The sequence below is a fragment of the Pseudomonas multiresinivorans genome, from assembly GCF_012971725.1.
Lineage (GTDB): Bacteria > Pseudomonadota > Gammaproteobacteria > Pseudomonadales > Pseudomonadaceae > Pseudomonas > Pseudomonas multiresinivorans.
On sequence record NZ_CP048833.1, the window covers coordinates 6297670 to 6409172 of the forward strand.

Genomic DNA, 111503 nt, shown 5'->3' on the forward strand with positions numbered 1-111503 from the left:
GAAACGGTCCGAGGCGATCCCGGCGAGCACTTTGCCGAGGATCATCGCGGTGTAGGTGCCGACCATGTAGCCGGTCATGGACTTGAAGTTCATGCCCAGCTCGCTTTCCAGGTACGAGGGCATCCAGTTGTTGGTGCCGTAGTAGCCGAACAGCAGGAAGCACGAGGTGAGGCTCCAGAGCACGAACATACGGCGGGTGGACGGATCGACCAGCAACTGGCGCATGCCGCCACTGGCGACCGCTTGCTGGCGACCGCTGCTGGCCTGCTGCACCCGTTGCGCACGGGCCGCCAGCCAGGACGGCGACTCCGGCACCCAGGGCCGCAGCGCCAGGCAGATCAGCGCCGCGCCGATCGCGGTGAAGAACAGCGCGCGCCAGCCGTAGTCGGGGATGATCTGCCCGGCAAGAACGGTCGCCACCAGATAGCCCACGGTCCAGCCGGCCTGCATGGTCGCCAGGATGGTGGTGCGGTACTTCGCGGTGACGAACTCGGACATCAGGATGTTGCAGGCGACGAACAGCGAGCCCAGGCCCAGCGAGGAGACGAAGCGGATCAGCGCGAAGGCCCAGAAGTTGTGCGCCAGCCCGAGTAGCGCGGTGCCGACGGAGAACACCAGGATGGTCCAGGTCACCACCCGCACCCGGCCGAAGCGGTCGCACGCCCAGCCACCGTAGATGCCGCCGATGGCCATGCCGGCCAGGGTCACGCTGCCCAGCGAGCCGGCCTCGAAGTTGGAGAGGCCGAACTCAGCCTTCAGGCTGTTCAGGCTGTAGGCAAGGAACATCAGGTCGGCGCCGTCGGCGAGCAGACCCAGGAAGCAGAAGAGGAAGGCGATCACCAGGGTCCGCCGCGGTATCGCGGTGCCCTGGGCCAAGCTGTCGGGTGCGTTCATTGTTGTTGTTCTCGCAGGTTGGTTGAGGTCGTCGTCGCGCTAGGCCCGCCCGGCTAGTTCTCCACTGTCCGGGGTGAGGCGCACGCGGCCGTTGTCCAGTACCACCACGTCGCGCTCGACGACGCGGGTGCGGAAGGAGCCGTCATTCCAGATTTCGGTACGCAGGGTTTCGCCGGGGAAAACCGGTGCGGAGAAGCGCACCTGCAGATGGGCGAAACGCTCCGCGCGGTAGTCGGCGAAGCCGCGCAGCAGCGCGTGGAAGGCCACGCCCAGGGTGCACAGGCCATGCAGGATCGGCCGCGGGAAACCACCGCGAGCCGCCGCCGCGGGGCTGGCGTGGATCGGGTTGTCGTCGCCGTTCAGGCGGTAGTGCAGCGCCTGCTCGGGGCGGGTCGGCAGGTCGATGACCAGGTCCGGCGCCTGCTCGGGCAGACGGTGCGGTTGGCTCAGCGACTGGCTGTCGCCGCCGAAACCGCCGTCACCACGCAGGAAGGTGGTACCGCGGGCAATCGCCAGCACCTCACCGCTCTGCGCATCGCTGACGACCTTCTCGCTATAGAGCAGCGCGCCCTTGCCGGCGCCCTTGTCGACCAGCCCGGTAACGCGGGTGCGGCCGATCACTTCGCCTTCCACCGGCAGCGGCTTGAGCCATTCGATGCTCTGCTCGCCGTGGACCAGGCGCAGGGCATCGACGCCGGTGTCCGGGTTGCCCAGCCAGAAGCCGGGATGACCGAGCACCACCGCCATGCAGGGCAGCGCCTGGAGTTCGCGGTTGGCATCGACGAAGGTCAGCTGGTGCTCATCCATCGGGTCCGCGCCGAGGCCCACCGACAGCGCGTAGAAGGCACTGTCGTGACGGCTGAAGCGCTGGCGTACTTCCGGGATCGGGTAGTTCAGCAGGTGCTCAGGATTCAGCGCCATGGGCCACCTCCTCCACTTCCAGCACCGCGTCGGCGGCCCAGGCGCCCTGCCCTTCAGGCATGGCGAAGACCGGGTTGAGGTCCACCGAACGCAGGCGCGGGCCCGCTTCGGCGGCGAACTGCGAGAGCTGCGAGAGCACCCGTGACAGGGCCTTGATATCGGTCACCGGACGACCACGGGCGCCCAGCAGCAGCGGCGCGCCCTTGATGCTGCGGATCATCTGTTCGGCCTCGTCGACGCCGAACGGACAACGGCGGAACACCACGTCCTTGAGTACTTCGACGAAGATGCCGCCGAGGCCGAACACCGCCACCGGGCCGAACTGCGGGTCACGCTGGATGCCCATGAAGCACTCGACGCCGCCCTGCAGCTGACGCGCCACCAGCACGCCATCGAAGCGGGCGTTCGGCGCGTGTTCGGCGGCACGTTCGAGCAGCAATGAGTAGCCGTCGCGCACGGCCTGGGCGCTGTTCACGTTGAGCAGCACGCCGCCGATTTCCGACTTGTGCAGGATGTCCGCCGAGGCGATTTTCAGCACCACCGGGAAGCCGATCTGTTCGGCGAATGCAGCGGCTTCCGCAGCGCTTTTCAGCACACGTTCGGGCGCCGATTCGATGCCGGCGCGCGCCAGCAATTGCTTGGCTTCGGCCTCACCGGGCGTGCTGGCCGGCAGCTCAACGCCGCCTGGCACAGGAATCCTGCGCAGCGGCCGGGCGAATGCTTCGCCCAACTGGCCCATGGCCTGGATGGCGCGCACGGCACGGGTCGGGTCCTCGAACAGAGCGAAGCCGGCCTTCTGGTACGGCGCCAGCTCCTCGCCCTCGCCCATCACCGAGACCACGAACAGGCGGTCCGGGTGATCGACCTTGATCCGCGCGAACTGCTCGGCCAGGCGCGGGCCGATGGAGGCAGCGGTGCCGGCCTGGGTGAAGAAGGCGATCAGCGAGCGGTAACCGCCGTCCACCACCATGGACTCGGTGAAGTCGTGCACCAGGCTCAGGTCGTTGAGCGCCTGGGCCGTGCAGTCCACCGGGTTGAGCGGCGAGGCATAGTGCAGGCGCTGCTTCAGGCGCGCCTGGGCCGCTTCCGGCATCGGCGGCATGGGCAGGCCGACGTCCTCGGCAGCATCGCTGACGATGATCCCGGCGCCACCGCTGACGGTGATCATTCCCAGGCTGTTGTTCACCGGGTAGATGCGCTGGGTGGCGAGGTAAGCGATGTCCACCAGCTCTTCGGTGGTACGCGCGCGGACCACCGCGTAGTCGGCCAGCACCGCATCGAGCACCTTGTCGTCGCCAGCCAGGGAGGCGGTATGCGACATGGCCGCGCGACCGCCCAGCTCGCTGCGCCCGACCTTGTGCAGGATCACCGGCTTGCCGGCGCGATGGGCCGCTTCGAGCGCGGCGAGAAAGCTGTCGACGTTGCGGATGGATTCGGCGTAGGCCATCACCACGTCGACCTCCGGCGATTCCACCAGCCAGCCGATGGCGTCGCCCAGGGTGACGTCGGCCTCGTTGCCGGTGGCGACGCAGATCGGCGTACCCAGCCCGCGCTGCCGCGACAGGCCGAGCAGGTGCGCCCCATACGCCCCGGACTGGGTGGCGATGCCGACTCGCCCGGCCAGCGGGATGCCACGCTCCAGGCTGGTGGAGAAGAAGGCGTAGTAGCCCAGGTTGGCGTTGAACACGCCCAGGGCATTCGGACCCAGCAGGCGCATGTTCGCCACGCGGGCGGCTTCGACGATGGCGTCCTGCATGGCCACGCCCTCCTCGCCGACTTCGCTGAAGCCCGAGGAGAACACGATGGCGCTGCGCGCGCCCTTGCGACCCAGCGCCTGGACGGTCTCCAGCACCTGCGGCGCCGGCACCGCGATGATCGCCACGTCCGGCGCCTCAGGCAGCGCGTCGACGCTGGCATAGGCCGGCAGGCCCTGGATCTCCGTGCGATTGGGGTTCACCGGCAGGATGCGGCCGGTGAAGCCGTTGCGCAGCATGTAGGCGATGGGGCGGCCACCGATGCGGTGCGGGTCGCTGGAAGCGCCGACCACGGCGACCGAGCGCGGCTGGATCAGCGGGGTAAGGCTGGCGAAGGCTGTGTGTTGCAAGTGACTCACTGACATGACGTTCCACCTGAACAGATAACGGGTGCCGGACGAGGCCGTCCCGGCGCGAGGGCGAGCGCGTCCACGGCGGGCCGCATGCTTATCGCGGGCGGCCACCGGGAGGGCGTCTTGCCCGGATTTCAGAGCACGTTCTGGGTGCCGAGCAGCGCGGTGACCTGGCTGGACAAGGTCCCGCCGTTGCCATGCAGCAGCGCGACGTCGGCTTTCTTCAACTGGCGCTCACCGGCCTGTCGGCGCAACTGGGTAACCGCCTCGATGATCAGGAACATGCCGTACATGCCCGGATGCACACAGGACAGCCCGCCACCGTTGGTGTTCACCGCCAGCTCGCCACCAGGAGCGATGCGCCCGCCCTGGACGAAGCGGCCGCCCTCGCCCTTCGGGCAGAAGCCGAGGTCTTCGAGGAACAGGATCGTATTGATGGTGAAGGCGTCGTAGACCATCACCAGGTCGATGTCCGAGTGCTTCACGCCGGCCATCTGCATGGCGCGTGGACCGCTCTCGGAAGCGGCAGTGACGGTGAGGTCGGGCATGGCAACGATGGAACGGTGCCACTGCGCGCCGGCCGCGCCGAGGAAGTAGATCGGCGCCTTGGGCAGGTCCCGCGCGCGTTCGGCGCGCACCATCACGCAGGCGCCGCCGCCATCGGTGACCAGGCAGCAGTCGGCCTTGCTCAGCGGGTCGCTGACCATCCGTGCGGCGAGCACGTCATCGATGCTCAGCGGGCCACGGGCGAAGGCCTCGGGATTGAGGTTGGCCCACCCCCGCGCGGCCACGGCCACTTCGGCCAGGTGCTCGCGGGTGGTGCCGTATTGATGCATGTGCCGGCTGGCAGCCAGCGCATAGGCGGTGATCGGGTGGCGTGGCTGGTAGGGTGTTTCGTGCCACTGCGGCTCGCTCATCGATACCAGCTTGCCGCCAGCGGTACGCTGGTTGGAGCCATAGCAGATCAGCGCTGCGTCACACAGGCCGGCCTCCAGGGCCAGGGTCGCCTGCAGAAGGTGAAGCTCGAAGCTGGAGCCGCCGACATTGGTGCCATCGACGAACTTCGGCTTGATGCCCAGGTATTCGCAGACCGATAGGGTCGGGAAGGCGTGGGAGCTGGTGGCCGAGAACACCGCGTCGATGTCCGAGAGTTTCAGCCCGGCATCGGCGATGGCTTTCATCGACGCCTGACCGAGCAGTTCCATGGCGCTGTAGCCGTGGGCTTCGCCGATACCGGCACTGCCGATGCCGACGATGGCGGTCTTGCCGCGCAGTACCTGGCTCATGCCTGCACCTCCGCGAGAGGCTCGAAGACGACGACGGCGCCACTCTCCTGCTGGGCGATGCGCGCCTTGACGCGGGTGCCGATCGGCAGGCTGAGGTGCCCTTCGATACGCGACATCATGCGCACGCCTTCATCCAGGTCGATCAGGGCGACGTTGTAGTCACCGCTGCGGGCGCGATTGACGGTCAGGGCATAAAGGGTGCCCAGGCCACTGGCGGGAACCCATTCCAGGTCCGTTTCGCCGCTGCCCGGCACCTGGGTGCGCGGGTAGAACACGTGCCGGCCGGTGGAGGCGCTGCGCTGCAACATGAATTGCCCCTGGGCAAGGAAGGCAAGGTACTGCGCTTCGGGCCCTGGCATGTTGCGGTCGGGGAAATCCACCATTGAGGTTTCTCCTTTGTTCTTGTTCTGCCTTTGTTGCAAAGTGCGTTACCGCCCATGCCAAGCCAGCTTCACGGAAGCCGTTGCAGGCGTCGCAGGGTCAGAATACATTCACAATACTGAATGTCAATCAGAATGCAGAATATGACCACTGAAAAGACCGTCGAAGAAGCCAGCAGCAAACGCACCGGCAGCGCCAAGGATGTAGGCGCCGTGGTGAACGCCATCCAGATCCTCCGCCACCTGGCCAACGCCGAAGGCCCCGAGGGCGCAACCGCCATCGCCCGCGCCACGGGAGTCAGCCCGAGCACCACCTTCAACATCCTGCGCACCCTGACCAACGAGCAGCTGACCTCGTTCAACAACGACACCAAGACCTACCGCCTGGGGCTGGGCCTGTCGGAGCTGGCGGTGAGCTTCATCGGCCGCAGCTACGCCGACCTTATCCAACCGGAACTGGAACGCCTGAGCACCAGCCACAACATCCTGATCGCCCTGTGGCAGGTCACCGACGATGCGCACATCCGCGTGATCGCGGTGTCCGCGCCAACCGCAGCGCACGTCAACGTCGCCGTCGGCTCGCGCCTGCCGGAACTGGTAGGCGCCGCCGGGCGCTGCGTCGCCGGCCTGCGCAACCTTCCGGACGACGAACTGCGCCGCCGCCTGACCCGCGTACGCTGGGAAAGCCCGCCAAGCTTCGAGGAATACCACAGCGATGCAGCCGCCACCCTGGAGCGCGGCTGGGCCATCGACCAGGACCATCTCTATCGCGGCGTCAGCATGGTCGCCAGCGCAATCATCGACCACGACCGCCAGCCTCGCTTCATCATTTCCGGCATCGGCATCAGCGCCCAACATGAGCGCGAGAAGCTCGAGCAGATCGGCGCCAGCCTGCACGAGACGGCCCGTTTCATCAGCCGCTCGCTATTCCCCCAGGGGAATTCCAGCCAGTCGGAATGACGGAAAATTCATTCAGCATACGAAATGACATTCATATAAATGTCTTTTTTCAGCTGGATGCACGGCCCGAAGCCAACAGACGGTCAGCAAATTCCGCCTCCGGACAGGGCATTGCTGTCCGTGACCCTGCGCCGGGGTCGCTCGGCTCCCGATGCGACTGATGGCAGCGATATTCGCAGGCAGGCCCCCACAGCCGCGAATATCGCCGGTATCATGGCAAGTCCTGGTGGAGTCCTGGCGGTACCATCAAGCGGGGGACGTCGCTCCCCCCGCGTAGCGGAATCCTGGTGATTCAGGCAGCGCCCGCCGTCAGGGTCCCGAAATCACCATGCGGATGCTCGCCCGCCATGCCCTGGCAGACGAATGGCCGCAGGCAATCCCATTGAATGAGGCAACCATGGAACAGAAAGACATCGACTGGGGCGCGCTCGGATTCGATTACATCAAGACCGACTTCCGCTACATCTCCCACTGGCGCGATGGTCTGTGGGACGACGGCAAACTGACCGAAGACAACACCCTGCACATCAGCGAGGGCTCCTCGGCCCTGCACTACGGCCAGCAGTGCTTCGAAGGCCTGAAGGCCTACCGCTGCAAGGACGGCTCGATCAACCTGTTCCGCCCGGACCAGAACGCCGCACGCATGGCCCGCAGCTGCGCCCGCGTACTGATGCCGCAGGTGTCCGAACAGCAGTTCATCGACGCCTGCCGCCAGGTGGTCCGCGCCAACGAACGCTTCATTCCCCCGTACGGCTCCGGCGGCGCCCTGTACCTGCGCCCGTTCGTGATCGGCGTGGGCGACAACATCGGCGTGCGCCCTGCCCCGGAATTCATCTTCTCGGTGTTCTGCATCCCGGTCGGCGCCTACTTCAAGGGCGGCATGAAGCCCCATGACTTCGTGATCTCCACCTACGACCGCGCCGCGCCCAACGGCACTGGCGCCGCCAAGGTCGGTGGCAACTACGCCGCCAGCCTGATGCCGGGCGCCCAGGCCAAGAAAGACGGTTTCGCCGACTGCATCTACCTCGACCCGGCCACCCACAGCCGCATCGAGGAAGTGGGCTCGGCCAACTTCTTCGCCATCACCCACGACGACGAGTTCGTCACCCCGCGCTCCAGCTCGGTGCTGCCGGGCATCACCCGCCTGTCGCTGATGCAACTGGCCGAACAGCGCCTGGGCCTGAAAGTGGTCGAAGGCGATGTGCAGATCGACGACCTGGCGCGCTTCAAGGAAGCCGGCGCCTGCGGTACCGCTGCGGTGATCACCCCGATCGGCGGCATCCAGTACAAGGACAACCTGCACGTATTCTTCAGCCGCGAAGACGTCGGCCCGGTGACCCGTCGCCTCTACGAAGAGCTGACCGGCATCCAGAAGGGTGACGTGGAAGGCCCGGAAGGCTGGGTCGTCAAGGTCTGAGCCTGACCGCTCGCTGAAACGCAAACGCCGCGATACCGAAAGGGATCGCGGCGTTTTTATTTGGCCCGGCAGAGGAGTTTGTCATCGCGTAGGAGCGGACTCTGTCCGCGATGCTATCCGGCGCGATGCGAACCTATCGCGGACGAAGTCCGCTCCTACGCATAGTCCAGCCTCAGGCGTGACTGGGCAGCGCCGGCTGGCACAGCAGCCAGTCATGCAGCAAAGCCTGCAGCTCCTCGAACTTCACCGGCTTGGCCATGTAGTCGCTCATTCCGGCAGCCAGGCAGCGCTCGCGGTCGCCGCTATGGCTGTGGGCGGTAATCGCCAGCACGGGAAGATCGACGCAACGCGGCAAGGTACGGATCGCTCGACAGGTAGCGAAGCCGTCCATCACGGGCATCTGGCAGTCCAGCAGCACGGTATCCACAGCCTCCCTGCGCAGCAACTCGATGGCCTCGGCACCGTTGTCGGCAGTGCGCACCCGGTAGCCGAGCTTGAGCAGCATGCCGCGGATCACCAACTGGTTGATGGCGTTGTCTTCCACCACCAGCACGGTGCACTGGTCGGGGCTGCGCAGCACCTGGCCGCCCGCGCGGCGTGGCGGCGGGGCGATGCTCTGCGCCGGCTGGCCGACCTGAAGCTCAAGGGCGAAGCGACTGCCCTGCCCCGGCACGGACTCATGCACCAGTTCGCCACCCAGCAACGCCACCAGCTTGCGGCACAGCGCCAGGCCAATGCCCAGGCCGCCGTACTCGCGAGTCAGCGAGCCGTCGAGCTGGAAGAAGCGCTGGTACAACGCGCCATCCGGCGGGGTGGAGAAGCCGATACCGCTGTCCTGCACCTCGATACGCAGCGCCAGCCCCTCGCTGTTCGGCACACCACCAACGCGCAGATTCACACCGCCCTGATGGGTGAACTTGATGGCATTGTCGATCAGGTAGCCCAGCGCCTGGGCCAGCTTGCCGGCATCACCTTCGAGGGTATCCGGCAAGCTTTCGTCCAGCTGCAGGACGAAGCGCAACCCGCGCTCCTCGGCACGCGGCGCATATTGCGCGCGCAGGCCGTCGCACAGACCTCGCAGGCTGAAGGGCTCGCGGCGCGGGTACAGCTTGCCGGCCTGCAGCTCGATCAGCGCGAGGATGTCGTTGACCATGCGCATCATGTCCCGCGCCGAGCCGGTGGCGGTCTTGTGGTACTGGGTCAGCTCGATGTCCATGGGCACCGTCTGCATCAGCTCCAGCGAACCGATCACCCCGCTCATAGGCGTGCGCAGTTCGTGGGTGACGGTGGCGAGGAACTCGTCCTTCAGGCGGTTGCTGCTGGCCAGCTCCAGGTTCAGTTGCTCCAGCTTGCGGCTGGTTTCCTGGAGGATGCGCGTGCGCTCCTCCTTCATGGCGTTGATGCGATCCGCCAGCGCCAGCGACAGCAGGCCAACCTCCAGCGCCGAGCCGATCTGGCTGGCGTACATGGTGAGGAAGATGTTCGGCAGCAAGCCCAGCACCATCAGGGTATTGATGATGCCGCCGAGCAGGAAGGCGCTCCAGGCGAAGATGAAGTAGCGCGCCACGCGCATGCCGCGCAGCCAGGCGACGATGCCGGCGGTGAAGATCACCACGGTGAACGCCAGCGCCAGGTAGGTGGCCAAGCGCAGGGCCACGGCATAGCTGACCGTCAGCGCCAGCACCATCACCAGCGCGCCGACGCCCATCAGCACGCGCAGTATGCGGTCGATCCACAGGCTGTGCTCGCGGGTATGCAGGAAGCTGCGGGCGAACTGGCAGCCGAACAGTCCGGCCGAGCCGATCAGGAAGGGCGTGGAAGCGTTGGCCCACCAGGGATTGTTGGGCCAGAAATACTCGATCCCCGCACCATTGACGGAGATCTGGTAGAAGCCGAACGAGGCTATATAAAGGATGTAATAGAGGTAACTGGTGTCGCGAACGCTGAGGAAGATGAACAGGTTGTAGATCATCATCACCAGCAGCACGCCGTAGATGATGCCCAGCACATAGATGCGCCCCGGCTGCTCTTCGAGGTAGGCCTTGGGCGACCAGAGCGTCAGCGGCGCCTGGATCGAGCCCTGGCTTTCCAGCCTCAGGTAGACGCGCAGCGGCTTGCCGGGCTCCAGCTTCAAGTCGAACAGGTAATTGTTCTGGCGGATTGGCCGGCTGTCGAACGGCAGGGTGTCGCCGGTGCGCTGGGCGAGCTTGAAGCCGCCCTTGCCGTCAGGCAGATAGAGATCGAGCTTGTCCAGCGGCGGGTAAGCCAGCTCCAGCAGCCATTTGGCCGGGTCGCGCGAGGCCTGCGGCTGGTAGTCCAGGTCCAGGCGCAGCCAGAATACCGAGCGCGAGTAGCCGGCATTGAGCACGTCCTGCTCGTGGTGGCGGAAGCTGGCGGCCAGCGCCGGTGAGCTGATCTCGGCGATATCGGCGGTGCCGCGCACGTCCTCGAAGACATCCATCGCCCGCCCGAGCGGCAATTGCCCCACGTGCTCGTCGAAGCTGATGGCGCTCGCCACTGGCGAGAGGATGAGAAGGATCAGGAAGATCAGCCAGTGCCGCATGGTGCCCCGCAGTGCCACCGACAGCCGCGCCGGAGATCCCCATCTCCCGCTTTGGCGCGCCGTGGAGGCGTTGTGTTGGAATCGGCGAACTCTAGCACAGGCCTTGTGCCCCGTGGCATTCGACCATCCGGGCAGGGCGTGGCCGGGCGATGCGCAATGGACCGTTCGGTCAGCTCAGCAGCGCATTTTGGTGATAAGCTCCCGCGCCATGAAAACACCTGCCTCCCGTCCCGTAGTGCTCTGCCTGTCCGGCCACGACCCCAGTGGCGGCGCCGGTCTGCAGGCCGATATCGAAGCCCTGATCGCCCAAGGCTGCCACGCGGCGCCCACCGTCACCGCGCTGACCGTTCAGGATACCGTCAACGTTTCCGACTTCCGCGTGCTCGACCGCGAGTGGGTGCTGGCCCAGGCCAACGCGGTAATCGCCGACCTGCCGGTGGCGGCGGTCAAGCTGGGCATGCTCGGCTCGGTGCAGATGGTCGACACCGTCGTCGAGATCATGCAATCGCTGCCCGGCATCCCGCTGGTCTGCGACCCGGTGCTGCGCGCCGGTGGCGGCGGCTCGCTGGGCAAGGACGACGTCGGCTACGCCATGCGCGAGCGCCTGCTGCCGATTGCCGCAGTCGCCACGCCGAACCTGCCGGAAGCACGCATCCTCGCCGAGCTGCCCGAAGGCACCGCGGACGAATGCGCCGACAAGCTGTTGCCTTATATCCAGACCCTGCTGATCACCGGTGGCCACGGCGACGAGTCCGAAGTACACAATCGCCTGTACACCCGCGACGGCCAGCGCCACACCTTCACCTGCCAACGCCTGCCCGGCAGCTACCACGGCTCGGGCTGTACCCTGGCGAGCACCCTCGCCGGCCGCCTGGCCCTGGGCGAAGAACTGGTCAGCGCGGTGCGCAGCGCCCTGGACTACACCTGGCGCACCCTGCGCGACGCGGAAGCACCCGGCCACGGCCAGTACGTGCCGCGCCGCCTGCCGCTGGACTATTGCAACTGATTCACGGATCAACCGTACGAAGATCGAGGCACCGATGAAACTGCGCGGACTCTACGCCATCACCGACAGCCAGCTGCTCGACGGCGGCCGCCTGCTGCCCTACGTCGAAGCCGCCCTGAAGGGCGGCGCCAAGCTGCTGCAGTACCGCGACAAGTCCGACGACGCCTCGCGCCGCCTGCGTGAAGCCGAGGCGCTGCGCGATCTCTGCGCGCGCTACGGTGCCACGCTGCTGATCAATGACGACGCCGAGCTGGCCGCGCGCCTGGGTGTCAGCGTGCACCTGGGCCAGACCGACGGCTCGCTGGCCGCGGCCCGCGCTCTGCTCGGCCGCAATGCCGTCATCGGCGGCACCTGCCACGCCAGCCTCGAGCTGGCCGAGAAGGCCATTGCCGAAGGCGCCAGCTACGTCGCCTTCGGTCGCTTCTTCACTTCCCAGACCAAACCGGGCGCGTCCGCCGCCAGCCTCGAACTGCTGGAACAGGCCAAGGCGCGCTTCAACGTGCCGCTGGTGGCCATCGGCGGCGTGACCCTGGAAAACGCGCCGGAGCTGATCGCCCGCGGCGCCGACATGATCGCCGTGATCCACGCGCTGTTCGCCGCCGACTCCCCGGCCGAAGTCGAACAACGCGCGCGCGCCTTCAGCCAACTCTTCGAAACCCGCTGAGCGCCCACGCGCCCGGCCCTTCACAGCTTCGCGAGGTACACCATGTCCCGTTCCGAAACGCTTTTCGCCAATGCCCAGAAACACATCCCCGGTGGCGTGAACTCGCCGGTGCGCGCGTTCAAGAGCGTCGGCGGCACCCCGCTGTTCTTCAAGCATGCGGAAGGCGCCTACGTGGTGGACGAGGATGACAAGCGCTACGTCGACTACGTCGGCTCCTGGGGCCCGATGATCCTCGGCCACAGCCACCCGGACGTGCTCGACGCCGTGCGCAAGCAACTCGACCACGGCCTGTCCTACGGCGCACCGACCGCGCTGGAAGTGGAAATGGCCGACCTGGTCTGCTCGTTGGTCCCGTCCATGGACATGGTGCGCATGGTCAGCTCCGGCACCGAAGCCACCATGAGTGCCATCCGCCTGGCCCGCGGCTACACCGGCCGCGACAGCATCATTAAATTCGAAGGCTGCTACCACGGCCACTCCGACAGCCTGCTGGTGAAAGCCGGCTCCGGCGCCCTGACCTTCGGCGTACCGAACTCCCCGGGCGTGCCAGCGGCCTTCGCCAAGCACACCCTGACCCTGCCCTATAACGACATCGCCGCCGTGGAGAAGACCCTGGGCGAAGTCGGCAAGGACGTGGCGTGCATCATCGTCGAGCCGGTCGCCGGCAACATGAACTGCGTACCGCCGGCCCCAGGCTTCCTGGAAGGCCTGCGCAGCCTGTGCGACCAGCACGGCGTAGTACTGATCTTCGACGAAGTGATGACCGGCTTCCGCGTCGCCCTGGGCGGCGCCCAGGCGCACTACGGCATCACCCCGGACCTGTCGACCTTCGGCAAGATCATCGGTGGTGGCATGCCGGTGGGTGCCTTCGGCGGCAAGCGCGAGATCATGCAGCAGATTTCCCCGCTCGGCCCGGTCTACCAGGCCGGCACCCTGTCGGGTAACCCGCTGGCCATGGCCGCCGGCCTGACTACCCTGCGCCTGATCAGCCGCCCAGGCTTCCACGACGAGCTGACCACCTACACCACCCGCATGCTGCAAGGCCTGCAGGAGCGCGCCGACGCCGCTGGCATCCCCTTCGTGACCACCCAGGCGGGCGCCGCGATGTTCGGCCTGTACTTCACCGGCGCCGACGACATCGTCACCTTCGACGACGTGATGACCAGCGACGCGGAACGCTTCAAGCGCTTCTTCCACCTGATGCTGGACGCCGGCGTGTACCTGGCTCCGAGTGCCTTCGAGGCCGGTTTCACCTCCATCGCCCACGGCGAAACCGAGCTGAAGCTGACCCTGGACGCTGCAGAGCGCGCTTTCGCCGCCCTCAAGTAAGGCCTCCCGCGAAGGCGCCCAGACGGGCGCCTTCCGCTCTAACCCGAGGCTTTCGCAGCATTACGCCGGCGCTACGCCCACCCGGCCGCCGCTGGCGTTTCCAGTAAAAAAACAGAAAAGAAGGTAAAGACTTTGTAAGGAAGCGCCCGCTTATTTCATAATGTGAAGGCTGGCGCATTTCGCTGGCCGGGTTTTGCCCGCCCCGATCCTGGAGGCCGTTTCTCCCCATGTACCGTTCCGGTCGCACCCTGCTGGGTTGCCTGTTGCTCGCACTGCCCCTGTTCACTCAGGCGGGCGGCAACTCGCTGCTGATTCCAGCCACCGGACGCTGCACCCTCAACACCGTGCCCGAACAGCTGCAACAGGCCCTGGCCAGTTGCCAGCAGGCCGCCAATGCCGGCGACGCACAGGCACAGTTCGAGCTGGGGGAATTCTTCTATACCGGCGAACGCGCCCCGCGCGACTTCCAGGCCGCCCTGCACTGGTACGAGAAGGCTTCGCTGCAGGGCCACGCCGACGCACAGCTGCGCCTGGGCACCATGTTCTTCCGCGGTGAAGGCGTGAAGGCCAACAACGTGCAGGCCTATATCGTGCTGAAGATGGCTGCGGTCAACGGTGCCGAAGACGCCATGGACAGCGCCGACCTGGTCGCCGAGCAGATGAACAAGGACGAGCTGGACATCGCCACCAAGGTACTTGGGCAGATCTTCCGCAATTACCTGATCGAACTGCAGACCGCCGGCAACTCGCCGTTCTCGCCGCTGCCTTAGTCTGCCGGCCCACCCTCATACAGCCGCCACGCCCGATCGATGAAGTACAGGGCAGCCACCGCAAAGAACAGCCCCAGTGGAAATGCCAGGTAATTGTCGCGCTTGCGGTGCTCGGCGATTTCGTCAAACGAGCGCACGCTGACGTTGGGCGCCATCACCCCCCAGACAGGCACACTGCCATCGTCCTCGGACGCCGCCGCGTAGCGCACTGTAATCGGTGCCGCGGACTGAAGATACGCACGCACATGGGAGACCTCTCCCGAACTGGCCGAATAACTGAAGCGCAAGCTTTGCCCTTGCAGGCCGAATGACAACCCGTATTTAGAGGCTTCGAGCCAGGAGACGTAACCCGTCGCCGATTTCAACGAGGATCGATCAGGGACGCTTCGCGGCGGGAACAAGCCGAAGATCAGCCAGACACTCAGCGCCAATGCAGCCGCCGCGTAGGCTGCCGACTGCGGCCAGGTACTTGGCGGCCGCACCATCTGCGATCAGCTGTCCTTGCTCGGCATCGGCATGGGGAAAGGCATCACGTTGCCGGTGATCTTGGCGTCGCTGATCTTCGCGGTGCCCAGGCGCTCCACTTCGTCGATGCGGATGATCGAGTGCAGCGGCACGAAGCTGCGGATGACGCCGTCGAACTGCGCCTTGAGCTTCTCCTCGCTGGGGTCCACCACCATCTGGGTGCGCTCGCCGAAGACGAACTCCTCGATCTCCAGGAAGCCCCACAGATCGCTCTGGTAGATCTGTTTGGCGTACATCTCGTACACCTGGCCCTGGTTGAGGAAGACCACCTTGTAGATCGGGTTCTCGCGCTTGCTCATGAACGAAGGATGACAGCTTTGCAAAAAGGGCACGCAGGATAGCACAGCCGCGCGGCCTCCAGGCCTTCCCGCGGCCGGCCCGGTGGCAGACGCCTCGCCCCGGGCTTATAATGCGCGGTCATTTTTTAACCAGACCAAGAAAGACTCCATGGCCAAGAAGCTTTTCATCCAGACCCACGGCTGCCAGATGAACGAGTACGACAGCTCGCGCATGGCCGACCTGCTGGGTGAACACCAGGCCCTGGAAATCACCGAGAAAGCCGAAGAAGCCGACGTCATCCTGCTCAATACCTGCTCGATCCGCGAGAAGGCCCAGGAGAAGGTGTTCTCCGAGCTGGGCGCCTGGCGCACGCTGAAGCAGCAGAACCCCAACCTGGTGATCGGTGTCGGCGGCTGCGTGGCCAGCCAGGAAGGCGCAGCGATCCGCGAGCGCGCGCCCTACGTCGACGTGGTGTTCGGTCCGCAGACCCTGCACCGCCTGCCGGAAATGATCGATGCCGCCCGCACCACGCGCAAACCGCAGGTGGACGTTTCCTTCCCGGAAATCGAGAAGTTCGACCGCCTGCCCGAGCCGCAGGTGAACGGTCCGACGGCCTTCGTCTCGGTGATGGAAGGCTGCAGCAAGTACTGCACCTTCTGCGTAGTGCCCTACACCCGTGGCGAGGAGGTCAGCCGGCCGTTCGACGACGTGCTCGCCGAGGTGATCCACCTGGCCGAGAACGGCGTGAAGGAAGTCACCCTGCTGGGGCAGAACGTCAACGGCTACCGCGGCCAGACCCACGATGGCCGCCTCGCCGACTTCGCCGAGCTGATCCGCGTGGTCGCCGAGGTCGATGGCATCGAGCGCATCCGCTACACCACCTCGCACCCGCTGGAGTTCTCCGACTCGCTGATCGCCGCCCACGCCGAAGTGCCGCAACTGGTGAAGTTCGTCCACCTGCCGGTGCAGGCCGGCTCCGACCGCATCCTGGCGGCGATGAAGCGCAACCACACCGCGCTGGAGTTCAAGTCGCGCATCCGCAAGCTGAGGGCCGCAGTGCCGGATATCTGCATCAGTTCGGACTTCATCATCGGCTTCCCCGGCGAGACCGAAAAAGACTTCGAACAGACCCTGAAGCTGGTGGAAGACGTCGGCTTCGACTACTCATTCTCCTTCATCTACAGCTCGCGCCCGGGCACCCCGGCTGCCGATCTGGTGGACGACACTCCGGACGAAGTGAAGAAGCAGCGCCTGCTGATCCTCAACAGCCGCTTGAACCAGCAGGGCTTCGAGATCAGCCGACGGATGGTCGGCACCATCCAGCGCATCCTCGTCACCGACTACGCCAAGCGCGACCCCGGCCAGCTCCAGGGCCGCACCGAGAACAACCGCGTGGTCAACTTCCGCTGCGACAATCCGCGCCTGATCGGCCAGTTCGTCGAGGTGGAAATCTACGAGGCACTGCCCAATTCCCTGCGCGCGACCCTGGTGGAAGCACGTCACTGAACCTCGACCGTTGAATCCCCCGTTGGCGACTGAACTTTCGTACTCGCTCGCCGGGGGTTATTCTTCGACCATCTCCCTTTGCAGCACGGCGACCTAGACAGCCCTTGAACGCCCCCCTGGACATCCATCGTTTCATGCTCGAGCCCTTCGAGGCCCGCAGCTTCGCCAACCTGTGCGGCCAGTTCGACGAACACCTGCACCAGATCGAGAAGCGCCTCGGCATCGAGATCCGCAACCGCGGCAACCAGTTCGAACTGGTCGGTGAGCCCGAGCGCACCCAGGCGGCCGAAAACCTCCTGCAGCGCCTCTACCGCGAAGTGCAGAACGGCACCGAGATGACGCCCGACCTGGTTCACCTGTTCCTGCAGGAATCCGGCCTGGAAGAACTCGCCGTCGAGCCCGTCGTCCCGCTGGTGACGCTCAAGACCCGCCAGGCACACATCCGTCCGCGCGGTGCGAACCAGCAGCGCTACGTCAAGGCTATCCTCGACCACGACATCAACTTCGGCATCGGCCCGGCCGGCACCGGCAAGACCTACCTCGCCGTGGCCTGCGCCGTGGACGCCCTGGAGCGCGAGCAGATCCGCCGCATCCTGCTGGTGCGCCCGGCGGTGGAAGCCGGCGAGAAGCTCGGCTTCCTGCCCGGCGACCTGTCGCAGAAGATCGACCCCTACCTGCGCCCGCTGTATGACGCGCTGTACGAGATGCTCGGCTTCGAGACCGTGGCCAAGCTGATCGAACGCCAGGTCATCGAGGTCGCGCCGCTCGCCTACATGCGCGGCCGCACGCTGAGCAACAGCTTCATCATCCTCGACGAAAGCCAGAACACCACGATGGAACAGATGAAGATGTTCCTCACCCGGATCGGCTTCGGCTCCACCGCGGTGATCACCGGCGACGTCACCCAGGTCGACCTGCCCAAAGGCACCCGCTCGGGCCTCAAGCACGTGATGGAAGTGCTGCGCGATGTCCCCGGTATCAGCTTCACCCACTTCAAGTCCAAGGACGTCGTACGCCACCCGCTGGTGCAGCGCATCGTCGACGCCTACGACGCCTATGAGAACCGTCTGACCGGCGTAGAAGGCCAGGGCAACAAGAATGCTTGAACTGGACCTGCAGGTCGCCTCGGAATCAGCCGGCCTGCCAAGCGAAGCCGAGTTCAGAACCTGGTGCGAACTGGCCCTGCGCCAGCGCCAGAATGATTCTGAACTCACCATCCGCCTGGTGGACGAAGCCGAAGGGCGCGAACTGAACAAGACCTGGCGACACAAGGACTACGCCACCAACGTACTGTCCTTCCCCGCCGATGTTCCCGATGAGCTGCTGGACATCCCGCTGCTGGGCGACCTGGTGATCTGCGCCCCCGTGGTCACCCGCGAGGCCGCCGAACAGGGCAAATCCGTGCAGGCCCACTGGGCCCACCTCGTCATCCATGGCTGCCTCCATCTTCTCGGCTACGATCACATCGACGATGAGGAAGCCGAGGAAATGGAAGGCCTGGAACGGGAATTGCTGGCTGAACTGGGTCATCCGGACCCATATGCGGCCGATGAAGAATAAAAGCCACTGAGCAGGAATGATGAGCGAAGACCGATCGAGCAATGGGCACAAGTCGTGGTTGGACAAGATCACCCAGGCTTTTGCCCATGAGCCGAGAAACCGCCAGGAGCTGCTGGAGCTGCTGCGCGAAGCCCACGACAACAAGCTGCTCGACAGCGAAGCGTTGTCCATCGTCGAAGGCGCAATCCAGGTAGCGGACCTCCAGGTCCGCGACATCATGGTGCCGCGCTCGCAGATGATCAGCATCAAGGCCACCCAGACGCCGCGCGAGTTCCTGCCGGCGATCATCGAGGCGGCGCACTCGCGCTACCCCGTGGTGGGCGAGAGCCTGGACGACGTGATGGGCGTGCTGCTGGCCAAGGACCTGCTGCCGCTGATCCTTCACGACAACGCCCACGCCTTCAATATCAAGGACCTGCTGCGGCCGGCCACCTTCGTGCCTGAGTCCAAGCGACTCAACGTGCTGCTGCGCGAATTCCGTGCGAACCACAACCACATGGCCATCGTCATCGACGAGTACGGCGGCGTGGCGGGGCTGGTGACCATCGAGGACGTGCTGGAGCAGATCGTCGGCGATATCGAGGACGAGCACGACGTCGAGGAAGACAGCTACATCAAGCCACTGCCCAGCGGCGATTTCATCGTCAAGGCACTGACCCCGGTAGAAGCCTTCAACGATTTCTTCGGCGCAGAATTCTCTGACGAAGAATTCGACACCGTCGGCGGCGTCGTGATGAGCGCCTTCGGCCACCTGCCCAAGCGCAACGAAACCACCGAACTGGGCGGCTTCCGTTTCCGCGTGCTCAACGCGGACAGCCGCCGGCTGCACCTGCTGCGCCTGACCCCGCTGCAGGACTAAGAGCTAGACACCTGTAGAAGCGAGCTTGTGACCCACAGGGATGTGGGGAATGCCGTTATCCGTAGGGAACGGATTCGGCCTCGCGAACCCACTCCGCTGCGAGGGTCGTTCGCGAGCAAGCTCGCTCCTACAATCACCCCAGACCTTTCCTGCAACACCCTGCCGCACTCGGCTCATGGCTTTTGGCTTTCATCCCCATAGCCTACCGTTCATCTCTCCATTACTCTTGCGCATCGCTTAACCGCAACAAGGATTTCCGATGCGCTGGATCACCCGCCCCGGCCTGCCAGGCCACCTGCTCGCCCTGGCCGCCGGCGCGCTCACTCCGCTGTTCCTGGCACCGTTTGGCTACTGGCCGCTGGCGGTGCTGTCGCTGGCCCTGTTCTACCTCGGCCTGCGCGGCACCACCGCTGGCTCGGCACTGTGGCGCGGCTGGTGGTACGGCTTCGGCGCCTTCATCGCCGGGACGAGCTGGATCTACTTCAGCATCCACAACTTCGGTGGCGCCTCCGGGCCGTTGGCCGGCTTCCTGGTAGCGGGCTTCAGTGCCGGTGTTGCCTTCTTCTTCGCCCTCCCCGCCTGGGTCTGGGCGCGATTCTTCCGCCGCAACAACGCTCCGGTCAGCGACGCACTGGCCTTCGCCGCGCTGTGGATGGTGCTGGAGCTGTTCCGCAGCTGGTTCCTCACCGGCTTCCCCTGGCTCTACGCCGGCTACAGCCAGCTGGAAGGCCCGCTGGCCGGCCTCGCCCCGCTGGGCGGCGTGTGGCTGGTGTCCTTCGCCATCGCCCTGACCGGCGCGCTGATCATCAACATCCCGGCCCTGACCCAGCGCCCGGCGCGCCTGGTCGCCGGCCTGGTCCTGCTGATCGCCCCCTGGGCCGTCGGCCTGGCTTACAAGGGCCACGCCTGGACCACCCCGGCCGGCGCGCCGCTGAAGGTCGCTGCGCTGCAAGGCAATATCGCTCAGGAAATGAAGTGGGACCCCAAGGCCATCACCCACCAGCTCGAGCTTTACCGCGACCTGACCGCCGAGCAGAGCGGCGTCGACCTGATCGTCTGGCCGGAAACCGCCGTGCCCGTGCTCAAGGACCAGGCCACCGGCTACCTGGAGATGATCAACGGTGTCGCCACCGCCAAGAAGGCCGCGCTCATCACCGGCGTGCCGGTGCGCGAGAAGACTGCGGACGGCATCCGCTACTACAACGGCATCACCGTAGTCGGCGAAGGCAGCGGCAACTACCTCAAGCAGAAGCTGGTGCCCTTCGGCGAGTACGTTCCGCTGCAGGACCTGCTGCGCGGCCTGATCACCTTCTTCGACCTGCCCATGTCCGACTTCGCCCGCGGCCCGGCCGACCAGCCGCTGCTCAAGGCCAAGGGTTATGCCGTGGCGCCGTACATCTGCTACGAAGTGGTCTACCCGGAGTTCGCCGCCAGCCTCGCAGCGCAGAGCCAGCTGCTGCTGACCATCAGCAACGACGCCTGGTTCGGCACCTCCATCGGCCCGCTGCAGCACCTGCAGATGGCGCAGATGCGCGCACTGGAAGCCGGCCGCTGGATGGTGCGCGGCACAAACAACGGTGTGACCGCGCTGATCGACCCGTTCGGCAAGCTGGCGGTGCAGATCCCGCAATTCCAGCAAGGCGTGCTGCAGGGCGAAGTCGTGCCGATGCAGGGCCTGACGCCCTACCTGAAGTGGCGCGTCTGGCCGCTGGCAATCCTCAGCGCCGTGCTGCTGGTCTGGGCGCTGGTGCGCCGTCGCACGCACCCGGAAGAACGCCGACTGTTCGGCTGACGCCAACGAAAAGGGCCTCATTGCGAGGCCCTTTTTCATTCTGGGAGCCGGGTTCGCGAGCAAGCTCGCTCCTACAAGGACGGATCTGCACATGTAGGAGCGAGCTTGCTCGCGAACCGCATCATGCCGGTACTATCGATAGAACAAGCGATACCCCACCAGCCCGATCGCCTCGTTCAGCAATTGCCCGCTCTGCCAGATCGCTCGCCCCTCCGGCAGCCAGCCACCCATGGGCACTGCATCGTCGGTCCCGATGTATCCCGAAGGCGCCGGCAGCACTTCCAGCCCGGCCTTCTCGAAGCTCCAGATCGAACGCGGCATGTGAATGGCGCTGGTGACCAGGATTACCCGCCTGATGCCCGCCTCGCGCAGCATCTCGGCGCTGAACCGCGCATTTTCCCAGGTCGTGCGGCTGCGTCCCTCCTCCCAGCGCACCGGCACGCCGTAATCGTCCAGCAGGCTCTGCGCCATGATCCGCGCCTCGGAAGGCGGCGTGCCGTAATGCAGGCCGCCGGAGGTCAGCACCGGCAGGCCGCTGACCTTGGCCAGGCGAGCCGCGTAGCGAATACGCTCGCGGGCCATCAGGCCGGGCTGATCCTCGTCCCAGGCGCGATCCCCGCGTACCCGGCCCGCACCCAATACCACGATGACGTCCGCACGCTGCGCCAAACCTGCCCATTCCGCTGGCTTGAGTGCGTCCTGCTGCTCCAGCTGGCGTGCGCCCCATTCCACCGTCACCGGCAGGCTCATTACCAGTAATCCGAGGAAACCGGAAAAGAAACAGAACACCGAGAAGCGCGGGTAGCGCCGGCGCAGGACAAAGCCCAGGAACAGCAGCAAAAGCAGCAGTCCCGGCGGCATGAAAATTTGTTTGAGGATGAAGCGGATCGGCATTGGCGACTCCTTGTCGAGGCGCCAAGCCTAACGGATCGAGGGGGTATCAGCGCGCTTTCGCGTTGCGGAACAACTGCGAGCCGCAGGACGTGCAGGGCAACACACCCTGGTTGCGGCTCCAGGCGACGGGCGAGCCACATAGTGCGCACTGCAACTTCTGCGGATGCGGCACCAGCCGCGGACGGCTGGGTGGCGCGGGATGACGCGCCGGGCGCGGTGCGCGACTCGGAGTGCGCTCCAGTACGGCCAGCTCCTCGGCCGCGGCATGCCAGCCGCGGAGCCAGTTCACATCCTGATCGAGATAAGCCCTGATCAACTCCAACTCGGCACTGCTCAAGCCGCGCAACTCCAGCTCCATGGGGCATTCGTCACGTAATCGCTCCGCGGTGTCAGCCTCATCCAGGGCCAGTGCGAGCCGTTGCAACAACCGTTCATACAGACCGGAACCCGAAGCACTTGCGCGATGCAGCTCAGCCATCAGTCACCTCAAGACAGGCGGAAACCTCCCGCCTTCAGGCAAAGCTTAGCGGCCTCCCCCGTGCCACACCGAGCGTGCGACAAACGGCGCGGGCTACCGGCTCGGGTGGGGGTCATGTATGCTACGAGGCTTTCTGTAGCCACCTGACCCTTGCTTTCTCAGGGGCCGGTGAAGCGGAGGGCCACTCGACCTTCCCGGCTGCACAATTCTTTTCCGTACAGGTTCAAATCGCGCCATGCACGAGCAATATCAGCCCCTCGAGATCGAATCCCAGGCCCAGAACTTCTGGAACGAACACAACTCCTTCCGCGTCGACGAAGTCGCTGCCAAGGAGAAGTTCTATTGCCTGTCGATGTTCCCGTATCCGAGCGGCAAGCTACACATGGGGCACGTGCGCAACTACACCATCGGTGACGTGATCAGCCGCTACCACCGCATGCAGGGCAAGAACGTCCTGCAGCCGATGGGCTGGGACGCGTTCGGCATGCCGGCGGAAAACGCCGCGATGAAGAACAACGTCGCACCGGCGGCCTGGACCTACGACAACATCGCCTACATGAAGTCCCAGCTCAACAGCCTGGGCCTGGCGATCGACTGGTCCCGCGAAGTCACCACCTGCAAGCCGGACTACTACCGCTGGGAACAGTGGCTGTTCACCCGCCTGTTCGAGAAGGGCGTGATCTACCGCAAGAACGGTACCGTTAACTGGGACCCGGCGGACCAGACCGTGCTGGCCAACGAGCAGGTCATCGACGGCCGCGGCTGGCGTTCGGGCGCGCTGATCGAGAAGCGCGAAATCCCGATGTACTACTTCAAGATCACCGCGTACGCCGAAGAGCTGCTGTCCAGCCTCGACGACCTGCCGGGCTGGCCTGAACAGGTCAAGACCATGCAGCGCAACTGGATCGGCAAGTCCCGCGGCATGGAGATCGCCTTCCCCTATGACCAGGCTTCCATCGGCGAAGCCGGCCAGCTGAAGGTCTTCACCACCCGTCCGGACACCCTGATGGGCGCCACCTACGTCGCCGTGGCCGCCGAGCACCCGCTGGCCACCCTCGCCGCCGAGCGCGATCCGTCGCTGCAGGCGTTCATCGACGAGTGCAAGCGCGGCGGCGTCGCCGAAGCCGACATCGCCACCCAGGAGAAGAAAGGCGTCGCCACTTCCCTGTTCGTCGAGCACCCGCTGACCGGCGACAAGCTGCCGGTCTGGATCGCCAACTACGTCCTGATGACCTACGGCGAAGGCGCCGTGATGGCGGTTCCGGGCCACGACGAGCGCGACTTCGAGTTCTCCAACAAATACAGCCTGCCGATCGTCCAGGTCATTGCCAAGGTTGAAGGCGACAACGACTTCGAAACTGGCACCTGGAAAGAGTGGTACGGCCTGAAGGACGAGAGCGTCATCACCGTCAACTCCGGCAAGTACGACGGCCTCGGCTACCAGGCCGCGTTCGACGCCATCGGCGCCGACCTCGCCGCCAAGAGCCTCGGCCAGCAGCGTACCCAGTTCCGCCTGCGCGACTGGGGCATCAGCCGCCAGCGCTACTGGGGCTGCCCGATCCCGATCATCCACTGCGACGCCTGTGGCGACGTGCCGGTGCCGGCCGACCAACTGCCGGTGGTTCTGCCTGAAGACGTCGTGCCGGATGGCGCCGGCTCGCCGCTGGCCAAGCTGCCGTCGTTCTACGAGTGCAATTGCCCGAAATGCGGCCAGCCGGCCAAGCGCGAAACCGACACCATGGACACCTTCGTCGAGTCGTCCTGGTACTTCGCCCGCTACGCCTGCCCGCAGTTCGAAGACGGCATGCTGGACAAGAAGGCCGCCAACTACTGGCTGCCGGTCGACCAGTACATCGGCGGCATCGAGCACGCCATTCTCCACCTGCTCTACGCGCGCTTCTTCCACAAGCTGATGCGCGACGAAGGCCTGATCGACTCCGACGAGCCGTTCAAGAATCTGCTGACCCAGGGCATGGTCGTCGCCGAGACCTATTACCGCGTTGCTGCCAACGGTGGCAAGGAATGGTTCAACCCGGCGGACGTGGAAGTCGAGCGCGACGCCAAGGCCAAGGTCATCGGCGCGCGCCTGAAGACCGACGGCCTGCCGGTGGAAATCGGCGGCACCGAGAAGATGTCCAAGTCCAAGAACAACGGCGTGGACCCGCAGGCCATGATCGACGCCTACGGCGCCGACACCTGCCGCCTGTTCATGATGTTCGCCTCGCCGCCGGACATGAGCTGCGAATGGTCCGACTCCGGCATCGAGGGCGCCAACCGCTTCCTGCGCCGCGTCTGGCGCCTGGCCCAGGCCCACGTCAACGCAGGCCCGGCCGGCGCGGTGGACAAATCCGCCCTGGACGATGCGCAGAAGGCCATTCACCGCGCCATCCACCTGGCCATCCGCCAGGCCAGCCAGGACGTCGGCCAGCACCACAAGTTCAACACTGCCATCGCCGCCGTGATGACCCTGATGAACGTGCTGGAAAAGGCCCCGGCCGAATCCGCCGCCGACCGCGCCCTGCTGCAGGAAGGCCTGGAAACCGTCACCCTGCTGCTGGCCCCGATCACCCCGCACATCTGCCACGTGATCTGGCAGGAACTGGGCAAGGACGGCGCCGTGATCGACGCCAGCTGGCCGCAGGTCGACGAAGCCGCCCTGGTGCAGGACAGCCTGCAACTGGTGGTACAGGTCAACGGCAAGCTGCGTGGGCACATTGAAATGCCCGCCAGCGCCAGCCGCGAGGAGGTCGAGGCGGCCGCCCGCGCCAACGAGAACGTGCTGCGCTTCACCGACGGCCTGACCATTCGCAAGGTCATCGTGGTGCCCGGCAAGCTGGTCAATATCGTCGCCAACTAAAAGCAACGCTGGAAAAGACCCATTCGCCCGTGGCACCTTCGCCACGGGCATATCGGATCAACAGGAGTGAGGAAGCTTGATGAAACGTATCCTGACCAGCCTCGCGCTGATCGGCCTGGCCAGCGTGCTGAGCGCCTGCGGTTTCCAACTGCGCGGCCTGGGCGATACGAACTTTGCGCTCAAGGAAATCGACGTGAGCGCGCGCAACGCCTATGGCGACACCGTCACGCAGCTCAAGCAGGTGCTTGAAGGCAGCGGCGTGAAGGTCGTCTCCCGCGCGCCCTATCACCTGATCCTGGCCCGCGAGGACGTGACCCAGCGCAGCGTCAGTTACACCAGTTCCGCCCGTAGCGCGGAAAACGAACTGACCAACACCCTGAGCTACGAGATTCGTGGCACCGACAACCTGCTGCTGCTCGCCAACCAGGTCCAGGTCCGCAAGGTCTACGTGCAGGATGAGAACAACCTGATCGGCTCCGACCAGGAAGCCCAGCAGATTCGCGCCGAAATGCGCCGCGACCTGGTCCAGCAGATGGTCACCCGCCTGCAGCTGATCACCCCGGCGCAGCTCGACGACCTGCAGGCCAAGGCGGAAGCCAAGGCCAAGGCCGAAGCGGATGCGATGAAGGCCGCGGACGAGGCTGCCAAGTCTCAGCCGCAGCAGTCGCCGATCGAATTCCCGAAAGCGCAGTAAGCGACAAGGGGCCGGCCAACCGGCCCCTTTCTCATTATGAAGCTCAATCCCGGACAACTCGCCAAGCACCTGCAAGGCAACCTCGCGCCCGTCTACGTGGTCAGCGGCGACGAGCCCCTGCTCTGCCAGGAAGCCTGCGATGCCATCCGCGCCGCCTGTCGCCAGCGTGATTTCGGCGAACGCCAGGTGTTCAACGCCGAAGCCAACTTCGACTGGGGTCAACTGATCGAAGCCGGCGCCAGCCTCTCGCTGTTCGCTGAAAAGCGTCTGATCGAACTGCGCCTGCCCTCCGGCAAGCCCGGCGACAAGGGCGCGGCCATCCTCCAGGAATACCTGCAGCGCCCGCCGGAAGACACTGTCCTGCTGGTGAGCCTGCCCAAGCTCGACGGCAGCACGCAGAAGACCAAGTGGGCCAAGGCCCTGATCGACGGCGATGTTGCCCAGTTCATCCAGGTCTGGCCCATCGACGCGCACCAGTTGCCGCAGTGGATTCGCCAGCGCCTGTCCCAGGCCGGCCTCGCCGCCAGCCAGGAGGCGGTCGACCTGATCGCCGCGCGGGTGGAAGGCAACCTGCTGGCTGCCGCCCAGGAGATCGAGAAGCTCAAGCTGCTCGCCGAAGGCCAGCAGATCGACGTCGATACCGTCCAGGCCGCCGTGGCCGACAGTGCGCGCTTCGATGTCTTCGGCCTGATCGATGCCGCCCTGAACGGCGAAGCCGCCCATTGCCTGCGCATGCTCGAAGGCCTGCGCGGCGAAGGTGTGGAGCCGCCGGTAATCCTCTGGGCGCTGGCGCGGGAAGTTCGCGTGCTGGCCAGTCTCGCCCAGCAGTTCAGCCAGGGCGTGCCGCTGGACAAGGCCTTCAGCCAGTGTCGCCCGCCGATCTGGGACAAGCGCCGCCCGCTGATGAGCAAGGCCCTGCAACGACACACCGCGCAACGCTGGAACCAGATGCTGCAGGACGCCCAATTGATCGATGCCCAGATCAAGGGCCAGGCTCCCGGCAACGTCTGGAACAGCCTCGCCCGCCTCGCCCTGCTGGTCGCCGGCCAGCGCATCAGCCTGCCTTCGGCCTGATTGCGCCGTTTCATGCCCCGAACGCGGGAGAGTGGCTGCAAAGACATCGCTGACGGCGCCCGCCCCTAAGTCACGCGATCTCCGAGGCACTCTGTAGGAGCGAGCTTGCTCGCGAACCGCCCAGCGCCAGGAGTCTCAGGACCGCGCCGGCACCGCCCGGTGCGCCTGCCCATCCGCCCGGTCCAGCGCCACACCACGGGTATCGCGGCCGGTGCTGATCAGCACGCAGATGAGGATCGCCACCGTCCCAGCTACGATGGCCATCGCCGTGCCGTAGCTGTAACTCTTGGCAATTTCCGCCTGCAGCGGCGCGTTCACCGAAGCGATCAGGTTGCCCAACTGGTAGACGAACCCCGGCAACACCGCACGGGTTCCCACCGGCGCCAGTTCGTTGAGATAAGCCGGAATCACACCCCAGGCACCCTGGACCATGAACTGCATGAGGAAGGCCCCCACGCCCAGCGCCACCGCGCCATGGCTGAAGGCCCATAGCGGCAGCACCGGCAATGCCAGCAGCGAGCCGCAGATGATCGCCTTCTTCCGCCCGATACGCTCGGACAGGCTGCCGAAGAGGATGCCCCCCAGGATCGCCGCGATGTTGTAGGCCACCGCGATCAGGCTGACCGTGTGCGTATCGAACCCGTGCTGCACCTTCAGGAAGGTCGGGTACAGGTCCTGCGTGCCATGACTGAAGAAGTTGAAGCAGGCCATCAGCAGCACGGCATACAGGCACAATTTCCACTGACTCCGCAGCACCGGCCACAGCGGTGTCGACTCCTTGCGTTCGCGCGCCGCCTGCCAGATCGGCGATTCCGGGACCTTGAACCAGATGAACACCACCAGCACCACCGGCAGGCAACCGACGATGAACATCCCGCGCCAGCCCAGCACCTCGAAGAATAGGCCGTAGATGATCGAGGCGATCAGGTAACCCGCGGGATAACCGGCCTGGAACAGCCCGGACACCATCCCGCGCGAGCGCTCGGGAATGGTTTCCATCGCCAGCGACGAGGCCACGCCCCAGATTCCGCCCATGGCCACACCGTAGACCACCCGCAGGATCAGGAAGGTCGTCAGGTTCGGCGAGAACGCCGAGGCCAGCTCCAGCAGCGAGTAGATCAGGATGTTGATCATCAGCACCGGCCGACGCCCGTAACGCTCGGCCGCACGACCGAACAGGAGCGCGCCGATGGGCCGCACGGCCAGGGTCAACAGGATCGCGAGCGATACCTGGGGCAGATCGACGTGGAAGGTCTGGGCAATATCGGTGAGGACGAAGACCAGAAGGAAGAAGTCGAAGGCGTCCAGCATCCAGGCGAGTACCGAAGCGATCACCACATTACGCTGGGTCGGGGACCATTGCTGCATGACGTATCTCCAGCCGGCGGCGCCGCAGTCCCTGCACGCCAGAGCGATAGTTAGCCAGCTATTAAGCTAACCGAGCTCCAGTACGCACCACAGCCGTCCGACTGAAAAGGTCTGTTACAAATTTTGCGACAAAGCGCCACAGTCACCTCGCAACCCGCAGGACCCGACCCCAACGACTTCACTCCCACTCGCGGACCTGACGCACCTCCACACAACCCAATCGCCCCGGAGGAATCTTCGCGGCGATACGCTCCGCCTCCTCCATGCTCTGGGCCTCGATCAGGTAGAAACCGCCCAGTTGCTCCCGCGTCTCGGCGAATGGTCCATCCGTCACTGCCACCCTCTCGCCCTGCCCGCGCAGCGTGCGCCCCGTGGCGGTGGGCAGGAGCGCATTGGCGGCGATGTAGTTGCCGCTGCGGCGCAGTTGCTCGCTGTAGGTCATGCACTCGTCGACGATGCCGCGCAGTTCGGCCTCCGGCAGCCCTGCCGCCTTGTGTTCGTCGAAATAGATCATGCAGAGAAACTTCATCGCTCTGGTCCTCGTAGCTGTCCGTTGCGCCAGGAAGGTGCGCCGCAGCCAGCGTAGTCCCGAATCATCTTCCGCGGCCTTGGCCCAACCGCCGGCTGACCAAAGGCATTGGACAGGCGTGCCAGATAGGCGGAACATTTGCGCGCCGGCAACGGCGCCGGCCTCAACGAGGAAAGCCCCATGGCGAAGAAATCCAAACGGCCGAACAAGGCCAAGTCCCTGATCGCACAGCCCCTGTTCCGCAGCCGCCAGGAACAGCCGGCCAAAGGCAAAGGCAGCTACCGCCGCGAAGCCTCCCGTAACTGGGAGGCTTCTTCGCTTCTGGCGGCCTGAAACAGCAGAAAACCTGAACCACCCCTGCCCTTTCGCTTTCAACCGGACAGCCACGCACCTGGAGGTCCAACCATGAAAGCGCCCCTGATAGCCGCCATCCTCGCTCTTCCCTTCAGCCTCTCCGCCCATGCGTTCTGCTCCGACCAGGAAGCCGAAGCCAAGGGCAAGCAAGTCGCCGCCAAGGTCACGGAAGTCACCCGCAGCGATCCCCAGCGCGCGCAGAAGCTCAACGAAAAACTCGCGGAAATGAAGAAGTCCCGTTCCAGCGAACAGCGCCCGGACGACTGTGCCGCCTACGACGACATGCTCAAGGAGCTCGATCAGAGCGCCCCGAAGGTCGACAAGGAAACCGGCGCCAGCCCCAAGCAATAACCAGGATCGCGCCGGCACGAATGCCTTGACGGTTCACCAGCGGAGTCGGCCGTCCGGTGGCGGGAATTTTCCACCGCGGCCGCCGTCGAACCTTGCGTACCCGTCGTCTCTGCCCAGCGCAGACGCGTCACAAAGGCCATGTTAAGGTGGCCCCTCGCCTGCCAGTACCCGAGGAGAGCAATGCGCAAGCCTGTTTCACCCGTTGTCGGCCAACGCTGCCTGCTCGTCGCCGCCCTGTCCCTGGCCAGCTTCGGCCTGCTGACCTCCTGCACCGAGCCACCGCCCAAAGGCGCCGCCACCGAGCACGCGCAACCCACGCAGAGCTTCGCCCAATGGCGCGACGGCTTCCGCGCACAGGCGCTCGCCGCAGGTATCAGCGCATCGACCTTCGACAGTGCATTCGAAGGCATCGAGCCGGATGAATCGGTTGTCACTGCCGACCGCAGCCAACCCGAATTCAGCCGCCCCGTCTGGCAATACCTGGAAAGCACGGTGTCGCCCGCACGAGTACGCAACGGACAGGACCGTCTGCAACAGAACGCCGAGGTACTGCAGCGCATCGACGCAACCTACGGCGTAGACCGCGAAGCTGTCGTGGCGATCTGGGGCATGGAGAGCAACTTCGGCCAGCAGATGGGCAGCAAGAACGTCATCCGCTCCCTCGCCACCCTGGCCTACGAGGGCCGTCGCCCGGACTTCGGCCGCGACCAGTTGATCGCCGCGCTGCAGATCATCCAGCACGGTGACGTGCCCGCCAGCAACATGATCGGCTCCTGGGCCGGCGCCATGGGGCAAACGCAGTTCATTCCGACCACGTACAACCACTACGCCGTGGACTTCGATGGCGACGGCCGCCGCGACATCTGGGGCTCGTCCCCCGACGCCCTGGCCTCCACCGCCAACTACCTGAAGAGCTCCGGCTGGCGGCAAGGCCAGAGCTGGGGATTCGAAGTGCGCCTACCGCAGGGCTTCGACTATGCCCAGGCCGACATGGACATCCGCAAACCGATGAGCGAATGGCTGCGCCAGGGCGTCAAAGTTGCCGCTGGCAACCTGCCGAGCGACCCGCAAGCCAGCGTCTCGCTGCTGTTGCCCGCCGGCTATCGCGGCCCGGCCTTCCTGGTGACGGATAACTTCCGTGCCATCCTCAAGTACAACAATTCGACATCCTACGCGCTCGCCGTGGGCCTGCTGGCCGACAGCTTCAAGGGCGGCGGACAACTGGCGGGGAGCTGGCCGCTGGAGGACACGCCGCTGAGCCGCTCAGAGCGTATCGAACTGCAGCAACTGCTGATGCAGCGCGGCTACCAGCCGGGAACTGCCGACGGCATCATTGGCGCCAACACCCGCAAGGCGATCCGGGCCTTCCAGCAGTCGATCGGCTCGCCGGCGGACGGCTATCCGACCCCGGCGCTACTGGGACAACTCCGGCAGAAGAGCTGAACGAAAAAGGCGCCCAAGGGCGCCTTTTTCATTACGGAACTGGCCGCTCAACCAATCTTGGTGCCGTGCGCCTGCTGGTCGGCGTGGTACGAGGAACGTACCAGCGGGCCGGAAGCGACGTTCTTGAAGCCCATCTTCTCGCCTTCCTCGGCGAACCAGGCAAAGGTGTCCGGGTGGACGAAGCGCTGCACCGGCAGGTGGTTGCGCGAGGGCTGCAGGTACTGGCCGAGAGTGAGCATGTCGATGTCGTGCTCGCGCATGCGGTGCATGACTTCGATGACTTCCTCGTCGGTCTCGCCCAGGCCGAGCATCAGGCCGGACTTGGTCGGTACGTGCGGAACCATCTGCTTGAACTTCTGCAGCAGGTCCAGCGACCACTCGAAGTCGGAGCCCGGACGGGACGATTTGTACAGACGCGGGACGGTTTCCAGGTTGTGGTTGAACACGTCCGGCGGCTCGTTGGCGGTGATTTCCAGGGCGATGTCCATGCGGCCACGATAGTCCGGCACCAGAGTTTCCAGCTGCACGCCCGGAGACAGCTTGCGGATCTCGCGCAGGCAGTCGGCGAAGTGCTGGGCGCCGCCGTCACGCAGGTCGTCGCGGTCCACCGAAGTGATCACCACGTATTTGAGACGCAGGTCGGCGATGGCGATGGCGAGGTTGGTCGGCTCGTCGACATCCAGCGGCTTCGGACGGCCATGGCCAACGTCGCAGAACGGGCAGCGACGGGTGCAGATGTCGCCCATGATCATGAAGGTCGCGGTGCCGCCGGAGAAGCACTCGCCCAGGTTCGGGCAGGAGGCTTCCTCGCAGACGCTGTGCAGCTTGTGCTTGCGCAGCAGTTGCTTGATACGGTCGACCTCGGGGGAAACGGGGATGCGCACACGAATCCAGTCGGGCTTCTTCGGCAGTTCGTCGGTGGGGATGATCTTCACCGGAATGCGCGCGACCTTTTCCGCGCCGCGCAGCTTGACGCCGACTTCCACCTTGCCGGGTTTGGCGGCCGGGGCGGCCTGACCGGAGTTCTCCACAACAGTGCTCATCTAGGTTAGATCCCGCCCGTTAGGGTCTTCTGTGCCGCGTAGCCAAGGCGTTCGACGAGTTCGCCACGCAGGCGCTCGCGCACATCGGCCAATGCGATGGGGCCAGCCAGCTGACTGAGCTGGGTCATGGCCATGCCTGCGTAACCGCAGGGATTGATGCGTCGAAAGGGTTCCAGGTCCATGTCCACGTTCAGAGCCAGGCCATGGAAGGAGCGGCCATTGCGGATGCGCAGGCCGAGGGATGCGATCTTCGCGCCGTCCACATAGACGCCCGGAGCATCGGGTTTGGACACAGCGGCAACACCGTAGCTGTCCAGCAGGCCGATAAGGCTCTGTTCGATGCGTGAGACGAGGTCGCGCACGCCGATGCCGGAGCGGCGCACGTCAAGCATCAGGTAGGCGACCAACTGGCCGGGGCCGTGGTAGGTCACCTGGCCGCCGCGATCGACCTGGACCACCGGAATGTCGCCGGGAAACAGCACGTGCTCGGCCTTGCCGGCCTGGCCCTGGGTGAACACGCGCTCGTGCTCGAGCAGCCAGACTTCATCGGGCGTGACGGGTTCGCGCTCGGCGGTGAAGCGCTGCATGGCGTGCCAGGTCGGCTCGTAGGGAAGGATGCCCAGCTCACGAAAGCCCAGCGTTTCGCCCATCAGAGCACCATGTGGACGCGGCCGGTGGCGCGCAGGTCTTTATGGATGTTCTGCAGTTGGTCGACGCCGGTGGCAGTGATCAGCACCTGCACGGACAAGAAGCGGCCGTTGCGGCTGTCACGGGTGACCAGGGTGGTGATGTCGAGGTCCGGCGCGTGGCGCTGGATGACTTCGACGACCAGATCCGGGAAGCCTTCCCCGGCGTCGCCGATGACCTTGATCGGATAGCGTTCGCAGGGGAACTCGATCTTCGGTGCGGGCTGTTCTGGGGTGTCAGCGGTATCAGGGGTATCAGTCATGGCTGTCGCGGGCGGATGGCCCGCCTCCGCATGAGCGTCCGGGTGGGGCGCTCCGGGTGGATCGGACGGCAACTGCCGGACCACGGGGGGACCAGGCAGTTGCAGGCGGGCATTTTACCCGAGTTTGCGACTGCGCGGGCGGGTCAATCCCGGCCTTGTATACAAAAGTGCAAGGCCGGGACGGGCGGTCAGTTGAACAGACCGAAGAAGAACAGGCGGATGCTGTCCCAGATGCGGCGGAAGAAACCACCCTCTTCCACAGCGTTCAGGGCGACCAGATCAGAGGTGCGGACGACCTTGTCACCCAGCTTGACCTCGACCTTGCCGATCACCTGGCCCTGCTGGATCGGCGCCATCAGGTTCGGTTCGACGACCATGTTGGCCTGCAGCTGCTTGAGCTGGCCGCGCGGTACGGTCATGGTCAGGTCTTCGGACAGGCCGGCCTTCACTTCGTGGTCGGAGCCTTTCCAGACCATGGCCTTGGTCAGCTCGGCGCCCTTCTTGTAGAAGGTCTGCGATTCGAAGAAGCGGAAGCCGTAGGTCAGCAGCTTCTGGGTCTCGGCAGCACGGGCCTGCTCGCTGTTGGTGCCGAACACCACGGCGATCATGCGCTGGCCGTCACGTACGGCGGAGGCCACCAGGCAGTAGCCGGCTTCGTCGGTGTGGCCGGTCTTCAGGCCGTCGACGGTCTTGTCGCGCCACAGCAGCAGGTTGCGGTTGGGCTGCTTGATGTTGTTCCAGAAGAACTCTTTCTGCGCGTAGATGGCGTAGTGGGTCGGCTCGCCATAGATGATGGCGCGAGCCAGGATGGCCATGTCCTTGGCGGACGAGTAGTGGTCCGGGTTGGGCAGGCCGGTGGCGTCCATGAAGTGGGAATTGCTCATGCCCAGCTTCTGCGCGGTGGTGTTCATCATGTCGGCGAAGGCATCTTCGCTGCCGGCGATGTGCTCGGCCAGGGCGACCGAGGCGTCGTTGCCGGACTGAATGATGATGCCGTGCAGCAGGTCGCTCACCGAGACCTGGGAACCGACCTTGATGAACATGCGCGAACCGCCGGTGCGCCAGGCATGTTCGCTGACGGTGACCAGGTCGGATTCGGCAATGCGGCCGCCTTCGATTTCCTTGGTGGCGATGTAGGCGGTCATCAGCTTGGTCAGGCTGGCCGGCGGCAGGCGCTCGTCGCCGGCGTTCTCGACCAGGATGTTGCCGCTGGCGCCGTCCATCAGCACCCAGGCCTTGGCCGCGAGTTGCGGGGCGGCGGGAACGACTTCAGCTGCCCAGCTGGCCACGGGGGCGCTGAACAGCACGAGCAAGGACAGGCGTTTGGCGAAGTTGAAGATGTTCATCCGTCTCTCTGGGGTTCACTAATGGTCAAACAATCCCCCGCGGGGGATCTCGTGAGGCGGCCTCTATGTGCCGCTATCGCACGTACGGTGGAATCTCAGTCCAGGCGCACGAGCTTGGGTTGGCCAAGGTTGGCCACGCGGATGCTGTCCTGCATCCGGCTTGCTTCATCCTGCGTTCCGATCGGCCCCAGGCGCACCCGGTACAAGGTCTGCTGGTTGACCACGACCGAGCTGATAAAGGATTTCGCCCCCGTCAGGCCGCCGACTTTCTCCTTGAGCAGCTCCGCAGCGTCCGGGTTGGCGAAGGCACCCACCTGGAGATACAGGCCATCGGCTGGTAATGAAGCGTTTTTTTTTGAGTCGATCTGGACCGGCGCCACCGGTACTGCATGTTGCGCCGGCGGCGGGGTGTAGGTTTCGATGGGCTGGGCCATGGCGACCGCCTGTGGCTGCGCGGCGGCGGGCTGCGAGGCCATCTTCGGCAAGGCCATGATCATCGGCGGCTGCTTGCCCTGGGAAGCCCACCAGCGGTCGGGGTCGATGCCCTCGACCTTGACGTGCGCGGTGCCGGTCTCGGCGTAACCGAGCTTCTTGGCGGCGGCGAAGGACAGGTCGATCACCCGGTCGGAGTAGAACGGCCCGCGGTCGTTGACGCGGACGATGACGCTCTTGCCGTTGTCCAGGTTGGTGACGCGCACGTAGCTGGGCAGCGGCAGGGTCTTGTGCGCGGCGGTCATGCCGTACAGGTCGTACTGCTCGCCGTTGGCGGTGGCCTGGCCGTGGAACTTGGTGCCATACCAGGACGCCGTGCCGGTCACGCTGTAGGCACTGGCGTTATTGAGCGGGTAGTAGGTCTTGCCCAGCACGGTGTAGGGGTTGTTCTTGAACGGCCCGTTGTGCGGCATCGGCACGGCGTCCGGGATGCGCGAGACGTCGACGTCCCACCAGGGCGCGCCGTCGCGGTGAGGGCGATTGTAGTCATAGGGGCCGGAAATGCCGTTGTTCACCTGCGGCTGCGGTTGCGGCGCGCGGTTGCCGGTGCAACTGGCGAGGAACACGGTGCTCAGGCCAACGCAGGCGGCCAGCGACCAGAGGCCGGGACTTGCGATTCGCTTGCTCAATGGACACCTCGTGCCTTGGCGATCTCGCCGGCCAGCTGATGGACCGCCATGGCGTACATGGCGCTGCGGTTGTAACGGGTGATCACATAGAAGTTCGGCAGGCCGACCCAGTACTCGGTGCCCTGCGCGCCTTCCAGGCGCATGGCGGTGACCATCAGGTCATCGCGAATTACGTCATGGGTGCGCCAGCCCTGAGAGCGTAGCTGGCCGAGGTTCATCTGCGGGTCGAGGCCCTGGGTGAGCGCGTCCTCGGCAGTGGAGGTGCCGATTTCCGCCTGCGACACCACCGGCTCGCCGGTGTGCCAGCCGTGCTGCTTGAAATAGTTGGCGACGCTGCCGATGGCATCGGTGGGGTCGCTCCAGATATTGATGTGGCCGTCGCCGTCGAAGTCCACGGCATAGGCACGGAAGCTGCTCGGCATGAATTGCGGCAGGCCCATCGCGCCAGCGTAGGAGCCCGTGAGGCTGAGCGGGTCGACCTGCTGTTCGCGGGCCAGCAGCAGGAACTGCTTGAGCTCCTTGCGGAAGAAGTCGGCGCGCGGCGGGTAGTCGAAGCCCAGGGTGGACAGCGCGTCCATCACCTTGAAGTTGCCGGTGTTGCGACCGAAGAAGGTCTCGACGCCAATGATGGCGACGATGTACTGGGCCGGTACGCCGTATTCCTGCTCGGCGCGGGCCAGGGCTTCGGCATTCTGGTTCCAGAAGTCCACGCCGCGGTTGATGCGCGCGTCGGTGACGAAGATCGGACGGTATTCCTTCCAGGTCTTCACCCGTTCGGCCGGGCGGGAGATGGCGTCAAGGATGGACTGCTTGCGCTCCACATCGTGGAAGAGGCCCATGAGCTGTTCGCCGGCGAAGCCGTAGTCACGGGTCATCTCGCTGACGAACTCGGCGACCTGAGGGGAACCATCGTAGTCGCCCGCGGCCGCGACGCCGGACATGCCGATCGCCCCCGCGATTCCGACCCAATGTACCCCCCTGGCAGCCCAGGCGCGCAGTACTTGCATTCCTTTCTTCACTCTTGTCATCAAACCTGGGCGATCCACTTCCGATGGGTATGGATCGACATCAAAACGCCGAACCCTGACATCAGGGTCACCAGCGAAGTTCCGCCGTAACTAATGAAGGGCAGCGGTACCCCCACCACTGGCAACAATCCGCTGACCATACCAATGTTGACGAACACATACACGAAGAAGGTCATGGTGATACTGCCGGCGAGCAACTTGCCGAACAGCGTCTGCGCCTGCGCCGTGATCACCAGCCCCCGGTAGATCACCAGCAGGTACAGCACCAGCAGGAGGCACACCCCGACCAGGCCGAACTCTTCGCCGAGCACGGCAATGATAAAGTCCGTGTGGCTTTCGGGCAAAAAATCCAGATGGGATTGCGTGCCCAGCAGCCAGCCCTTGCCGAAGACGCCGCCCGAACCGATGGCCGCTTTTGACTGGATGATGTTCCAGCCGGTGCCCAGCGGGTCGCTTTCCGGGTCGAGGAAGGTGAGTACGCGCTGCTTCTGGTAGTCGTGCATGACGAAGTACCACATGCCCACCGCGACCGGTACCGCCGCCGAGACGGCGGTGATGATCCAGCGCCAGCGCAGGCCGCCGACAAACAGCACGAAGGAACCGGAGGCCAGCACCAGCATGGCGGTGCCCAGGTCCGGCTGCTTGAGGATCAGCACGAAGGGCACGACGATCAGTGCCAGGCCGATCACGCTATGCTTGAAGCCCGGCGGCAGGGCGCGCTTGGACAGGTACCAGGCGATGGTCATGGGCATCAGCAGCTTCATGAACTCCGCCGGCTGGAAGCGGATCACCCCGGGAATGTTGATCCAGCGGGTCGCGCCCATGGCGTTGTGACCCATCACATCCACCACCACCAGCAGGGCCACGCCGATCAGGTAGCCCAGCGGTACCCAGCGGGCGAGGAAGCGCGGTTCGATCTGCGCCAGCACGAACATCGCGCCCAGGCCCAGGCCGAAGGAAGACGCCTGCTTGATCAGCAGGTCCCAGCTCTTGCCGCTGGCGGAATACAGGACGAACAGACCGACCGAGCCGAGGGTCACCAGCAACAGCAGCAGCAGGCCGTCGATATGCAGGCGCTGCAGCAGGCTGGAGCGCCGCTTCATTACATCTTCGCTGGACAGCGTGCGGTCGAAATTACCGTTCATGGTCATGGTTTGGGCGCCTCCGCCGTGGCCTGAGGTGCGTATTCGGGTTTGAGCTTGCCGGTCTCGTCGAGCAGCCAGGCATCGGTCACGGCCTTGAGCACGGGGGCGGCGACGCCGGAGCCGGACTCGCCGTTCTCCACCATCACCGCCACGGCGATCTGCGGATTGTCCGCCGGGGCGAAGCCGACGAACAACGCGTGGTCACGATGGCGCTCCAGCAGCTTGGAGCGGTTGTACTTCTCCCCCTGCTTGATCGCCACGACCTGCGCGGTACCGGACTTGCCGGCAATACGGTAGACGGACGTGGCGCCGACCTTGTGGGCGGTGCCGCGGGCGCCGTGGACCACCTGCTGCATGCCGTAGTCCACCAGGTTCCAGTTGTTCGGGTCCTTGAGCTGGATGTCCGGCATCGGGTCTTCGTCCACCGGCGGCTTGCCGTCGATGGTCCTGGCCAGGTGCGGGCGGATCCACTTGCCCTTGTTCGCCAGCAGCGCGGTCATCTGCGCCAGCTGCAGCGGGGTGGACTGCATGTAGCCCTGGCCGATGCCCAGAATCAGGGTTTCACCTGGGAACCAGGCCTGCCGGCGCAGGGCACGCTTCCACTGGCGGGATGGCATCAGGCCGTCAGCCTCGCCATACATGTCCAGGGCCACGCGCTGGCCGAAACCGAACCTGCTCATGTAGTCGTGCAGCCGGTCGATCCCCAGCTTGTGGGCGAGATCGTAGAAGTAGGTGTCGTTGGACCGCATGATCGCGGTTTCCAGAGTGACCCAGCCGTCGCCGGTGCGGTTCCAGTTGCGGTACTTGTGGTCGTAGTTGGGCAATTGATAGAAGCCGGGGTCGAACACACGGCTGGTGGGCGTCACCACACCCGCGTCGAGCCCCGCAATGGCCACCGCCGGCTTCACCGTCGAACCCGGCGGGTACAGGCCGCGCAGCACGCGGTTGTACAGAGGGCGATCCTCGGAGTCCCGCAGCGCCGCGTAATCCTTGAAACTGATGCCGGTGACGAACAGGTTGGGGTCGTAGGCCGGCTGGCTGACCATCGCCAGCACCTCGCCGGTGGACGGCTGGATCGCCACGATGGCGCCACGCCGGCCGGCCAGTGCGGTTTCAGCGGCGGCCTGCAGCTTGCTGTCGATGCTCAGCACGATGTCGCGGCCGGAAATCGGCTCGGTGCGCTTGAGCACGCGCAGCACGCGGCCACGGGCGTTGGTCTCGACTTCCTCGTAGCCCACGGTGCCGTGCAGCGCGTCTTCGTAGAACTTCTCCACGCCGGTCTTGCCGATGTGGTGGGTGCCCGAATAGGCCACCGGGTCGAGTCTCTTCAGCTCCGCCTCGTTGATCCGGCCGACATAGCCGACCGAGTGGGCGAAGTGCTCACCCAGCGGATAATGGCGGACGAACTGCGCGGCGACGTCGACGCCGTTCAGGCGGTACTGGTTCACCGCGATGCGGGCGATCTGCTCCTCGGACAGCTCGAACATGATCGGCACCGGCTCGAACGGCCGCCGCCCCTGCTTCATGCGCTTCTCGAAGATGGCCTTGTCTTCCTCGGTCAATCCAAGGATTTCGACGAGGTTCTTCAACGTATCCTGCAGGTTCTCCGTACGTTCGCGGGTAATCGTCAGGCTGAAGCTGGGACGGTTGTCGGCGATGATCACGCCGTTGCGGTCGAAGATCAGCCCGCGATTGGGCGGAATCGGCTGCACGTGGACGCGGTTGTTCTCCGACAGCGTCGAGTGGTAGTCGTACTGCGTCACCTGCAGGTGATACATGCGCGCCACCAGCACCAGCGCGAGCAGGAAGATCGCTACCCCGCCGACGATGACGCGGGCGCGGACCAGGCGGGCGTCCTTCTCGTGGTCCTTGAGCTGTATCGGCTGCGGCATCGAAAACGGCTACGACTACTTGTGGTAGGGGTGCCCGGACAGCACTGTCCAGGCGCGGTAGATCTGCTCGCCGACCAGGATGCGCACCAGCGGGTGCGGCAGGGTCAGCGGTGACAGCGACCAGCGCTGCTCGCTGCGCGCGCAGACCTCCGGCGCCAGGCCTTCCGGCCCGCCGACCATGAGGTTGACGGTGCGCGCGTCCAGGCGCCAGCGGTCGAGTTCCTGCGCCAGCTGGGGGGTGCTCCAGGGCTTGCCTTCGACTTCCAGGGTGACGATGCGTTCCCCGGGCTGGACCTTGCTCAGCATGGCCTCGCCTTCCTGGCGGATCAGCCGTGCCACGTCGGCATTCTTGCCGCGCGTGTTCAACGGGATTTCCACCAGTTCCAGGGACAGCTCCGAGGGCAGGCGTTTGACGTACTCCGCCCAGCCCTCTTCCACCCAGCGCGGCATGCGCGAGCCAACCGCGATCAGACGCAGGCGCACGGCACGCTTACTCGGCGCTGTGGGACGCGCGGCTCTGCTCGGCGCCCTGCCACAGACGCTCCAGGTCGTAGAACTGGCGGGTGGCCGGCTGCATGACGTGGACCACGACGTTGGCGAGGTCGATCAGGACCCACTCGCCGCCTTCCTGGCCTTCGCTGCCGATCGGGCGCACGCCCTGTTCCTTGACCTTTTCCAGCACGTTGTCGGCCAGCGACTTGACCTGACGGCTGGAGGCGCCGGTGGCGATGACCATGACGTCGGTGATGCTGGTCTTCTCGCGCACGTCGATGACGGTGATGTCCTGCGCCTTGAGATCTTCCAGGGCGGCGATGGTCAGTTCGACCAGTTGTTCGGTTTGCATGTATGACTCTCTGACTTGTTCAGTGGGGCGCCTGGTACAGGCCGTGCGCCTCGATATAGTTCAATACCGCATCCGGAACCAGGTAGCGCACCGAGCGCCCCTGCGACAGGAGTTGGCGGATCTGCGTGGCGGAAACTGCAAGCGGCGTCTGCCAGACGAAGGTGATCTGCCCGGCGGGGCCGGTCATCGCCTTCGGGTCGGCAACACTGCGCGCCGCCAGCAGGTCGCGCAGGTCTTCCGGCGGCTCGCTGTCGGCATCCGGGCGCTGCAGCACGACGATATGACTGTGCTCCAGCAACTCTTCCCAGCGATGCCAGGTCGGCAGGCCACAAAAAGCGTCCCAGCCGACCAGCAGGAACAACTGGTCCTGCTCATCCAGCTCCCCACGCAGCGACTCCAGGGTGTCGATGGTGTAGGAGGGTTTGTCACGCTTCAGCTCGCGGTCATCGACCACCAGCGGGGTCACTCCGGCTACTGCCAGTTCGACCATCGCCAGCCGCTGCTCCGGTTTCACCTGGGGGGTGTCGCGGTGCGGCGGGCGGAAGTTGGGGATCAGGCGCAACTCGTCGAATTCGAACTGTTCGGCCATCTCCAGCGCACTGCGCAGGTGGCCGATGTGCACCGGATCGAAGGTGCCGCCGAACAGACCGACACGACGGGAACGCGCCTTGTTCATCAGGTACGCACGTGCCCGTCGCCGAACACCACGTACTTCTCGCTGGTCAGACCTTCCAGGCCGACCGGACCGCGGGCGTGCAGCTTGTCGGTGGAAATGCCGATCTCCGCGCCCAGGCCGTACTCGAAGCCATCGGCGAAGCGGGTCGAGGCGTTGACCATGACCGAGGCCGAGTCCACTTCGGTGAGGAAGCGACGGGCATCGGTGAAGTTCTCGGTGATGATCGCGTCGGTGTGCTGCGAGCCGTAGGTGTTGATGTGCTCGATGGCCGCGTCGAGGCTGTCGACGATGCGGATCGACAGGATCGGCGCGTTGTACTCGGTGCGCCAGTCTTCCTCGGTGGCTTCCAGCACATCCGCGCCCAGCAGCGCACGGGTGGCGGCGTCACCGCGCAGCTCCACGCCCTTGTCGCGGTAGATGGCGGCCAGCGGCGGCAGCACGCGGTCGGCGATGCCGGCGTGCACCAGCAGCGTTTCCATGGTGTTGCACGGCGCATAGCGCTGGGTCTTGGCGTTGTCGGCGACGCGAATCGCCTTGTCGATATCGGCGGCAACGTCGATGTAGACATGGCAGATGCCGTCCAGGTGCTTGATCACCGGGACCTTGGCGTCACGGCTGATGCGCTCGATCAGGCCCTTGCCGCCGCGCGGAACGATGACGTCCACGTATTCGGGCATGGTGATCAGCGCGCCGACGGCGGCGCGGTCAGTGGTTTCCACGACCTGCACGACGCTGGCCGGCAGGCCGGCCTTGGCCAGGCCCGTCTGGATGCACGCGGCAATCGCCTGGTTGGAATGGATCGCCTCGGAGCCGCCGCGCAGGATGGTGGCGTTGCCCGACTTCAGGCACAGGCTGGCGGCGTCGATGGTCACGTTCGGGCGGGATTCGTAGATGATCCCCACCACGCCCAGCGGCACGCGCATCTTGCCCAGCTGAATACCGGACGGCACGTAGCGCATGTCGCGGATCTCGCCGATCGGGTCCGGCAGCGTGGCGACCTGGCGCAGGCCCTCGATCATGTCGTCGATGCGCGCCGGAGTCAGGGCCAGGCGGTCCAGCATGGCTGGCTCCAGACCATTGGCACGGCCATTGGCCAGATCCTGTTCGTTGGCTTCGGTCAGCTGGGCGCGGGCGGCGTCCAGGGCATCGGCAGCGGCCAGCAGGGCTTGGTTCTTCTGCGCGGTCGTGGCGCGCGCGACGACGCGCGACGCTTCACGGGCGGCGCGGCCCAGGCGGCTCATATAGTCGAGAACGGACTCGGTCATGATCAAACGCGTCTGCGTGAGGGAAATGCGCAAGTATAGCGGGAGCGCCCCCTCAGCGGCCAGCCACAGCAGCCGGCCGGTCAGTGCTGTGCTTCGCGTAACGCCAATAGCGCCCGATGCCCCGCACCATCGGCCAAACGGTGACACTCGCCCGTCCGCCACCCCCTCCTGCCGCCCGAAGGTTGGGTAACCAAATTCGTATCCGCTGTTTACCTTGCAAGCATGGCTAATTGCCCCTGCAGTGCTCGCATGCCAGGGAGTCGCGCCAGGGAAGAACAACAAGAGGCGGCCCACCGCCGGAGAACTGCCATGCGCTATCGCACCGATTACAGCGCCCAGTCCCTGACCGCCACCCCGGCGGTGCTGGAACTGGACGGTTGGCAACTGCACTACCAGGCCTTTTCTTCGCTAGAGGATGACACCCGCCCGCCCGTCCTGCTGCTGGGCGGCGCATTCCAGAGCTTCCGCTCCTTCGCCAGCGAGGTCTCGGAGCTGCTCGCCGGGCACCCGGTGATCCTGCTCGACCTGCCCAGCCAGGGAGGCAACCTGCAACTGGCGCCCCAGCTGAGCCTGGAAGACCTGGCCGATCTCATCGCCGCTTTCGCCGAAACCCTGCACTTGCCGCCGCTGATGCCCATCGGGTTGTCCTACGGCTCGGCACTGGCTGCGCTGTTCGCCGCCCGCCACCCAAAGCGCTGCGGCCGCCTGCTGCTGGCCGGCATCACCGCCTTCGGCCGACCCGGCGCCCGCGCCCTGCTGGTCGAGGCCCTGGCGCGCCTGGAACTGGGCGAGCAGGAACCCTTCGCCCATGGCGTGCTGACCGGCCTGATCAATCCATTGCGCCTGGCCGATACCGGCGTGTCGCCAGTGTTCCGCAAGGCCCTGCTGCGCCAGCTGCAGCGCCTGACGCCAGCGGAAATCGAACGCTACCGGCAGAACAGCCAGCGCCTGCTGGCCTTCGGCGGCTTCGACCGTCACCCGCAATGCCCGACCCTGGTGCTGGCCGGCGAGTACGACCATTTCACCCAGCCGTGGGAACACGCCGAGTTCGCCCATGCCTGCGCCGATGCGGAGTTCGCGCTGATCCACGACGCCGACCACCTGGCCCAATTCGAACGCCGCGATGCCTGTGCGCGGCTCTACAACCCGTTCCTGCTCGGCGAGCCACTGCCACGCAGTGCCGCCGGCAGCACGCGCTTCCAGCGCCAGCAGCTGCTGCACCTGGAGCGCCGCTTCGAGGCGCGCCTGGCGCCGGCCGATCAACGCGCCGTACTGCGCAACAGCGAGGGCGGCGAATGGCGCTGCGAGCTGGCGGAGCTGGGCTATTTCGGTGGCCTGATCCGCGTCGAGCTGCCGGCGGATCGCCCTGCGCGCGGCTGGAAGCTCGCCGCTGCCGGCCTGCCGGAGCTGGACATCCTGCCGCTGCGCTACAGCGGAGACGGCCTGCCGTTCATCTTCGCCCACGGCGACCCGCAGGCCAGCGCTGCGCTGGCGGCGATGGTGGTGCCGATGCAGCAGGGGGCGTGCGCGGCCTGAAAAGAAACTCTCATGAGCCAAGCCCGGCCCATGCCCTCACCCTACCCCTCTCCCAGAGGGAGAGGGGACTGTTCAGCATGAAGTGAAGCAGCACTGGCAGCCGGCACGATCTGCTCCCTCTCCCCCCTGGGAGAGGGCTGGGGTGAGGGGGATACCCCGGCACAGACCTCAGGCATTGGCACTGTTCGCGAGCAAGCTCGCTCCTACAAAAGAGCCTCCGCAGTGCATCGGGGCCGCTGTAGGAGCGAGCTTGCTCGCGAACCGCCCATCCCCGAACCTAAATCCGCGCCTCGATCACCCGCACCAGACTCGGCATCCGCCCTTTCGGCAAGCCCAGCCCCACCCCATCCACCTGCGGATCGAGCACGCCCACCCGGCCAAACCCGCAACCGATGAACGCCTGCTCGATCTCAGCGGCACTGCGGTAATGCAGCGGGTAGCCGCCCCGCGTCAGCTTGCCGATCAACCCTACGCCCCAGCGAATCTGCCGGTAGCGCGGGTGCTCGCGCAGGTCGGGATAGAGTTCGGTGAGGTAGGTCGCCTCGGGGAAGCGCCGCAGGGCTGCAGCCAACCGACGCCAGAACCCCTCGATCACCGGGCGCTGGAAGTAATTCACCAGCCCTTCGGTGATCACCACCACGGGGCGATCCGGGTCCAGTTCGCAGAGCAGCGCAGCAAGGCTCTGCTCGCCGTCCTCGGCAAGGATATCCACAGCACGCACGCGGTGCTTGCCGTCCAGCCAACCTTGCTCCTGCAGCAACGCGGACTTGCGCGCGGCCATGGGCGGCAGGTCGGCTTCCAGGTAGGTCAGCTGGGGGTAACGCTCGCGAAAGCGCCTCCCGCGAGGCGAGAGCCCGCAGGCAATCTCTACGACCTGGGAAACGCCGCGCGACTCGATGGCCTGGGTCAGCCGGGCATCGATCAGCAGGTGACGTTGTAACAGGAAGTCTTCGATATTAAGCCCGAAGCCGATCCGCGCGCCCCAGTTGATCGGCGCCACGCAGCCGTGCACCCAGCGGCCGAACGCCGTGGCGAAGGCCGGATCGGCAAGCTGGTGGCGATACCAGACGTAACCGGTGTAGTGGGCGCTGGGGGTAATGTGGGCGCTGTCGGCCCGGATCCGTTCAGCCATGCTTAAGAATCTTGTTGTTATGATTCCCCAGCCTAAGACCGGCCCGAGAACCGCGACAATCCGATGCCCGCCGAACCCAACCTAAGTTTGCCCTGGCCCGGGGCCAATCCCCTGCCGGACGCCTTCTTCAATCGCGATGCCCTGACCGTCGCCCGCGAACTGCTGGGCAAGGTGATCCGCCACCGTGTCGGCGACCTGTGGCTCTCCGCGCGGATCATCGAGACCGAGGCCTATTACCTGGCCGAGAAAGGCAGCCACGCATCGCTGGGCTACACCGAGAAGCGCAAGGCGCTGTTCCTCGATGGCGGGCACATCTACATGTATTACGCGCGCGGCGGCGACTCGCTGAACTTCAGCGCCGGCGGCGCGGGCAATGCCGTACTGATCAAGTCCGGGCACCCCTGGATGGACCGCATCTCCAGTGACGAATCACTGGCCGCCATGCGCCGGCTCAACCCCGCCGCCGATGGCAGCGAGCGCCCGCTGGGCAAGCTGTGCAACGGCCAGACACTGCTCTGCCGCGCGATGGGCCTGAAAGTGCCGGACTGGGACGCCCAGCGCTTCGACCCGCAGCGCCTGTTCGTCGACGATATCGGCGAGACACCCTCGCAAGTTATCCAGGCCGCGCGCCTGGGCATTCCCCACGGCCGCGACGAACACCTGCAGTACCGCTTCGTCGATGCCACCTTCGCGCCCTTCTGCACGCGCAACCCACTGCGCCGCGGACAGGTCGAAGGTCATGACTACCACCTGCTCGGAACCCAGGACGCCACCTTCCGATGATCGATCTCGCCGCCTTCAACACCTGGATGGCCACCCATCCGCAATGGCTCGCCCTGGTCCTGTTCCTGGTCGCCTTCCTCGAATGCGCCGCCATCATCGGCATCATCCTGCCCGGTGTGGTGATGCTCTTCGCCATTGCCGTGCTGGCCGGCAGCGGCGCCCTGGGGCTGGGGGAAACCCTGGCATTGGCGTTCTTCGGCGGCCTGCTCGGTGACCTGTCGTCCTACTGGATCGGTCGCCACTTCCACCAGGACATCCGCCGCTTGCCGGTGCTGCGCCACCATCCGGAATGGATTGCCAGCGCGGAAGGGTTCTTCCACCGCTATGGCGTGGCGAGCCTGCTGGTGGGCCGCTTCATCGGCGCGCTGCGGCCTTTCCTGCCGATGGTCGCCGGCATGCTGGACATGCCCTTCGGCCGCTTCGCCATCGTTTCCATCATCGCCGCCGCCGGCTGGTCCATCGCCTATCTGGTGCCCGGCTGGGCGACCGGTGCGGCGATGCGCCTGCCGCTGCCTGAAGGCTTCTGGCCGGAGGCCGGGGTGGTCGCCGCGTGCATCGCCGTGGTGTTCGCGCTGATCATCCATGCCGAACTGCGCAAGGAGCGTAACGCTCCGCTGATCGGCGCCGTCGGTTGCTTCGCCCTGCTGTTCGCCATGCTCATCGGCTGGCCGCACCTCGACGCCCTGGACAAAGGCCTGATGGCGCTGGTGCAGGAACACCGCCACGCGTGGCTGGACCATGTGATGGTGGCTGTCACCCGCGTTGGCGACTTCCGCACCCAGTTCATCGCCGGCGCGCTGCTGGCGGTACTGCTGGCCGCACTGCGGCTGTGGCGCCATGCCTTCTTCGCCGCCGGCACCATGGTCGGCACCGCGCTGCTCAACACCGCGCTCAAGCACCTCTTCGGCCGCGCCCGGCCCGAGGTGATCGCCGATCCGCTGTCCGCCTTCAGCATGCCCAGCGGCCACAGCTCGGCGTCCTTCGCCTTCTTCCTGGTACTCGGGGTGCTGGCCAGCCGAGAGAAATCCCCGCGGGTGCGCCTGACCTGGATGCTGCTGGCGGTGATTCCGGCGGCGAGCATTGCGCTGTCCCGCGTCTACCTGGGCGCCCACTGGCCCAGCGACATCATCGCCGGCGCCCTGCTCGGCGCGGCGGTGTGCGCCGCCAGCCTGTGGATAAGTCAGCGACGCAGCGAGCTGCCAGCCCTGGCCCCGCGCATCTGGTGGAGCCTGTTGCCGACCGCCATGGTGCTGCTGGCGGTAGCCAGCGCCTGGGGGCTGTCGTCGGCCATCCACCGTTACACGCCGCTCTGACCCGGCTTCAGGCCCAGGGGCGCTCGCGCATCAGTTCGGCGCAGCGTAGCTGGACGAACTCGCGCAACTGGGTCACGGCCCGGCTGAGCTGGGCGCGGTGGGTGCAGAACAGGTTCATCGGCGTGGCTTCGCCCAGGTAGTCCGCCAGCGCCACTTCCAGCCGGCCGGCGCGCACGTCGGCCGCGACGTCCAGCCAGGACTTGTAGACCAGCCCCTGCCCCGCCACGGCCCAGCGCCGCACCACGTCGGCGTCGTCGCAGAGGCGATCGCCGCGCACCGTCACTTCGTGCTGCTTGCGGCTGTCGCTGAAGCGCCAGCGCTCGTGAGCACGTCCGCCCAGCATGTACAGCAGGCAGTTATGTTTTTGCAGCTCGTCCGGGTGTGTTGGCTTGCCGTGGCGGGCGAAGTACTCGGGCGCGGCGCAGAGCACCCGGCGGTTGTCCGGCGCCAGCGGTAGCGCGACAAGGTTCGAGTCTCCCGGCTGCCCCAGGCGGAACGCCACGTCCACCGGCTGCCGGTAGAGATCGGCCTGGCGATCGCTGATCAGCAGGCGCAGGTTCATGCGCGGGTGCAGCGCCTGGAACTCGTCCAGCCAGGGCAGCAACACGTTGCGGCCGAAATCCGACGGCGCCGAGACCTGGAAATTGCCGGCGATCTCACTCTTGCCGCCAGCCAGCAGCTGGCGGCCATCGTCCAGGCTCTGCAACGCCGCTCGGGCGTGGGCCAGGTACAGCTCGCCCTCGGCGGTCAGGCGCAGGCTGCGGGTCGAACGGGCGAACAGGCGTACGTCCAGCTCGCTTTCCAGGCGTTTGAGCGCGGCGCTGGCCACTGCCGGCGACAGTTCCAGCTCACGGGCAGCGGCGGAGAGGCTGCCGCGCTCGGCGGTGCGAACGAATATCTGCAGGTCGTCGAAGCGCAGCATTTTCAAAAATCCTTTGAAAGAGACTCTCTACTTACGCGGTTTTTCTCTCAGACGAAAGAGAGCAGCATGCCCTCACCTTCCCCGCCCAACTGGAGATACCCGGATGAGCCTGACCCTGATCGCCATCATTCGCGCCAAGCCCGGCCGCGCCGACAGCCTGCAGGAGCGCCTGCACGGCATGCTCGCGCCGTCCCGCTCCGAGGCCGGCTGCCTGCAGTACGACCTGCACCGCGATATCAAGGACGCCGAGCTGATCTACATGATCGAGCAGTGGCGCGACGAGGATGCCCTGGCCGAGCACGAGGCCAGCCCGCACTTCCAGGCCTTCGTGAAGGCCGCCGAACCTGACCTGGCGGAACTCGATATCCGCCTGATGAACCGAATTGACTGATCATTTCAGCGAATAGGACTGACCATGAAAGCCATCGGCTACACCCAGAGCCTGCCCAGCAGCGACGCCAATTCCCTGCTCGACATCCAGCTGCCCGAGCCCACGCCCGGCCCGCGCGACCTGCTGGTGGAAGTGCGCGCCATCTCCGCCAACCCGGTGGACACCAAGGTGCGCCAGCGCGCACAGCCCGCCGAAGGCCAGTACAAGGTGCTCGGCTGGGACGCCAGCGGCGTGGTCCGCGCCGTGGGCAGCGAGGTCAGCCTGTTCAAGCCGGGCGACAAGGTCTGGTATGCCGGCGACCTGACCCGCCCCGGCAGCAATGCTGAGTTGCAACTGGTCGACGAGCGCATCGTCGGCGCCATGCCCAGGAGCCTGGACTTCGCCCACGCCGCCGCCCTGCCGCTGACCACCATTACCGCCTGGGAACTGCTGTTCGACCGTTTGCAGGTGGCCGAGGGCAGCGCCAGCAAGGGCCAGAGCCTGCTGATCGTCGGCGCGGCCGGCGGCGTTGGCTCGATCCTCACCCAACTGGCGCGCCAGCTCACCGGCATGACCGTGATCGGCACCGCCTCGCGCCCGGAAACCCAGGAATGGGTGCGCAACCTCGGCGCGCACCACGTGATCGATCACCGCAAGCCGCTGAGCGAAGAACTCAAGCGCATCGGCATCGGCGAAGTCACCCACGTGGCCAGCCTCAACCAGACCGAGCAGCACCTGCCCGAGATCGTCGCCAGCCTGCGCCCGCAAGGCCGTCTCGCGCTGATCGACGACCCGGAGAACCTCGACGTGCGCCTGCTCAAGCAGAAGAGCCTGTCGCTGCACTGGGAGTTCATGTACACCCGCTCGATGTTCCAGACCGACGACATGATCGAGCAGCACAAGCTGCTGCAGCGTGTGGCCGGGCTGATCGACAGCGGCGTGCTGAAGACCACCCTGGGCGAGCACTTCGGCAAGATCGACGCCGCCAACCTGCGCCGTGCCCACGCGCTGCTGGAGAGCAACACGGCCAAGGGCAAGATCGTGCTGGAAGGGTTCTGACCTCAGGCGCCGATGGGCGTGGACGTAGGGCGGATAACCCGTTCGGGTTTTCCGCCCTACGGCCTGCTCCTTGTCGCCGAACCCGGCCGACTCAGTCGTCGGCCTTGGCACCCGCGAGCAACCGGCAAAGCTTCTCGGTGGCATCGAGCATCGCGAAGCTCGGCTTCTCCAGATTGCGATCCGGCACTACCCAGAGCTGCTGAAGCCGTGTGGCGCTGAGCTGCTGCATGCCGGTCCAACCGCGCAACTGGTCCTCGCTGGCTGCCAGGATCACCTGCGGATCACGCGCCAGCACGGCCTCCTGCCCCACCTGCGGCGCTGGCAGGTCGAGGTCGGCGAACAGGTTGCGGCCACCGCAGACTTCCAGCGCCTCGCTGATGATCTGTCGACCACCGACGGTATAGAGCGGGCGGTCCCACACCTGGTAGAACACCCTGAGCGGCTGCTCGCGCCGGTACTGCGCACGCAACTGCGCCATGCGCGCATCGAAGGTATCGGCCAGCTCACGCCCCTTCTCGGCCCGCCCCAGACGCTCGCCCAGTTCGCGGAACTGCCGGGAGATATCTTCAAGATGATGCGGATCGGCCACGTAGAGCGGAATGCCCACGGCCTTCAGGCGCTGCAGCTGCGCCTCAGGCACCGCACCGGGCCAGACCAGCAGCAGGTCGGGCTGCAGGGCGAGAATCTGTTCGAGATTGACCTGCCCGTAGCGGCCGACGGACGGCAGGCCTTTCAATGATTGCGGACGGGGCCCGCCATCGAGCAGGCCGGCCAGCCGGTCGGCGGCGCCCAGCTCGAGGACCATGTCGGTAAGGGAAGGCGCAAGGCTGACCACCCGCTCTGCCGCCGCCACCGGCAAACCGGCGAGCAGCAGAAGCAGGCAGAGGAAACGGCGCATCAGGCCAGTTGGCGCGGCAGGCGATACAGCCAGAGGATGACCAGGCTGGCGAAGCCCAACAGCAGGACCGGCACACCATGCAGGTCGACCAGCACCGCCAGGGCGCCGATCCAGGCCGGAATGCTGCCCACCAGCGCACCACGGCGCTGCGCGGCACCCAGTGCCTGCCAGGCCGCAGGCTCGTCCGCGCCATCGCGAGCCTTGCCGGTAGCGATCAGCGCGTGCTTGTAGCGACGGAACAACGGCAGGGTGAGGAACATCGACACCAGGCCGACGACAAACACCGGCGTGGCCAGCTTGTCCGAGAACGGCGCATCGCCCACCAGCGCCAGCATCAGGTGCTGCGGTGCCAGCGCGAGCGCCAGCAGCAGCCACCAGATCAGATTCAGCCGGCGCCGGGCAGCGGCGCGGTTCACGAAGCGGACGCCTCGGCCTCGGCTTCGCCCTGATGCATGTTGCCCAGCATGTGCCCGAGCTTGCCCGCCTTGGTCTGCAGGTAGCGCTTGTTATGCGGGTTCAGGCCCTTGTGCAGCGGCACCCGCTCGGCGACGGTAAGGCCGTAGCCTTCCAGCGCCTTGACCTTGCGCGGATTGTTGGTCATCAGCTTCAGCGAGCAGACGCCCAGGTGCTGCAGCATCGGCAGGCACATGGCGTAGTCGCGCTGGTCGGCGCCGAAGCCCAGGGCCAGGTTGGCCTCCACTGTATCGGCACCTTCATCCTGCAAGGCATAGGCGCGAATCTTGTTGATCAGGCCGATGCCACGGCCTTCCTGACGCAGGTACAGCAGGACGCCACGGCCTTCCTTGGCGATGGCCGACAGTGCGCCCTCGAGCTGGAAACCGCAGTCGCAGCGCAGGCTGAACAGCGCATCGCCGGTGAGGCATTCGGAATGCAGACGCCCCAGCACCGGCTGGCCGTCATCGAGCTTGCCCATGGTCAGGGCGACGTGTTCCTTGCCGGTTTCCTCGTCGAGGAAGCCATGCATGGTGAATTCGCCGAAGGGGGTGGGCAGCTTGGAGGCGGCGACGAAAACGACAGACACCGGAAACTCCTGAAAGATTTATCTAAGGAAGGAGGACCGGCATTGTAGCAGCAGCGCCGGCCGCACCGTCATCGCGAATTCTGCAAGATAAGCATCGATGCGGTTGATAGAAGCCCCGCCGTCAGTGCTTGGCCTGGATGTACATCATGCCCTGTTCCTCCCGCCAGCCGACGCGGTTGAGGAAGCTCATGCCCAGGAGAATCTCGGTGGGGTAATCGCCTTCGACCACCGCGGCCTCGACGCCCAGCAACTCGATACCGCCAAGCTTCACGCTGTTGAGCATCACCCGCCAGCTCCTGACGGTGCCGCTGGCCGTGGAGACCATCATCGGCGTACCGCTGGCGCGGTAATCGATCCCCAGGCGCCGGGCCTCGCCTTCGTTCATGGCGATAGAGGTGGCGCCGGTATCCACCAGGAACTGCGCGTTCTGGTTGTTGATGGTGCCCGCCACCCAATAGTGGCCACCGGTGCCGCGGGCGATGCTCATCTCGGTGCGGGCGGAGGGCGCGGCATAGCCGCCGCTGTTGTACTCGCGGCTCAGCTCATAGGTCTGCTCGACGCCGCCGATGCGCAGTACCGCCTTGTGACTGTCGGCGCTGACCACCTGTATGCCTTCCGTGCCGGTCTGGCCGACTTTCACCAGCTTGCGCTGGCCGTCGATATTGAGCACCGCGGCACCGGGGAACAGACCGACCACCTGCACCTGCGGGGCTGCCACGGCAGCGATGGAACACAGGGACAGGCAGATCAGGGCGGACAGGCGCATTCGATCACTCCTTGGGCGGCAGCAGTGGTTTCAGCGGGGCGTAGGGCCAGTGCCAGCGAGCAAAGATGCGCTCCAGCTCGCCGCTGCGGTAGAGCGCCTGCATGCGCGAATCGTAGAGTTTCGCCAGCGCCCGCCCACGGTCGTTGTTGGCGAAGCCAAGATACAGCGGAATCGAGCCGACATCGGTGATGTGGTAGACGCTGGCGTCGACCCCCTTGGCCTCGATCATCTCTTCCAGCTCGGGGCGGGCGTCGATGAAGTAGTCGATGCGGTGGCCATCGAGCATCGGCAGCGCCGAGCTGCGTCGCTGCAGCTCGTTGCGCTGCTTCAGGTGATCCAGGTAGCGGTCGAAGGCGTAGCCGCGCATCCAGGCCAGGCGGTAGCTGTCGAGCGCGGCCAGGGTCGGCCTGGGGGAAGTGTTCAGGCCCAGCGCACCAATGGGGTCGACGTCGTAAGGCCAGTGCGGATAGATGATGTTGTCGATTTCGTTGCGGTAGGAGCCGACCCAGGCATCCGCCTCGGCGCGCTGCACCAGCCCGACCGAGCGTACGTAGGGCTCGCTGCGCAGTTTCAGGCGTACGCCTTCGGGCTCGTAGATGGCCCGCAACAGGTCCCAGGCCAGGCCACGGCCGTCGGCCTGGGTGTAGTTGACCCAGACCTCGCTGGCCACCTGGATTTCCCCGGGCACACCAGCAAGCGCTCGGGCAGTCTTGTCAGCAGCCGCGGCCGGGGGCACGGCCATCGACAGGAGCGCTACCGGCAGCCAGCACAGGCAGAGGAGCAGGCACAGCAGTCGGCGCATCGAGCGTCCTCAGATCAGCCAGTGGGCCCAACCCCATGTCAGGCCTTGCATCACCAGCCAGGCGAATACCCCGGCCAGTACATCGTCCAGCATGATGCCCACGCCACCGTGGACGTTGCGGTCCACCCAGCTGATCGGCCAGGGCTTGGCGATGTCGATGATGCGGAACACCACGAAGCCGACCAGCAGCCACCACCAGCCTTCCGGCACCAGCCAGAGGGTGATCCACATGCCGACCATCTCGTCCCAGACGATGCCTTCGTGATCGTGCACGCGCAGATCGTCGGCAACCTTGCCGCACAGCCAGAAGCCGAACAGCATGGTGACGCCCAGCATCAGCCAGTAACCCCAGTCCGGCAGCATCTGCCAGAGTGGTATGAAGGGTAGCGCAACCAGCGAACCCCAGGTGCCCGGCGCTTTGGGCAGGGTGCCCGAGCCGAAGCCGAAGGCCAGGAAGTGCCAGGGATTGCTCCATACCGAATGGGGTACGGGTTGGGCCGGGGCCTGGTTGGGGTGTTCTGTCACGGTCACTCCATGAAATGCAGGTAGCCGCCCTGACGCGGCGTGATGTCGGCACCGTTGCCGTCGAGCACGCGCACGCCCGAACCGGCCTCCACCCTACCGACCACACACAGGGCCGGCCAGTTCGCCGCCAGTGCCGGCAGGTACTCAGGCGGCAGCGTGAAGGCCAGGACATAGTCGTCGCCCGCGCCCAGTTTCAGCTGCAACGCCCGCTCTGCGCCCAGCAGGGCTTCCAGTGCCGGACTTGCAGGCAGCTTGTCGGCCTCGACAACCAATGCCACAGCCGAGGCGCGAGCGATATGCCCGCAGTCGGCCAGCAGCCCATCGGAAATATCCAGCGCCGCGCTCGCCTTGCCGCGCAACGCCTGGCCAAAGTCCAGCTGCGGTTGCGGCGACCAGTAGCGCGCCAGCAGCGGCTCGGCGATGGCCGGCTCGGCGGTCATCTCGCCCAGTACCAGCGGCAACGCCCCGCCCGCCTCGCCCAGCGGCCCACCGACACAGAGCAGGTCGCCCGGCCGCGCACCGGCGCGAGTCAGCGCCTGCCCGGCGGGCACGCCGCCGAATACGGTGACAGTCATCGCCAACGGGCCACGGGTGGTATCACCGCCGATCAACGCCAAGCCACACTCCTGCGCCTTCTGGTTCAACCCACGGGCAAAACCTTCCAGCCAGGCCGGGTCGGCCTCGGGCAGGGTCAGGGCAAGGGTGAAGCCGATGGGCGATGCGCCCATGGCTGCCAGGTCGCTGGCAGAGACCGCCAGGGCGCGCTGGCCGAGCAGGAAGGGATCGCAGACGGTAGGAAAATGCACACCGACGACGAGCGTGTCGGTGGAAATCGCCAGCTGTTCGCCAGCCCTGGGAGCGAGGAGCGCGCAGTCGTCGCCGATCCCCAATGCCACTGCCTCGCCGCCGGCCGCACAGGCGGCCGAGGCGAAGTAGCGACGGATCAGCTCGAACTCACCCATGCCTCAGCGCTTGGCGCCACGCAGTTCGGCGGCGCGCAGGCGCGGAGCGAGCTTGTCCAGCACGCCGTTGACGAACTTGTGTCCGTCAGTGGCGCCGAAGGTCTTGGCCAGCTCGATGCCTTCGTTGATGACGACCTTGTACGGCACGTCCAGGCGGTTGCGCAGCTCGTAGGTGGCCAGGCGCAGGATGGCCAGCTCCACCGGGTCAACCTCTTCCAGGGCGCGATCCAGGCAGGGAATGAATTCCTGGTCCAGATCGGTCTTCAGGCGCGGTACGCCGTGCAGGATCTCGTGGAAGTAGGCGCCGTCGACATCGCTGAAATCGTTGTCGGTACGGAAGGTCGCCTCGATCTCGTTGAGCGGCTGGCCAGCCATCTGCCACGAATACAGGGCCTGCACCGCGAGGCTGCGGGCCTTGCGACGCATGGCGATCTTGTTCGGCTTGGCGGGCTTTGCCGGGGTGTTGCCGTCCTGGGTGCTCACTTGGCCTCCAGCTGCGACAGCAGGCTCACCATTTCCAAGGCGGACAGGGCTGCCTCGGCGCCTTTGTTGCCGGCCTTGGTGCCGGAGCGCTCGATGGCTTGTTCGATGGAGTCGACGGTCAGCACGCCGAAGGCAACCGGCACGCCGAACTGCAGGGAAACCTGCGCCAGACCTTTGGTGCACTCGCCAGCTACGTATTCGAAGTGCGGGGTGCCACCACGGATCACCGCACCGAGGGCGATGATGGCGTCGAACTCACCGCGCTGGGCGACTTTCTGCGCCACCAGCGGAATCTCGAAGGCGCCCGGAGCGCGGATCACGGTGATTTCGCTCTGGGCGACGCCGTGGCGCACCAGCGCGTCGATGGCGCCTTCCACCAGGCTTTCCACCACGAAGCTGTTGAAGCGGCCAACCACCAGGGCAAAGCGGCCTTTGGGGGCGATGAAGGTACCTTCGATGGTCTTCAGGGTCATGGGCAAGTCTCACTGTTAAAGAGCCGGAGCGTCAGCGTGACGCTCCGCAAATAGGGTAGAAGAACGGCACCGCCGTGCCAGGGCACGGCGGCTAGGTTCATTCAGCGGGCAGGTATTCTACTACTTCGAGGTCGAAACCGGATATCGCATTGAAGCGCATCGGTGCCGACATCAGGCGCATCTTGCGCACACCCAGGTCACGCAGGATCTGCGAACCGGCACCCACGGTGCTGTAGGTGGTGGTCGGTTTCTGCGCCGGCGCCGGGGTATTGGTGATCTCGCGGACGTGCGCCAGCAGGTCGTCGCCGCCGACCTGATGGCCCAGCAACAGGACCACGCCGGTGCCGGCCTCGGCTACCTTGGCCATGGCCGCACGCAGGCTCCAGCGACCCGCCTGGTTGACCATCAGCAGGTCGCGCAGCGGGTCGGGGTTGTGCACGCGCACCAGGGTCGGCTCTTCAGCGCAGATGTTGCCCAAGGTCAGCGCCAGGTGCACGTCACCTTCCACGGAATCGCGGTAGGTGATCAGCTTGAACTGGCCCAGTTCGGTATCCAGCGGCTGCTCGGCGAGGCGCTCGACGGTGCGCTCGTGGATCAGGCGGTAGTGGATCAGGTCGGCGATGGTGCCGATCTTGATGTTGTGCTGCTTGGCGAACTCTTCCAGCTCCGGGCGACGGGCCATGGTGCCATCGTCGTTCATGATCTCGCAGATCACCCCGGACGGTTCGAAACCAGCCATGCGCGCCAGGTCGCAGGCAGCTTCGGTGTGGCCGGCGCGGGCCAGCACGCCACCGGGCTGGGACATCAGCGGGAAGATGTGGCCGGGGCTGACGATATCGGCAGCGACGGCGTTCTTCGCCGCGGCGGCCTGCACGGTGCGGGCGCGGTCAGCGGCGGAGATGCCGGTGGTGACGCCTTCGGCGGCCTCGATGGAGACGGTGAACTTGGTGCCGAAGCCGGAACCGTTGCGCTGCACCATCAGCGGGATACCCAGGCGCTCGCAGCGCTCGCGGGTCATCGGCATGCAGATCAGGCCACGGGCGAAGCGGGCCATGAAGTTGATGTCTTCGGTGCGGACACACTCGGAGGCGATGATCAGGTCGCCTTCGTTCTCGCGGTCCTCGTCATCCATGAGGATGACCATCTTGCCCTGACGCATGTCGTCGAGCAGTTCTTCAATGCTGTTGAGTGCCATACGGGGACGAGCCTTTTCAGTGTTTCAGGAAGCCGTTGTCGGCCAGGAATGCTTCGGTGATGCCGCCGGCGCCGGCGCTGGGTTCAGCCGCCTTGTCGCCGAGCAGCAGGCGCTCCAGGTAACGCGCCAGCAGGTCCACTTCAAGGTTGACCAGGCGGCCACCGCGGTAGTCGGCCATGATCGTCTCCTGCACGGTATGCGGGACGATGGTCAGCTCGAATTCGGCGCCGTTGACCGCGTTCACCGTCAGGCTGGTGCCATCCACGGTGATCGAGCCCTTGAGCGCGATGTACTTGGCCAGCTCGCGCGGTGCGCGCACGGTGAACTGGATAGCGCGGGCGTTTTCCTCGCGCTTTACGATCTCGCCGACACCGTCGACGTGGCCGCTGACCAGGTGGCCGCCCAGGCGGGTGGTCGGGGTCAGAGCTTTTTCCAGGTTCACTCGGCTGCCGATCTTGAGCTGCGCGAAGGCCGTGCGCGCCAGGGTCTCGCGGCTGACGTCGGCCCAGAAGCCGTCGCCGGGCAGCTCGACCGCAGTCAGGCAGATGCCGTTGACCGCGATGCTGTCGCCCAGCTTGACGTCGCCGAGGTCGAGCTTGCCGGTCTTCACGTAGAGGCGCACGTCACCGCCTTTCGGGGTGATGGATGCGATGGTTCCGATGGATTCGATTATGCCGGTGAACATGTAGCCTCCCACACGGCGAAGGCAGCCGGCCGACAGGCCCGCGAAGCCAACAGGGAAAGGTATTGCATGAGGCGAACTCCTGTTTTTCGTTAGAAAACAGGGCGTATCGGATCGAAGGGACTTCTCGGACGCGCGCAGGCACGCCCCGATGGCTATCCCGTTCTCTCTTCATCCGGACTATGACCGTCGGCCCCGGAATCACACCGGGTCTGCTGACCCTGGCCATCCGGCGAACCGGTCTGGACAGGCGCTCGCGGGCTAGACACATTGCGCGTCATTACCGCCGGTGGGGACTTGCACCCCGCCCTGAGAACGTCAATCGCGGTCGTTACAGCGTCGACCGCGTGTGGCGTTTTACCACAGGTGAGCCTGAGTCGGAAGTTTCCGCTTGCCGCCCTCCCATCCTCGCGGGCACAGCGGCAAGCCGGTGAAGGGCAGAATCAGACGGGTCTGGCGGTGACCAACCAGTCGTCTCCCACCGCACGGATGTCGACGATCTTCAGCTCGCGGGATTCGCTCATGCGCTCCAGCGGCAACTCCAGCAGCGGCCGCGCGGAGGAGCCGAGCAGCTTGGGCGCCACGAAGATGCTGTATTCGTCCACCAGCCCGAGGCGAGCGAAGGCGCCGGCCAGGCGCGGACCGGCTTCCACCAGCACTTCGTTGACCCCACGGCGGCCGAGCTCGGCCAGCAGTGCCATCAGGTCGACCTGGCCGTCGAGGCCGGCGAGATTCAGCAATTCATGGCCGACCACGGCGTAGTTCGGGTCGTCCTGTGTGCTCACCACCAGCGCCGGGCCGGCCTGGAAGAAGGTGGCGGTCAGCGGCACGCGCAGGCGGCCGTCGATCAGCACACGCAGCGGCTGGCGCTGGGCGGCCAGTTCGGTCTGTTCGGCGTCCAGGCCCAGCTCGTCCGGGCGTACGGTCAGGCGGGCGTCATCGGTCAGCACGGTATCGGCGCCGGAGAGCACCACGCTGGATTGCGCGCGCAGGCGCTGCACGGCGCGGCGCGCGGCCGGGCCGGTGATCCACTGGCTCTCGCCGCTGGCCATGGCGGTGCGGCCGTCCAGGCTCATCGCCAGCTTCACGCGGACGAAGGGCAGGCCGGTCTCCATGCGCTTGAGGAAGCCCTGGTTGAGGGCGCGGGCTTCGTTTTCCAGCACGCCGGAGCGCACCTCGATACCGGCTTCGGCAATGCGCCGCATGCCGCTGCCCGCGACCTGCGGGTTCGGGTCCTGCATGGCCGCGACCACGCGGGCGAGGCCGGCGCCGATCAAGGCGTCGGCGCAAGGGGGCGTGCGACCGAAGTGGCTGCAGGGTTCCAGGGTGACATAGGCGGTGGCGCCGCGAGCCTTGTCGCCGGCCTGGCGCAGGGCGTGGACTTCCGCATGGGGCTCGCCGGCGCGCAAGTGCCAGCCTTCGCCGACGACTTCGCCGTCGCGGACGATGACGCAGCCGACGCGAGGGTTGGGATGGGTCGTGTACCAGCCCTTGCGGGCCAACTCGATGGCGTGGGCCATCCAGGCCTCATCCGGGCAGTTCACGGAATCGACGCCGCTCATTCTTTCGCCGGCTCCCGGGCCAGGCGCTCGATTTCCTCGCGGAACTCGTTGAGGTCCTGGAAGCGGCGGTACACCGAGGCGAAGCGGATGTAGGCGACTTCATCGAGCTTCTGCAACTCGGCCATCACCAACTCACCCAGCACGCGAGACTTGATCTCGCGCTCGCCAGTGGCGCGCAGCTTGTGCTTGATGTGCGCCATCGCCTCCTCCAGCCGCTCGATGCTCACCGGGCGCTTCTCCAGCGCGCGCTGCATGCCGGCGCGCAGCTTGTCCTCGTCGAAGGGCTGGCGGCTGCCGTCCTGCTTGATCAGGCGCGGCATGACCAGTTCGGCGGTCTCGAAGGTGGTGAAACGCTCGCCGCAGGCCAGGCACTCGCGGCGCCGGCGGACCTGGTCGCCCTCGGCGACCAGGCGCGAATCGATGACTTTGGTGTCGTGGGCGCCGCAGAAAGGACAATGCATGGCGAGTCTTGGGCAGTCTTGTCGGAGGAATAGGTAAGGGCCTCATGGTAGCGCATCGTCTGGCCGAAGAAACCCTGCTCCCCGCAGACAAGCCGCAAGCATTACGCTATATAAGCGCCCGCCTGGAATCTGCTGCGATGGAGCCCGCCATGTATACCCGCCTGCTCTGCTTGTCCCTTACCGTTCTGCTGGCCGCCTGCGCCAGCGAGAAACCCGTGCCCGCCGCCGCGCCGGCGCCCGCACCGAAAAACTCGGCGCCTGCCGCACTGGAACCGGTGCCGGCGCACATGCGCGCCCTCTCCGGCCAGCTCAGCAGCGCCCAGGGCTACCTGCCGGCGGGCAGCGAAGTGGAAGTGGCGCTGCTGGTGATCGACGAGCGCGACCGTCCGCAACAACTGCTTTCCAGCGAGAAGCTCATCGCCAACGGCCAGGCGCTGCCCTTCCGGCTGATCTTCAACCCGCAGTCCTTCCCGGCCAATGCCCGCGTCGAACTGCACGGCCGCGTCTCGCAGTCCGGTCAATTGGCCTGGCGCCTGCCGCCGGTGCGCATCACTCAGCCGGAAACCCGCGCCCTCGGCGTGCTGCGCCTGGAGCGCGCACCGTGACGCCACCGCTTTCCCTGCACAAAGCCCTGGGCGAACTGCTCGGCGACGCGCGCCTGTCCGCCGAATGCCTGCCCGGCACCGACATCCGCCTCTGGCTGATCGACGCGCAGAACATGGACCGCGAGTTCAGCCCCGACGAGACCCGGCGCATCCTCGAAGAGCCACCCTACTGGTGCTTCTGCTGGGCCAGCGGGCTGGTGCTGGCCCACTGGCTGGCGGAAAAACCTGAATGGGTGCGCGGCAAACGTGTGCTGGATTTCGGTGCGGGCTCCGGCATTGCCGCCATCGCCGCGGCCAAGGCCGGTGCCGCCGAGGTGGTCGCCTGCGACCTCGACCCGCTGGCGCTGGACGCCTGCCGTGCCAACGCCGAGCTGAACGGTGTGGAGCTGATCTACTCGGCGGACTTCTTCCAGGAAGAGGACCGCTTTGATCTGATCATCGTCGCCGACGTGCTCTACGACCGCGCCAACCTGCCGCTGCTGGACGAGTTCCTCAGCCGCGGCCGCGAGGCCCTGGTGGCTGACTCGCGGGTCCGCGACTTCAGCCATCCGCTGTACCAGCGCCTGGGGATTCTCGATGGCTGCACCTGGCCGGACCTGGCCGAACCGGCCGAATTCCGCCACGTGAGCCTCTACCACGCTCGACGGAAGGCGTAGCTTTTCTGTAGGAGCGAGCTTGCTCGCGAACCATGAAACTACGCCGATTGATCTGGCATGCGCGGATGGTTGTTCGCGAGCAAGCTCGCTCCTACAGGTCACCGGTTGTTTCCGTGGAAGGGCGCCCCCACTTATAGTGACAACCACCTTCATCGCCCCACTCGCCCGAGATTTCCCATGAGCGATACGCCCTACATCTTCGACGCCAGCATCGCCAACTTCGATCAGGTCGTCATCGAGAACTCCTTCCACAAGCCGGTGCTGGTCGACTTCTGGGCCGACTGGTGCGCCCCGTGCAAGGCACTGATGCCGCTGCTGGCGCAGATCACCGAGTCGTACCAGGGCGAGCTGCTGCTGGCCAAGGTCAACTGCGACGTCGAGCAGGACATCGTGATGCGTTTCGGCATCCGCAGCCTGCCCACCGTGGTGCTGTTCAAGGACGGCCAGCCGGTGGACGGCTTCGCCGGTGCGCAGCCCGAATCGGCGATCCGCCAGATGCTGGAGCAGCACGTCCAGCCGCCCGCCCCGGCCGCCGGCAACCCGCTGGAGCTGGCACAGGCTGCCTTCAACGAAGGCCGTTTCGCCGAGGCCGAAGCGCAGCTCAAAGTCCTGCTGGGCGAAGACAACACCAACGCCGCGGCGCTGATCCTCTACGCCCGCTGCCTCGCCGAGCGCGGCGAACTGGGTGAGGCCGAGACCGTGCTCGACGCGGTGAAGAGCGACGACCACAAGCAGGCGCTGGCCGCCGCCAAGGCTCAGCTGACCTTCCTGCGCCAGGCTGCCGACCTGCCCGATGCCGCCACCCTGAAGACGCGCCTGGCCGCCGACGCCAACGACGACGAAGCCACCTACCAGTTGGCTGTGCAGCAACTGGCGCGCCAGCAGTACGAGGCGGCGCTGGACGCCCTGCTCAAGCTCTTCGTGCGCAACCGCAGCTACGGCGAGGACCTGCCGCGCAAGACGCTGGTCCAGGTGTTCGACCTGCTGGGCAACGACCACCCGCTGGTGATCGCCTACCGCCGCAAATTGGCGAACCTGATGTACTGACGAAAAGGGCGCCGCGAGGCGCCCTTTCTTTCTGTAGGAGCGAGGGGGACGCCTAGTTCTTGCTCGCGAACCGAACCTGCTGCGAGGCTGTTCGCGAGCAAGCTCGCTCCTACAGATATCCTGCTACTCCTCGACCCAGTTGAAGACCTGCACGCCATCGCGCACCTCGATCTTCACCTGCGGGCTGTGCCGCAGGCGCACCAGCAATCCCTTCGCCGCTCCCGTGCTGCCCGCCAGCGCTTCCAGTTCACCCATCAGCTCCGGCCCTTCCGTGCTGCCGCTGCGGCGCAGCAGGTCCTGCGCGGCCAGCCACAGCTTGTCCGCCGGGCCGGCAGCCGCTGGCTGAGCGGCAACCGTCGCGGACGGCACAACGGCCGCCACCGGCAGGTTCTGCGCCAGTCGGGCCCAGTCGGCGTCGTCCATCTCCACAGTCAGGTCCACCGGCCAGTCGCCGATGGTGCCCTTGATTCTCAGCATCACCCTTCTCCTAACGCTGTTTCGCGCATGCTCCCACGGCATCGGCTCCACGCCAAACGCACGCTAAGCTGGCCTTAATTTTTCATCTGTTATAACGTAACAAAATCATTCATCAGACCGGAGTCTCCCATGCGCCCCCTGCTCCTCGCTGTCGCCCTGCTGCCCCTCGCAGCCCAAGCCCACGACGAACATGAACACGGTAGCCTCGGCAAGCACGAGCATGGCGTCGCCCAGCTCAACGTCGCCCTCGACGGCAAGACCCTGGAACTGGAGATGGATAGCCCGGCGATGAACTTCGTCGGCTTCGAGCATGCCGCCACCAGCGACGCCGACAAGGCCACGGTCGCCACCGTGCAGGCCCAGCTCAAGCAACCGCTGCAACTGCTCGCCCTGCCCGCCTCGGCCAAGTGCAGCGTGCAGTCGGTGGAGCTTTCCAGCCCGCTGTTCGGCGATGCGCCCAAGGCAGAAGAGCATGACCATGACGACGGCGACCATGACGAACACGAAGGTCACCACCACGCCGATATCGACGCCCACTACCAGTTGACCTGCGCCCAACCGCAGGACCTGGCCACTCTCGACTTCGCGCCGCTGTTCAAGCGTTTCCCGGCGACCCAGAAGATTCAGGTACAACTGATCGGCCCGAGCGGCCAGCAAGGTGCAGAATTGACCGCCGCCAACCCGACCCTGAACTTCTGATCACGACGCGCTGAAATGACCGCATTGCTCGAACTCGACAACCTCGGTTTCGCCTGGCCCGGCCAGGCGGAGCTGCTGGACATCCCCGCCTTCACCCTGGCCCGCGGCGAAACCCTGTTCCTCAAGGGCCCGTCCGGCAGCGGCAAGACCACCCTGCTCGGCCTGCTCGGCGGTGTGCAGCGCCCGCAGCGCGGCAGTGTGAAGCTGCTGGGCGAGGACATCGCGCAGATGAAGTCGGCGCGACGCGATCATTTCCGCGTCGACCACACCGGCTACATCTTCCAGCAGTTCAACCTGCTGCCGTTCCTCTCGGTGCGGGAGAACGTCGAGCTGCCCTGCCACTTCTCCCACAGCCGCGCCGAACGAGCCACCCTGCGCCATGGCAGCGTACCCAAGGCTGCCGAGACACTGCTCAAGCACCTGGGGCTGGGTGAGGCGACGCTTATCGAGCGCCGCGCCGACAGCCTGTCCATCGGCCAGCAGCAGCGCGTCGCCGCTGCCCGAGCGCTGATCGGCCAGCCGGAACTGGTGATCGCCGACGAGCCCACGTCGGCGCTGGACGCCGACGCCCGCGAAGCCTTCCTCCAGTTGCTGTTCGCCGAATGCCGCGAGGCCGGCGCCAGCCTGCTGTTCGTCAGCCATGACCAGAGCCTGGCGCCGCTGTTCGACCGCGGAGTCTCGCTCGCCGACCTCAACCGCGCTGCCCGCGCTCCGGGAATCTGAGCATGTACCTGTTGCGCCTGGCGCTCGCCAGCCTATCCAACCGCCGCTTCACCGCGCTGCTGACCATCTTCGCCATCGCCCTCTCCGCCTGTCTGCTGCTGGCGGTGGAGCGCGTGCGCACCGAGGCCAAGGCCAGCTTCGCCAGCACCATTTCCGGCACCGACCTGATCGTCGGCGCGCGCTCGGGCTCGGTGAACCTGCTGCTCTACTCGGTGTTCCGCATCGGCAACGCCACCAACAACATCCGCTGGGAAAGCTACGAGACCGTCACCCACAGCCCGCTGGTGAAGTGGGCGATCCCGATTTCCCTGGGCGACTCGCACCGCGGCTACCGCGTCATGGGTACCGACACCGGCTATTTCGAGCACTACCGCTTCGGCCGCGGGCAGATGCTGGAATTGTCCGAGGGCCGGCCGTTCGGCCAGGACCTGTTCGACGTGGTGCTCGGCGCGGAAGTGGCCGAAGCCCTGCATTACAAGCTCGGCGACAAGATCGTCCTGGCCCACGGCGTCAGCACCATCAGCCTGGTGCAGCACGACGACAAGCCGTTCACCGTGGTCGGCATTCTCAAGCGTACCGGCACACCGGTAGACCGCACCCTGCACATTTCCCTGCAGGGCATGGAAGCGTTGCACGTCGACTGGAAGAACGGCGTGCCGGCCCGTGGCGCCGGGCGCATCAGCGAGGACCAGGCGCGGACGATGGACCTGCAGCCCAAGGCCATCACCGCCTTCCTGCTGGGCCTCAAGAGCAAGGTCGCCACCTTCACCCTGCAGCGGCAGATCAACGAATACGACGGCGAGCCGCTGATGGCGATCCTCCCCGGCGTGGCGCTGCAGGAGCTGTGGGGGTTGATGGGCACGGCGGAGAAGGCGCTGTTCGTGGTGTCGCTGTTCGTCGTGCTGACCGGCCTGATCGGCATGCTCACGGCCATCCTCACCAGCCTCAACGAGCGCCGCCGGGAAATGGCCATCCTGCGCTCGGTGGGGGCACGACCCTGGCACATCTTCAGCCTGCTGGTGGCCGAGGCATTCGCCCTGGCGCTGGCGGGCGTGGTACTGGGCGTCGGGCTGCTTTATGCGGGCATCGCCGGCAGCCAGGCGTACGTGCAGGCGAACTACGGCATCTTCCTGCCATTGGCGCTGCCCAGCGCCTATGAATGGTCGCTGCTGGGCGGCATACTTCTGGCCGCGCTGCTGATCGGCTGTGTGCCGGCGTGGCGTGCCTATCGGCAATCGCTGGCTGATGGCCTGTCGATTCGCCTCTGAGCCAGCCCCGTGCAAGCCATCCCCGAATAGAGAAGTCCCATGCGCCGTCTGCTGTTCCTGCTGCTGATGCTCACCAGCGCCGCCGTCTGGGCGGCGCCGCGCGAGCTGACCTGGCCCGAGCTGATCCCCGAGGGCGCGCCGCCGCCTCCGCCGCCCGTGCCGCTGCATGACATGTCCAAGCTCTCCGACGTGCTCAACGCCGAGAGCGGCCCGGCGGTGAAGCAGCAGACACCCGACGCCCCGGTGGTAAAGGCGCTGGATGGTCAGCAGGTGAAGATGCCCGGCTACATCGTGCCGCTGGAAGTCGAGGAAGACGGCCAGACCGTCCGCGACTTCCTGCTGGTGCCCTACTACGGCGCGTGCATCCACGTGCCACCGCCGCCGTCCAACCAGATCGTCTATGTTCGAGGCGGCAAGGGTGTAAAAGTCGACGAGCTTTACCAGCCGTTCTGGATCATCGGCACGCTGAGCGTGAAAGCGGTGGAGAGCGACCTCGCCGAGGCCGGCTACCAGATGCAGGCCAGCAGCATCGAACCCTACGAGTACACCGGGCAGTGACGACCGTGCGGCATCTTGCCGCACGCCTTTGCCATGGGAAGCTTGGGGTCTTTATTGAGCCAAATCAAAAGAGCGCTTTTAGCGCTGTCTACTATTCTGAGCACCAACACTTATACCAAAGAGATATTGGAGCTCATCATGCGTAAGTCCTGGCTCACCGCCTCGCTTCTCTCCCTCGCCGTCGCAGCGCCGATCGCAGCCCAGGCCGCCGACATTCGCGGCCACCAGGCTGGCGACTTCCTGGTCCGCGGCGGTTTCGCCACCGTGGCACCCAACGACAGCAGCTCCGACATCAAGCTCGATGGCGGCAAGGTCGGCGGCACCAAGGCTACCGTCGACAGCGACACCCAGCTGGGCCTGACCTTCGCCTACCTGCTCACCGACAAGATCGGTATCGAGCTGGTCGCCGCCACCCCGTTCAACCACCAGGTTGACGTGAAGGGCCTGAACCGCGCCACCGGCCTGACCGGCCTGGACGGCAAACTGGCCGACATCAAGCAGCTGCCGCCGACCGTGCTGCTGCAGTACTACCCCATGGGTGGTACCAACTCCGCCTTCCAGCCTTACGGCGGCCTGGGGATCAACTACACCACCTTCTTCGACGAAGACCTGGCCAGCAACCGCAAGGACCAGGGCTTCAGCAACCTGAAGCTGCAGGATTCCTGGGGCCTGGCGGCCGAACTGGGCATGGACTACATGCTCAACGAGCACGCCTTCGTCAACGCCGCGGTCTGGTACATGGACATCGACACCAAGGCCAGCATCGACGGCCCGACTGCACTGGGCGTGCAGAAGACCAAGGTCGATGTCGACGTCGACCCCTGGGTTTACATGGTCGGTTTCGGCTACCGTTTCTAACGGAGCAAACATGAAAAGGCGCCCAAGGGCGCCTTTTTCATTTTCAGGGAACCGGTATGTATCTCGAACTCAAAGCACTGCACGTCAGCCTCGCCATCATCAGCACCGCCCTTTTCCTGCTGCGCCTGGGGCTGAGCTGGTGGGGCAAGCGGCCCTCGGGCTGGCAGCGCGGCCTGCCTCACCTGATCGACACCCTGCTGCTGCTCAGCGCCCTGGGCCTGGTGCACCTGGCGATGCCCTGGCCGTTGCCGGTCTGGCTGCAGGTGAAGATCGGCCTGCTGGTGCTCTATATCGTGCTCGCAGCCTTCGCCATGCGCAGTACCTCTCGGGCACCCAAGGCAGTCTTCAGCATCCTCGCCCTGAGTTCGCTGGCAGGCGTGTTCTTCCTGGCAGTCAACAAACCCTGGTGGTGATCAGCTGGGCCAGGCCTTCGGCCAGCGGCGTCGGCTCATCCAGGCGATAGCGCGACAGCAAGCGGCGGTTGTCGGCGCGGGAATGGCGGATATCACCGTGGCGCGCCGGCTGGTAGGTGATCGGCGGCAGGCCGCCGGTGAGCTTGCCGATCTCGGCCAGCAGCTGGTTCAGGCTGGTGGACTGGTCCAGGCCGACGTTGATCGCCGACTCTGCCACCTCGTCCGCCAGCAGCGCGGTCATCAGCAGCTTCACCAGGTCACCGACGTAGATGAAGTCGCGGGTCTGCTCGCCGTCGCCGAACACGGTGATCGGCAAGCCCTGCTCGGCGCGCCGGGCAAAGATGCTGATCACCCCGGAATACGGCGAAGACGGATCCTGGCGCGGACCGTAGACGTTGAAGAAGCGGAATATCGCCGGCTCCAGCGCGTGCTCGCGGCGATAGAAGTCCAGGTAGTACTCGCTGGCCAGCTTGTCCGAGGCGTAGGGCGTCAGTGGCGCCTTGACCACATCTTCGTCGATGGCGCTGCCTTCGCCGTTCTGCCCGTAGACCGCCGCACTGGAAGCGAACAGCACCCGGTGGATGCCTTCCTGGCGCATGGCCTCGCAGAGGTTCAGGGTGCCGATGAAGTTGGCGCGGTGGGTGCCCACCGGGTCTTCCACCGAGGCCTGCACCGAAGCGATCGCCGCCAGGTGCACGACGCCCTGGCAACCGCTCACCGCACCGCGCAGCGCTGCTTCATCGGCGACATCGCCGACGATCAGCTCGACGCGCGGATCGAGGTTCTCGCGCTTGCCGGTGGACAGGTCGTCCAGCACGCGCACGGCAAACCCTTGCGCCAGCAGCGCGTCCGCCAGATGGGAACCGATGAACCCCGCGCCGCCGGTGATGAGGATGGGCTGTGCGGAGGGAATGAGACGATCAGACATGGCGGTAGTAACGGTCCAGCAGGGCGGGCAGGCCGGCGCGCCAGGCGCGCGGCTTGATGCCGAAGGTATGGAGGATCTTCTTGCAGGCGAGCACCGCGTGCTGCGGTTCGTCGCCGGCGTCAGGGCGCGCGGCGTGGGCCTGCGGGCTCGGTTCCTGGACGGCCAGCGCACGGAAGGCGCGCGCTTCGCCGAGCACCACCTGGCCCAGGGACAGGGTGGTGGTCGCTTCCAGGCCGCCGTAATGGTAGGTGCCCCACAGCGGCGCCTGGCAGTCGAGCTGCTTGAGTACCGAGAGGATCACCCGAGCGGCATCGTCCACCGGGGTCGGGTTGCCGCGCCGATCGTCAGCGAGGAACAACACCTGCTCCTTTTCCGCCCGTTCGAGGAAGCGGCCCAGCACTCCGTTGGCGCTGTCATCCAGCAACCAGCCGAAACGCAGCAGCACGTGGCGCGGACAGGTCGCCCGCACCCACTGTTCCATGCGCCATAGTGCCTGGCCACGCGGGCCGAGCGGCAGCGGCTCGTCCTTCTCGCTATAGGCAGTGGCGCGGGCGCCATCGAATATACGGTAGCTGGAAGGCTGGATCAGCAGGATTTCGTGGTGCTGGCAGAGTTCGGCCAGACGCTCTACCGCGCGCTCCTGGCTGGCCAGGCGGGCGGCCTCGACAGCCTCGGCCTGGAACCAGTCGAAGTAGTAGGCGAGGTTGATCACCGCGTCGGGACGGGTTTCGTCCAGCAACACGGTGAGACTGGCGGCGTCCCAGCCCTGGTCGGGCGGTCGGGGGGCGAGGAAGCCGATGTCTTCCTCGGCGCCCAGGCGGATAAGCGCCTGTCCAAGGGCATTACCGCCACCCAACAGCATCAGGCGCATGCGCATATTCTGGGGGTCACTCGAATACGTGGGTTACCAGCGGCGCGCGGGGCGCCGTGGATGATGCCCGCATTTTTCCTGCCCCCCGGCATAGCGTCAAGCTTGGCCGACCCGCTGCAGCCTTGGCCGTGCGCGATAGTTACGCCCTAGGAGCGTCGCCGGAACAGCGGACGCGGCTCGATGACCGAGCGCCCGTAGAGCACGCTGAGCCCTGCGAGCCCCTTCAGGGCGTCCTCCACGGACTTGTCCTCGCGCACGGCAAAGGCGTCGAAACCGCACTGGCGCAGGTGCGCCAGTTGGTCGCGCAGCACGTCGCCCACCGCGCGCAACTCGCCGCGCCAGCCCAGCCGGCTGCGCAGCAGGTAGGCCAGGCTGTAGCCGCGGCCGTCGCGGAAACTGGGGAAATCGATGGCGATCAGCGCCGGTTCCTTCAGTCGCCAGATCAGGTCCTCGGGATCGTCGTCCGGCGCCAGCCACACACCGAGAGGCTGCAGGAGCGAGCTTGCTCGCGAACCACCCGGCTCCGGCGCCGACTGGAACTCCTGTTCGCGAGCAAGCTCGCTCCTACCAGAGCCCCGCTCCAGCCAGGCCTTGAGCGGCAGGATGAGTTTGTCCTCGGGCAACTCCTCCGGCACTTCGCGCAGCAAGGTCCAGGGATCATTCGGCGCCAGTTCGGCCACGCCATCGCGCAAGCGGATCAGATTATTCATGACGGCACCTCCGCCTGGCGGTACACCCGCGCCTTGAAAGGCTCCAGGCCGATGCGCTCGACCGTCTCGACGAAGCGCTCGCCGGCGCCGCGCTGCTCGACATAGGTCTGCACCAGCGCCTCGATCACCTCCGGCACTTCGGCGGCGCTGAACGACGGGCCGATCACCTTGCCCAGCGCACTTTTCGCGCCCTGCGCGCCGCCCAGGGTGATCTGGTACCACTCGCTACCGCTCTTATCGACGCCGAGGATGCCGATGTTGCCGATGTGGTGGTGACCGCAGGCGTTCATGCAGCCGGAGATGTTCAGGCTGAGGTCGCCCAGGTCGTGCAGGTAATCCAGGTCTTCGAAGCGCTGCTGGATGCCCTGGGCGATGGGGATCGACTTGGCGTTGGCCAGTGCGCAGAAGTCGCCGCCGGGGCAGGCGATGATGTCGGTCAGCAGCCCCTGGTTCGGCGTGCCCAGGCCCGCCGCGCAGGCTTCCAGCCAAAGCGCGTGGAGATCGGCCTTGCGCACGTCCGGCAGGACCAGGTTCTGTTCGTGGGCGACGCGGATCTCGCCGAAGCCGAAGCGCTCGGCCCAATCGGCCACGCGCTCCATCTGTTCAGCTGTGGCATCGCCTGGCGGCGCCTCGGCGCCCGGCTTGGTGGACAACACCACGCTGGCGTAACCCGGCACGCGGTGCGGGCGCACATTGCGCGAGACCCAGCGGGCGAACGCGACATCGGCAGCCAATGCCGTGCCATAGGCGAGATCGTCAGCGGCCGCGTAGACCGGCGCTTCGAAGGCGGCAGCCACACGCTCATATTCATCAAGGGTGAGCTGCGCCTCGCCATCGCGCAGGTGCTGCCACTCTTCTTCCACCTCTCGGGAAAACGCCTCGATGCCCAGCGCCTTCACCAGGATCTTGATCCGCGCCTTGTACTTGTTGTCGCGGCGGCCGTAGCGGTTGTACACGCGCAGGATGGCTTCGACGTAGGACAGCAAATGCCACCAGGGCAGATCGTCGCGGATCACCTGGCCCAGCATCGGCGTGCGCCCCAGGCCGCCGCCCACCAGCACCTTGAGGCGCAGCTCGCCATCTTCGGTGCGGCGCAGGTAGAGGCCGATGTCGTGCATCATCACCGCCGCGCGGTCTTCCTCGGCGGCGCAGAGAGCGATCTTGAACTTGCGCGGCAGGAAGAGGAATTCGGGGTTCACCGTGGACCACTGGCGAAGGATTTCCGCCAGCGGGCGCGGGTCGAGGAATTCGTCGGCGGCGACCCCGGCGAAGGCCTCGGTGGTGATGTTGCGCACGCAGTTGCCGGAGGTCTGGATGGCATGCATCTCGACATCAGCCAGGCGTTCGAGGATGTCCGGCACACGCTCCAGCTCCACCCAGTTGAACTGGATGTTCTGCCGCGTGGTGAAGTGGCCGTAGCCGCGGTCGTGCTCGCGGGCAATCCACGCCAGGGTGCGCATCTGCTCGCTGGACAGGGTTCCGTAGGGAATCGCCACCCGCAGCATGTAGGCGTGCTTCTGCAGGTACAGGCCGTTCTGCAGGCGCAGCGGCAGGAATTCCTCTTCGCTCAGCTCATCGCTCAGGCGCCGTTGCACCTGGTCGCGGAATTGCGCCACCCGTTCGCGCACCAGGGCGCGGTCGTAATCGTCGTATCGGTACATCGCCAGGCCACCTTCGGATCGTTGCGTGGCGGCCTGCTTCTGTCGTCGGGCACGCCACGTTGCGGTTGACCGAACTATGGCCGGCGCCTGTTGTGCAAAACAGCGGCAGATAACACGGGAAAAACCGGATCAGATGCAGGGGACGCCTGCCCCGGCGGGCCTGCGACCGGTTGCCGCAACAGGCCCGATCAGCTGCCTCATGGCGCGTGGCGCCAACCCTGCAATGGCGCGGCGCGGAGCGGATTTCACCATCTGATATGGTTTTTTCCGACGAACCTGAATCTGTTTCGGGTGCAGACCGGTTCGTACAGTCGCGGCGCCTCTTCTGCCTGATGGGCCACGATAATGAGCGAAAGAATCCCCGCGAAGGTCATCGAGATCGACGCACCGCAACGCTTCACCCCGCCGCCGAAACCGCTGTCGGCGGTCACCCCGACGGTCTACACCAAGCGCTTCGCCGGACGCTTCCGCGACCTCCGCCGTCTCGGCGGTGCGCTGCTGTTCCTGCTGTTCTTCGGTACCCTCTGGCTGCAGTGGAACGGCCGCCAGGCGGTGCTCTGGGACCTGCCCGAGCGCAAGTTCTACATCTTCGGCGCAACCTTCTGGCCGCAGGACTTCATCCTGCTCTCGGCGATCCTGATCATCGCTGCCTTCGGGCTGTTCTTCATCACGGTGTTCGCCGGCCGCGTGTGGTGCGGCTACACCTGCCCGCAGAGCGTATGGACGTGGATCTTCATGTGGGCCGAGCAGGTCACCGAGGGCGACCGCAACCAGCGCATGAAACTGGACAAGGGCCCGGCCAGCGCCGAGAAAGTCCTGCGCAAGAGCGCCAAGCACGGCCTGTGGCTGCTGATCAGCCTGGCCACGGCGGTCACCTTCATCGGCTACTTCACGCCGGTGCGTCCACTGGTGGCGGACCTGCTCACCTTCAGGCTCGACCTGGAAAGCACCTTCTGGGTCGCCTTCTTCGCCGCTGCCACCTACGCCAACGCCGGCTGGCTGCGCGAGCAGGTGTGCATTCACATGTGCCCATACTCGCGCTTCCAGAGCGTGATGTTCGACAAGGACACCCTGATCATTTCCTACGACGCAGCGCGCGGCGAGTCCCGTGGCGCACGGAAGAAGGACGCCGATCCCAAGGCCCTCGGCCTGGGCGACTGCATCGACTGCCACCAGTGCGTACAGGTCTGCCCCACTGGCATCGACATCCGCGACGGCCTGCAGATCGCCTGCATCGGCTGCGCCGCCTGCATCGACGCCTGCGATTCGGTGATGGACAAGATGGGCTACGACCGCGGCCTGGTGCGCTACACCTCCGAGCGCGCGCTCGAAGGCGGCAAGACCCACCTGCTGCGCCCACGCCTGATTGGCTACGCGGCGGTGCTGCTGGTGATGATCGGCGCGTTCATCTGGGCGCTGGAAGCGCGGCCGCTGATCAACCTCGACGTCGCCCGCGACCGTGGCCTGTTCCGCGAGAACGCCGCCGGCGAAATCGAGAACATCTACAACCTCAAGCTGATCAACAAGACCCAGCAGCCGCAGCACTATCAGCTGAGCCTCGCCGATGGCACCGGCTACCGCCTGCAGGGCGTGCCGGAGCTGATGCTGCAGCCGGGCGAGATCCGCGACTTCGCCGTCTCGGTCGCCAGCGAAGCGCAGAGCAGTGCCGGTGGTTCGCTGCCGCTGCACTTCAGGGTCAGCGACGGCAATGAAGCCATCGACGCCGCCAGCACCTTCGTCTCGCCGAGGCGCTGAGCATGGCACGGGAGCTTGGCGTGACCTCGGCGCAACGCCTAGAGTGGGCGGATTCCACCACCGCCCAGGGCGCCCCGCAGGACAAGATGAAGCGCTACGAGAAATTCGCCGACGAGATCGCCGGCCTGATCCGCAGCGGCGTACTCGCCCCCGGCCAGAAAGTCCCCTCGGTGCGGCACGCCAGCCGCACCTACGGGGTCAGTGCTTCGACGGTGTTCCAGGCTTACTACCTGCTGGAAGACCGCGGCCTGATCGTCGCCCGCGCGCGCTCCGGCTACTTCGTCCGCGAGCACGTGCAGCGTGCTCTGGCCGAACCGGAAATCGCCCGCCACGACGCGCAGACCACCGAGGTGGACGTCAGCGAACTGGTGTTCTCGGTGCTCAGCTCGATCAAGGACCCGGACACCGTGCCCTTCGGCTCGGCCTTCCCGGCGCCGGAGTTGTTCCCCCTGCCGCGCTTGGCACGTTCCATGGCACACGCCGTGCGCGACATGGACCCGCGTTCGGTGGTGGCTGACCTCGCACCCGGCAGCCACGCCCTGCGCCGGCAGATCGCCCTGCGCTACATGGTCGGCGGCATGCCGCTGCCGGTGGAGGAACTGGTGGTCACCAACGGCGCGCTGGAAGCGCTGAACCTGTGCCTGCAGGTGGTGACCCAACCCGGCGACCTCGTGGCCATCGAAGCCCCGGCGTTCTACGCCAGCCTGCAGGTGCTGGAACGGCTGAAACTGAAAGCAGTTGAGATCCCCGTGCATCCGCGCGAAGGGATCGACCTCGACGTACTCGCCGACAGCCTGGCGCGCCTGCCGATCAAGGCCTGCTGGTTCATGAGCAACTTCCAGAACCCGCTGGGCGCCAGCATGAGCGAGGAGAAGAAGCGCGCCCTCGCTGCCTTGCTGACCCGGCACCAGGTGCCGTTGATCGAGGACGACGTCTACGCCGAGCTGTACTTCGCCGCCCAGGCGCCCAAGCCGGTGAAGGCCTTCGACACCGAGGGCCTGTTCATGCATTGCAGCTCCTTCTCCAAGAGCCTGGCGCCCGGTTACCGCGTGGGCTGGGTGGCCGGCGGGCGCTACGCCGAGCAGATCGAGCGGCTCAAGCTGATGACCAGCCTGTCGGCGTCGGTGCCGGCCCAGGCGGCCATCGCCGACTACCTGCAACACGGCGGCTACGACCGCCACCTGCGGAAGCTGCGCCATGCGCTGGAAAGCCAGCAGCACGCGATGCTCGCCGCCGTGGCCCGGCACTTCCCTGCCGCCACCCGCGTCACGCGCCCCAGCGGCGGCTACTTCCTCTGGCTGGAACTGCCCGAGCAGATCGACGCGCTCAAGCTGTTCCAGCTCGCCCACGCCCAGGGCATCAGCCTCGCACCCGGGCCGATCTTCTCGGCGACGCGGCGCTTCGGCCACTGCCTGCGCCTGAACTATGGCCACCCGTGGACGACGGCCAGCGAACAGGCCATGGAAACCCTCGGACGGATCATCCACTCGCTGCAGGGCTGAAGGCTCGGACTGCAGGACTGATCCGCACATTCGGAAACGATCTGTATCTGTGCGGCAAGTTGTCGCAGGAATACCCTGTCAGGCAGGAAACCCGGACGAGGGACGCTGCCATGGACGCGGAAAGCCTGATGATTTTGCTCACAGTGGGCGCCGCGCTCGGCGTGCACCTGTGGGTGCGTTGGTACCTGCGGTGCGCCTTGGAGCCGCGCTCGGAACAATGGCTCGCCTGAACCGCTTTTCTGCAGGAGCGAGCTTGCTCGCGAACCGCCCAGCATCAGTGCCGCCGGAAACCCTGTTCGCGAGCACGCTCGCTCCTACGAAGAGCAATGCCGGATCGGACCGGGCCTGCGCTCGCTGATTCGCAGGGATCAGCGACCGGCTTGAAAACACTGGGCGTGGCGGGCGGCTGTTGCTATACAGGCAACGCCCACTGACCCTCCACGGACGGCCCAATGAATCTCTGGCAGCGCGACCTCAGCCATTCCCCCTATGCCGAACGGGTCCGCGCGGAACAGTTCGACGTGCTGCGGCGCAACTCGCCCTTCTCCATCATTGCCGCCTACCTGGTCGCCGGCCTCACCACCTGGGTGCTCAACGGCGCGCTGCCGCTGGAGTCGCTGCTGGCCTGGTTCGCCGCGCAGACCCTGCTGGGCGGCGCCCGCCTGTGGCTGCTACGGCGCTACGACCAACTGCGCGCGAGCGGCGCCGGCCCCCGGCGCAGCTGGCTGGCCCAGGTGATGATCACCACCGGCCTCTCGGGCCTGCTCTGGGGCCTGCCCGCCGCGTACTGGATGACCGTGCTGCCGCCCTCGATGCAGATGTACGTGGTGGTCGTCCTGCTGGGCCTGGGCACCGGCGTGATGAATGCCTACAGCATCGTCCTGCCGCTGTTCTACCTGTTCATCGTGCCGGCCTTCACCCTGCCTTTCGCCGCCCTGCTGGTGCTGCTGCCGGACGCCCTGAGCAAGACGCTCGGCGCGGCAGCGCTGGTCTACGCCTTCACCATCTTTGCCTTCGCCTACCGCTTCCACGCCACCCTCGTGGATTCGCTGCTGCTGCGCTTCGAGAACAGCGAGCTGCTGCGCAAGCTCAGCATCGAGAAAGAGGCCGCCGAACGCAGCGACCAGGCCAAGACCCGCTTCCTCGCCAGCGCCAGCCACGACCTGCGCCAGCCGACCTACGCGCTGGGCCTGTACCTGGGCGCACTGAAGAAACAGCCGCTGAACGAGGCCAGCGAAAACCTCGTCGACCACATCTCCCGCGCACTCGCCGCGCAGGGCTCGCTGTTCGACGCGCTGCTGAACATCTCGCGCCTGGACGCCGGCATCGTCCAGCCCAGCCTGCAGGCCTTCTCCCTCGCCGAACTGCTCGAACGCATCCAGCAGGAATGCAGCGTGCAAGCCGCGGACAAGGGCCTGAACCTGCGCGTACGCCCCGGCGCACCGTTCGTGAAGTCGGACCCGGCGCTGTTCGAACGCATCCTGCGCAACCTGGTGGAGAACGCCATCCGCTACACCGACCACGGCGGCGTGCTGATCGGCTGGCGCCGCCGTGGCCGCCAGGTGCGCGTGGAAGTCTGGGACAGCGGCCCGGGGATTCCCGAGCGCGAGCAGCAGAAGGTGTTCTGGGAATTCCACCAGCTCAACAACCCCGAACGTGACCGCAGCAAGGGTCTTGGCCTGGGGCTGGCCATCGTCCAGCGCACCGCCAGGTTGCTCGACCATCCGCTGGCGCTGCACTCGCGCGAAGGCCACGGCAGCGCTTTCATGATCAGCCTGCCGCGCGCCACCGCCGTGCAGCCGCGCAAAGCGGAAATCCTGCCGCCGCGCACGGTGCCGGGCAGCGACAAACTGATCTACGTGATCGAGGACGATGCGGAGAACCGCGAAGGCCTGCGCCTGCTGTTCCAGAGCTGGGAATACCGGCATGTCATCGTCGCCGATGTCGCCGACCTGCTGGCCGACCCGACTGCTGCCGCGCAGAAGCCGGACCTGATCATCAGCGACTATCGCCTGCGCGACCACCAGACCGGCATCGACGCCATTGCCAGCCTGCACGGGCACTACGAAGACGACTGGATCGCCGCCGTGCTGGTCACCGGCGACACCGACCCGCATCTGCTCGCCCAGGCTTCGGCCCATGGCTGGCCGCTGCTGCACAAGCCGCTGGCAGCGGAGCAGTTGAAGGCGATGATCGATGAGCAGTTCAGTGAACTGGAGCCGCTGGACGACTGAGCCCAAGCACCGAGGGGACGCCTGCTTCCTGTTCGGCGGCGATACCGGAGCTGGGCTGGTTCGCGAGCAAGCTCGCTCCTACGAAGAGCAACGCGCCAACTTGTGCGTGGGCTGGTAGCCCCGCACAGGAGCGGACTTCGTCCGCGATGGGTTGGCCGGGCTCCCTGACATCATGGATGCAGCGTCAGGTCGATCGCGGACAGAGTCCGCTCCTACGCAAGGGCTCGCCCCCGCAGTTACCTCTGGGAAGGCATCACGGCCGATACAGGTGCGCATGCCCCGCGCTGTAAAGCGATGAATCGGCGAAGCCTTCCGCCCCCAGCACCTTGCCCACCAGGATCAGCGCCGTGCGCTTGAAATCCTTTGCCGCGGCCTTTGCCAGAATATCGCCCAGCGTACCGGTGACCTGGTCCTGGTCCGGCCAGCTCGCCCGGTGAATCACTGCGATGGGGCAATCGGCGCCGTAGTGCGGCAGCAGTTCGGCGACGATGTTCGGCAACTGCCCCACGCCGAGATGAATCGCCAGGGTCGCGCGGTGCTGCGCCAGCTCGGCAAGGGACTCGCCTTCGGGCATGCGTGTCTTGTGGGCGTAACGGGTGAGGATCAGCGTCTGCGAGATGTCCGGCAGGGTCAGCTCGCAGCCGAGTATCGCCGCACAGGCAGAAGTGGCCGTGACGCCGGGAACGATCTCGTAGGGAATACCCAGCTCACGCAGGTGGCGAATCTGCTCGCCGATGGCGCCGTACAGCGACGGGTCGCCGGAGTGCACGCGGGCAACGTCCTTGCCTTCGCCGTGGGCCTGCGCCAGCAGCGCGACGATCTCGTCCAGGTTCAGCTCGGCGGTATTCACCACGCGCTCGGCGCTATGACCCTCCAGCACCGCTGGCGGTACCAGCGAGCCGGCGTAGAGGATCACCGGGCAGGAACGGATCAGCCGCTGGCCCTTGACCGTGATGAGTTCGGGGTCGCCGGGGCCGGCGCCGATGAAGTGGACCGTCATGGCTGCTCCTGTTCGGATTCAACGGGGATGAAGGCCAGCGCGCAGGTGGCCTGGTCGCTGCGGCGTTTGCCCACCAACAGTCGCGCCGGCGCACCGGCCTGGGCTTCGGCCTGCAGCAGTGCCGCGGCTTCGGCCACACTGGCAGCGCCGATGGCCGTGCGGACCGTTTCGGATGGCCGGTCCAGGCGCGGTTCGCACGCGGCCAGTTGTTGCGGCGTGAACAGCGCCAGCGGCAGGTCGAGGGCGGCAGCCAGTGCTGTCAGTCCTTCCTCGTCGGCCTTCAACGTGGCGCTAGCCAGCGCGGTAAGGTTCGACTCATCGAGGCCGGCCTCGGCCAGCGTCTGCGCCAGCAAGGCGCGCAGTTCATCGAGCGTGCAGCCGCGGCGGCAACCGAGGCCGGCAACCAGCGTCATCAGCAATCTCCCCAAAACAAAACCCCGCAGACGGCCGGGCCGCCTGCGGGGTCGAGCATAACGCGCAGATCAGGCCGACGGCGCGAAACGGCGGAACAACCAGGCAGCCACCAGGCCCAGGGCCGCCCAGAACACCGCGTTGGTGATCAGCGAGGCGACGATGAACTCGTGGGCGATGCTTTCCGGCGCGAGGCTGGAATGCACTTCCGGCTGCGGCGCGCCGATCACATGCGGCACCACCAGCAGGGCGACACCGATGCCACGCAGCGCCCAATTGCGGCCGAACACCAGCAGCGCAAGGCCGCCAGCGGTGGCAGCGGCGGTGCCGATCCACCAGGTCTGGCGCAGGGTCAGGTCGGCGGCGGCGGTGCCGGGCACCTCCGGCGGCAGGCCAAGGGACGGCGCCAGGGTGAACACGGCGAAACCGGCCAGGCCCCAGAGCAGGCCTTCGGAGGTCTTGCCCGGCTCGCGCAGGGTGAACAGGCCAGCCAGCATCAGGGCGAAGCCCACCGCGACCACCAGGTTGCCGCCAGTGGTAGAGAGGATGCGCTGCCAGCCGTCTTCCGGCTCCCAGGCTTCCGCGTCGTGCTCGTGGGCGGCCACTGCGCCTGCAGCGTGGTCATGGGCGTGCTCGTGGTTTTCTTCGACCAGCGCGGCAGCCGGTTCGGCTTTCTCGTAGGTTTCCGCCTTGAGGATCAGCGGGGACACCCACAGCAGTTGGACCACAGTCAGCACCAGCGCCGCGATCAGACCGGCGAAACCGGCGGTCTGGGCGATACGTTTGATCATTGCAATTCTCCAGGCGAGACGAGGCCCCGAACGCTGCAAACGCGCGGCCAGGAGTGCCTCGAATTCGCTGCGCTTACGCGCAGGCGGTGCACATTAGTGGCAGGGGAAGCCCGCACTGTGACGAGTATCGTGGGCGGCGTTGTGCACCGCATCGATGTGCGAGAAGCCGGCGAAATACACCAGCAGCGCACCGAGCAGGCTGGCGCCGACGGCCAGGCTGATGCGCTTGGAAAGGGGGATGGAAGTGCTCGACGCGTGCGTCAGGGTGCTGCTGGACATGAACGTTCCCTCTGAAGATCAAAGTAAGAGAACGCAGAGGTTGAACGCATTCGAACGCGCCGGAACGGCCGCGCCACGGCCTGCGCCCGCCCACCGCGGGTTTGCCAAAAACAAAGAATTCCAGGCCGGTCTCCGGGCTTGCGATGTCGGCCAGTGGCCAAGCGGGTCAACCTTCCCATGCCGGAGCACAGTGGCTACTGATGACCCTACGATCGCTTACCGTTGCGGGGGCAGCGCCGGACTGGTCCTTGCGGACGCACCGGCTTCCCGTTTCACCTCGCGCGCGTGGCGCGAGACACCTGAAACCGCGCTAGCTGACCACGAAGCCCTGCAAGCGTCAACCGATCCCCGGCGATTGACCGCCCCGCCGTCGCTGCGTAGCCTTCCTCCCTTCGAGGTTCTCCGGCGCTGGCCGGAGCTAAGAGGGAACGTGGAAATCTTCGGATGCGCCACGGCTGCCCCCGCAACTGTGAACAGCCTGTCTCTTCACGCGCCACTGCCGATTCGGGCGGGAAGGCGAAGAGATACCAGAGGGCTGTGAGCCAGGAGACCTGCCTCGAGCAGCATCAAGACAACCGGGCGGGGTGATCCGGTGGCGACCTTCGTTGCGCGGCGAACCCGCGCGCGCGCCCTTCATCCGCCCTCTCGCACCGCATCCTGCTCAAGAGGCGCGCATGAAGACCCTGGCCAAACTCCCTGTCACCATCGTCACCGGCTTCCTTGGCGCCGGGAAGACCACCCTGCTCCGCCACATGCTGGATAACGCCGAAGGTCGCCGCATCGCGGTGATCGTCAACGAGTTCGGCGAGCTGGGCATCGACGGCGAAATCCTCAAGCAGTGCTCCATCGGTTGCAGTGAAGAAGAAGCGGTCGGCCGCGTCTTCGAACTGGCCAACGGTTGCCTGTGCTGCACTGTGCAGGAAGAATTCTTCCCGGTGATGCGCGAGCTGGTGGCACGCCGTGGCGACCTCGACCAGATCCTCATCGAGACCTCCGGCCTGGCCCTGCCCAAGCCGCTGGTGCAGGCCTTCCAGTGGCCGGAAATCCGCAACGCCTGCACCGTTGACGCGGTGATCACCGTGGTCGACAGCCCGGCAGTGGCCGCCGGCACCTTCGCCGCCCATCCCGAGCAGGTGGACGAGCAGCGCAAGCAGGACCCGAACCTGGACCACGAATCGCCGCTGCACGAACTCTTCGAAGACCAGCTGGCCAGCGCCGACCTGGTGGTGCTGAACAAGGCCGACCTGCTGGACGCCGACGCGCTCGCCCGTGTCCGAGCCGAAGTCGCCGAGGAGCTGCCGCCAGCGGTGAAGATCGTAGAAGCCAACTCCGGCCAGCTGCCGCTCTCCGTGCTGCTGGGGCTGAATGCCGAGGCCGAGCTGCACATCGACAGCCGCCCCACGCACCACGACCACGAAGGCCATGAAGACCACGACCACGACGAGTTCGACTCCTTCCACGTCGACCTGCCGGAAGTGGAAGAGCGCGCCCTGCTCGACGCGCTGAACGCGCTGGTCGAGCGCCACGCCGTGCTGCGCATCAAGGGCTTCGTCGCCATTCCCGGCAAGCCCATGCGCCTGCTGGTGCAGGGCGTCGGCAAGCGCTTCGACAAGCACTTCGACCGCGCCTGGCGCAGCGATGAAACCCGTAGCACCCGCCTGGTGGTGATCGGCCAGGAGCTGGACCAGGCCACCATCGCCAACGAGCTGCGTACCGCCCTGGCGTAACACTGCCTTTGTAGGAGCGAGCTTGCTCGCGAACCAACCTCCGCAGCGGGGCATGGTTCGCGAGCAAGCTCGCTCCTACGAAGAGCCACCATCGAGCAAGCCCATGCACCTGCTGCGCACCCAACCCGGCGGCTTCGTCCCCGACGACGGCATCGCCGACCTGGCCCAGACGCCTGCCGATCTGGTGATTCTCTGCAGCGGCGACTCGCACCTGGCGCTGCTCGCCGAGGCCGCGCGCGAGCTGCCGGAGGACTACCCAAGCCTGCGCCTGGCCAACCCGATGCAGCTGCAGAACCACGCCTCGGTAGACCTCTACGTCGACGAGGTGCTGCAACACGCCAAGGTCATCCTCATCTCGGTGCATGGCGGCGTCGGCTACTGGCGCTACGGCATGGAGCAACTGGCGGCGCTGGCCGAGCGCGGCATCACGCTGATCGCCGTACCCGGCGACGACAAGCCCGACCCCGAACTGACCGCGCTGTGCAATGTGCCCGCGCAGGACGCCGAACGCCTCTGGCAATACCTGCGCCAGGGCGGCATGGACAATGCCCGGCAGTTCTTCGCCTGCCTCGCCACGTGCCATCTGCAACGCGACTACGCCTGGAACGAGCCGCAGACGCTGCCCCGCGTCGCGCTCTATCACCCGCAGACCGGCAGTTGCGACCTCGCCCGCTGGCAGGCCGACTGGCACCCCGAGTGCCCGGTGGCCGCCTTGCTGTTCTATCGCACGCACCTGCAGGCGGCGAACACCGGATTCATCGACGCCTTCTGCGAATGCCTGCAGGCGCAAGGCATCAACCCGCTGCCCATTGCCGTGGCCAGCCTCAAGGAAGCCGCCTGCCTGGAGACGGTGGAAAACCTGCTCGATAGCGCCGACGCCGAACTGATCATCAACACCACGGGCTTCGCCCAATCGAACCCGGAATCGCCGCAGGACCGACCGTTCAGCCGCGACGTGCCGGTGCTGCAAGCCATCTGCTCGCTGGACAACCTCGACCTCTGGCGCGCCAACCCGCAGGGCCTCGGCCCGCGCGACCTGGCCATGCACATCGCGCTGCCGGAGCTGGATGGCCGCCTCATCACCCGGCCGATCAGCTTCAAGGGCCTGGCCTGGCGCAGCGAGCGCAGCCAGAGCGACGTGGTCTGCTACCTGCCGCACCGGCCGGGCATGGATTTCGTCGCCGAACTGGCGCGGCGCTGGATGCTGCTGGCGCGCAAGGCCAACGCCGACAAGCGCGTGGCACTGATCCTGGCGAACTACCCGACCCGCGATGGGCGCATCGGCAATGGTGTAGGCCTCGACACGCCGGCCGCCGCGCTGAATATCCTCCGGGCGCTGGAGGCCCAGGGCTATCCCGTCGCCGGCCTGCCCGAGTCCGGCACCGCGCTTATCCACAGCCTGCTCGGCGGCGTCAGCAACGACCTCGACAGCCTCGACCTGCGGCCCTGCGCGCAGAGCCTGGCGCTGGACGATTACCTCGCCTGCTTCGCCCGCCTGCCCGAGGTGAACCAGCAAGCCGTGCGCGAACGCTGGGGCGAGCCGCAACAGGACCCGATGTTCCGCAGCGGCCGGATGATGGTCGCCGGCCTGCGCTTCGGCCTCGGCTTCGTCGGCATCCAGCCGGCGCGCGGCTACCAGCTGGACGCCGCGGCGATCTACCACGATCCGTCGCTGGTACCGCCCCACGGCTATCTCGCGTTCTACTTCTGGCTGCGCGAAGTGTTCGGCGCCGACGCGTTGGTCCACGTCGGCAAGCACGGTAATCTGGAATGGCTGCCGGGCAAGGGCGTCGGGCTCTCCGAGGAGTGCTGGCCGGATGCGATCCTCGGCCCGCTGCCCAACCTCTACCCGTTCATCGTCAACGACCCTGGCGAAGGTGCGCAGGCCAAGCGCCGCGCCCAGGCGGTGATCATCGACCACCTGATGCCGCCGCTGACCCGCGCGGAGAACTACGGCCCCCTGCGCGACCTCGAACGCCTGGCCGACGAGTACTACGACGCCTCCCTGCTCGACCCGCGCCGCGCCAACGAACTGCGCGGCGACATCCTCACGCTGGTACGCGACACCTCGCTGGACCGCGAGCTGGGCTTGCAGTTGAGCGACGACCCGGAAAGCTGGTTGCCGCAACTGGACGCCTACCTGTGCGACCTCAAGGAATCACAGATTCGCGATGGCCTGCATGTGTTCGGCGAATCGCCAGTGGGCGAACTGCGCCGCGATACGTTGCTGTCGCTGGTGCGCATTCCCCGTGGCGACGGACGCGGCGGCAACGCCAGCCTGCTGCGGGCGCTGAGCGAAGACCTGAAGCTCGGCCGCGACCCGCTGGACGAAGCTTTCGCCGAGCCGTGGGAAGGTCCGCGCCCTGATGTGCTGACCGCCGTCAGTGACGAACCCTGGCGCAGCAATGGCGACACCCGCGAGCGCCTGGAGCTGTTCGCCCTGCGCCTGATCGATGGTTCCGCCAGCGCTCCCGGAAGCGCCAGCGCGGCGGTGCTCGCGCAACTGCACCAGCAGATCGCGCCAGCGCTCGACGCCTGCGGCGCCAGTGAGATTGGCCATCTGCTCGCCGGTCTCGCCGGCCGCTTCGTCCCGCCCGGCCCCAGCGGCGCGCCCAGTCGCGGGCGCGTCGATGTGCTGCCCACCGGGCGCAACTTCTTCACCGTGGACGTGCGCAACCTGCCCACGCCCACCGCCTTCCGCCTTGGCTTCCAGTCCGCCAGCCGCCTGCTCGAACGCCACCTGCAGGACCACGGCGACCACCTGCGCCAGCTCGGCCTGTCGGTGTGGGGCACGGCAACCATGCGCACCGGCGGCGACGATATCGCCCAGGCCCTCGCGCTACTCGGCGTGCGCCCGGTGTGGCAGACAGGCAGCCAGCGCGTGGAGGACTTCGAGATCCTGCCGATCAGCCTGCTCGACCGCCCACGGGTGGACGTGACGCTGCGGGTGTCCGGCTTCTTCCGAGATGCGTTCGCCAATCTGATCCGCCTGTTCGACGCCGCCGTGCAGGCGGTCGCCGCGCTGGACGAGCCGGACGACCTGAACCCGCTGGCCGCCCGTGTGCGTGCCGATCAGGCACGTCTGCTCAGCGATGGCCTGGAAAGCGACGAGGCCCGCCGCCAGGCCGGTTGGCGCATCTTCGGTGCGCAACCGGGCGCATACGGTGCCGGCGTGCAGGGCGTGATCGAGTCGCGCCAGTGGGACAGCCGCGCCGACCTCGCCGAGGCCTACCTGAACTGGGGCGGCTACGCCTACGGTGCCGGCGATGACGGCACCCCGGCGCGCGAGCGCTTCGCCCAGCGCCTGTCCGGCCTGCAGGCGGTGCTGCACAACCAGGACAACCGCGAGCACGACATCCTCGATTCCAACGACTACTACCAGTTCCAGGGCGGCATGCTGGCCGCCGCCGAGGTCATCCAGGGGCAATCACTTTCCAGCTACCACGGCGACCACAGCCAGCCGGACAACCCGCGCATCCGTACCCTCAAGGAAGAACTCGGCCGCGTGGTGCGTTCCCGTGCGGTGAACCCGAAATGGATTGCCGGGATGAAGCGCCACGGCTACAAAGGCGCCTTCGAACTGGCCGCGACGGTGGACTACCTGTTCGCCTTCGACGCCACCAGCGAACTGGTGGACGACCACCAGTACCGCCTGCTGGCCGACGCCTACCTGCTGGACGACGACACCCGCGAGTTCATCCGCCAGCACAACCCCGAAGCCCTGCGCGACATCGCCGAACGCCTGGTCGAAGCGCAGCAGCGCGGGTTGTGGGAGGAGCCGGGGGAGTATCGGGAGATGCTGGAGAATCTGCTGGTGGACAGCGAGGAACAGTGAGGGATTCCCAGCTGGCGTAGGAGCGGACTGCGTCCGCGATAGGTTTGCCGCGCGCCGGATGCCATCGCGGACGAAGTCCGCTCCTACACAAGTGCGGAGTGGCGCATTGACCTGTAGGAGCGAGCTTGCTCGCGAACCCGCCCAGCTTCGAAGCGGCCGGGAAACTCGTTCGCGAGCAAGCTCGCTCCTACAGGAAGAGCCTCAGCCGCGACGCAAGCGCTCGGCCGTGTTCAGCAACAACGCCTCGGTACCGCTCCAGCCCAGGCAACCATCAGTGATCGACACGCCGTAACGCAGCTCGCCGGACAGCGGCTGGCAGCCGTCGAACAGGTGGCTCTCCAGCATCACGCCGCGCAGCGAAGCGTCGCCGGCGATACGCTGGTCGAGCACGCTGTCCAGCACCGCCGGCTGGCGCAGCGGGTCCTTGCCGCTGTTGGCGTGGCTGCAGTCCACCATGATGCTCGGATCGAGGCCGAGCTTCTCCAATCCCTGGCGAATCTGCTGCACGCTGGCCGCATCGAAGTTCGGCCCGGCGTGGCCGCCGCGCAGCACCAGATGGGTGTCCGGGTTACCCTGGGTCTGTACCAGCGAAGGCCGGCCCAGCGCATCGATGCCGAAGTGCTGGTGCGGGTGCGCCGCCGAGCGCATGGCATCGGTGGCGATGCCGATGCTGCCATCGGTGCCGTTCTTGAACCCCACCGGCAGTTCCAGGCCGCTGACCATCTCGCGATGCACCTGCGATTCGCTGGTGCGCGCACCAATGGCGGCCCAGCCCAGCAGGTCGTCGAAGTAGCCGGCCACCAGCGGCTGCAGCAGTTCGGTGGCGACTGGCAGGCCGCGTTCGAGCATGCCCAGCATCAGTCGGCGCGACAGTTCCAGGCCGCCGGCCATGTCACCGCTGCCGTCCAGCTGCGGGTCGTAGACCAGGCCCTTCCAGCCGATGGTGGTGCGCGGTTTCTCGACGTAGGCGCGCATGACCAGCAGCAACTGGTCGCTCACCTGCGGGGCGAGTTCGGCGAGGCGGTCGGCGTATTCGAGGGCGGAGACAGGGTCGTGCAGCGAGCACGGGCCGATCACTACCAGCAGGCGTGGGTCGCGGCCATCGAGTACGGCGCGGATCGCGTCGCGGCCTTCGCGAACGCGGTGGGCTATGGCGGCGGAGAGCGGCAGGCGCTGGCGCAGTTCGGCGGGGCTCGGCAGCGGTTGTTCGCGGCGGCGAGCGGAGGGCAGCGGCAGGTCGAGGACTTCGGCGGTGGCTGCGTGGACTTGGCGGATCAGGGTGGAGGTGGAAGCGTTCATCTGACTGGCATCCTTGGCCGGCGCGGTGGTCGTTCCGCGCTCGGCGCTCTATCTAAGTGTTCGTGGCAAGGCTCGTTGGGTGGCACGCAGCGCACTGCTAAATCGCCAGTCGGAGTTGCGGTAATAGCGGTAGTCGGTGGTGTAGGCGGTCATGTGTCGGTCCTCGGTCTGAGCGTTTTCGCTCGTTTCAATGCGTTGGGCCTTGTGGGCTTTGAAAAACAAAAACCCCGGTCGGGTTGCCGACCGGGGTTTTTAGGAAACTGTCTGGTTGGCGACCCTGCTTGCTAGGGCGCCTGTGGGGTATCAGGCGCGCCTTTGGCTAAACCAATACCCATAGAAGAAATAGCCGGCAGCAGCGGCCAGGACCTGCGCGCGAGCAACCACGGAGCCAATGGCACCGAGGCGGGCGAGGAACTGGATGGACAGGCTGGACGGCATGATGTTCTCCGTGGAAGTAGGGCCAAGTTACTGCATCGCGGCGTGCCGATCAATGACTTGGCTCTATCGTTCTGATGGACATTGGTCGCACCTCCTACGCCCGGTTCGCTACCATGCACGGACGAAATCCGCAGGAATCCCCCATGAGCGCCCTTCCCCACTTCCCCCTGGCCGCCGTCGTCGGCGCCGATGAGCTGAAGCTGGCCCTGTGCCTGGCGGCCATCGATCCCGCCATCGGTGGCGTGCTGATCGAAGGGCCACGCGGGATGGCCAAGTCCACCCTGGCGCGTGGCGTGGCCGACCTGCTCGATGGCGGGCGCTTCGTCACCCTGCCGCTGGGCGCCAGCGAGGAGCGCATCGTCGGCACCCTCGACCTGGACGCGGCGCTGGGTGAAGGCCGCGCGCAGTTCTCGCCCGGTGTGCTGGCCCATGCCCACGGCGGCGTGCTCTATGTGGATGAAGTGAACCTGCTGCCCGACCACCTCGTCGACCTGCTGCTCGACGTAGCTGCCAGCGGGGTCAACCTGATCGAGCGCGACGGCCTGTCCCACAGCCACCCGGCGCGCTTCGTGCTGATCGGCACCATGAACCCCGAGGAAGGCGAACTGCGCCCGCAACTGCTGGACCGCTTCGGCCTCAAGGTGCAACTGCACGGCACCCCGGCGCCCAGCGAGCGCGCCGAGATCGTCCGCCGCCGGCTGGCCTTCGATGCCGATCCGCAGGCCTTCCTCGCCCAATGGCAAGGAGCGCAGCAAGCGCTGCAACAGCGCTGTGTCGATGCCCGGCAAGGCCTTGCCGCGATTGCGCTGGATGATGCTGCATTGAACGAGATCGCCGAGCGCTGCCACGCCGCTGGCGTCGACGGCCTGCGCGCCGACCTGGTCTGGTTGCGCGCAGCCCGTGCCCACGCCGCCTGGCGCGGCGCCAACGCCATCGAGGCGCAGGACATCGAGGCGGTGGAACACTTCGCCCTCGCCCATCGTCGCCGCCCTGCACCACCGCAATCGGCAACGCCGCAGCAACCTTCGTCCAGTCAGGCACAAGCACCGTCCAACGCCTCCAACGGCGAAGGCCAATGGGGTGAACTCCCCGCCCAGAACGTCGCCATGGGCGAACGCCGACAGTTGACGGGCTGGCCAAAAAAGCCCTGAGCATCTGCCCACGCCAGGCCCCAGGCGCGGATGCCAACCCCCGACCCGGCCGGCTCGCCGGCGGCCGCAGCGGCGCCCGCCAACAGGGCACGCATGGCCGCATCGACTGGCCTGCCACCCTGCGCAACGGCCACCCGCAACGCCGCGCCGACCTGGTGCTGCGCGCCCGCAGCCACAAGCCCGCCGAACTCTGGTTGGTAATCGTCGACGCCTCCGCCAGCACCCGCCGCCACGGCGCCCTCGCCCAGGCCAAAGGGCTGCTCGCCGACACGTTCGAACAGGCCTATCGCCGCCGCGCGCGCCTCGCCGTGCTGCATGCCACCGGCACGAAGCCGCGCTGGCTGTGGCAGGGCCAGAAGGCATCGAGTCAGCTGCAGGAGTGGCTGGAGCAACTCGGCGCCGGCGGCGGCACCCCTTTGATCGAGGCGCTTGAGCAAGCCCGCGGATGGCTGGACAAGCGCCAGCGACAGAAGCCTGCGGAACATCAGCGACTGCTGGTGCTCACCGATGGCCGCCTGCGAGACTGGCCGACGTTGCAGCCGATGGGCTGCCCGACTGTGCTGGTGGATATCGAGGGTGGCGCGGTGCGGCTTGGCCGCGCAGAAAAACTGGCGCAGGAGCTGGGCGCGGAGTATCGGCGGATCGCTGAGATTTCGGGCTCCTATTGCTAAGAGCCCCTCACCCTAACCCTCTCCCGGAGGGAGAGGGGACTGTCCCGAGTGCAGGGTAATCACCGAGCTCGCCGGCTGACATCGAACTCACCGCCAACGCCGATCGGCCCCCTCTCCCCCTGGGAGAGGGTTGGGGTGAGGGCCGTCTCCCGGCACCGAATTTCCGACTCTCTCACGGCTCCCCATTGCGCCCATGCAACAGAAACCCCGGCCGCTCGCTCAGCCGTTCGTAGTAGGCCGCCACGGCCGGCAGTTCCGGGCGCTGCATGGGCGTCAGGTACCAACGGTTTACCGACAGGCCGACCACGACATCGGCGAGGCTGAAACAGGCGCCGGTGACGAAGGCACCGGTGCGTTCCAGCTGCCGGTCCAGCAGGGACATGCAGTGATTCCACTGCGCCTCGCTCAGGGCGATGGCGGACTCGTCGGTATGGCTGGGGCTGTTGCGCACACGGGCCATGAACACATAGCGCCAGGCATTGTTCAGCTCGGTGGCCTGCCAACCCATCCATTGCTCTACCAGCGCGCGCTCGCGGGGCGAGTCGGGCAGCAGTTCATCGAGCGGATACTGGCTGGCGAGATAACTGCAGATGGCGTTGGACTCCCAGAGCACGAAGTCGCCGTCGACAAGCACCGGCACCATGGCATTGGGGTTGAGCGCGATGAACTCCGCCGAAGCCGTGGAGCGAAAGCCCGAGCCCCAGTCCTCCCGTTCGTACGGCAGGTTCAGTTCGGCGCAGGTCCAGAGCACCTTGCGCACGTTGATCGATGAAGCGCGGCCGAGGATTCGCAGCATGGTGTCACTCCCTGTGAAGACCGGGGCCCAGCATAGAGCCAGGTGCGCCGGCGGAGAAGAGGCGCTACAGCTGTAGGAGCGAGCTTGCTCTCGAACCACTACGAAGCTGTGAACTCCCCGGAACAGATCGCCCCACAGAGCCTTCGTCGAGGCTCAGTGGCAGAAGCGCCGTCGGCTCGGAGAAGGCCGATGGGTTCGCGAGCAAGCTCGCTCCTACAAAAGGCGACCCTCCAAGGCAGCCCACAGCGAGTCGATGCTGTCGAACTCGCAATCCACCGTTGGCAGCAATGGCCGCGCCAGAGTCAGCACCGGCACACCGCGCTCGCGGGCGACCTGCAGCTTGGGCTCGGTGGCCTGGCTACCACTGTTCTTGCTGACCAGTACGTCGGTGCCGAGGCGCTCGAACAGCTCGCGCTCGCCCTCCAGGGTGAACGGTCCACGCGCGCCGAGCACTTCGGCGCTCGCGTTGCCGGGCAGGCTTTGCAGACAGCGCACCGTCCAGTGCTGGTGGGTGGGAATCTCGTCCAGATGCTCCAGCGGCTCGCGGCCCAGGGTGAACAACGGACGACGAAACGCCATCAGCGCTTCGATCAGCGCACCCCAATCGGCGACCTCGCGCCAGTCGTCGCCAGCACCCGCCTGCCAGCCGGGCCGCCGCAGCGCCCAGCACGGCACACCGGCCAGCTCCGCAGCATAGGCGGCGTTGGCACTGATCTGCGCAGCATAGGGATGAGTCGCATCGAGCAGGAGGTCGAAGCCCTGTTCGCGGATGAATCCGGCCAGGCCTTCGGCGCCACCGTAACCACCCACGCGCACTTCGCAGGCGAGGTCGTCCGGCACCTTGCCGAGGCCAGCCAAGCTGTAGAGATGCTGCGGACCGAGGCGCCGGGCGATAGCCAGCGCCTCACCGATGCCGCCCAGCAGTAGTACGCGTTTCATCTCACCTCCAGCGCTTCGCCCACCAGGTTGCCCTGGCGGTCGATGGCGAAGACTTCCAGTTGTACTTCGGCGGGCACGATGCGCCGAGCAAAGGCCAGCGCACGGGCGCAGACGGCATCGCCCAGGGCGACACCTTCAGCGCGGCATAGCGCCAGCGCCTGCTGGCTGGTATTGGCCTCGCGCATGCGCTGCTGCAGCTCCGCCGAAGCACCGATCCCGGTAGCCCACTCGGCCAGTTGCGGCAGGTCGATACTGGAGTGGCGGCTGTGCAGGTCCATGTGGCCGGCGGCGAGCTTGCTGATCTTGCCGAAGCCGCCGCAGACGCTGAAGCGCTCCACCGGCACCTTGCGCAAGTGCTTGAGCGCGGCGCCGGCGAAATCGCCCATCTCGATCAGCGCGGTGTCGTCGAAACCATAGCGACGGCGCATGGCGTCCTCGCTGGCGTTGCCGGTGCAGGCGGCAAGATGGCGGAAGCCATTGGCGCGGGCGACGTCGATGCCCTGCTGAATCGAGGCGATGTAGGCCGAACAGGAGAACGGCCGGACGATGCCGGTGGTGCCGAGGATCGACAGGCCACCGAGAATGCCCAGGCGCGGGTTCATGGTCTTCTGCGCCAGCTCGGCGCCGCCCTCGATATGGATCGTCACCTCGAAGCCGCCGGCATAGCCACACTCGGCCGCCAGCGCGGCGAGGTTGTCACGCATCATCTGACGCGGCACCGGGTTGATCGCCGGCTCACCCACCGGCAGGACCAACCCCGGTTTGGTGACCGTGCCGACGCCCTCCCCGGCATGGAAGCGCACACCCGGCTCATCGCTCAGCACGACACGGGCGAACACCAGCGCACCATGGGTCACGTCCGGGTCGTCGCCGGCATCCTTCAGCGTGCCGGCTTCGGCGCCCTCGGCAGTGCGCCGGCAGAACTCCAGGCGCAGGGTCGCGCAGCGCGCCTTGGGCAGGACGATCTGCGCGGCATCCAGCACTTCTCCAGTGAGCAACAGGCGCGCCGCCGCCAGGCTGGTGGCCGTGGCGCAACTGCCGGTGGTGTAGCCGCTGCGCAGCGGGCGGGGTTCTTCGGGGGTTTCGTCACGCATGACGAACAGCATCGTAGGATGGGTGGAGCGCAGCGATACCCATGCAGTCCCGGCACGAAAAGCGCGTCATTCCTTCCAGACTTCCAGCAGGGTGATTGGCAGCGCCGCACGCCAGGTATCGAAGCCACCCAGCGGCTGGGCCTGGGACACCGACAGGCGAGTCAGCTCGCCGCCGATGCGCGCGCGCCAGCTCAGCAGCATGGATTCGCTCTGCAGGGTGACGGCATTGGCCACCAGGCGGCCGCCGGGCTTGAGCTGCTCCCAGCACTGTTCGAACACGCCGGCCAGGGTCACGCCGCCCCCGATGAAGATCGCATCCGGCCGCTCCAGCCCCAGCAGCGCCTCCGGCGCGGCGCCGCAGACCAGTTGCAGCGCTGGTACGCCGAGGGCATCGCGGTTGAAGCGGATGTGTTCCTGGCGACCTTCGTTGGCTTCGATGGCCAGCGTGCGGCAGCTCGGATGCGCTCGCATCCATTCGATGCCGATGGAGCCGCAACCGGCGCCTACGTCCCAGAGCAGCTCGCCGGGCTTCGGCGCCAGCCGCGCCAGAGTCACAGCGCGCACGTCGCGCTTGGTCAGTTGGCCGTCATGGCGGTAGGCGTCGTCCGGCAGGCCGGTGGTCAATGGCAGGCGAACCGCGTCCATGCCGGCGACGCACTGCACAGCCACCAGATTCAGCGCAGCGGCTTCGCCCTGCGACCAGTCGCTGGCGAGCCCGTCGATGCGTCGCTCCGCCTCGCCACCCAGGTGTTCCAGCACGCTGAGGCGGCTTGCACCGAACCCCCGCTCGCGCAGCAGCGCGGCAATCGCCGCCGGGCTGCTGCCGTCATTGCTGAGGATCAGCAACTTCGCGCCTTCATGGACCTGGGCGTTGAGTGCGGCCAATGGACGCGCCACCAGCGACAATAGCGTGCAGTCCTGCAACGCCCAGCCCATCCGCGCGGCAGCCAGCGAGGCGGAGGACGGAGCGCAAAGCACGAGCATTTCCTCGGACGGAATCTGACGGGCAAGGCTCGCGCCGACGCCGAACAGCATCGGGTCACCGCTGGCCAGCACACACGTCGGCTCACCGCGCCGGCGCAGCACCGGCTCCAGGCTGAACGGGCTCGGCCAGGCCTGGCGGTTGGCGCCCAGGCAATGCGGCAGCAGCTCCAGCTGGCGGGGCGCGCCAATCACTTGGCTGGCGGCGAGCAAGGTTCGGCGCGCGGCCTTGCCGAGGCCGGCGTAACCGTCCTCGCCGATACCGACGATGGTCAGCCAGGGCGTCATGAAATTTCCTCAAGGGTGCGACGATCGATCCGACGGGCAGGCTTTTCCTGCCTTTGGGCAAAGCAGGCATAATACCCGCTTCGTCGGTGCTCGTAGGACGCTTCGCCTTTAGCGGTGAGGTTTCCGGGAGCCGAAGAGGGAACACGGTTAAGCCGTGGCTGCCCCCGCAACTGTAAGCAGCGAGTCCGCGCAATGCGGCGGCACGAGAACAAGGTTCCGTGCCGCCGGCCAGGCCACTGGGCAACCGGGAAGGCCGCGCTGGATGAGGACCTGCCAGCCAGGAGACCTGCCGACGAAACCAGTCGCGTGTGCAGACATCGAGCGGGGTGTATCGGTGTCGTGAAGTCCCCTTTTGGGGATTCGCAGGTCACCGCGACCCAGCCCTGGTGACCTCAGTGCAAGACTCCTCAGCTCTGCCCGTCCGCCCGCATGCCTGCCCCGGCCTGCTGCGCATCGTGGCCTCCCGCGATGGCGGCATCTGCCGTATCAAGCTGCCCTGTGGGCAACTCGACGCCCACGCTGCGCGAGCCATTGCCCAGGCCGCCGAGCGCCATGCCGATGGCGTGCTGGAAGCGACCAACCGCGCCAACCTGCAGATTCGCGGCGTGCATGCTGGCGCTGAAAATGCGCTGAGCCATGAACTGTTGGCCGCCGGCCTCGGCCCGCGTGAATTGGCGTCGGATGATGTGCGCAATCTGCTGGTCAGCCCGGCGCTCGGCCTCGACGCCGCCACGGCTTTCGACGCTGCTCCGCTGGCCCGCCAACTGCTCGACCTGCTGGAGCGCACGCCGCGCTTCCATGGCCTGTCGCCCAAGTTCGGCATTCAGCTGGACGGTGGCGAAGCCCTGGCAATGCTGGAACACCCCAACGATCTCTGGCTGTCGGCGATGTCTGACGATGCAGCACCGCTGTTCGCCTTCGGCCTGGCCGGTTGTCCGCCACAGAACGAGACGGATCGCCCCGCCCTCGCCGCCGTGTCCGCCGAGCAGGTGCCCCTGCTGGTGAAAACCTTGCTGCATCTGTTCCTCGACCTCGCCGGCGACGGCCAGACACGCATGCGCCACCTGCGCGAGATGCTCCGCGACGAAGTGCTGCTGGAGCGCCTGCAGCAACGCCTGCCCTTCGCGTTGCAACTTGGTCCGGCTGTGGATAACTGGCGACGCCCTGCGCCGAAAGCTTTCGGTCATCTCGGGATTCAGCCTCAGCGCCAGCCGGAACGCGCCATGGTCGGCGCGGGATTCGTCCTCGGACGCCTCGACAGCGCCACACTGTTCGGCCTCGCCGATCTCGCCGAGCGCTTCAGCGGCGGGCAGCTGCGGCTGACACCCTGGCAAAGCCTGATCCTGCCGGAGGTGGCCCAGGTGGATGCCGCCGTTGCGCTAGGCGCACTGGGCGGCCTCGGCCTGGTGATCGACGCTGCGCAGCCGCTGTCGCGCATCGTCGCGTGCAGTGGCTCCAGCGGCTGTGCGCGAGGGCTGGCCGATACCAAGGCCGATGCCTTGCGCCTCGCCGAACGCCTGCGCCACGCGCCACCAGCCGGCGTGCACCTGTGCGGCTGCCCACGCTCCTGCGCCGCCGCCCACGTCGCCCCCTACACCCTGCTGGCCGTTGCCGACGGCCGCTATGACCTGTTCCGTCGCGCCGATGGCGTGGCCGGCTTCGGCCTGCCGCTGGCGCGCAACCTTTCCCTCGATGCCGCGGGCGACCTGCTCGCCGCACCCGGAGCTTCCACCGATGCTTGATTACATTCGCGACGGCCAGGCGATCTATCGCCAATCCTTCGCCACCATCCGCGCCGAAGCCGACCTCACGGGCATCCCGGCCGACCTGGAGAAACTGGCCGTGCGCGTGATCCACGCCAGCGGCATGGTCGACGTGGTGCAGGACCTGCGCTTCTCCGCAGGCGCCGGTGCCATCGGCCGCGCGGCGCTGGCCGCGGGCGCGCCGATCCTCTGCGATGCGCGGATGGTCGCCGAGGGCATCACCCGTGCGCGCCTGCCGGCCCACAACGAGGTGATCTGCACACTCAACGATCCGGACGTCCCGGCGCTCGCTCGCGAGCTAGGCAACACCCGCTCGGCGGTGGCCCTGGAGCACTGGCGCGAGCACCTCGAAGGCGCCGTGGTGGTGATCGGCAACGCGCCGACCGCCCTCTTCTACCTGCTGGAAATGCTCGACGCCGGCGCGCCGAAACCGGCACTGATCCTCGGCTTCCCGGTGGGTTTCGTCGGCGCCATGGAGTCCAAGGACGCCCTCGCCGCCGACAGCCGCGGCGTGCCCTACGTGATCGTCCGCGGTCGTCGTGGCGGCAGCGCGATGGCGGCCGCGGCGGTGAACGCTCTCGCCACGGAGGTGGAGTGATGGCCGGCCGCCTGATCGGCCTGGGCGTCGGCCCGGGAGACCCGGAACTGCTGACCCTCAAGGCACTGCGCCTGCTGCGTGCGTCCCCGGTGATCGGCTACTTCGTGGCCAAGGCCAAGCACCACGCAGGCCAGGGCGGCAACGCCTTCGCCATCATCGAGGAGCACCTGCTGGAAACTCAGCAGCGCCTGCCGCTGGTGTACCCGGTGACCACCGAAAAGCTGGAACCGCCGCTGACCTACGAAGGCGTGATCAGCGACTTCTATGACAGCGCCGCCGCGCAAGTGGCCCTGCATCTGGATGCAGGCCGTGACGTCGCGGTGATCTGCGAGGGCGATCCCTTTTTCTACGGCTCGTACATGTACCTGCACGACCGTCTTTCGGATCGGTATGACACCGAAGTCGTACCCGGCGTCTGCTCGATGCTCGGCAGCGCGGCGGTGCTCGGCGTGCCGTTGGTGTACCGCAACCAGAGCCTGTCGGTACTTTCCGGCGTGCTGCCGGAAGACGAACTCAAGCACCGCCTGGCCGACGCCGATGCGGCGGTGGTGATGAAGCTCGGCCGCAACTTCGACAAGGTCCGCCGCGTGCTGCGCGAGCTGGGCCGCGACGGCGGCGCCCACTACGTCGAACGCGCGACCATGCGCGAGCAGCGCATCGTCGCGCTGGATGACGTTGACCCGATGGCCTCGCCCTACTTCTCGATGATCGTCATCCCCGGCCAACGGTGGAACGGCTGATGCGCGCCGCCATCGTCATTCTCGGCCAGGGCGCACTGGCCACGGCCCGGCGCCTGCAGAAGGTTTATCCACAGGCGCGCGTGATGGGTCTGAAGGACCGTGTTGAAGGTGCCGACGAGTCTTACGCGAACTTCGGCGATACCCTGCGCCAGCTCTACCGCAACGATACCCCGATCATCGCCCTGTGCGCCGCCGGCATCGTCATTCGTACCCTTGCCCCGCTGCTCGTTGAGAAGGGTGCCGAACCGCCGGTGCTGGCCGTCGCCGAAGACGGCAGCGCCGTGGTGCCGCTGCTCGGCGGGCTCGGCGGGGTGAATCGCATCGCCCGTGAAATCGCCGCCGCACTGGAGGTGGCGCCAGCCATCACCACCAGCGGCGAGCTGCGTTTCGGCGCCTGCCTGCTCGATCCGCCGCAGGGCTACGCGCTGGCGGACATCGAACAGGGCAAACGCTTCGTCTCCGACCTGCTGGGCGGCGACACGCTGCGCATCGAAGGCGACGCCCCCTGGCTGGACAAGCTGGAGCTGCCGCTGGCCGAAGACGCCGCGCACACCTTGCGCATCGATGCAGGCGTCGGTGGCATCGCACACAACGAACTGCGCATCCACCCGCGCGTCGTGCTGGCTCATGTCACGCTGGTGGATTCGCATCTGCCTGAGCGCATCCACCAGGGCCTGGCGCAAGCCGGATTGGCAAAGGCATCGCTGGCGGCGGTCATCGCCCCGCACTGCCGCATGGCCGATCCAGCACTGGCAGAGGCCGCCAGCGAGCTGGGCGTGCCGCTGCGGTTCATCCACAACGACAGCGAGTTGCCGCCGGCCCTGCTGCACGGCGACTCCTTCCACCTGCACCGCGCCGCGACGCCGGTCGAAGCCCTAAGCATCGGCCAGCCACGCGGCAAGCTCAGCGTGATCGGCCTCGGCCCCGGCGCCAGCGACTTCATGATCCCCGCCGTGCGCCGCGCCCTGGACGAAGCCCAGGACCTGCTCGGCTACGAAACCTACGTGAAGATGGCCGAGCCGCTGCGCGAGGACCAGGTGCGCCACTGCACCGACAACCGCGAGGAAATGCAGCGCGCCCGCCACGCCTTCGAACTGGCCGCCAGCGGGCGGCGGGTTGTCATCATTTCCTCCGGCGACCCCGGCGTATTCGCCATGGCCGCCGCTGTGATGGAAGCCCTGCACGAGAGCGAAGACCCGCACTGGCACGGCGTGGAGCTGGAGGTGCTGCCGGGCGTATCCGCCGCACTGGCCGCCGCCGCCAAGGCCGGGGCGCCGCTGGGGCACGATTTCTGTCTGATTTCCCTGTCGGACAACCTCAAACCCTGGGAAACCATCGAGAAGCGCCTCGACCATGCCGGCGCCGCCGACCTGGCCATGGCCTTCTACAACCCGATCTCCAAGGCGCGACCCTGGCAGTTGGGGCGCGCGCTGGAAATCGTCCGCCGCCACCGCACGCCGGAAACCCTGGTGGTGCTCGGCCGCGATATCGGTCGCCCGGCGGAGGCCCTGCGCGTCATCAGCCTCGGCGAGCTGACCCCGGAGATGGTCGACATGCGCACCCTGGTGATCATCGGCTCGTCGCTGACCCGACGCTTCTCCCGCGCCGGCGGTGGTGACTGGGTGTACACGCCGCGCTGGTATCGCTGACGGTCAATCCCCCGGGCCGGAATCCTCTGCGACTGCCGACGTAGGATGGCGTGGAGCGAAGCGATACCCATCGATGCCCTGCCAGTCAGGCCGATGGGTATCGCAAGCTCCACCCATCCTACGAACTGCGCTCCTACAGGAAACACCGGGGCCTCAGACACAGCTTGCAAATGGCCAGCGCCTTGTTGAAAATGCGATAAATTATCATTTGCAGTTTTGCGCGCCCATGTCCTCCACCTACAACGTCCAGTCGCTCTACAGCGACCATCACGGCTGGCTGTACAACTGGTTGCGCAGCCGGCTGGGCAACGCCGCCGATGCCGCCGACCTGGCGCAGGACACCTTCGTGCGCGTGCTGCTGCGGCCCGAGCGCAGTGAACTGCGCACCCCGCGCGCCTTCCTGCGGACCGTGGCCCGAGGCCTGGTGATCGATCACTGGCGCCGCGAGGAACTGGCGCGCGCCTACCTCGAATCCATCGCGCACCTGCCCGAGGCACAAGTCCCCTCGGCGGAGGCGCAGCACAGCATCCTGCAACTGCTGGAAAACATCGCCCGCCTGCTCGATGGCCTCAAGCCCAAGGTGCGCAGCGCCTTCCTGCTGGCCCAGTGCGAAGGCATGCCGCATGCGCAGATCGCCGAGGAACTGGGCGTTTCCGTGCGCTCGGTGGAGCGCTATATCGCCGAGGCGCTGTTCCACTGCTACCAACTGCGGTACGCCGAATGAATGGCGCCACACCCGATCCACGGGTGGTGAAGCAGGCGATCCAGTGGACCCTGCGGCTGAACGGCAATGCCGATGCCGAACTGCGCAACGCCTGTGAACACTGGCGCCAGGCCAATCCCGAACACGAAACCGCCTGGCTGCGGGTGCAGGCGCTGAACAGCGAACTGGCGGCCGGCTACCAGGCAGTGCCCGGTGCTCGGGTGGCGCTGGAAACCCTGGAAAGCTCCACTCAGCGCCTGCAGCGGCGCCAGGCGCTCAAGCTGCTGTCGACCTTCGCCGTCGGCGCCTCCGCGCTGTGGCTGGCCCGCGAGGTCACGCCCTGGCAACGCTGGATGGCGGACTTCAGCACAACCGTCGGCGAGCGCCAGCGCTTCACCCTGGCCGATGGCAGCGTGCTGCAACTGAACACCGACAGCGCGGTGAATGTGCGCTTCGATTCGAGCCAGCGCCTGCTGCTTCTGGAGCGTGGCGAGATCCTGCTGAGCACGGCGAAGGACGCTTCACGCCCACTGCGAGTGAGCAACCGGGATGGTCTTTTCGAGGCGCTGGGTACGCGGTTTGTCCTGCGCCAGGACGAGCGCACCACACGCCTGAGCGTCGAGGAAGGTTCGGTGGCCATCGCTCCGCGCGTGCGCGGCCAGACCACTGCCATCGCCGAGTCCGGACAGACCTTCGAGATCAACGGCGACAGCGCCCTCCTGGTCGAACGCAGCAACATGGACAGCGCCGCCTGGGCCGACGGCCTGATCGTTACTCGCGACATGCGCCTGGCCGACTTCCTCGCCGAGATCGGCCGCTATCGCCACGGCCACCTGCACTGCGATGCCAGTGTGGCCGACCTGCGTCTCTCCGGCGTATTCCGCCTGGATGACACCAACCAGTTGCTGGCCCTGCTGCCACAGACCCTGCCGGTGCGGGTGGAGAAGCGGACGGACTGGTGGGTGACGGTGAGCGCGCGGGGCTGAGCACATGGGTAGGAGCGGACTCCGTCCGCGATCGATTCCGCATCGCGCCGGAGATCAATCGCGGACGGAGTCCGCTCCTACACACGGCCCTCAAATAGTATTTCTTCGCAATCGAGAATTATTTTTGTCGGGTTTCACCACCTCGGCCGGCAAGGAGGAATACCCCGATCATTTCCCTTGTCCCGGAACCCCAAACATGCGAGCCGTCCAAGCCCCGACCTCCTCCCCCGCCCTGCCCCGCGCCAGCCGCCTGGCCCACGCCGTGCGCGGCGCGCTGCTGTGCGCCAGCCTCGGCGCCAGCCTGCCGCTGACCGCCTTCGCCGCGGACGGTGCCGCCATCACCAGCAGCCGCGCCTATGCAATCCCGGCCGGCCCGCTGGGCGAGGTACTCAACGCCTTCGCCCGCGAAGCGGGGATCACCCTGTCGGCAACCCCGGAGCAGACTCGCGGGCTGAATTCGGCGGGGCTGAACGGCACCTACTCGGTGGACCAGGGCCTCGGGCGCCTGCTGGTGGACACTCCGCTGGAGGCCGTGGACCAGGGCAACGGCAACTACGTGCTGCGCCCAGCCACACCGACCGACGTGCTGGCCATGCCCTCCAGCGATGTATTCGCCCTGGGCAACGCACTGGGCGAGGAAGACGGCTACCTGGCAACCCACAGCCAGATCGCTACCAAGACCTCCAAGTCGCTGCTGGAAACCAGCCAGAGCGTCTCGGTGATCACCCGCGAGCAGATCGACGACACCGCGTCGAAGACCGTGCAGCAGGCGATCCGCTACACCCCCGGCATCTTCACCGGCCAGGTCGGCGCCTCGAACCGCTACGACTACATCGTCATGCGCGGCTTCGCCGACAATAGCGTCGACAACATCTACCTCGACGGCCTGAAGGCCATGGGCGACAGCGGCACCTTCAGCTCGATGCAGATCGACCCGTACTTCCTCGAGCGCATCGATGTGCTCAAGGGCCCGTCCTCGGTGCTTTACGGCCGCAGTCTTCCGGGCGGGCTGGTGGCGCTGACCAGCAAAAAGCCGCTGTACGAGGATTACCACCAGATCACCGGAACCGTCGGCAACATGGGCCAGAAGGAAATGGGCTTCGACTTCAGCGGCCCTCTGGATGAGGAAAAGCGCATCGCCTACCGCCTGGTTGGCCTGGGCAAGGGTTCGGACACCCAATTCGACCACGTCAAGGAAGAGCGCTATGCCATCGCCCCAACCCTGGCCATCGACTTCACCGACGACACCACACTGACCCTGCAGGGCTACCTGCAGCACGACCCGAACGGCGGCTACCACGGCGGCGTGCCGGCGGATGGCGCGCTGTTCCACCACAACGGCCAGAAGATCTCTCGCGAATTCTTCGACGGCGAGCCGAGCAAGGACGACTTCGACCGCACCCAGCGCATGTTCGGCTACCAGCTGGAGCACCGCTTCGACGACGTCTGGACCGCGCGGCAGAACTTCCGCTACCTGGACTCCGACGTCGACCTCTCCCAGGTCTATGCGTACGGCTGGACCGCGCCTGGCGAGAACACCCTGAACCGCTACTTCTCCGGCGCCAGCGAGCACCTGCAGGCGTACATCATCGATAACATGGCCCAGGCCGAATTCAACACCGGCGCCGCCAAGCACACCCTGCTGATGGGCCTGGACTACCAGAAGCGTCGCACCACCGTGGACTGGCGCTCGGGCTCGGCGCAACCGCTGGACGCCTTCGATCCGCACTACGGCAACGACGCCATCAGCTACTACCCCGACGACAACCACACCCGTCGCCTGGAGCAGACCGGCGTCTACCTGCAGGACCTGATCGACATCGACAACTGGCGCTTCTCGCTGGGCATGCGCGAGGACTGGGTGACCGTCAAGGACAAGAACCGCAGCACCGGCAGCAAGGCCGACGACGACTGGAAGAAGTTCACCGGCCGCCTCGGCGCGCTGTACCTGTTCGACAACGGTATCGCGCCGTACATCAGCTACTCCGAGTCGTTCAACCCCAACGCCTACTCCGACCAGTCCGGCACGCCGCTGGAACCGACCGAGGGCAAGCAATGGGAAGCCGGCCTGAAGTTCCAGCCCGAGGGCAGCCACAGCCTGTACACCGCATCGATCTTCCACATCACCCAGGAGAACGTCGCCTCCAAGGAGCCGCAGGACAACTTCTACACCTCCGTGGGCGAAGTGCGTTCCCAGGGCCTGGAGCTGGAGGCCCACACCCAGGTCACCGACAACCTCAAGGTGCTCGGCAGCTACACCTACACCGACATCACCTACACCAAGTCGCTGGACGGCAACCAGGGCCACACCCCGAACCAGGCGCCCAAGCACATGGCCTCGCTGTGGGCCGACTACGGCTTCAACGCCGGCCCGCTGGAAGGCCTGTCCCTCGGCGGCGGCGCCCGCTACGTGGGCGAGACCTGGGCGGACAAGGAAAATACCCTGCGCGTGCCGGACTACACCCTCGTGGATGCGCGCATCGGCTACGACCTTTCCCGCGTCGGCCTGAAGGGGCTGGATGTCAGCCTCAACGCCAACAACCTGCTGGACAAGGACTACGTGGCGTCCTGCTACAGCCTGGACTTCTGCTACTTCGGGGAGAAACGCAACGTCACCGCGACGGTGAACTACCAGTTCTGATGGCCTGCCGCCCGGCTCGCCGGGCGGTATTTTTGTAGGAGCGAGCTTGCTCGCGAACAATTTCCGCAGCGCGGCGGGTTCGCGAGCAAGCTCGCTCCTACAGGGGGTCAGAACTCAAAGCCCCGTGGCGCGGCCGTCGCCACGGGGCTTTTTCACTCCCTAGAACTCTGCCGCGTGGCGGTAGCGCGTCTCCAGCTCCAGGGCGACGCGATAGGCTTGCGCCTCGCTCTCGCTGTGGAAGATGCCGACCAGCAGGCCTTCCTGGAACACATCCCAGCAACGCCCGCCGTGGGCGCGGAACTCGCGGGATTTATGGTCGTCGTCACGCTCGGTCACTGTAATGCTCATGTCTTTTCTTCTCCGGTTTTGCCGTACATCAAGGCAGCCCCAGAATCATTCAGTTAGCTAGCTGATTAAATAGTCGATTTCAAGAAAGACTTTTACAAGACCTCGCCAAAACGAGCGTACCAAGTTGCGCCACCACACTCACACGAACACAGGCCCTATCTACTTTTAAACACTCTGTCGCAAGCACTTTACAGACATTGTTTCAACCACTTTACATAGACGCGAAACATTGGAATTGGCTGTATTTCAACTTCAACTAAGCCATTGGATTATTTGCTTGAAAGCCAAACCAACCTGAGCTTGCCTTAAACACTCGAAGTATCATCAGGCTTGCCAGGGAGATTCATCATGAACGGAGTATCAGACCCGCCCGGCGACCCCACGCCCAACCCTCCACCACCGCAACCCACCGCCACCGAAGATGGCTGGCCAGCCTTTGCCACTCCGATTCTCTGCACCGCCATCGCGATCGGCTTCATCCTGATCCTGTTCGGCTGGCTGGTCGCAAGATTCGCCCCTTTCAGCTGGATGCTGGAAACCTTCATTGTCTGTACAGGGCTGAGCATCATACTGGGTGCCTTCGGCACTCGAGCCAAAGTCAAGGTTCTGGGCGACGCGGGAGTGCTGGTAGGCGTTGCCGCTGTCGCGATCATTATCTTCGTGACGCTGCTCAACCAGATGTCCGACCGCTATGTTCACATAAAACTCAGCGGTGACATTCAGCCGAAACAAGTCAAGACCGTCGAACTGTATGGCGACAATCAATATCCCGGAAGTCTGCTGAGCAACCGCAACTCCTGGAGTTTCTATATATTCGGCAAGGAAATCAGAAGTCCGACCGTTGACCTGAAGATAGTATTCACCGGAGAGGAAGACCGGGAAGCGGATTTCGGCTGCATCAAATCAGAGCAGATCACTCCGTATCTTGCTTCCGGAAAGACAATCCACTGGAAGTATTCGAAGAAGAACAATCGTCTGGTCAATGTGGAAACCAACCAGGTCGTCGGCGTCATCGGCTGTGAAACACCAGAGGATTTCGCCCGGCTGCCTGCAACCACCAGGCAGATGATCACCTTCAGGATGATCAGCGAGGCCGTGGCTGGCGACGAAGTGCCTGCTAACGACGCGAAGATTCAGGACCTCATCGCCGACCTCGACTCCGACAGCAGTCTCGTCAGGCGCGACGCACGAACCAGGCTGGGCGAATCCGGCGTACCGGCCATCGAGCCGTTACTCGATAGCTTCAGCCAGCCCAACGTCAGCTATCGCACCCAACTCGGCGCGCTGGTTGCGCTCAACTCGATGGCCCGGCAGAAAACCGATGTCGAGAAATTCAAGACAGGGATAACCGACGCCGAGTTGGAAGAGTTGGTCGGTGCGACCGCCCACAACGATGAAACCCTGCGCAAATACGCTTCCGAGTTCCTCTACCGGATCGGCGACCCACGCACCATCACACCCGCCCTGAGCAAGTTCCCGTCGTCTTCGGCCAACGGCAAGTACAACCTGCTGCTGGTGATCAAGGGTTCGCTTGCGCAAGCCAGCCCGGAGCAGAAGCAGGCACTGGCGGAGAAAGTCGAACAGCTGAAGTCCGTCGAAACACCAAAGACCAACCAGTTGATCGAGGACATCCTCGCTGAAGTGTCCAACTGATTCTTGAGCACCCTCTATATCATTGGAGACAAATCATGGCCGCCGACCTGAATGAGCTCGTAGCGGAGTTCCGCGACAAGGTGACTGTACTGCTTAGCGCATGCGCCAAGACGGGCGTCATCATGCGTCCGAGCACCGGGCTGCGAGACCCACTGGAACAAGGGCGACTGTGGAGGCAGTCCCGGTCGATCGAGGAGATCAGCGAGAAGATCAAATCGCTGAAGCAACAGAAAGCACCGTTTCTCGCCCACTGCATCGAGTCGGTCGGGCCACAGGATGGCAAGCACGTCACCAATGCCATTCCGGGTCTTTCCTGGCATCAATGGGGTGAAGCGCTGGACTGCTTCTGGCTGCTGGACGGCAAGGCGGAATGGTCCACCAAGCGCCTCGTCGGCGGACAGAATGGTTACCAGGTGATGGCCAACATGGCGGAGTCCGTCAAACTCGACGCCGGCGGGCACTGGCCGAAATTCAAAGACTGGCCGCACCTACAATTGCAAAAGGCCGGCAGCCCGCTGCAGGTCCACGATCTGGCTGCGATCGACAAGGCCATGCAGCAGCGATTCAGCTAAACCGCTGTTTCCAGCGGCGTGGTGGGCCGGCTGTGCACAACAAAAACCCCCTGGGACTTGCGTCGCAGGGGGTTCGGTGAAGCTGGCTGGCGATGGCTCCGTCAGAACGGAATATCGTCGTCGAAGCTGTCGTAGTCCGGAGCCGGTTGCGGCGCGGGCTGGGACTGCTGCTGCGGCGCAGGACGCTGGGCCTGCTGCGGACGCTGCTGCGGCTCGCGGGGAGCGCGCGGAGCATCGTCACCACCGGCGCCCGGACGGCCGCCCAGCAGCTGCATGTTGCCGTTGATGTCGACCACGATCTCGGTGGTGTACTTGTCCTGACCGTCCTGGCCCTGCCATTTGCGAGTGCGCAGGCTGCCTTCGACGTAGATCTGCGAGCCCTTGCGCACGTACTCGGCGACGATCTCAGCCAGGCGACCGAAGAACACCACGCGGTGCCACTCGGTACGCTCCTGCTGCTGGCCGGTCTGCTTGTCCTTCCAGCTCTCGCTGGTGGCCAGGGTGACGTTGGTCACCGCGTTGCCGTTGGGCATGTAACGGGTTTCCGGATCGCCACCGACGTTACCGACCAGAATGACTTTGTTAACCCCACGGGCCATGACGCTCTCCTAAAGGCTTCAGCACGTCGCCTGCTCGGCGCCGGCGAGGCGCTCGAGGGACGTGCGATCAACTTGTTGGGAATCCACTTTGACATAAGCGGCCGCTTCTTCAACGACCACCATCACATCGCTCACACCGGGCAATGCCTTGAAACGCTCAGCCAACGAAGCATCGCGCAGGGCCTCATCGGAAAGAGGCAGGCGAATACTCGTTACATAAGGCGGTTCGCGCATGGTAACAGCAATCGCCAGCCAGATGGCAGCCAGCACCGCGCAGCCGATGAACACCCCGTCGAGCCCGCCGTGCTGGTACATCCAGCCACCGAGAATGCCACCTACCGCGGCGCCGAGGAACTGGCTGGTGGAGTACACGCCCATCGCCGTGCCCTTGCCGCCGGCCGGCGACACCTTGCTCACCAGCGAAGGCAGCGAAGCCTCCAGAAGATTGAATGCGGTGAAGTAGACGACGATGCCGAACACCAGTTCCTTGAGGCTGTTGCCGAACTCCCAGAAGAACAGTTCACAGAGCATCAGGGTCGCCACCGCGCCGGCCAGCACGCGTTTCATCTGGCGCTTTTTCTCGGCGTAGATGATGAACGGCACCATGGCGAAGAAGCCGATCAGCAGCGCCGTCAGGTAGACCCACCAGTGTTGCTCCTTGGGCAGCCCGGCGCGCTCCACCAGCGCCAGCGGCAGCGCGACGAAGCTGGCCATGAGAATCGCGTGCAGGACCAGAATGCCGACGTCCAGGCGCAACAGATCGCCGTTCTTCAGGGTCGGGATCAGCGACTGCTTGGCAACGCTGGACTCACGGTGCTGCATGCGGTGATCCGGCACCGGCACCATGAAGAGAATGATCAGGATGCCCACCAGCGCCATGCCGGAGGTGAACCAGAACAGCCCGTGCAGGCCGAACCAGTGGGTCAGCACGGGGCCGGCGACCATCGAGGCGGCAAAGGAAACACCGATGCTCATGCCGATGATCGCCATGGCCTTGGTCCGGTGCTGTTCGCGGGTCAGGTCGGAGAGCAGTGCCATGACCACCGCGGAAATCGCCCCGGCGCCCTGGATCACCCGGCCGGCGATGACGCCCCAGATCGTGTCGGAGCTCGCCGCAACGGCAGCGCCGACGGCGAACACCAGCAGGCCGACGACGATGATCGCGCGGCGGCCAATGCGGTCGGACAGCGTGCCCAGCGGAATCTGCAGCACCGCCTGGGTCAGGCCGTAGGCGCCCATGGCGAAGCCGATCAGGGCCGGCGTTGCGTCCGCCAGCTCCATACCGTAGGTCATCATGACCGGCAGCAGCATGAACATGCCAAGCATACGGAAGGCATAGAGCAGGGCCAGGCCGGAAGTCGCCCGGAGTTCTGTGCCACTCATGCGCTCAGTGTGGGAATCGTGCATAAGCCCCTCGTGGGAAGACGGATGTCGGGAATGCGCTCAATGGCTCCCGTGACGGCGCGGCCTTCCAAGCCGCAAAGGGCCGGCTGTCGCCAGCGCCGAAAAATAGCCGCGCATTCTACCAGCCCCGAGGTCCAAGGGCACACACGCGCTACTTTGCCGCGTACCCGCCACGCCCCGTATAATCGATAGTTTTCGCCCGCCATGCGAGGCCGCTGTGGACAAGATCCTCATCCGTGGGGCACGTACCCACAACCTGAAGAACATCGACCTGACCCTGCCGCGCGACAAGCTGATCGTGATTACCGGCCTGTCCGGTTCCGGCAAGTCTTCCCTGGCCTTCGATACGCTCTACGCCGAGGGCCAGCGCCGTTACGTGGAATCCCTGTCGGCCTACGCCCGGCAGTTCCTCTCGATGATGGAAAAGCCCGACGTCGACACCATCGAAGGTCTGTCGCCGGCGATCTCCATCGAGCAGAAGTCCACCTCCCACAACCCGCGTTCCACCGTGGGCACCATCACCGAGATCTACGACTACCTGCGCCTGCTCTACGCCCGCGTCGGTATTCCGCGCTGCCCGGACCACGACATCCCGCTGGAAGCGCAGACCGTCAGCCAGATGGTCGACCAGGTGCTGGCGCTGCCCGAGGGCCGCCGCCTGATGCTGCTGGCCCCGGTGATCCGCGAGCGCAAGGGCGAGCACCTGGCGGTGTTCGACGAGATGCGCGCCCAGGGCTTCGTCCGTGCCCGCGTCAACGGCAAGCTGTACGAGCTGGACGAAGTGCCCAAGCTGGACAAGAAGCTCAAGCACTCCATCGACGTGGTAGTGGACCGCTTCAAGGTGCGCGGCGACCTGCAGCAGCGTCTGGCGGAATCCTTCGAGACAGCGATCAACCTGGCGGACGGCATCGCGCTGGTCGCGCCCATGGACGACGAAGAAGGCGAGGAAATCATCTTCTCCGCGCGCTTCGCCTGCCCGATCTGCGGCCACTCGATCAGCGAGCTGGAACCCAAGCTGTTCTCCTTCAACAACCCGGCCGGCGCCTGCTCGACCTGCGATGGCCTGGGCGTGAAGCAGTTCTTCGACGCGCGCCGGGTGGTCAACGGCGAGCTGACCCTGGCCGAGGGTGCGATTCGCGGCTGGGACAGGCGCAACGTCTACTACTTCCAGATGCTCGGCTCGCTGGCCGGGCACTTCGGCTTCAGCCTGGAAGAGCCCTTCCAGGACCTCGACCCGGATCACCAGAAGTTCATCCTCAATGGCTCGGGCCGCGAGAACGTCGAGTTCCGCTACCTCAATGACCGCGGCGACATCGTCAAGCGCGCGCACCCGTTCGAAGGCATCCTGCCGAACCTGGAGCGCCGCTACCGCGAAACCGAATCGGCCACCGTGCGCGAGGAACTGGCCAAGTTCCTCAGCACCCAGCCCTGCCCGGACTGCCACGGTACCCGTCTGCGCCGCGAGGCCCGCCATGTGTGGGTCGGCGACAAGACGCTGCCGGCAATCACCTCGATGCCGGTGGGCACCGCCTGCGAGTACGCCGAGAGCCTGACCCTGACCGGCCGCCGCGGCGAGATCGCCTCGAAGATCCTCAAGGAAATCCGCGAGCGCCTGCAGTTCCTGGTCAACGTCGGCCTCGACTACCTGACCCTGGACCGCAGTGCGGACACCCTCTCCGGCGGCGAGGCCCAGCGCATCCGCCTGGCCAGCCAGATCGGCGCGGGCCTGGTCGGCGTCATGTACATCCTCGACGAACCCTCCATCGGCCTGCACCAGCGCGACAACGAGCGCCTGCTGGGCACCCTCACCCACCTGCGCAACCTGGGCAACACGGTGATCGTGGTCGAGCACGACGAGGACGCCATCCGCCTCGCCGACTACGTGGTCGATATCGGCCCCGGCGCCGGCGTACATGGCGGGCAGATCGTCGCCGAGGGCACGCCGCAGCAGGTCATGGACCACCCGGATTCGGTTACTGGTGCCTACCTCTCCGGCCGCACCAAGATCGTCGTGCCCGCCGAACGCACCCCGCGCAACAAGAAGCAGTTGCTCAAGCTCAAGGGCGCGCGCGGCAACAACCTGCAGAACGTCAACCTGGAAATCCCGGTCGGCCTGTTCACCTGCATCACCGGCGTGTCGGGCTCGGGCAAGTCGACGCTGATCAACAACACCCTGTTCCCGATCACCGCTACCGCGCTCAACGGCGCCACCACGCTGGAAGTCGCGCCTTACGAGTCGTTCGACGGCCTGCAGCATCTGGACAAGGTAGTGGACATCGACCAGAGCCCGATCGGCCGCACCCCGCGCTCCAACCCGGCGACCTACACCGGGCTGTTCACGCCAATCCGCGAGCTGTTCGCTGGCGTGCCGGAGTCGCGCTCGCGCGGCTATGGTCCGGGGCGCTTCTCCTTCAACGTCAAGGGCGGCCGCTGCGAGGCCTGCCAGGGCGATGGCGTGATCAAGGTGGAGATGCACTTCCTGCCGGACATCTACGTCCCCTGCGACGTCTGCAAGGGCAAGCGCTACAACCGCGAAACCCTGGAAGTCCGCTACAAGGGCAAGAGCATCACCGAAGTGCTGGACATGACCATCGAGGACGCCCGTGCGTTCTTCGACGCCGTCCCCGCCATCGCCCGCAAGCTGCAGACGCTAATGGATGTTGGCCTGTCGTACATCAAGCTGGGACAGAGTGCGACCACCTTGTCCGGCGGCGAGGCGCAACGGGTGAAGCTGTCCCGCGAGCTGTCCAAGCGCGATACCGGCAAGACCCTGTACATCCTCGACGAGCCGACCACCGGCCTGCACTTCGCGGATATCCAGCAACTGCTCGACGTGCTGCACCGCCTGCGCGACCACGGCAATACCGTGGTGGTGATCGAGCACAACCTGGACGTGATCAAGACCGCCGACTGGCTGGTCGACCTAGGTCCCGAGGGCGGTTCCAAGGGTGGCCAGATCATTGCCACCGGAACCCCGGAGCAAGTGGCGGAGCTGGAGGTGTCGCACACCGGGCACTTCCTCAAGCCACTGCTGGAGCGTGATCGGGCCTGATCCGCGCCGGTATGAAAAAGCCCCTGTCGCCGATCGGCGCAGGGGCTTTTTCTTTGGCACCTGTAGGAGCGAGCTTGCTCGCGAACAGCGTTTCCCGCCCAGGCAGATGTCAGGCGGTTCGCGAGAAGCTCGCTCCCACAAAACAAAAGCCCTCGATACGCAAGCATCGAGGGCTCATCCGATCTAGAGCCGCGAATCAGATCTGCGACTGCAGGTAGTTCTCCAGCCCCATCTTGGCGATCAGGCCGAGTTGCTGCTCCAGCCAATAGGCGTGGTCTTCCTCGGTATCAGTCAACTGCACGCGCAGGATATCGCGCGTGACGAAGTCTTTGTGCTTCTCGCACAGCGCAATGCCCTTGGCCAGGGCCGCACGAACATGGCGCTCCAGCTTAAGGTCGGCTTCCAGCATTTCCGGCACGGTCTTGCCCGGGTGGATGTCGTCCGGGCGCATGCGCGGGACGCCTTCGAGCAGCAGGATGCGGCGCAGCAACGCATCGGCGTGCTGGGTTTCCTCTTCCATCTCGTGGTTGAGACGCTCGTAGAGCTTGGTGAAGCCCCAGTCCTCGTACATGCGCGAGTGGATGAAGTACTGGTCGCGAGCGGCCAGCTCACCGGTCAGCAGCGTGTTGAGATAATCGATAACCTCGGCGTGGCCTTGCATCAGCCTTCTCCCTGGGACGTGACAGCGAATTAAACGGCGCTATGGTCGCGACTGGCCATGACCGGGGTCAAGTCCGCGATGCCCCACAAACGCAACCGCCCTCCGAAGAGGGCGGCTGGTAGAACGGTTTCAGCTTAGTCGAGCTTCAGGCCCAGCGCCTTGGCGACGCCTTCACCGTAGGCCGGGTCGATCTTGAAGAACAGCGCGAGCTGACGGCGCTGGATCGCTTCCGGCACGCCTGCCATGTCCCCGGCGATGTTCTCGTACAGGCGCTGCCGTTGCGCTTCGTCGAACAGACGGAACAGTGCGGCGGGCTGACTGTAGTAATCGTCGTCGACACGGTGGTTCCAGTGGTCGGCGCTGCCTTCCAGGGTCAGCGGCGGCTCGGAGTAATCCGGCTGTTCCTGCCATTGGCTGAAGCTGTTCGGCTCGTAGGTGACGGACATGTCACCGTTATTGCCGTCCACCCGCATGGCGCCGTCGCGGTGATAGATGCGCGGGTTGTTGCGCGCAGCATTCACCGGGATCTGGTGGTGGTTCACGCCCAGGCGATAGCGGTGTGCATCGCCGTAGGAGAACAGGCGACCCTGGAGCATCTTGTCCGGCGAGAAACCGATGCCGGGAACGATGTTTGCCGGGCTGAAAGCAGACTGCTCAACCTCGGCGAAGTAGTTCGCCGGGTTGCGATTGAGCTCGAAGTAGCCCACCTCGATCAGCGGATAGTCGCCGTGCGGCCAGACCTTCGTCAGGTCGAACGGGTTGTAGCGGTAGGTCGACGCCTCCTTCTCCGGCATCACCTGTACATACATTTTCCAGCGCGGGAAGTCGCCGCGCTCGATGGCCTCATACAGATCGCGCTGGGAGCTCTCGCGGTCGGCGCCGACCAGTTTCGCCGCTTCCTCGTTGCTCAGGTTCTCGATGCCCTGTTGGGTCTTGAAGTGGAACTTGACCCAGAAGCGTTCGTTGCCGGCATTGATGAAGCTGAACGTGTGGCTGCCAAAACCATGGACGTGACGGTAGCTGCGAGGCAGGCCGCGGTCGCTGAAGTCGATGGTCAACTGGTGAAGGGCTTCGGGCAGGTGAGAGAAGAAGTCCCATTTCAGCGTGGCGTTGCGCAGGTTGGTGCGCGGATCGCGCTTTACCACGTGGTTCAGGTCGGGGAATTTCAGCGGATCGCGGAAGTAGAAGACCGGGGTGTTGTTGCCGACCAGGTCCCAGTTGCCTTCCTCGGTGTAGAACTTCAGGGCGAAGCCACGAATATCGCGCTCGGCGTCTGCTGCGCCACGCTCGCCGGCCACGGTGGAGAAGCGCAGGAACAGGGGAGTCTGCTTGCCGACCTGGGAGAACAGCTTGGCGCGGGTATAGCGGGTGATGTCCTGGGTGACGGTGAAGGTACCGTAGGCCGCGGAGCCCTTGGCATGCATGCGACGCTCAGGGATCACTTCGCGGTCGAAGTGCGCCAGTTTTTCCAGGAACCAGACATCCTGCAGCAGCATCGGACCCCGCGGGCCGGCGGTCTGGACGTTCTGGTTATCGGCGACCGGAGCTCCAGCTGCAGTCGTCAGACGGGTGTTGTCGCTCATCGTTACTCTCCTCAACGGCGGGATGCCTGTATGCCGGCAAACTGCGGAGGCAGAAGGCTCGGCCCGACATCCCAATCGGACAATTAAGCGCCTCCAACGGCATTGCGGCTGTTGATCCAGCTCAGCAAGCAGTAGAAGTCGACGGCGTTAAGGATCGGTGACAAGAGACTTGATAAGCCAATTTATTGATTCGAGCCGATCAATAGATAAAAACTTTTCTCCAGGCGATAAAAAACCGGGCACAAGGCCCGGTTTCTTATAAGGCGTAAACCTTACTCTGCAGCTTCTACTGCTTGGCCGCCAACAGCGCGGTCAATCAGTTCGACGTATGCCATGGGGGCATTGTCGCCGGCGCGGAAGCCGCACTTCAGGATGCGCAGGTAGCCGCCCGGACGGTTGGCGTAGCGCTTGCCCAGTTCGTTGAACAGCTTGCCTACGGCTTCTTTCGAACGGGTACGGTCGAAAGCGAGACGACGGTTGGCAACGCTATCCACTTTAGCCAGGGTGATCAGCGGCTCGGCAACGCGACGCAGTTCCTTGGCCTTGGGCAGGGTGGTTTTGATCAGCTCGTGCTCGAACAGCGACACAGCCATGTTTTGGAACATGGCCTTGCGGTGCGAGCTGGTACGGCTCAGGTGACGACCACTTTTACGATGGCGCATGGTTCAATTCCTTTCCAAACTTTACGTTCGGTAGCTACGACGATCAGGCAGTAGCCTTGTCGTCTTTCTTAAGACTTGCCGGCGGCCAG

General features: G+C 66.0%; 109 protein-coding genes and 4 riboswitches (2 of these 113 only partly in view). Of the genes, 48 read left to right on the top strand and 61 right to left on the bottom strand.

Features of this window, described 5'->3' with window-relative positions; all coding sequences use genetic code 11:
- The 5 genes from G4G71_RS28730 to G4G71_RS28750 all read right to left on the bottom strand — a co-directional run.
- Positions 1-894, bottom strand: partial view of an MFS transporter gene (locus tag G4G71_RS28730; RefSeq protein WP_169942151.1) — the 5' portion only. 465 nt of this gene lie to the left of the window's left edge; only the first 894 of its 1359 coding nucleotides appear in the window; its start codon is at positions 892-894; its stop codon lies beyond the left edge, outside the window.
- Positions 895-933: 39 nt separating this feature from the next.
- On the bottom strand, positions 934-1815 hold the full coding sequence (locus G4G71_RS28735) for a MaoC/PaaZ C-terminal domain-containing protein (protein ID WP_169942153.1): 882 nt from the start codon (positions 1813-1815) through the stop codon (positions 934-936).
- Positions 1799-3934: an acetate--CoA ligase family protein gene (locus G4G71_RS28740; RefSeq protein WP_169942155.1), complete on the bottom strand. Its 2136-nt coding sequence runs from the start codon at positions 3932-3934 to the stop codon at positions 1799-1801. The genes G4G71_RS28735 and G4G71_RS28740 overlap by 17 nt, the downstream gene beginning before the upstream one ends.
- A gap of 122 nt (positions 3935-4056) precedes the next feature.
- Complete coding sequence (locus G4G71_RS28745) at positions 4057-5208, bottom strand: thiolase (protein ID WP_169942157.1); 1152 nt, start codon at positions 5206-5208, stop codon at positions 4057-4059.
- Positions 5205-5591, bottom strand: coding sequence for a Zn-ribbon domain-containing OB-fold protein (locus G4G71_RS28750; protein ID WP_169942159.1), 387 nt, complete (start codon positions 5589-5591; stop codon positions 5205-5207). The genes G4G71_RS28745 and G4G71_RS28750 overlap by 4 nt, the downstream gene beginning before the upstream one ends.
- Before the next feature lie 141 nt (positions 5592-5732).
- Here G4G71_RS28750 and G4G71_RS28755 point away from each other — a divergent pair, with 141 nt between their 5' ends.
- A complete protein-coding gene (locus tag G4G71_RS28755) occupies positions 5733-6548 on the top strand; it encodes an IclR family transcriptional regulator (protein ID WP_169942162.1) in 816 nt (271 codons plus the stop codon).
- Between the two features lie 397 nt (positions 6549-6945).
- Positions 6946-7965 (top strand): branched-chain amino acid aminotransferase, encoded by a 1020-nt coding sequence (locus G4G71_RS28760; RefSeq protein ID WP_169942164.1) that lies wholly within the window; start codon positions 6946-6948, stop codon positions 7963-7965.
- Between the two features lie 172 nt (positions 7966-8137).
- Here G4G71_RS28760 and G4G71_RS28765 read toward each other — a convergent pair whose 3' ends face one another.
- Positions 8138-10528 (bottom strand): hybrid sensor histidine kinase/response regulator, encoded by a 2391-nt coding sequence (locus tag G4G71_RS28765; protein ID WP_169942166.1) that lies wholly within the window; start codon positions 10526-10528, stop codon positions 8138-8140.
- A 208-nt stretch (positions 10529-10736) separates the two neighbouring features.
- Here G4G71_RS28765 and G4G71_RS28770 point away from each other — a divergent pair, with 208 nt between their 5' ends.
- From G4G71_RS28770 to G4G71_RS28785, 4 genes are all read left to right on the top strand, one after another.
- Complete coding sequence (locus G4G71_RS28770) at positions 10737-11534, top strand: hydroxymethylpyrimidine/phosphomethylpyrimidine kinase (protein ID WP_045215075.1); 798 nt, start codon at positions 10737-10739, stop codon at positions 11532-11534.
- A gap of 34 nt (positions 11535-11568) precedes the next feature.
- Entirely contained in the window at positions 11569-12198 is a 630-nt protein-coding gene (thiE, locus tag G4G71_RS28775; protein WP_169942168.1) for a thiamine phosphate synthase, read from the top strand.
- A gap of 42 nt (positions 12199-12240) precedes the next feature.
- Positions 12241-13527: a glutamate-1-semialdehyde 2,1-aminomutase gene (gene hemL, locus G4G71_RS28780; protein ID WP_169942170.1), complete on the top strand. Its 1287-nt coding sequence runs from the start codon at positions 12241-12243 to the stop codon at positions 13525-13527.
- A gap of 227 nt (positions 13528-13754) precedes the next feature.
- Positions 13755-14297, top strand: a complete 543-nt coding sequence (locus G4G71_RS28785; protein WP_017521798.1) for a tetratricopeptide repeat protein — start codon at positions 13755-13757, stop codon at positions 14295-14297.
- On the opposite strand, the gene G4G71_RS28790 is transcribed toward G4G71_RS28785, so the two are convergent.
- Together G4G71_RS28790 and G4G71_RS28795 are read right to left on the bottom strand one after the other, a co-directional pair.
- Positions 14294-14728, bottom strand: a complete 435-nt coding sequence (locus tag G4G71_RS28790; protein WP_169942172.1) for a hypothetical protein — start codon at positions 14726-14728, stop codon at positions 14294-14296. The genes G4G71_RS28785 and G4G71_RS28790 overlap by 4 nt on opposite strands.
- Before the next feature lie 60 nt (positions 14729-14788).
- On the bottom strand, positions 14789-15121 hold the full coding sequence (locus tag G4G71_RS28795) for a DUF1820 family protein (protein WP_169942174.1): 333 nt from the start codon (positions 15119-15121) through the stop codon (positions 14789-14791).
- 148 nt (positions 15122-15269) lie between these two features.
- Between G4G71_RS28795 and miaB the strand changes: the two genes are divergently transcribed.
- The 5 genes from miaB (at position 15270) to lnt (ending at position 20818) form a co-directional block, all read left to right on the top strand.
- A complete protein-coding gene (gene miaB, locus G4G71_RS28800) occupies positions 15270-16607 on the top strand; it encodes a tRNA (N6-isopentenyl adenosine(37)-C2)-methylthiotransferase MiaB (RefSeq protein ID WP_169942176.1) in 1338 nt (445 codons plus the stop codon).
- Between the two features lie 104 nt (positions 16608-16711).
- Positions 16712-17713 (top strand): PhoH family protein, encoded by a 1002-nt coding sequence (locus G4G71_RS28805; protein WP_169942178.1) that lies wholly within the window; start codon positions 16712-16714, stop codon positions 17711-17713.
- Entirely contained in the window at positions 17706-18167 is a 462-nt protein-coding gene (ybeY, locus tag G4G71_RS28810) for an rRNA maturation RNase YbeY (RefSeq protein WP_169942180.1), read from the top strand. The genes G4G71_RS28805 and ybeY overlap by 8 nt, the downstream gene beginning before the upstream one ends.
- A gap of 19 nt (positions 18168-18186) precedes the next feature.
- Entirely contained in the window at positions 18187-19026 is an 840-nt protein-coding gene (locus G4G71_RS28815) for an HlyC/CorC family transporter (protein WP_169942182.1), read from the top strand.
- A 259-nt stretch (positions 19027-19285) separates the two neighbouring features.
- Entirely contained in the window at positions 19286-20818 is a 1533-nt protein-coding gene (lnt, locus tag G4G71_RS28820; RefSeq protein WP_169942184.1) for an apolipoprotein N-acyltransferase, read from the top strand.
- A gap of 132 nt (positions 20819-20950) precedes the next feature.
- Here lnt and G4G71_RS28825 read toward each other — a convergent pair whose 3' ends face one another.
- The gene (locus G4G71_RS28825) at positions 20951-21712 is read right to left on the bottom strand and encodes a YdcF family protein (protein WP_169942186.1); all 762 of its coding nucleotides are present in this window, start codon (positions 21710-21712) and stop codon (positions 20951-20953) included.
- Positions 21713-21758: 46 nt separating this feature from the next.
- The gene (locus G4G71_RS28830; protein WP_169942188.1) at positions 21759-22190 is read right to left on the bottom strand and encodes a hypothetical protein; all 432 of its coding nucleotides are present in this window, start codon (positions 22188-22190) and stop codon (positions 21759-21761) included.
- Between the two features lie 235 nt (positions 22191-22425).
- Here G4G71_RS28830 and leuS point away from each other — a divergent pair, with 235 nt between their 5' ends.
- The 3 genes from leuS (at position 22426) to holA (ending at position 26815) form a co-directional block, all read left to right on the top strand.
- The gene (gene leuS, locus G4G71_RS28835) at positions 22426-25047 is read left to right on the top strand and encodes a leucine--tRNA ligase (protein ID WP_169942190.1); all 2622 of its coding nucleotides are present in this window, start codon (positions 22426-22428) and stop codon (positions 25045-25047) included.
- 79 nt (positions 25048-25126) lie between these two features.
- The gene (locus G4G71_RS28840; RefSeq protein WP_169942192.1) at positions 25127-25741 is read left to right on the top strand and encodes an LPS-assembly lipoprotein LptE; all 615 of its coding nucleotides are present in this window, start codon (positions 25127-25129) and stop codon (positions 25739-25741) included.
- A gap of 36 nt (positions 25742-25777) precedes the next feature.
- Complete coding sequence (gene holA / locus G4G71_RS28845; RefSeq protein WP_169942194.1) at positions 25778-26815, top strand: DNA polymerase III subunit delta; 1038 nt, start codon at positions 25778-25780, stop codon at positions 26813-26815.
- A gap of 135 nt (positions 26816-26950) precedes the next feature.
- Here holA and G4G71_RS28850 read toward each other — a convergent pair whose 3' ends face one another.
- Both G4G71_RS28850 and G4G71_RS28855 read right to left on the bottom strand, forming a co-directional pair.
- Entirely contained in the window at positions 26951-28183 is a 1233-nt protein-coding gene (locus G4G71_RS28850) for an MFS transporter (protein ID WP_169942196.1), read from the bottom strand.
- 178 nt (positions 28184-28361) lie between these two features.
- Positions 28362-28712 carry a YciI family protein gene (locus G4G71_RS28855; protein ID WP_169942198.1) on the bottom strand — a complete coding sequence of 117 codons (351 nt, stop codon included), beginning with the start codon at positions 28710-28712 and terminating at the stop codon, positions 28362-28364.
- 180 nt (positions 28713-28892) lie between these two features.
- On the opposite strand from G4G71_RS28855, the gene arfA reads away from it, so the two are divergent.
- From arfA to G4G71_RS28870, 3 genes are all read left to right on the top strand, one after another.
- Positions 28893-29045 (top strand): alternative ribosome rescue factor ArfA, encoded by a 153-nt coding sequence (gene arfA, locus G4G71_RS28860; RefSeq protein WP_037006939.1) that lies wholly within the window; start codon positions 28893-28895, stop codon positions 29043-29045.
- 72 nt (positions 29046-29117) lie between these two features.
- Positions 29118-29417, top strand: coding sequence for a hypothetical protein (locus tag G4G71_RS28865; protein ID WP_169942200.1), 300 nt, complete (start codon positions 29118-29120; stop codon positions 29415-29417).
- 180 nt (positions 29418-29597) lie between these two features.
- A complete protein-coding gene (locus G4G71_RS28870) occupies positions 29598-30860 on the top strand; it encodes a lytic murein transglycosylase (RefSeq protein ID WP_169942202.1) in 1263 nt (420 codons plus the stop codon).
- 47 nt (positions 30861-30907) lie between these two features.
- Here the strand turns inward: G4G71_RS28870 and lipA are convergent, their stop codons facing one another.
- The 12 genes from lipA to G4G71_RS28930 all read right to left on the bottom strand — a co-directional run bounded on the left by lipA (position 30908) and on the right by G4G71_RS28930 (position 42169).
- On the bottom strand, positions 30908-31903 hold the full coding sequence (gene lipA / locus G4G71_RS28875; RefSeq protein ID WP_024763986.1) for a lipoyl synthase: 996 nt from the start codon (positions 31901-31903) through the stop codon (positions 30908-30910).
- A 5-nt stretch (positions 31904-31908) separates the two neighbouring features.
- Positions 31909-32553 carry a lipoyl(octanoyl) transferase LipB gene (gene lipB, locus G4G71_RS28880; RefSeq protein WP_169942204.1) on the bottom strand — a complete coding sequence of 215 codons (645 nt, stop codon included), beginning with the start codon at positions 32551-32553 and terminating at the stop codon, positions 31909-31911.
- Entirely contained in the window at positions 32553-32852 is a 300-nt protein-coding gene (locus G4G71_RS28885) for a DUF493 domain-containing protein (protein ID WP_024763988.1), read from the bottom strand. Before G4G71_RS28885 ends, lipB begins: the two co-directional genes overlap by 1 nt.
- Positions 32853-33040: 188 nt before the next feature.
- Positions 33041-34198: a D-alanyl-D-alanine carboxypeptidase family protein gene (locus G4G71_RS28890; protein WP_169942206.1), complete on the bottom strand. Its 1158-nt coding sequence runs from the start codon at positions 34196-34198 to the stop codon at positions 33041-33043.
- Between the two features lie 95 nt (positions 34199-34293).
- Positions 34294-35319 (bottom strand): septal ring lytic transglycosylase RlpA family protein, encoded by a 1026-nt coding sequence (locus G4G71_RS28895; protein ID WP_024763990.1) that lies wholly within the window; start codon positions 35317-35319, stop codon positions 34294-34296.
- A complete protein-coding gene (mltB, locus tag G4G71_RS28900) occupies positions 35316-36338 on the bottom strand; it encodes a lytic murein transglycosylase B (protein ID WP_169942209.1) in 1023 nt (340 codons plus the stop codon). The genes G4G71_RS28895 and mltB overlap by 4 nt, the downstream gene beginning before the upstream one ends.
- An 8-nt stretch (positions 36339-36346) precedes the next feature.
- Positions 36347-37450, bottom strand: coding sequence for a rod shape-determining protein RodA (gene rodA / locus G4G71_RS28905; protein ID WP_156160474.1), 1104 nt, complete (start codon positions 37448-37450; stop codon positions 36347-36349).
- Between the two features lie 44 nt (positions 37451-37494).
- The gene (gene mrdA, locus G4G71_RS28910) at positions 37495-39384 is read right to left on the bottom strand and encodes a penicillin-binding protein 2 (protein ID WP_169942211.1); all 1890 of its coding nucleotides are present in this window, start codon (positions 39382-39384) and stop codon (positions 37495-37497) included.
- A 15-nt stretch (positions 39385-39399) separates the two neighbouring features.
- Positions 39400-39867, bottom strand: a complete 468-nt coding sequence (gene rlmH, locus G4G71_RS28915) for a 23S rRNA (pseudouridine(1915)-N(3))-methyltransferase RlmH (protein ID WP_015475414.1) — start codon at positions 39865-39867, stop codon at positions 39400-39402.
- A 7-nt stretch (positions 39868-39874) separates the two neighbouring features.
- The gene (gene rsfS, locus G4G71_RS28920; RefSeq protein WP_024763994.1) at positions 39875-40228 is read right to left on the bottom strand and encodes a ribosome silencing factor; all 354 of its coding nucleotides are present in this window, start codon (positions 40226-40228) and stop codon (positions 39875-39877) included.
- Between the two features lie 19 nt (positions 40229-40247).
- Entirely contained in the window at positions 40248-40904 is a 657-nt protein-coding gene (gene nadD / locus G4G71_RS28925; RefSeq protein ID WP_169942212.1) for a nicotinate-nucleotide adenylyltransferase, read from the bottom strand.
- The gene (locus G4G71_RS28930) at positions 40904-42169 is read right to left on the bottom strand and encodes a glutamate-5-semialdehyde dehydrogenase (protein WP_169942214.1); all 1266 of its coding nucleotides are present in this window, start codon (positions 42167-42169) and stop codon (positions 40904-40906) included. Before G4G71_RS28930 ends, nadD begins: the two co-directional genes overlap by 1 nt.
- Before the next feature lie 309 nt (positions 42170-42478).
- Here G4G71_RS28930 and G4G71_RS28935 point away from each other — a divergent pair, with 309 nt between their 5' ends.
- Positions 42479-43705 (top strand): alpha/beta fold hydrolase, encoded by a 1227-nt coding sequence (locus tag G4G71_RS28935; protein ID WP_169942217.1) that lies wholly within the window; start codon positions 42479-42481, stop codon positions 43703-43705.
- A gap of 277 nt (positions 43706-43982) precedes the next feature.
- Here G4G71_RS28935 and G4G71_RS28940 read toward each other — a convergent pair whose 3' ends face one another.
- Positions 43983-44837 carry a class I SAM-dependent methyltransferase gene (locus G4G71_RS28940; RefSeq protein ID WP_169942219.1) on the bottom strand — a complete coding sequence of 285 codons (855 nt, stop codon included), beginning with the start codon at positions 44835-44837 and terminating at the stop codon, positions 43983-43985.
- 63 nt (positions 44838-44900) lie between these two features.
- Here G4G71_RS28940 and G4G71_RS28945 point away from each other — a divergent pair, with 63 nt between their 5' ends.
- On the top strand, positions 44901-45620 hold the full coding sequence (locus G4G71_RS28945; protein ID WP_169942221.1) for a DNA-3-methyladenine glycosylase: 720 nt from the start codon (positions 44901-44903) through the stop codon (positions 45618-45620).
- The gene (locus G4G71_RS28950) at positions 45617-46933 is read left to right on the top strand and encodes a bifunctional DedA family/phosphatase PAP2 family protein (RefSeq protein WP_169942223.1); all 1317 of its coding nucleotides are present in this window, start codon (positions 45617-45619) and stop codon (positions 46931-46933) included. Before G4G71_RS28945 ends, G4G71_RS28950 begins: the two co-directional genes overlap by 4 nt.
- 7 nt (positions 46934-46940) lie before the next feature.
- Here the strand turns inward: G4G71_RS28950 and G4G71_RS28955 are convergent, their stop codons facing one another.
- Positions 46941-47855, bottom strand: a complete 915-nt coding sequence (locus G4G71_RS28955; protein ID WP_169942225.1) for a LysR family transcriptional regulator — start codon at positions 47853-47855, stop codon at positions 46941-46943.
- Between the two features lie 103 nt (positions 47856-47958).
- Here G4G71_RS28955 and G4G71_RS28960 point away from each other — a divergent pair, with 103 nt between their 5' ends.
- Entirely contained in the window at positions 47959-48246 is a 288-nt protein-coding gene (locus G4G71_RS28960) for a putative quinol monooxygenase (RefSeq protein WP_169942227.1), read from the top strand.
- Between the two features lie 24 nt (positions 48247-48270).
- On the top strand, positions 48271-49284 hold the full coding sequence (locus G4G71_RS28965) for a zinc-binding alcohol dehydrogenase family protein (protein ID WP_169942229.1): 1014 nt from the start codon (positions 48271-48273) through the stop codon (positions 49282-49284).
- A gap of 91 nt (positions 49285-49375) precedes the next feature.
- On the opposite strand, the gene G4G71_RS28970 is transcribed toward G4G71_RS28965, so the two are convergent.
- The 13 genes from G4G71_RS28970 to nrdR all read right to left on the bottom strand — a co-directional run bounded on the left by G4G71_RS28970 (position 49376) and on the right by nrdR (position 59135).
- Positions 49376-50182, bottom strand: a complete 807-nt coding sequence (locus G4G71_RS28970) for a cobalamin-binding protein (protein ID WP_169942231.1) — start codon at positions 50180-50182, stop codon at positions 49376-49378.
- On the bottom strand, positions 50182-50598 hold the full coding sequence (locus G4G71_RS28975; RefSeq protein ID WP_024764003.1) for a hypothetical protein: 417 nt from the start codon (positions 50596-50598) through the stop codon (positions 50182-50184). Before G4G71_RS28975 ends, G4G71_RS28970 begins: the two co-directional genes overlap by 1 nt.
- Positions 50595-51224 carry a GTP cyclohydrolase II gene (gene ribA, locus G4G71_RS28980; protein ID WP_169942234.1) on the bottom strand — a complete coding sequence of 210 codons (630 nt, stop codon included), beginning with the start codon at positions 51222-51224 and terminating at the stop codon, positions 50595-50597. The genes G4G71_RS28975 and ribA overlap by 4 nt, the downstream gene beginning before the upstream one ends.
- Before the next feature lie 121 nt (positions 51225-51345).
- A complete protein-coding gene (locus tag G4G71_RS28985) occupies positions 51346-51990 on the bottom strand; it encodes a retropepsin-like aspartic protease family protein (protein WP_169942236.1) in 645 nt (214 codons plus the stop codon).
- A gap of 4 nt (positions 51991-51994) precedes the next feature.
- Positions 51995-52792, bottom strand: a complete 798-nt coding sequence (locus tag G4G71_RS28990; RefSeq protein WP_169942238.1) for a substrate-binding periplasmic protein — start codon at positions 52790-52792, stop codon at positions 51995-51997.
- 9 nt (positions 52793-52801) lie between these two features.
- On the bottom strand, positions 52802-53317 hold the full coding sequence (locus G4G71_RS28995; protein WP_169942240.1) for a phosphatidylglycerophosphatase A family protein: 516 nt from the start codon (positions 53315-53317) through the stop codon (positions 52802-52804).
- 2 nt (positions 53318-53319) lie between these two features.
- Positions 53320-54279: a thiamine-phosphate kinase gene (gene thiL, locus G4G71_RS29000; protein WP_169942242.1), complete on the bottom strand. Its 960-nt coding sequence runs from the start codon at positions 54277-54279 to the stop codon at positions 53320-53322.
- Between the two features lie 3 nt (positions 54280-54282).
- Positions 54283-54762, bottom strand: a complete 480-nt coding sequence (gene nusB / locus G4G71_RS29005; RefSeq protein ID WP_169942244.1) for a transcription antitermination factor NusB — start codon at positions 54760-54762, stop codon at positions 54283-54285.
- On the bottom strand, positions 54759-55235 hold the full coding sequence (gene ribH / locus G4G71_RS29010) for a 6,7-dimethyl-8-ribityllumazine synthase (RefSeq protein WP_081517125.1): 477 nt from the start codon (positions 55233-55235) through the stop codon (positions 54759-54761). Before ribH ends, nusB begins: the two co-directional genes overlap by 4 nt.
- A 97-nt stretch (positions 55236-55332) precedes the next feature.
- Positions 55333-56430 carry a bifunctional 3,4-dihydroxy-2-butanone-4-phosphate synthase/GTP cyclohydrolase II gene (ribBA, locus tag G4G71_RS29015; RefSeq protein ID WP_169942246.1) on the bottom strand — a complete coding sequence of 366 codons (1098 nt, stop codon included), beginning with the start codon at positions 56428-56430 and terminating at the stop codon, positions 55333-55335.
- Between the two features lie 16 nt (positions 56431-56446).
- Positions 56447-57115, bottom strand: a complete 669-nt coding sequence (locus G4G71_RS29020) for a riboflavin synthase (RefSeq protein WP_024764011.1) — start codon at positions 57113-57115, stop codon at positions 56447-56449.
- Positions 57116-57270: 155 nt separating this feature from the next.
- Positions 57271-57433: riboswitch (FMN riboswitch) on the bottom strand.
- Between the two features lie 122 nt (positions 57434-57555).
- Positions 57556-58674, bottom strand: a complete 1119-nt coding sequence (gene ribD / locus G4G71_RS29025) for a bifunctional diaminohydroxyphosphoribosylaminopyrimidine deaminase/5-amino-6-(5-phosphoribosylamino)uracil reductase RibD (RefSeq protein WP_169942248.1) — start codon at positions 58672-58674, stop codon at positions 57556-57558.
- The gene (gene nrdR, locus G4G71_RS29030; protein WP_169888447.1) at positions 58671-59135 is read right to left on the bottom strand and encodes a transcriptional regulator NrdR; all 465 of its coding nucleotides are present in this window, start codon (positions 59133-59135) and stop codon (positions 58671-58673) included. The genes ribD and nrdR overlap by 4 nt, the downstream gene beginning before the upstream one ends.
- A 149-nt stretch (positions 59136-59284) precedes the next feature.
- On the opposite strand from nrdR, the gene G4G71_RS29035 reads away from it, so the two are divergent.
- The 3 genes from G4G71_RS29035 to trxA all read left to right on the top strand — a co-directional run bounded on the left by G4G71_RS29035 (position 59285) and on the right by trxA (position 61443).
- A complete protein-coding gene (locus G4G71_RS29035; RefSeq protein ID WP_420825965.1) occupies positions 59285-59740 on the top strand; it encodes a YbaY family lipoprotein in 456 nt (151 codons plus the stop codon).
- A complete protein-coding gene (locus G4G71_RS29040; protein WP_169942250.1) occupies positions 59737-60396 on the top strand; it encodes a class I SAM-dependent methyltransferase in 660 nt (219 codons plus the stop codon). The genes G4G71_RS29035 and G4G71_RS29040 overlap by 4 nt, the downstream gene beginning before the upstream one ends.
- Positions 60397-60573: 177 nt before the next feature.
- The gene (gene trxA / locus G4G71_RS29045) at positions 60574-61443 is read left to right on the top strand and encodes a thioredoxin (protein ID WP_169942252.1); all 870 of its coding nucleotides are present in this window, start codon (positions 60574-60576) and stop codon (positions 61441-61443) included.
- 123 nt (positions 61444-61566) lie between these two features.
- Here trxA and G4G71_RS29050 read toward each other — a convergent pair whose 3' ends face one another.
- Entirely contained in the window at positions 61567-61920 is a 354-nt protein-coding gene (locus G4G71_RS29050; RefSeq protein ID WP_169942254.1) for a hypothetical protein, read from the bottom strand.
- Between the two features lie 129 nt (positions 61921-62049).
- Between G4G71_RS29050 and G4G71_RS29055 the strand changes: the two genes are divergently transcribed.
- From G4G71_RS29055 to G4G71_RS29080, 6 genes are all read left to right on the top strand, one after another.
- On the top strand, positions 62050-62619 hold the full coding sequence (locus G4G71_RS29055) for a DUF2796 domain-containing protein (RefSeq protein WP_054906736.1): 570 nt from the start codon (positions 62050-62052) through the stop codon (positions 62617-62619).
- 15 nt (positions 62620-62634) lie between these two features.
- Positions 62635-63342 (top strand): ABC transporter ATP-binding protein, encoded by a 708-nt coding sequence (locus G4G71_RS29060; protein WP_169942256.1) that lies wholly within the window; start codon positions 62635-62637, stop codon positions 63340-63342.
- A gap of 2 nt (positions 63343-63344) precedes the next feature.
- Complete coding sequence (locus G4G71_RS29065) at positions 63345-64610, top strand: ABC transporter permease (protein ID WP_169942258.1); 1266 nt, start codon at positions 63345-63347, stop codon at positions 64608-64610.
- Positions 64611-64649: 39 nt separating this feature from the next.
- Positions 64650-65168, top strand: coding sequence for a DUF3299 domain-containing protein (locus G4G71_RS29070; RefSeq protein WP_024764020.1), 519 nt, complete (start codon positions 64650-64652; stop codon positions 65166-65168).
- Between the two features lie 138 nt (positions 65169-65306).
- Positions 65307-66026, top strand: coding sequence for an OmpW family outer membrane protein (locus G4G71_RS29075; protein WP_169942260.1), 720 nt, complete (start codon positions 65307-65309; stop codon positions 66024-66026).
- 56 nt (positions 66027-66082) lie between these two features.
- Positions 66083-66439, top strand: a complete 357-nt coding sequence (locus tag G4G71_RS29080) for a SirB2 family protein (protein WP_169942262.1) — start codon at positions 66083-66085, stop codon at positions 66437-66439.
- Here G4G71_RS29080 and G4G71_RS29085 read toward each other — a convergent pair.
- The 4 genes from G4G71_RS29085 to G4G71_RS29100 form a co-directional block, all read right to left on the bottom strand.
- Positions 66420-67367 (bottom strand): NAD-dependent epimerase/dehydratase family protein, encoded by a 948-nt coding sequence (locus tag G4G71_RS29085; protein ID WP_169942264.1) that lies wholly within the window; start codon positions 67365-67367, stop codon positions 66420-66422. The two genes, G4G71_RS29080 and G4G71_RS29085, sit on opposite strands and share 20 nt — an antisense overlap.
- The gene (locus tag G4G71_RS29090; protein ID WP_024764024.1) at positions 67360-68244 is read right to left on the bottom strand and encodes a sugar nucleotide-binding protein; all 885 of its coding nucleotides are present in this window, start codon (positions 68242-68244) and stop codon (positions 67360-67362) included. The genes G4G71_RS29085 and G4G71_RS29090 overlap by 8 nt, the downstream gene beginning before the upstream one ends.
- A gap of 140 nt (positions 68245-68384) precedes the next feature.
- Positions 68385-68948 (bottom strand): DUF934 domain-containing protein, encoded by a 564-nt coding sequence (locus tag G4G71_RS29095; RefSeq protein ID WP_169942266.1) that lies wholly within the window; start codon positions 68946-68948, stop codon positions 68385-68387.
- Entirely contained in the window at positions 68945-70609 is a 1665-nt protein-coding gene (locus G4G71_RS29100) for a nitrite/sulfite reductase (protein WP_169942269.1), read from the bottom strand. Before G4G71_RS29100 ends, G4G71_RS29095 begins: the two co-directional genes overlap by 4 nt.
- A 345-nt stretch (positions 70610-70954) precedes the next feature.
- Here G4G71_RS29100 and ccoG point away from each other — a divergent pair, with 345 nt between their 5' ends.
- From ccoG to G4G71_RS29115, 3 genes are all read left to right on the top strand, one after another.
- Positions 70955-72364, top strand: a complete 1410-nt coding sequence (ccoG, locus tag G4G71_RS29105) for a cytochrome c oxidase accessory protein CcoG (protein ID WP_169942271.1) — start codon at positions 70955-70957, stop codon at positions 72362-72364.
- A gap of 86 nt (positions 72365-72450) precedes the next feature.
- Positions 72451-73866, top strand: coding sequence for a GntR family transcriptional regulator MpaR (gene mapR / locus G4G71_RS29110; protein ID WP_169942868.1), 1416 nt, complete (start codon positions 72451-72453; stop codon positions 73864-73866).
- 452 nt (positions 73867-74318) lie between these two features.
- On the top strand, positions 74319-76100 hold the full coding sequence (locus G4G71_RS29115; protein WP_169942273.1) for an ATP-binding response regulator: 1782 nt from the start codon (positions 74319-74321) through the stop codon (positions 76098-76100).
- A gap of 253 nt (positions 76101-76353) precedes the next feature.
- Here G4G71_RS29115 and cobM read toward each other — a convergent pair whose 3' ends face one another.
- From cobM to G4G71_RS29135, 4 genes are all read right to left on the bottom strand, one after another.
- On the bottom strand, positions 76354-77100 hold the full coding sequence (cobM, locus tag G4G71_RS29120) for a precorrin-4 C(11)-methyltransferase (protein ID WP_169942275.1): 747 nt from the start codon (positions 77098-77100) through the stop codon (positions 76354-76356).
- The gene (locus G4G71_RS29125) at positions 77097-77513 is read right to left on the bottom strand and encodes a cobalamin biosynthesis protein (RefSeq protein ID WP_169942277.1); all 417 of its coding nucleotides are present in this window, start codon (positions 77511-77513) and stop codon (positions 77097-77099) included. Before G4G71_RS29125 ends, cobM begins: the two co-directional genes overlap by 4 nt.
- 69 nt (positions 77514-77582) lie before the next feature.
- Complete coding sequence (locus G4G71_RS29130) at positions 77583-78302, bottom strand: CbtA family protein (protein ID WP_169942279.1); 720 nt, start codon at positions 78300-78302, stop codon at positions 77583-77585.
- Between the two features lie 93 nt (positions 78303-78395).
- On the bottom strand, positions 78396-78581 hold the full coding sequence (locus G4G71_RS29135) for a CbtB domain-containing protein (protein ID WP_024764032.1): 186 nt from the start codon (positions 78579-78581) through the stop codon (positions 78396-78398).
- Between the two features lie 106 nt (positions 78582-78687).
- A riboswitch (cobalamin riboswitch) is annotated at positions 78688-78899 on the bottom strand.
- 60 nt (positions 78900-78959) lie between these two features.
- Positions 78960-79154: riboswitch (cobalamin riboswitch) on the top strand.
- Between the two features lie 101 nt (positions 79155-79255).
- Here G4G71_RS29135 and cobW point away from each other — a divergent pair.
- Both cobW and cobN read left to right on the top strand, forming a co-directional pair.
- Positions 79256-80308 carry a cobalamin biosynthesis protein CobW gene (gene cobW / locus G4G71_RS29140; RefSeq protein WP_169942281.1) on the top strand — a complete coding sequence of 351 codons (1053 nt, stop codon included), beginning with the start codon at positions 79256-79258 and terminating at the stop codon, positions 80306-80308.
- A 103-nt stretch (positions 80309-80411) separates the two neighbouring features.
- Positions 80412-84143 carry a cobaltochelatase subunit CobN gene (gene cobN, locus G4G71_RS29145; protein ID WP_169942283.1) on the top strand — a complete coding sequence of 1244 codons (3732 nt, stop codon included), beginning with the start codon at positions 80412-80414 and terminating at the stop codon, positions 84141-84143.
- Positions 84144-84344: 201 nt separating this feature from the next.
- Here the strand turns inward: cobN and G4G71_RS29150 are convergent, their stop codons facing one another.
- Both G4G71_RS29150 and G4G71_RS30100 read right to left on the bottom strand, forming a co-directional pair.
- Positions 84345-85442 (bottom strand): 3-deoxy-7-phosphoheptulonate synthase, encoded by a 1098-nt coding sequence (locus G4G71_RS29150; RefSeq protein ID WP_169942285.1) that lies wholly within the window; start codon positions 85440-85442, stop codon positions 84345-84347.
- A 303-nt stretch (positions 85443-85745) separates the two neighbouring features.
- Positions 85746-85880, bottom strand: coding sequence for a hypothetical protein (locus tag G4G71_RS30100; protein ID WP_277352230.1), 135 nt, complete (start codon positions 85878-85880; stop codon positions 85746-85748).
- A gap of 143 nt (positions 85881-86023) precedes the next feature.
- On the opposite strand from G4G71_RS30100, the gene G4G71_RS29155 reads away from it, so the two are divergent.
- On the top strand, positions 86024-87031 hold the full coding sequence (locus tag G4G71_RS29155) for a magnesium chelatase ATPase subunit I (protein ID WP_169942287.1): 1008 nt from the start codon (positions 86024-86026) through the stop codon (positions 87029-87031).
- Between the two features lie 2 nt (positions 87032-87033).
- Entirely contained in the window at positions 87034-87702 is a 669-nt protein-coding gene (locus tag G4G71_RS29160) for a vWA domain-containing protein (protein WP_240964987.1), read from the top strand.
- Between the two features lie 172 nt (positions 87703-87874).
- On the opposite strand, the gene G4G71_RS29165 is transcribed toward G4G71_RS29160, so the two are convergent.
- The 4 genes from G4G71_RS29165 to cbiE all read right to left on the bottom strand — a co-directional run bounded on the left by G4G71_RS29165 (position 87875) and on the right by cbiE (position 91800).
- Positions 87875-88498, bottom strand: coding sequence for a glutathione S-transferase family protein (locus tag G4G71_RS29165; RefSeq protein ID WP_169942289.1), 624 nt, complete (start codon positions 88496-88498; stop codon positions 87875-87877).
- Between the two features lie 213 nt (positions 88499-88711).
- Positions 88712-89437: a cobalt-precorrin-6A reductase gene (locus tag G4G71_RS29170; RefSeq protein ID WP_169942291.1), complete on the bottom strand. Its 726-nt coding sequence runs from the start codon at positions 89435-89437 to the stop codon at positions 88712-88714.
- Positions 89434-90531 carry a cobalt-precorrin-5B (C(1))-methyltransferase gene (locus G4G71_RS29175; protein ID WP_169942293.1) on the bottom strand — a complete coding sequence of 366 codons (1098 nt, stop codon included), beginning with the start codon at positions 90529-90531 and terminating at the stop codon, positions 89434-89436. The genes G4G71_RS29170 and G4G71_RS29175 overlap by 4 nt, the downstream gene beginning before the upstream one ends.
- A 66-nt stretch (positions 90532-90597) precedes the next feature.
- On the bottom strand, positions 90598-91800 hold the full coding sequence (cbiE, locus tag G4G71_RS29180; protein ID WP_169942295.1) for a precorrin-6y C5,15-methyltransferase (decarboxylating) subunit CbiE: 1203 nt from the start codon (positions 91798-91800) through the stop codon (positions 90598-90600).
- A gap of 67 nt (positions 91801-91867) precedes the next feature.
- Positions 91868-92108, top strand: a riboswitch (cobalamin riboswitch).
- 87 nt (positions 92109-92195) lie between these two features.
- Here cbiE and cobG point away from each other — a divergent pair.
- The 7 genes from cobG to G4G71_RS29215 all read left to right on the top strand — a co-directional run bounded on the left by cobG (position 92196) and on the right by G4G71_RS29215 (position 100880).
- On the top strand, positions 92196-93542 hold the full coding sequence (gene cobG, locus G4G71_RS29185) for a precorrin-3B synthase (protein WP_169942297.1): 1347 nt from the start codon (positions 92196-92198) through the stop codon (positions 93540-93542).
- Positions 93535-94161, top strand: coding sequence for a precorrin-8X methylmutase (locus tag G4G71_RS29190; RefSeq protein WP_169942299.1), 627 nt, complete (start codon positions 93535-93537; stop codon positions 94159-94161). The genes cobG and G4G71_RS29190 overlap by 8 nt, the downstream gene beginning before the upstream one ends.
- Positions 94161-94901 (top strand): precorrin-2 C(20)-methyltransferase, encoded by a 741-nt coding sequence (locus tag G4G71_RS29195; RefSeq protein WP_169942301.1) that lies wholly within the window; start codon positions 94161-94163, stop codon positions 94899-94901. Before G4G71_RS29190 ends, G4G71_RS29195 begins: the two co-directional genes overlap by 1 nt.
- Positions 94901-96550, top strand: a complete 1650-nt coding sequence (gene cobJ / locus G4G71_RS29200) for a precorrin-3B C(17)-methyltransferase (RefSeq protein ID WP_169942303.1) — start codon at positions 94901-94903, stop codon at positions 96548-96550. Before G4G71_RS29195 ends, cobJ begins: the two co-directional genes overlap by 1 nt.
- A gap of 226 nt (positions 96551-96776) precedes the next feature.
- Positions 96777-97274, top strand: a complete 498-nt coding sequence (locus G4G71_RS29205) for a sigma-70 family RNA polymerase sigma factor (RefSeq protein ID WP_169942305.1) — start codon at positions 96777-96779, stop codon at positions 97272-97274.
- The gene (locus tag G4G71_RS29210) at positions 97271-98239 is read left to right on the top strand and encodes a FecR domain-containing protein (RefSeq protein ID WP_169942307.1); all 969 of its coding nucleotides are present in this window, start codon (positions 97271-97273) and stop codon (positions 98237-98239) included. Before G4G71_RS29205 ends, G4G71_RS29210 begins: the two co-directional genes overlap by 4 nt.
- A gap of 196 nt (positions 98240-98435) precedes the next feature.
- Positions 98436-100880: a TonB-dependent siderophore receptor gene (locus G4G71_RS29215; RefSeq protein WP_169942309.1), complete on the top strand. Its 2445-nt coding sequence runs from the start codon at positions 98436-98438 to the stop codon at positions 100878-100880.
- 159 nt (positions 100881-101039) lie between these two features.
- On the opposite strand, the gene G4G71_RS29220 is transcribed toward G4G71_RS29215, so the two are convergent.
- Positions 101040-101228: a hypothetical protein gene (locus G4G71_RS29220; RefSeq protein WP_169942311.1), complete on the bottom strand. Its 189-nt coding sequence runs from the start codon at positions 101226-101228 to the stop codon at positions 101040-101042.
- Between the two features lie 348 nt (positions 101229-101576).
- On the opposite strand from G4G71_RS29220, the gene G4G71_RS29225 reads away from it, so the two are divergent.
- Entirely contained in the window at positions 101577-102881 is a 1305-nt protein-coding gene (locus G4G71_RS29225; protein ID WP_169942313.1) for a HEAT repeat domain-containing protein, read from the top strand.
- 35 nt (positions 102882-102916) lie between these two features.
- The gene (locus G4G71_RS29230) at positions 102917-103453 is read left to right on the top strand and encodes a M15 family metallopeptidase (protein WP_169942315.1); all 537 of its coding nucleotides are present in this window, start codon (positions 102917-102919) and stop codon (positions 103451-103453) included.
- A 101-nt stretch (positions 103454-103554) separates the two neighbouring features.
- Here the strand turns inward: G4G71_RS29230 and ssb are convergent, their stop codons facing one another.
- Both ssb and G4G71_RS29240 read right to left on the bottom strand, forming a co-directional pair.
- Positions 103555-104052, bottom strand: a complete 498-nt coding sequence (gene ssb / locus G4G71_RS29235; protein WP_017521888.1) for a single-stranded DNA-binding protein — start codon at positions 104050-104052, stop codon at positions 103555-103557.
- Positions 104053-104070: 18 nt separating this feature from the next.
- Positions 104071-105459, bottom strand: coding sequence for an MFS transporter (locus tag G4G71_RS29240; RefSeq protein WP_169942317.1), 1389 nt, complete (start codon positions 105457-105459; stop codon positions 104071-104073).
- Positions 105460-105673: 214 nt separating this feature from the next.
- Between G4G71_RS29240 and uvrA the strand changes: the two genes are divergently transcribed.
- The gene (gene uvrA, locus G4G71_RS29245; RefSeq protein ID WP_169942319.1) at positions 105674-108508 is read left to right on the top strand and encodes an excinuclease ABC subunit UvrA; all 2835 of its coding nucleotides are present in this window, start codon (positions 105674-105676) and stop codon (positions 108506-108508) included.
- A 196-nt stretch (positions 108509-108704) separates the two neighbouring features.
- On the opposite strand, the gene bfr is transcribed toward uvrA, so the two are convergent.
- The 4 genes from bfr to G4G71_RS29265 all read right to left on the bottom strand — a co-directional run.
- Entirely contained in the window at positions 108705-109169 is a 465-nt protein-coding gene (gene bfr, locus G4G71_RS29250) for a bacterioferritin (protein WP_169942321.1), read from the bottom strand.
- 134 nt (positions 109170-109303) lie between these two features.
- The gene (katA, locus tag G4G71_RS29255; protein WP_169942323.1) at positions 109304-110752 is read right to left on the bottom strand and encodes a catalase KatA; all 1449 of its coding nucleotides are present in this window, start codon (positions 110750-110752) and stop codon (positions 109304-109306) included.
- 272 nt (positions 110753-111024) lie between these two features.
- Positions 111025-111414 (bottom strand): 50S ribosomal protein L17, encoded by a 390-nt coding sequence (gene rplQ, locus G4G71_RS29260; RefSeq protein WP_169942325.1) that lies wholly within the window; start codon positions 111412-111414, stop codon positions 111025-111027.
- A gap of 43 nt (positions 111415-111457) precedes the next feature.
- Positions 111458-111503 carry the final stretch of a DNA-directed RNA polymerase subunit alpha gene (locus G4G71_RS29265; protein ID WP_024767078.1) on the bottom strand. The gene runs 956 nt beyond the window's last position, so only the last 46 of its 1002 coding nucleotides appear in the window; the start codon falls outside the window, past its right edge; its stop codon occupies positions 111458-111460.

Excerpts from the sequence above, each read along its gene's own strand:
- ribH (WP_081517125.1), bottom strand. The coding sequence starts at position 55,235 with ATGACCCTGAAGACCATCGAAGGTACCTTCATCGCCCCCAAAGGCCGC.
- G4G71_RS29215 (WP_169942309.1), top strand. The coding sequence starts at position 98,436 with ATGCGAGCCGTCCAAGCCCCGACCTCCTCCCCCGCCCTGCCCCGCGCC.
- miaB (WP_169942176.1), top strand. The coding sequence starts at position 15,270 with ATGGCCAAGAAGCTTTTCATCCAGACCCACGGCTGCCAGATGAACGAG.
- cobN (WP_169942283.1), top strand. The coding sequence starts at position 80,412 with ATGCACCTGCTGCGCACCCAACCCGGCGGCTTCGTCCCCGACGACGGC.
- G4G71_RS29220 (WP_169942311.1), bottom strand. The coding sequence starts at position 101,228 with ATGAGCATTACAGTGACCGAGCGTGACGACGACCATAAATCCCGCGAG.
- G4G71_RS28850 (WP_169942196.1), bottom strand. The coding sequence starts at position 28,183 with ATGCAGCAATGGTCCCCGACCCAGCGTAATGTGGTGATCGCTTCGGTA.
- G4G71_RS29125 (WP_169942277.1), bottom strand. The coding sequence starts at position 77,513 with ATGACGCTGGTTGCCGGCCTCGGTTGCCGCCGCGGCTGCACGCTCGAT.
- G4G71_RS28885 (WP_024763988.1), bottom strand. The coding sequence starts at position 32,852 with ATGACTGATACCCCTGATACCGCTGACACCCCAGAACAGCCCGCACCG.
- G4G71_RS28965 (WP_169942229.1), top strand. The coding sequence starts at position 48,271 with ATGAAAGCCATCGGCTACACCCAGAGCCTGCCCAGCAGCGACGCCAAT.
- nrdR (WP_169888447.1), bottom strand. The coding sequence starts at position 59,135 with ATGCATTGTCCTTTCTGCGGCGCCCACGACACCAAAGTCATCGATTCG.
- G4G71_RS29115 (WP_169942273.1), top strand. The coding sequence starts at position 74,319 with ATGAATCTCTGGCAGCGCGACCTCAGCCATTCCCCCTATGCCGAACGG.
- G4G71_RS28840 (WP_169942192.1), top strand. The coding sequence starts at position 25,127 with ATGAAACGTATCCTGACCAGCCTCGCGCTGATCGGCCTGGCCAGCGTG.
- G4G71_RS28935 (WP_169942217.1), top strand. The coding sequence starts at position 42,479 with ATGCGCTATCGCACCGATTACAGCGCCCAGTCCCTGACCGCCACCCCG.
- G4G71_RS29085 (WP_169942264.1), bottom strand. The coding sequence starts at position 67,367 with ATGTCTGATCGTCTCATTCCCTCCGCACAGCCCATCCTCATCACCGGC.
- G4G71_RS28745 (WP_169942157.1), bottom strand. The coding sequence starts at position 5,208 with ATGAGCCAGGTACTGCGCGGCAAGACCGCCATCGTCGGCATCGGCAGT.
- G4G71_RS28755 (WP_169942162.1), top strand. The coding sequence starts at position 5,733 with ATGACCACTGAAAAGACCGTCGAAGAAGCCAGCAGCAAACGCACCGGC.
- bfr (WP_169942321.1), bottom strand. The coding sequence starts at position 109,169 with ATGCAAGGCCACGCCGAGGTTATCGATTATCTCAACACGCTGCTGACC.
- ribBA (WP_169942246.1), bottom strand. The coding sequence starts at position 56,430 with ATGGCACTCAACAGCATTGAAGAACTGCTCGACGACATGCGTCAGGGC.
- cobJ (WP_169942303.1), top strand. The coding sequence starts at position 94,901 with ATGCGCGCCGCCATCGTCATTCTCGGCCAGGGCGCACTGGCCACGGCC.
- G4G71_RS28970 (WP_169942231.1), bottom strand. The coding sequence starts at position 50,182 with ATGCGCCGTTTCCTCTGCCTGCTTCTGCTGCTCGCCGGTTTGCCGGTG.
- G4G71_RS29210 (WP_169942307.1), top strand. The coding sequence starts at position 97,271 with ATGAATGGCGCCACACCCGATCCACGGGTGGTGAAGCAGGCGATCCAG.
- G4G71_RS28960 (WP_169942227.1), top strand. The coding sequence starts at position 47,959 with ATGAGCCTGACCCTGATCGCCATCATTCGCGCCAAGCCCGGCCGCGCC.
- G4G71_RS28950 (WP_169942223.1), top strand. The coding sequence starts at position 45,617 with ATGATCGATCTCGCCGCCTTCAACACCTGGATGGCCACCCATCCGCAA.
- cbiE (WP_169942295.1), bottom strand. The coding sequence starts at position 91,800 with ATGACGCCCTGGCTGACCATCGTCGGTATCGGCGAGGACGGTTACGCC.
- G4G71_RS28765 (WP_169942166.1), bottom strand. The coding sequence starts at position 10,528 with ATGCGGCACTGGCTGATCTTCCTGATCCTTCTCATCCTCTCGCCAGTG.
- G4G71_RS29165 (WP_169942289.1), bottom strand. The coding sequence starts at position 88,498 with ATGCTGCGAATCCTCGGCCGCGCTTCATCGATCAACGTGCGCAAGGTG.
- G4G71_RS29130 (WP_169942279.1), bottom strand. The coding sequence starts at position 78,302 with ATGATCAAACGTATCGCCCAGACCGCCGGTTTCGCCGGTCTGATCGCG.
- G4G71_RS29175 (WP_169942293.1), bottom strand. The coding sequence starts at position 90,531 with ATGCGTGACGAAACCCCCGAAGAACCCCGCCCGCTGCGCAGCGGCTAC.
- trxA (WP_169942252.1), top strand. The coding sequence starts at position 60,574 with ATGAGCGATACGCCCTACATCTTCGACGCCAGCATCGCCAACTTCGAT.
- G4G71_RS29240 (WP_169942317.1), bottom strand. The coding sequence starts at position 105,459 with ATGCACGATTCCCACACTGAGCGCATGAGTGGCACAGAACTCCGGGCG.
- ccoG (WP_169942271.1), top strand. The coding sequence starts at position 70,955 with ATGAGCGAAAGAATCCCCGCGAAGGTCATCGAGATCGACGCACCGCAA.
- lipB (WP_169942204.1), bottom strand. The coding sequence starts at position 32,553 with ATGGGCGAAACGCTGGGCTTTCGTGAGCTGGGCATCCTTCCCTACGAG.
- G4G71_RS29135 (WP_024764032.1), bottom strand. The coding sequence starts at position 78,581 with ATGTCCAGCAGCACCCTGACGCACGCGTCGAGCACTTCCATCCCCCTT.
- G4G71_RS28815 (WP_169942182.1), top strand. The coding sequence starts at position 18,187 with ATGAGCGAAGACCGATCGAGCAATGGGCACAAGTCGTGGTTGGACAAG.
- G4G71_RS28770 (WP_045215075.1), top strand. The coding sequence starts at position 10,737 with ATGAAAACACCTGCCTCCCGTCCCGTAGTGCTCTGCCTGTCCGGCCAC.
- rplQ (WP_169942325.1), bottom strand. The coding sequence starts at position 111,414 with ATGCGCCATCGTAAAAGTGGTCGTCACCTGAGCCGTACCAGCTCGCAC.
- G4G71_RS28945 (WP_169942221.1), top strand. The coding sequence starts at position 44,901 with ATGCCCGCCGAACCCAACCTAAGTTTGCCCTGGCCCGGGGCCAATCCC.
- thiL (WP_169942242.1), bottom strand. The coding sequence starts at position 54,279 with ATGGGTGAGTTCGAGCTGATCCGTCGCTACTTCGCCTCGGCCGCCTGT.
- G4G71_RS29170 (WP_169942291.1), bottom strand. The coding sequence starts at position 89,437 with ATGAAACGCGTACTACTGCTGGGCGGCATCGGTGAGGCGCTGGCTATC.
- G4G71_RS28785 (WP_017521798.1), top strand. The coding sequence starts at position 13,755 with ATGTACCGTTCCGGTCGCACCCTGCTGGGTTGCCTGTTGCTCGCACTG.
- rsfS (WP_024763994.1), bottom strand. The coding sequence starts at position 40,228 with ATGCAAACCGAACAACTGGTCGAACTGACCATCGCCGCCCTGGAAGAT.
- G4G71_RS30100 (WP_277352230.1), bottom strand. The coding sequence starts at position 85,880 with ATGCCGTCCAGCCTGTCCATCCAGTTCCTCGCCCGCCTCGGTGCCATT.
- lnt (WP_169942184.1), top strand. The coding sequence starts at position 19,286 with ATGCGCTGGATCACCCGCCCCGGCCTGCCAGGCCACCTGCTCGCCCTG.
- G4G71_RS28940 (WP_169942219.1), bottom strand. The coding sequence starts at position 44,837 with ATGGCTGAACGGATCCGGGCCGACAGCGCCCACATTACCCCCAGCGCC.
- leuS (WP_169942190.1), top strand. The coding sequence starts at position 22,426 with ATGCACGAGCAATATCAGCCCCTCGAGATCGAATCCCAGGCCCAGAAC.
- G4G71_RS28955 (WP_169942225.1), bottom strand. The coding sequence starts at position 47,855 with ATGCTGCGCTTCGACGACCTGCAGATATTCGTTCGCACCGCCGAGCGC.
- G4G71_RS29155 (WP_169942287.1), top strand. The coding sequence starts at position 86,024 with ATGAGCGCCCTTCCCCACTTCCCCCTGGCCGCCGTCGTCGGCGCCGAT.
- G4G71_RS29035 (WP_420825965.1), top strand. The coding sequence starts at position 59,285 with ATGTATACCCGCCTGCTCTGCTTGTCCCTTACCGTTCTGCTGGCCGCC.
- hemL (WP_169942170.1), top strand. The coding sequence starts at position 12,241 with ATGTCCCGTTCCGAAACGCTTTTCGCCAATGCCCAGAAACACATCCCC.
- ybeY (WP_169942180.1), top strand. The coding sequence starts at position 17,706 with ATGCTTGAACTGGACCTGCAGGTCGCCTCGGAATCAGCCGGCCTGCCA.
- G4G71_RS29095 (WP_169942266.1), bottom strand. The coding sequence starts at position 68,948 with ATGAATAATCTGATCCGCTTGCGCGATGGCGTGGCCGAACTGGCGCCG.
- G4G71_RS29070 (WP_024764020.1), top strand. The coding sequence starts at position 64,650 with ATGCGCCGTCTGCTGTTCCTGCTGCTGATGCTCACCAGCGCCGCCGTC.
- arfA (WP_037006939.1), top strand. The coding sequence starts at position 28,893 with ATGGCGAAGAAATCCAAACGGCCGAACAAGGCCAAGTCCCTGATCGCA.
- G4G71_RS28865 (WP_169942200.1), top strand. The coding sequence starts at position 29,118 with ATGAAAGCGCCCCTGATAGCCGCCATCCTCGCTCTTCCCTTCAGCCTC.
- rodA (WP_156160474.1), bottom strand. The coding sequence starts at position 37,450 with ATGAAGCGGCGCTCCAGCCTGCTGCAGCGCCTGCATATCGACGGCCTG.
- lipA (WP_024763986.1), bottom strand. The coding sequence starts at position 31,903 with ATGAGCACTGTTGTGGAGAACTCCGGTCAGGCCGCCCCGGCCGCCAAA.
- mapR (WP_169942868.1), top strand. The coding sequence starts at position 72,451 with ATGAAGCGCTACGAGAAATTCGCCGACGAGATCGCCGGCCTGATCCGC.
- G4G71_RS29050 (WP_169942254.1), bottom strand. The coding sequence starts at position 61,920 with ATGCTGAGAATCAAGGGCACCATCGGCGACTGGCCGGTGGACCTGACT.
- ribD (WP_169942248.1), bottom strand. The coding sequence starts at position 58,674 with ATGAGCGGCGTCGATTCCGTGAACTGCCCGGATGAGGCCTGGATGGCC.
- G4G71_RS28750 (WP_169942159.1), bottom strand. The coding sequence starts at position 5,591 with ATGGTGGATTTCCCCGACCGCAACATGCCAGGGCCCGAAGCGCAGTAC.
- G4G71_RS29100 (WP_169942269.1), bottom strand. The coding sequence starts at position 70,609 with ATGTACCGATACGACGATTACGACCGCGCCCTGGTGCGCGAACGGGTG.
- G4G71_RS29065 (WP_169942258.1), top strand. The coding sequence starts at position 63,345 with ATGTACCTGTTGCGCCTGGCGCTCGCCAGCCTATCCAACCGCCGCTTC.
- G4G71_RS29080 (WP_169942262.1), top strand. The coding sequence starts at position 66,083 with ATGTATCTCGAACTCAAAGCACTGCACGTCAGCCTCGCCATCATCAGC.
- G4G71_RS29090 (WP_024764024.1), bottom strand. The coding sequence starts at position 68,244 with ATGCGCATGCGCCTGATGCTGTTGGGTGGCGGTAATGCCCTTGGACAG.
- nadD (WP_169942212.1), bottom strand. The coding sequence starts at position 40,904 with ATGAACAAGGCGCGTTCCCGTCGTGTCGGTCTGTTCGGCGGCACCTTC.
- G4G71_RS29020 (WP_024764011.1), bottom strand. The coding sequence starts at position 57,115 with ATGTTCACCGGCATAATCGAATCCATCGGAACCATCGCATCCATCACC.
- G4G71_RS28890 (WP_169942206.1), bottom strand. The coding sequence starts at position 34,198 with ATGAACATCTTCAACTTCGCCAAACGCCTGTCCTTGCTCGTGCTGTTC.
- G4G71_RS28760 (WP_169942164.1), top strand. The coding sequence starts at position 6,946 with ATGGAACAGAAAGACATCGACTGGGGCGCGCTCGGATTCGATTACATC.
- G4G71_RS28930 (WP_169942214.1), bottom strand. The coding sequence starts at position 42,169 with ATGACCGAGTCCGTTCTCGACTATATGAGCCGCCTGGGCCGCGCCGCC.
- G4G71_RS29195 (WP_169942301.1), top strand. The coding sequence starts at position 94,161 with ATGGCCGGCCGCCTGATCGGCCTGGGCGTCGGCCCGGGAGACCCGGAA.
- holA (WP_169942194.1), top strand. The coding sequence starts at position 25,778 with ATGAAGCTCAATCCCGGACAACTCGCCAAGCACCTGCAAGGCAACCTC.
- G4G71_RS28855 (WP_169942198.1), bottom strand. The coding sequence starts at position 28,712 with ATGAAGTTTCTCTGCATGATCTATTTCGACGAACACAAGGCGGCAGGG.
- G4G71_RS29150 (WP_169942285.1), bottom strand. The coding sequence starts at position 85,442 with ATGAACGCTTCCACCTCCACCCTGATCCGCCAAGTCCACGCAGCCACC.
- G4G71_RS28990 (WP_169942238.1), bottom strand. The coding sequence starts at position 52,792 with ATGCGCCGACTGCTGTGCCTGCTCCTCTGCCTGTGCTGGCTGCCGGTA.
- G4G71_RS29225 (WP_169942313.1), top strand. The coding sequence starts at position 101,577 with ATGAACGGAGTATCAGACCCGCCCGGCGACCCCACGCCCAACCCTCCA.
- G4G71_RS29075 (WP_169942260.1), top strand. The coding sequence starts at position 65,307 with ATGCGTAAGTCCTGGCTCACCGCCTCGCTTCTCTCCCTCGCCGTCGCA.
- G4G71_RS29055 (WP_054906736.1), top strand. The coding sequence starts at position 62,050 with ATGCGCCCCCTGCTCCTCGCTGTCGCCCTGCTGCCCCTCGCAGCCCAA.
- G4G71_RS28735 (WP_169942153.1), bottom strand. The coding sequence starts at position 1,815 with ATGGCGCTGAATCCTGAGCACCTGCTGAACTACCCGATCCCGGAAGTA.
- mrdA (WP_169942211.1), bottom strand. The coding sequence starts at position 39,384 with ATGCCGCAGCCGATACAGCTCAAGGACCACGAGAAGGACGCCCGCCTG.
- cobW (WP_169942281.1), top strand. The coding sequence starts at position 79,256 with ATGAAGACCCTGGCCAAACTCCCTGTCACCATCGTCACCGGCTTCCTT.
- G4G71_RS28870 (WP_169942202.1), top strand. The coding sequence starts at position 29,598 with ATGCGCAAGCCTGTTTCACCCGTTGTCGGCCAACGCTGCCTGCTCGTC.
- ssb (WP_017521888.1), bottom strand. The coding sequence starts at position 104,052 with ATGGCCCGTGGGGTTAACAAAGTCATTCTGGTCGGTAACGTCGGTGGC.
- G4G71_RS29060 (WP_169942256.1), top strand. The coding sequence starts at position 62,635 with ATGACCGCATTGCTCGAACTCGACAACCTCGGTTTCGCCTGGCCCGGC.
- thiE (WP_169942168.1), top strand. The coding sequence starts at position 11,569 with ATGAAACTGCGCGGACTCTACGCCATCACCGACAGCCAGCTGCTCGAC.
- G4G71_RS29190 (WP_169942299.1), top strand. The coding sequence starts at position 93,535 with ATGCTTGATTACATTCGCGACGGCCAGGCGATCTATCGCCAATCCTTC.
- G4G71_RS28830 (WP_169942188.1), bottom strand. The coding sequence starts at position 22,190 with ATGGCTGAGCTGCATCGCGCAAGTGCTTCGGGTTCCGGTCTGTATGAA.
- G4G71_RS28825 (WP_169942186.1), bottom strand. The coding sequence starts at position 21,712 with ATGCCGATCCGCTTCATCCTCAAACAAATTTTCATGCCGCCGGGACTG.
- katA (WP_169942323.1), bottom strand. The coding sequence starts at position 110,752 with ATGAGCGACAACACCCGTCTGACGACTGCAGCTGGAGCTCCGGTCGCC.
- cobM (WP_169942275.1), bottom strand. The coding sequence starts at position 77,100 with ATGACGGTCCACTTCATCGGCGCCGGCCCCGGCGACCCCGAACTCATC.
- G4G71_RS28985 (WP_169942236.1), bottom strand. The coding sequence starts at position 51,990 with ATGCGCCTGTCCGCCCTGATCTGCCTGTCCCTGTGTTCCATCGCTGCC.
- G4G71_RS28740 (WP_169942155.1), bottom strand. The coding sequence starts at position 3,934 with ATGTCAGTGAGTCACTTGCAACACACAGCCTTCGCCAGCCTTACCCCG.
- G4G71_RS28795 (WP_169942174.1), bottom strand. The coding sequence starts at position 15,121 with ATGAGCAAGCGCGAGAACCCGATCTACAAGGTGGTCTTCCTCAACCAG.
- G4G71_RS29230 (WP_169942315.1), top strand. The coding sequence starts at position 102,917 with ATGGCCGCCGACCTGAATGAGCTCGTAGCGGAGTTCCGCGACAAGGTG.
- G4G71_RS29205 (WP_169942305.1), top strand. The coding sequence starts at position 96,777 with ATGTCCTCCACCTACAACGTCCAGTCGCTCTACAGCGACCATCACGGC.